This is a genomic window from Marinobacter caseinilyticus (genome assembly GCF_011074955.1).
Classification (GTDB): domain Bacteria; phylum Pseudomonadota; class Gammaproteobacteria; order Pseudomonadales; family Oleiphilaceae; genus Marinobacter; species Marinobacter caseinilyticus.
Genome location: NZ_WUQJ01000013.1, coordinates 1 through 115,343 on the forward strand (window position 1 = coordinate 1; position 115,343 = coordinate 115,343).

Here is a 115,343-nt window from a genome sequence, read left to right on the forward strand (position 1 = left end):
AGCTGAAGCGTCTGCTACGTGACTCCCCTGACTCGCCAAATGTAGCCGATGCTTTAGCTTCGGGGGCACCGTCAGGTGCCTGAGGTCGCCCGCACACATTGGCACCCCATTCGGGGTGCTCAGAAGCTGAAGCGTCTGCTACGTGACTCCCCTGACTCGCCAAATGTAGCCGATGCTTCAGCTTCGGGGGCGCCGTCAGGTGCCTGAGGTTGAGCCTATCACAGACCTAGATAGACAAGCTGGCACACCTTTCGCAGTGTCCCTTCAAACAACTGCCAATATGTCAAAAACTGCAGACTCTTGCCGCCCGTCCGATCCCTGCGGCTCGACAATAACGAGGTGTTCAATGCACGCACATCAGCACAATCAGGCTCACGATTCCGGCAAGGCCAAAACAGCCCGCTTGTTAATTCAGGCTAACGAAGCCTACCGGGCATCCAATGCCGCTAACCTGCGGCACAGTGAGCGGTTGGCGTCACGCCTCGAATGCCGCGGATTGTTGACGGAAGTGCTGGCGCTGGCCCCCGGGGACGCCAACGCTCTGGGCCTGATGGGCAGAATCGCCATGGATGATGGTGACCTCGATCAGGCTCAACGGCTGTTCAACAAAAGCCTCGAACAAGATCCGGCTCAGTCCCAGCAGTTCGCCAACCTGGGTTACTGGGCCCTTGCGTCAGAGCGCCCAGCCCTGGCAGAACATTATTTCCTGGAGGCACTGGCCCTGGACCGGCAATCCGCCGCCGCTTTCTGCGGTATTGCGCACGCAAAGCGCCGCCAGGGTCAGTTCGACGTCGCCTACCTGCATTATCGCAAGCTGCTGGAAATGGAGTTTGAATGGCCTTCCGTCTACAGCGGCATGCTCGCTTGCGCCGAAAACCTGGCGGTGACCAAGGCCGACCGGAAGCTGGCTGAAGATGCCATCATGCTGCTCCGACGAGACAACCTCCCTCACCAGCAAATGAGTGGTTTTGTGGCCGCCATTTTACGGCAGCAATACGATCTGGATAACCCACAGTCCCAGGTGCTCCTGGAGGTGGCGTGTCACGATGAGCTTTTGATCCTTGCACTTCAGAAAACCCTGATGCCGGATGCCGCGGTTGAAGAGCTGGTGACACTGATACGCCAGTCCATACTGACCGAAATTGCCCTCACGGCGGAACTGCGAGACGACCTCCAGCCATTGGCGATGGCGATTGCCCGTTATGCGGACCGTACCGGTTACGCCTTGCTGACGACGGAAGACGAGGAGGCGCTTGTCAGTGCCATTAATGAAAGCCTCACCGCCCAGTTTGCCATGGCGGAACCGATGGACGCGCTGGTGGGATCGTTGATCGTCAGCGCACAGTACGATGCTTTGTTTCATCAGTCGTTTGCCGTCCAGCTCGGCCAGTGGGGACTGGTGGACTGGCCAGCCGGCCTGCAGTCACTGATGGCCTCAAGCTACTATGACCGCGCCACCGAAGAGGCCGTCAAACAATGCTTCCCCGAAAAGGCCAACGAGCTGGCTCTCGACAAAGTCGATATCCCGCAAGCCTGGCCGAGCTGGACGCAGTTGGCGCACCGGACCGAGAGCAGCCTGAAAACGCTGATGGCCAGCTCACTTAAACTGAATACCGATGCCTTGCCGGCCACACTGCGGCTGATGATTTGTGGCGCGGAGTCAGGTCAGCGCGCACTGGAACTGGCCCACTATCTGGACGATGTGGAAGTGATCGCCATCGACGAATCACTCGCCAACATCGCCAAAGCGACCCGGCGAGCGGACGATCTGGGCCTGGACAATATCGTGTTCTGGCCCTGGTCGGTGGCACAGCAATTTGTCGCGGATGGCCATCGCGTCCAATGGATCGACATTGGGCGCCTGCCGTCGACACATATGACGAGCGTTTCAGTGGCCGCCCTGATCAACTCGGCGACCGACAATGGCTCCGTGGTTCACATGCACACGGCGGTCGCGGAACAAACTCCGGGCGATGCCCAAATCCGCCATTTGATTGAACAACACAACCTGCAACCGACTCGCACCACATTACGCCGACTGCGGCGCATGGCACTCAACAACCAACAAGACGAGTTATGGCAGACACTGCTTACGTCATCGGACTTCTACGGTCTTGGCGGCTGCCGGGACCGCTGGTTCCGCACTCAGGACATTCGCCAACTGCAGCAAGCCCTGACATTAATGAGCAATGAGGTGGACTGGAAGCTCATTAAAGCCCAGGATAACGATGGTCAAACACTGGCGCTGGCGCCCGTACAGAAACAGCTGCAGGCAGAGGCATTGGGCAGTGAAGTACAAAGCCTGGTGGGACAGCCGTTGTCGGTCTATTTCCTCCGCCGCCGGTAGTCACTGTGAAACCCCAAGCCGAACCAAGGCTTGGGGTCGTGATCACCCGAGTAGGTGGCTTGGTGTGTAAGCGACAACCGATTATACGTAAGGCATGAGGGACTCGCCGTACAGGTGCAACTCTTCCAGGAGGTGCATTTTTTCGGGACTCAACTGAGGATCCGAAGCCAACTGTTGGAGCGTTTTAAAGTAAGCCTCCATCGAGCGCCACCCCTTGGGTGGCTGCATTAAACGCTGTTGGCGAAACGCCTCCCAGCGCTCTTGTTCTTCCGACGACAGCGTGTCCGGATAGTTTCGCGCCCGATAGCGAAAGACCATCTCTGCCAGCCGCTCATCATCAAAACTCAGTTCCCGTTTGCCCAACTCGTTAATGGGTGACCGTAAAATGTCATCAAGCTTCGACCGATCCGCTTTGGAGATAAAGCCGCCAGAATAGAGCTGCTCATCGGGATCGCTCAAATCGTTGTCATGAGGACGATCAAATGCCGCCGCGATTCGGGCCGGCAAGTCCCCTCCGTGTTGCTTGATCAATGCCAGGTTCGCCCTTAACCGATCCCCATCCAGTGCCAATTCATGCAAACGTTCAACCGGCAGCGTTTTCAACATGGTCGCCGGTGCCAACACAGGGCACTTATTGGTGTGAATGGCTTTGAGTGAAAACCGCTGAACCCCATCGGGCAGATCCGCCTGAGCGGTAAAAACCCGCTGCTGAATCTGTTCAACACTGGCGTTGATTAATTCGGAGGGATCGTCCCGGAGGTCGTAGACGATCACCGCGTTCTTGTTGGTAGGATGGTCGGCTAACGGCGTCACCAACGCGCAGCAACCGCGGCTGGCCGGGTACTTGGACGAGACATGGAATACCGGCTTGTGATGGCTCGTGTCCAGCAGGGCACGCGCTGAGTGCTTGTCTTTATTCTGCAGAACAAACTCGAACAACTTCGGCTGTTTGTCACGAATCAGGCGCGCCACGGCCAGCGTTGCTTCGACATCCGACATCGCATCATGAGCACTCTCATGACTGATGCCATTCGCTGCCGTTAAGTCTTCCAACCGAAAGCTCGGACTGCCGTCCTCTTTCTTTGGCCAAACGATGCCGTCCGGTCTCAAAGCATAGGTGAGCCGGACCATATCGATAATATCCCAGCGGGAATTCCCGTTCTGCCATTCGCGGGCATAAGGGTCGCGGAGGTTTCGATACAGCGTATACCGGGTGACCTCATCATCGAATCGAAGGCTGTTGTAACCCACCACACAGGTACCTGGCTGACTGAAAGCCTCATTGATCTGGGCAATGAATTCGGCCTCGGGGTAACCGTGCTCCATGGCTTTTTGAGGGGTTATTCCGGTAATCAGGCAGGCTTCCGGAGCCGGCAGGTAGTCATCACTGGGACGGCAGTAGATAACCAAAGGCTCTTCAATGATGTTGAGGTCAGCGTCTGTCCTGACACCCGCAAACTGTGACGGCCGGTCGTGCATAGGATCCACGCCGAAGGTTTCGTAATCGTGCCAATAAAAACTGCGAATCAAGGTCTTCGGCTCCCGCCCCAGTGTTTAAAACAAGCTTTGGGGCAGTCTAGCAGAGTTGCTGATTGATTCAGAACAACCCCATGCCCCGATCGATATACTCGGTTCTGGCTCTGGGAATGCCATTTTGCAGGGTTTGGAGGTCCAACGTCATACTGGTAGGAACGTTGAAGAAGACACCAGGATTGGCTGCCACGGCGCCAGCACCATCGACATCGGTCCACTCAACGGCCTGTTTTTGGAACGACAGGAAGAAGTCCTCCGCAAAGCCGACAGTCCCGTCACCATTATCAACACCAACATCGAGGGTTTGAAGGTTGCTTAACGGCGCACATTGTCCACCCGCCGTGGCGCAGTCGGCCCCCACCAAACCAATATGAGTGGCTTGATAAGACGTGCCTGAACCTGCCGCGTCAAACAAGGTCGCCGCCTGCCCCACACCACTGCCATCATCAATCTGCAGGCCAATGTTACCGCTAAAGCTACCAATATCTCCTGAAAGGGTCCCGCGCGCCTTGTTCAAACCAAATCGAAAGCCAACAACCTCACCGTTTTGTTCGGCCAACTCAAAGTACGGATCCGCTCCCACAAATGGCACAATATCGCCCACAGCATAGGTTTGGCCGTCCAATTGCACCTGAGCGGCGTTGGAAGAAATGTGGCCAAGCGACAGATGATCGACCGCCAGATCGGTTCCATTGACGGTTTCACCAAGCGCCAGGCTATCGATATTGGTCTGAATCTCTGCATCCATTCCCAGAGTGACCCGAGTGAATTGCTCACTGGTGCCGATTGTCCTGTCGACGGCGATCATTGCCTGTCCCTGCACTTCGCCCATTTCTTTGTCAGAAATAGGCGTCAGCTCTGCGTGGGCATGGACCGCCGAAAACAGGCAGAGCAGTGCAGGAGCGGCGTGTTTAAACGCTTCCCTGGTCATATGTTGATGTGTCTCTGAAAAATGTGTTGACTGCATCAGTCGCTGGCAGCGAATTGTTGTTGAACCTGCCTATTGTCACGCTGACACTATAACCAAGGCGGCCGAGCCAATAGCGTGATACTGGTCACATCGGGCCACGACAACCCGGTATTAAGTGAATTTTTTGAGGGAGTTCGCAGTTTCCATTGGTTTTCAGCCAGTTGGCACGGCGGTAACGCGCTCCCACCTGGTCGCTTTTAGCCAACAGGATTAAGCGAACCAATTGGGTGGCTGCTACACTTACCGCCACAAGAACTGACCGGTTTGCCTAACTTCTACCCCATGAATGACCCACTTCCGAAGCATCAAAAGAGCCACCGACCGAATGACCACGCGCATACTGATTTGTGACGACTCCGGAATGGCCAGAAAGCAAATGACCAGGGCATTGCCAAAAGACTGGGATACGGAAATCAATTTTGCCGAACATGGCCTCGACGCCCTTGAGAAGCTCAAGGCCGGCCTTGGTGATATCCTGTTTCTGGATCTGAATATGCCAGATCTGGATGGTTACGGTGTTCTCGAAGCGATCAACAAAGACGATTTGCCAGTGTTAACGGTGGTGGTATCGGGTGATATACAGCCTCAGGCACGGGAACGGGTTAAGAAAATGGGCGCGATCGATTTTATCAAAAAGCCCACCAGTCCTGAGGTCATTGTTAACCTGCTCCAAGATTATGGACTTTACCGACCCGGAGAAGACGCCAGTTCCACCCTCCCGCATTCGAATCAAAAAGCCGCCCCAGACAGCGTTATCGACCTCAACGACTTTTTGCAAGAAATTGCCAACATTGCCATGGGCCGAGCCGCAGACCTGTTGGCACGTCTGCTGAATGTTTTTATTAAGCTTCCGGTACCGCGCGTCGCGATGATTGAACGCTCCGAACTCAGCATGGCACTGGCTGCCGCAAGCAATGACGACCAATGCTCGGTCGTGTGCCAGGGTTTTACCGGAGCGGGCGTCGCTGGCGAAGCGCTGTTGCTTTTTTCGGACTCGAATTTTACCGACATGGCTCGACTACTGCGTTATGAAGAGGCCCACAACGACTCCCTCGAAGTCGAGGTATTGATGGACATGTCGAGCATTCTGTTCGGTGCCTTTCTGAAAGGCCTGGGCGATCAAATGGACCTGAAGCTGGGCCTGGGCCATCCGACGGTTCTCGGCCAGCACCAGCAGGTGAATCAGCTGCTGGAACATCACAGCAATCGCAGCGAGCGATTACTTTCAATTGAAATCAATTACCAGATTGAGGATCACGAGATTGCCTGTGACCTGCTCGTACTATTAACCGAAGACTCCATCCCTTTCCTTGAAAAAAACCTCTACTACCTCGCGGAGTAAGCCATGGCCATCAATGAGAACGAAGTCCATGCCTTTCACTGGCTGGTCGATATGCTTGAATCCGTTGAAGTCGGCCTGGTGGTTTTGGATCTGGATTATCGTGTTCAGGTTTGGAATGGCTTCATGGAGAACCACAGTGGCATTTCGGCTTCTCGGATTCGGGACAAGGTACTTTTTGACGCAGTCCCTGATTTGCCGAAACACTGGCTGTCCCGAAAAATAGAGTCGGTGGCGTTGTTAAACACTCGCACCTTTACGTCGTGGGAACAGCGCCCATACCTGTTCCGATTCCGTAATACCCGGCCCATAACCGGCACCGAAGAGTTTATGTTCCAGAATCTGACAATCAGCCCACTCTCGGGGTCCGACGGCGATGTACAAAAAATCTGTCTGATGATTTATGACGTGACAGACGTTGCCACTGGCCGCATTGCGTTGCAGAAAGCGAATGAACAACTAGAGCGGTTGAGCATGACTGATCGGTTGACCGGCATGTTGAATCGCGGCACCTGGGAAAACCTGATTGATGCCGAATTCGAGCGCTATCGACGTTATGGCCAAGACACCTCGATCGTAATGTTTGATATTGATCATTTCAAAAAAGTGAACGACACCTATGGTCACCTGGCCGGCGACGAAGTGATTAAGCACACCGCCAAGGTGACACTGGGAAGCCTACGCCAATCTGATCAGGCGGGACGATACGGCGGCGAAGAATTTGGAATTATATTACCGGAGACCGATACAGACGGCGCCAAAACCATCTGCGAGCGTATACGAGCCAATATAGAGACCAGTATTGTCAAAACCTCCGTGGCTGATATCCAATATACGGTGAGCATTGGCATATCAACGCTGACGGATGGTCCGGAAAATTACATGCAATGGTTACAGCAAGCCGACGAAGCCCTATACAGTGCCAAGGAAGGCGGCCGGAACAGAGTCGTTGCACATGGTCAGGCTAGCCGTTAGCAGGACTCCCACAAGATACAGTGCCGGAATCCGACTGCGCCTTACACCAACAACGTCGGGCATTTGGTCATACTCGCAACGCGGTGTGAAACACTACCCAGGATCATGCCGTCTTTATCGCTATCCGCACCGCATGAGCCCATTACAATCAAATCGATTGCCTTGTCCTTGGCAAACTTAACTATGGTTTTCGAAGGCCGCCCGCCTTTCACAAAGCCGCGGATTTTCGTCGCCCCATGCTCTTGGGCGTAAGATTTTGCGAACTCCACCACTTCCGTGGCGTGTTCTTTCAAAGCCTCGTCCGGTATCTGTGGGTGGCTGGTGCGAATCATCGACAGCGATGCCTCTCCCAGGCTGTGATGTTTAAACACGCAGATAAGATAAAGCTCCGCGTCGAGAAATTTCTGTAACTCAATGGCAGTATCGAGTGCTTTTACAGCCGCTTGCGACCCGTCCACAGCCACCAATATTTTCTTAAACATCACCCACTCCTTTGTCCAGAATGGCGCCCACTCAACGGAACGCCAAATCCCTCAGGAACAGCGAAATCTGCGGAAACGCAATAAGCAGTGCTGCTGCAAGTACAAGAATGAAAATGAAAGGCGGTGTGCCTCGAATGACTTCCCAGTACGGACGTTTGAATATTGCGATGGCGGTGAAAATATCGCAACCGAATGGCGGTGTCGCGGAACCAATGGCCACCTGAAGTGTAATGAGGATACCAACGTGGACCGGGTCCAATCCTGTGGAGGCTATGGCCGGTGCAAAAATCGGGGTGAGCACGAGAATCACGACGATCGGGTCAACAAACATGCAGGCGACAAAAAACGAGATTGAGATTGCGATCAAAACACCAACCGGACCGGCATCGTTTACACCAACAGTTTCCAGAATGGCCTGGGGAATCTGGGCAAAAGAAATGATCCAGGAAAAGCCATTACCTACGGCCACCAGTATGAACACTACCGCAGTAATCAGGCCCGTAGATTTTGCGATCCGGTAAACATCCGGCATGTTCAGCGAACGAAATACCAGGAATTCCAGGAAAAACGCATAAAGCACACAGACGGCCGCTGCTTCAGTGGGGCTGAAAATACCCCCGTAGATACCGCCTACAATGATGACCGGGAAGAATAAAGGCCACAGGGCTTCACGGGTGGACTTGAAGCGCTCACCCCAGGACGACTTTTCTTCAGTAGGCACATCGTTTTTGTGTGCGTAGATCAGGCAATAAACCGAAAACATGAAGAGAATCAAAAGTCCCGGCCCGATGCCGGCGATAAATAGTTCGGCAATGGAGGTCTGGGAGATAACCCCGTAGATAATCATGCCAATACTTGGGGGGATCAAAAACGCGATATCGCTGGCATTAATAATGAGGGCCAGTGTGAACGAGTCCGAATAGCCCGCTTTCAGCATTTTGGGACGTAACGGGGAACCCACCGCCACAACCGTTGCCTGGGTAGACCCAGACACCGCCCCAAACAGCGTACAGGACGTCGCTGTGCTGACCGCCAATCCACCTTTGATGTGCCCAATAAACGCCATGACCATCGCAATCAATCGATTGGCGGACTGCCCTCGGGTCATGATGTCGGCGGCAAGGATAAACATTGGCACAGCAATCAGGGATGCCGGGCGGATGCCACCCATCATTTGCTGGACAAACGTGTCCATTTGCCCCATGCCATTGAACATCATGTAGAAGCCAACCAGGGCCGCCGTAATCAACGGCACCATCATCGGGAACCCCAGTAACAACAGCCCGATCATTATTAACATCAAGGTCGTAGCCATGAATCCTTCCTTCAATAAAATGTCTGGAGCTTACGAGGCTTCTGAAATAAGGTCCCCGAAGTTACACCTCAGATTCCGTATCGGCGTAACCGTCAACCACACCCGTCGACAAATAAATATCTTTGGACGTCATATTCTTAATAGCCGTTAGAAAATATTGAATACCCGTAATTGCCAGGCCGATTGGAACCCATATGTAGATAAACCAGATCGGTACGCCCAGGGCGGGCAAAATTCGGCCGGTTGAAAATACATCCGTGATGTAGATAACCGAGAAGTAGCACACGAAAAACATCGTCGCGCTGGTGAAAAGCGAAATGATCACCATCAGAATTTTACGCCCGATCACGGGCAAGGCATCGTAAATGGCGGACATTCGAATATGCCTGCCATGGCGGGCCGCGTAGCCGATGCCTGCGAAGGTGATCATGATAATCAGTATGCGATTCACTTCTCCGGAGAAGAAGAATCCTTGGCCAAACACAAACCGGGCAATGACATTGACGCAGGTATTGATGGCCATCAAGAGCACGCCAACAGCCAGAATAACGGCTTCGACTTTACTGATAACGACGTCGATAGTGCCAAGAATCCCAGGTAGACCAGACTCGTAGTTTTCGCTGTCTTCTTCGTCAGACATAATACGACCTTCCCTTCAATCAACGCCTACAACATGAGCCGAGACCACCGATACCGACCCGGTGTGTTTCGAACACACTGTGCCGGCACACTCAACCGAGCACTTCAATGATCCTGCCATGCGGAAAAATGCGGCGGTGCGCAACAGTCACCGCCGCATTCGCAGCCAATCAGGCCGCCTACCAACTCACTTCTCTACCGCTTCAAGGTCAGCCTTGAACTGATTGAGCAGCTCACGACCACTTTCACCGGTCATTTCAATGAAGGTTTCCTCAACCTTTGGCGCACGTGCCTTGAAGGCTTCAATCTGCTCATCGTTAAGACGTGTGACGGTCACTTTGTCACTCGCTTTCTGGATCTTGGCGAGTGCTTCTTCGGCCAAGCCATCAATGTGCTGGATGATTTCTTCAAACGCGTAGTCCGCAGCGTCCTGAATCAGTTTCTGATCGTTTTCAGGCAGACCGTTATAGAACTTCTGGTTTGCCATGGCCGCCGTAGTGAACCAACCATGCTTGGTGAAGACCAGGTTCGGTGACACTTCATAAAGACCGCCGGATTCAATCCAGAAGATCGGGTTTTCCTGACCTTGAATCATGTTGGTCTGCAGCGCACCGTATACCTCGCCCCAGGGCAATGGCGTGGGTGTTGCGCCAAACGCTTCATAGGTGGACGCCAGCAAGGGGTTGGTCATGGTGCGGATTTTCTTGCCCTGGAAATCAGCAGGCGATGTGACCGGCTCATCCACCGTGACGACCATTTCGCCTTCCGGATACATCTGCAGAAGTTCGAGGCCCTGATTGGCATAGAGTTTGGGAAAGTCTTCATTGATGGCCTTACTCTCACGGAAAAATTCAATCACCGTGTCCATGTCGGTCGGCATGAGATAAGGAATGAAGAAAATTTGAGCTTCGGGGATCAGCGAACCGGTAAAGCCCGGGGACTGGTTGACGAATTGCAGAATGCCGGCTTGCGTCTGCTCCATGATATCGTCAGATTCGCCGAGCTCGCCAAACCGATAGATTTGCAGTGTGTGGTCAGAGTTGTCTTCGATGTATTCTTTAAACTTGTAGGCGAACACATCCTGAACATCCCCCTCATACTCTTCGTGAGCATAACGCCAGTTGTCGGCGTTCGCCACGCTTGCGGCACCAAATGCTGCCAGTGTGAAGCAGGATACACCCACCAGGTGCTTTAGCGTTTTGCGATTGAACATTGTGCTAGCCTCCTTGTGCCGTAAGCCTTGATTTTGGCCTAGGCTTGTTTCGGTTGGTCCAGAGTCTCGGCCACGTCGTTTTTCATTTAGCTCGAAGCCGAAGGTGTTCAGAATCTCTTAGAGCAATATAAGAATGGCAAAACATTCTAAACATGACAAGAAAATGGACTGGTAAATTATGCCTTTGCGTTCACTTTCCGGTTACACAACACTCGAATTTCAAGGCTGCTTTGGTGAAAACAGGCACCTTCCAGAGCCTATTGACGCACGTCAAAAAAGCCTTTTAAACTAAGCCCTCTACATTGATTTAACGGGTCGAAACTAAACTAATCGATCTCCGGCACTTTGGTTTTATGCGTTTCGAGCCGTGCAACTTCGCATTTTCAATCCCAAATCAGTGCGTTAAATTACCTGAACGGCCCGGCAAAGTTACACATTGTTACAATCCTGGACCACCAAATTCCCCGTTAATTTAATTTGACCTCTAACTATATTATTAGCCCCTGGCGCCTGACGAATGTGCCGGCCACACTCTCTGTCTACCGTCACAACACACACTATGGACTCGTAAATACCCGCCAATGCATTACCCAAAAGTACTAGGGAGCGTCTAACGCCTTTCGCGCCCTGGCGTTCGAGCTGTCTTGCACTCAGCCGTTTGCAATGAGCAACGACCATCCGCTGCTCTGCCTACCCCAATGCACACGTGCGAATCAGGGGCACTGCAATCCTACTCGGTGCCCCCTGTCTGCTGATGGCGCGACAGCAAGCCCATCAGCACCCCCTGGTACTCTTCCCGCAATCGCGACAATCGCCATAAATCGGGAGGCGACGTAGTCGCTCGCTGCGCCATCAGCCGGATCAGCGTATCGACAGCGGCACCAGCCTCCGCTTCCGGGTGGTCTTTAAAGCTCCGATAGCGCTGATTCTCCGGAACATACTCCGGGTAGGCCAGTCGGTCCGGTGCCAGTGCAAGACACCCAGACGCCATAGCCTCGATCATCGACAGCCCCTGGAAGTCATGCACGGCAGTGGAAATGACCACGTCGGCGGATTGCAACAATTGGTCATACTCCGACCGGGTTGATAAAAACCCCCAGTGGACCAGCTCGTCTTTGAAGGCCGCTTGTATGGTTTGAAACTCGCGGGGCTGATTGCGGAACTGCTCGCCGACGACACTCAGCCGGAAAGCCTGTCCTGCCTCCCGCAAGCCATTCAGCAGTAGGTAGAGCCGGTCCGGTGACTTATCGTATTCCCAGCGATGGTTCCACAGCAGGTGTGGTGTCTTGAAGTTGAGCGCTTGCCCCCGCCGGACATAGAGGCGGTCATCGATCGGTACCGGCAATACCACCGATTTTTCGGCAAGAGAGGCCATCAACCCGCCAGGCACCGCGTCCGGCATTTTTGCCAGCAGCGCCGTGCCGCCGGCTAAAAAGCTCTGTCGGTTCCACTCACTGTTAAACACCACCCGGTCGGCAACAACCGCACTGTAGAGATTCACCATTTGGGGGTCGATACTGCCGTGCTGATCACCGGAATCCGGGTAGGCAAACTGATTTTCGTGCATATAGAGCAGCACGGGGGTGGCACTGAGCTGAGGCTGAAAACTTTTCAATGACGCCAGATCGACCATGGAGGTCACCACCAGCAGATCCCATGGTTCCTGCAGCTGCGGCTCATTGAGCCAGCTCAATGCATTGCCTCGAATGCGCCAACGGAAAAACCGGGGTGGTAACGTCAACGTCTGCCACTCGAAATCCGGCTGACTGGCCACCAACTGCTCACGCCAACGTCGATGACTTCCGGCGTCATAGGCCGACAATATTAAGACTCGTGGTCGACGGCTCATGTTTCGGTGTCACTCAATGCCAAACATCCTGCCCGTATCCGCCGGTTTATCGATTCGACAGCCACACTGACTGGTAAGGGCTTAACGTCAGCGTACCGGACAAGTCCTCTATCACCTGGCCCGAGATTAAGTCTTGCCACTGGTCGGTCCCTATCAAGTTGATGTCACTCAAGGCAATTTCCTGTGGGGTGCTGGTGATGTTGTATATGCAAAAAATGGATTGATCGCGCCTCACGCTCTGGCGCCAAAACCCGAACAGCTTCAGACCCAGGTGCAGCGTGAACTGCGTGGCATTGGGATGGAAAGCACTTTGACGCTTACGGATACTAATCAGTCGCTTAAGCTTACAGAACACCTGACTGTGATGCCCCACCGGGTTAGTCAATTCAGATTCCAGGGTGTCAATGTTCCATTGGCTGCGATTGATGGAGCGCAAACGGCCCGTGTGCTCCACCTTTGCATTGTCATTCTCCGTACCAAACAGGCTGTGCACATAAATAGCCGGAATGCCCTCCAGCGCCAACATCACCGCATGAGCACAGACAAAACGGGCAACTTGCCACTGATCCGGCCCTCCGTCCGCAGTACCCTTGAGCGCGTCAAATAAGCTGATATTCATCTCATAGGGTTGTTCGCCGCCTTCCGGCAGTCGGCGGTAGGACACCTTGCCGCCAAACAGCGTCATGGTGTCCACCAACTGCTGTTTTTCATCCTCTGCCAGCAAGCCATCGGTCGGACGTAAACCCACGCCATCATGTGAGGCAATAAAATTGAGGTAGGTGGTGCCCATCTGGGCCGGCGGCATACTCATTAGCCAGGTTTTCAGATGGCGGCAACTGCCTGTAACCAATGTATTGATCAGCAACGGCGGCAGTGAAAAATTGTAAATCACATGGGCTTCATTGGCGTTGCCCAGATAGGTCAGATTCTCCCGGTTGGGCACATTGGTTTCAGTGATAATAACGGCGTCCGGCGTGTGATGTTCTATCAGTACGCGCAGTATTTTTATGAGTTCGTGGGTCTGCTGCAGGTGGATACAACGGGTTCCAATCTCCTTCCACAGGAACGCGACCGCATCCAGCCGGAAGAGCTTCACACCCTGCTCCAGGTAATAACGGATGATATTAACGAACTCCACCAACACTTGTGGGTTGGCAAAGTTCAAATCCACCTGGTCTTCACTGAAGGTACACCAGACAAATCGTTCACCGCCCTCGGTCTGAACCGGCGTCAACAATGGGGAGGTTCGTGGCCGAACCACCGCACTCAGGTCGTCTTGTGGGCTGGCCTCAAAAAAATAGTCCCGCCCGGGGTCTATCCGTTTCTTATAGTTTTCAAACCACCGGCTGCGAGCCGACATGTGATTGATCACCAGGTCAGACATCAGCTTGAAGTCACCCGCAATACGCCGAATGTCCTCCCAACTGCCGTGGGATTCATTGACCGAGAGATAATCCATGACCGAGAACCCGTCGTCTGAACTGAACGGAAAAAACGGCAGGATGTGAACACCCGTCACTGTGTCCTGGAGCTGATGCATCAAAAACTGATGCAGCGACACCAGCGGTTTTTCACCATCACGGCAAATAGAATCGGCGTAGGTAATGAGCAGTACGTCCGATTCATCCCAGTTATTACGATGGGCCGGCGGCGACACCGTATCTGGGGCCAGGCCCATCACATCGAGCAACTGGGCGGCAAGACGCTCGGAGTCTTGGCCCGGATAGACGGTCGCGAGCATACCCGTCAACTTGCTGGTCAGTTCATTCGTCATCGTCGATCATTCCCACTATGCAGTTCAGCTGGCAAATTGCTGGTTGTCTTCATCCACAGCCGCCTGGAGCTGCTCCATAATGTCCGGTATGGCACTCACGACGCGGTTCCAGCTGGGAATAAACGGGGTATCCATCGGGTTATCCAGAAAGTACGCCCCGGCGCGCACGACGTTCTGTGCAAATAACTCGACCGCCTGCTCCTCGGAATGACGATCAAATTTCAAGCCGTTGATGGTGGCATCGTTCTGGTAGGTTTCGATGAAGTCCAGGGCGATGCGGTAATAGGACGCCTTGATGGTGCGAAATTTCTCGTTGGAGAATATTTCACCGTTGGTCGCCAACTTCCGAAACAGGGCTTTGCTGATATCCGTGCTCATTTTAGACAGGCCGCGACTGGCATCCTCGGGTGACAGCTCCTGGTGCTTATGGTCGTAGGTGTCGGCAATATCCACCTGGCATAATCGGTTGGTGGCGTAATTGCGCTTCATTTCCGACAGCACGCCCACTTCCAGTCCCCAATCACTGGGAATGCGCAAGTCATTAATGACATCGGTGCGGAACGAGAACTCGCCCGCCAGCGGGTACCGGTAGCTGTCCAGATAATCCAGAAAATCACTTGGGCCGCAGACTTTTTTCAATGCCCGAATCAACGGCGTCACCAGCAGCCGGCTGACACGGCCGTTCATCTTGGAGTTCGCCACGCGAGCGTAATACCCCTTGCAAAACATGTAGTTGAAGTTCGGGTTCGCCACCGGGTAAATCAGACGGGCCACCAAATCACGGGAATAGGTCAGGATGTCGCAATCGTGGAGCGCGACGGATTTACTCATACCGGAGGCCAGCACATAGCCAAAACAGAACCACACGTTCCGGCCTTTGCCCATTTCTGTGGGAGCCAGACCATGCTCACTGAGCTGGTCATCTATCGCCCGCAACCTGGGACCGTCATTCCACAACACCCGCACATGCTGAGGGAGTTCGGAAAAGTACTCCAAAGCGTGCCGGTATTCGGTTTCATCGGCGCGGTCAAGACCGATAACAATCTGTTCCAGGTAAGGCACCTTGGCCAACTCACTGACAATGTGTTTCAGCGCCGGACCTTCCAACTCGGAATACAACGAAGGCAATACCAGCGACATCGGACGAGCTTTCCGGAACGACATCAGCTCCGCTTCGAGCTCTTCAACTGGCCGCCGACAGAGGTTGTGCAAGGTCGTCACAATACCATTCTGGTAAAAATCACCCATATCCTTACCCCTGTGCTTAATCGCTTATTAATATCAGTTCAGTGCATCAGCCAGCAGTCCCAGAATGCATTCATTCCAGCCTGCCGGCCCCACTTTTATTGATCGCAAAGGTTCTCGGCCACCGGTTAACACGAGTTGGGCCGAATTGATGCCTCTGATGATTACCGGTATGTCCGCCTGCTCCAACATCCGGACATCGTTCGGGCTATCACCCAGCGCCACCGACACAACGTCGAAGCCAAGATGTTTCTCCCGGTATTGCTCCATCAGGTACAACATGGCACCGGCCTTATCGAAAAACCCCATAACATGGTAAAACCGACCACCCTGCAGGAGCTGCAATTGGTGCGTTGCCAGCACTCGCCGGAACTCTGCCAGAGCCGCATCATCGCCCTGCCAGATTAAAGGCTCAGTGGCATCCCGAGCTTTGGCAGCCGCGGCAGCGGCTTCGCTGAGCCCGGTTATCCGGGCCAGTTCGGAGATCGTCATCGCATCGAAATTGTGAAACGCAAAACCTTTGTCTTTGAGCACATCCAGGACATCGAGAATGATGTCGCGATGGGGTGCAAACGGCACCACCTGCTCTTCGCCGGGTTCAAAATAGTTCTCGGGGATGACAACTGCCGCCCCGTTCTCAACGATAAACGGGTCCCTGTTACCCAGTTCATCGCGCAGCGACCTGATTTCCGAGCGGGTTTTGCTTGAATTCAATACAACCGGAACGCTCGCGGCCCAAAGTGCATCCAAAGCCGGTTTTGCTGGTCGCCAATCGTAGCTGTCGTGATCCAGCAGAGTGCCGTCCAGATCCGTGAACACGACCAACTGACGCTTAGCCATGAGGCATCTCCTTCCATTTGAGACCCCTGATGCGGTGGTCCTCCGCAATACCTACAACCACGTCTGCGCGGCCGGGCATCTCAGACAACATCGCCCGGGTAAGGCGCTCGTAATGCATGATGAACCGTAACAGTTCACTGTCTGTCATGAGGCGCTGCGACTGCTCACTGCCCTGAGAGTCCAAGGCCGGGGCCTCGGCGTTGCTTCCGCCTTCATTTGGTGCACCCGCCGTTTTGCTGGCAAGCTTGCGCTCCTGAAGTGTGCGCCAGGTTAAAACACAGTCCATTGACGGCGCTTCCAGCATAATCAGCATGTCCAGCCGACCAAAAAAAGCGGCATAGCCTTCCCGGAGTTGCTGGTTCACATAGTGTCGCCATCGACCGTCCGAGTCCTCATTTGCCTCCAGGCTGTTGAGCGGAGACATCAGTGTCTTGCTGTCTGCCTCTGCCCGCGCCCCAACGCACCACCCCTCAAACAGCACCACGTTTGTGGCTCCCTCATGAACGGGCCACTGGGCACGCGGCGCACGATCATCGCAGGCTTTGTCAAAGGCCGGGATTGGCGTTGTGTCGTTCACACCTGCCGCCATCAACTGGTCAATGACCTGGTTACCCAGCACCAGGTCGTGGGTTCCAGGCACGCCTCGGGTCACCAGCAAGGGGTGTACCTGCTGCCCCAACCGGATCCGTTCTGACCGTGTGAGGTAGAGATCATCCAGGGAAAACCGCGCGCACGGACATGCGAAACACTGAGTGAGTATGTGCTGCAGAAAGAGCGCCAACGTTGACTTGCCGGTGCCTTGCGCGCCGTTGATGCCCACCACCAACGGCCGCGACAGGCTGCGCTGGCGGCGGGCAATGTCCGAGGCCAATGGAAGATAAAACTCCATGACCGTATCAACAAATGCCTCAGGCAAATGTTCCGCCTGTACCAAAGCCTGTGTCAGCGCCCGGACCCTGTCCTGGACCGCAGACAGGTCTGCCTCACTGTCGGGTTGTTTCACCTTGTCTTTTTCATCCATGCCCTCATCCATACCGTATGGTTTTGCAGTATTTGTACCAGTTTCAGTTTAATCTAACGACCGGTCATTAATTTCCGAATCCACTCGAGAAAGTGGGCCGGTTTGACACCATAACACTGACACCTTGAGCATAGGCCAGCCACACAGACATCGACAGGTGAGCGTTCTGAACAATTTCCACATTGAACATCAATATCTCAATCTACCCGATGCGTTTTACAGCCGTGTGCAGCCGAACCCGCTGAAAGGCGGTCGTATGGTGTGCTTTAACCATGACCTTGCCACCGAAATGGGATTCCACACAGACAACCCCGAGGACTGGACGGCCGTGGGCACGGGGCAGGCATTGCTTGAGGGCATGGACCCGGTAGCGATGAAGTACACCGGGCATCAATTTGGCATGTACAACCCGGACCTGGGCGACGGACGCGGGCTGCTGCTCTGGGAAACCATTGGACCGGACAACCGGCGCTGGGACTGGCACCTGAAAGGCGCGGGGCAAACCCCATACTCCCGCTTCGGTGATGGCCGCGCGGTATTACGCTCATCTATCCGGGAATACCTCTGCAGCGAGGCAATGCACCACTTGGGCATCCCGACCACCCGGGCACTGTTCCTGGTCAGCGCGAAAGACCCGATACGGCGTGAATCCCTGGAAACTGCCGCAACGCTCTTGCGGGTCGCCGAAAGCCACATCCGGTTTGGGCACTTTGAATTCGCCGCTCACCATGAAGGCAAAGAAGCGCTTACCACCCTGATGAATCACACCATTCGGTTGCACTTCCCTCACCTGGAGAAGCTCCCCGAGCGTGACCGGTATCAGCAATGGCTGGCCGAAGTGGTGGCGCGCACAGCCCGGCTCGTCGCTCAGTGGCAAAGCGTTGGCTTTTGTCACGGAGTGATGAACAGCGACAACATGTCGATCATCGGAGATACCTTCGATTATGGGCCGTACGCCTTTCTTGATGACTTTGATGCCGGCTATATCTGCAACCACACCGACCAGGGTGGACGCTACGCCTATAACCGCCAGCCTGAAATTGGCTTCATCAACTGCCAGTTCCTGGCTCGCGCCATGGTTTCGGTGATGCCGGAAGAAGACATCCACCAGGCCCTGCGGACTTACGAAAAAGCCTACAACGAGACTTTTCTGACCACCATGCGCAGGAAGATTGGGCTGGAGGTCCCGCTGGAATCGGATATTAACATCATCATGGATCTGTTCAGCATGCTCCATGAACACCACGTTGATTACACCCTGTTCTTCCGTGGCTTATCGACACTACCCGCGAAAGGCGCAGCACCAATACGCGACCTCTTTGTTGATCGCGAAACGGCAGACCATTGGCTGGCGCGCTATGCCGAACGGCTACAACAGGAGACCCGCACACCGGAGGCGCGTCAAGCCGCCATGAGCCGCGTTAACCCCAAATACATCCTGCGAAACTATCTGGCCCAGCAGGTCATACAGGACGCCCAGACTGGCCAATACGACAGCCTGCACCGGCTGTTGAAGGTGCTGGAAAAGCCGTTCGATGAACAGCCAGAGAATGAGGACTACGCCAAGTTGCCACCGGACTGGGGCAAGCATTTGAACATCAGTTGTTCGAGCTGATGACCACTCAAGAGGCGCAAGCCGCTCGCAGTCACGAATATCCGCAAACGCTGCTGCTTTAATGCACCCGACACCTCAGCTTTGAAGCAGGCTCCCAGCCTGCCGGATTGGCCTGCAGGGCCCTGACGGGCCCTCCGAAGCTGAAGCGTCGGCTACGAAAAGCCCTTCGACCGAAGAGAACGAGGACTGTGGCAATTTGCCGCCAGACTGGGGTCAGCCTTTGAATATCATTTGTTCGAGTGGGTGGGTTTTAGTCATCCCCTCCCCAAGGTAAGTTCTTCATCCGCAGGGTGCCGGCAACCGCCAGAATATCGCTTTCAGTGCCTTATTAGAGAAACTCATTCTACCAATTTCATGAAGCTGTAACCGATGGCCATCGCGACCCCAATCAACCACTGCCAATATTGATAAACCTTCAGTGGGAGCAACAATTGGGGAGGCAACTGGCTAAAGTCATAATGGTCAAAGTCTCTGCGGTTCAATCGAGTGTTGACAGACGACAGCGCATACAGCGTAAGCCGATGGAACTTAGAGAACCAGTCGTCACCGCGACGCTTCAATGTTTCAACGATTTCAGGATCAACAATATCATCGACCTTTGGGACCAGCCGATTCATAAGATAGAAAGTAAACCCAAACCAAAATAAAATGCTGGGCAAAATGAAAAAACCGGCAACAACCGTAAACTTCACAATAAGAATACGATCTTCCAAAACTCCAACAACCCAGACTGACAGCGCTAACCAAATGAATAAAGGAGCAAATATCAGGAAGTTCAGAACCCGCAAATTCATGGTGTTTTAACCGGATAAGTTGCTTCGAAAACCACCTCACCAAGAAAGCCGCCCAAAAGCCCGATCCCCGTTCCACCTATAAAACCACCGGCAGCGCCAGCTACCAGACCGCACCACAGAAAACTTGAACCAGCAGAAGGTAATGCAAAGATTGCGCTACAAGCACCATATGCTAACGAACCGCCCGCCACACCTCCAAAGACACGACCGGCAAAACCAGAAGACTCAATAACCTTCGTTTTATGACAGAACCGATCATTGTCAGACACGAAGGCTTTTTTGATCGTTTCGTAAGTCAGCGCACCATCAATCGCGATGGTCAGATAGCCACCGTTTTTCAAAGGCGGACACAAGATCGCAATAAAGGTATCTGGTTAATTCGGCAAGTAATTGATGACGGCGGACAACATGAAAGCTGACTTTTTGCGGAACACTCATTGACGGATCTCCCTGATCACATTCTTCCATTCCGTTGGAATTACTGACTTCGTATTTTCGGGCATGAACGCCCGAAAGAAACTAGCCCGCAGAGCACTTGATTGCAAGCGGCACACCGGCCTGCCGGATTGACCTACAGGGCCCTCCGAAGCTGAAGCGTCGGCTATAATGAACCCTTCGAGGCAGCAAATGCGCTAATTTACCAACCGGACTGAGGTAAGCCTATGAATACCTGTTGTTCGAGTTGAAAGTATGCAGCACAGGACAGCTCTGAACACCTGAGTGCAAGCTAAATATTTACGCCAACCACCCCTCCTAACTTTATTGAGCCAAACCCTATTAACAACGATAGTGCGCACAAGATAAGCCACTGCATAAAAACTCGTAGTGGCATGCTCAGTTCCTTGGGCAAATGCTGGAAATCAAAGTGTGGATGGTCCCGATGATTTAGCCGACGGCTCATTGTTGAAAGCGAATAGATGGTCAGTCGATGAAATTTATGGAACCAGTCATCACTGCGACTCTCAAGGATGCTGCACAAGCCTGGTTCAACTATCCTGTCCACCTCTGGGACAACCCTATACATGACGTAAAGAGTGTATCCAATGAAAACGAAGCTACCAGGTAAAAAAAACATCCCGCTAATCATCGTTGAATAGAAAAGCAAGTGCTCATTCGCTTGGTGGCCCAACCAAAGTATGACGACTGATAAAACCAACCAAATCAGAGACAATGAAGCGAGAAAAACACGAAGCTTTTTGATGTTCATTTTATTGGTACCGAAAAAGCTTTTTTGTACAAATATTCAACACCGTCCGATGCTTCGCTACCAAGACTTCTACCAAAAACATCACCAGCCGTGCCCCCAACAAAACCACCGGCAGCACCAGCAACTAAACCACACCATAGTAAACTCGCCCCCCAGAAGGCAAAACGAAAATAGCATTGCAGACAGCATATGCGGCCATGCCACCAACAACCCCACCACCAACTCGGCCCGCAAAACCTGACGACTCTACAACGGTTGTTCGACGACAAAATCTGTCGTCTCCAGAGGCACAAGCCTTTACAATTGTATCGAGCGTCAGCGCACCATCAATCGCGATGGTCAGATAGCCACCGTTTTTCAAATACCGAGTGGTTTGTGCGAGGCGGTCAAAATGTGGCTGAAAGCCTTTTACCCCGCCATCGATCCCGTGGCGTTCCCAGTGCAGAACCTGGCTTTTGGTGCTTATTTTTAGCGCACTCCTGGCAGCCATGTCTCTGGGTGTACCCAGGGCAAGAGTGCGTGAGAGCCGGCCCATATCGGTATCCAGTGCGGCATACAGGTGCTGTCGGTGGGTATAGAACTGCGATGTCAGCTTGCCATGGGCTTTAAATGTTTGGACATAACGGCTTTCCAGATTTTTCAGCGTGCGGCCAAGTGCCTTGGTCTGAATCGAGACGCCTGCAACAAGCCCACTGGCGAACGTATTAGCCCCGTTGGCAATACCTTTTACGACGCTCGGATTTTCCGCCGCATTTTTTATCATCGCGGGATTTTCGGCAAAGGTCTGCCTCTGAGCCGCATCCATCTGGTTAACAATCACTATGTTAAAGCTAGCGACCATCGCCTGGATATCGGCTTCAACATTCGAGGGGAAACAGGCCGGTTCCGGCAGATAGAGCATTTGCCCGGGGATCAGAGCACCAAAACTGTCCGGCGCCGGTTCGTTGAGCCTCATGAAATCTTTTGCCGAGGCGGACACAAGATCGCCGTAAAGGTATCTGGTTAATTCGGCAAGCGATTGCTGACGGCGGACAACATGAAAGCTGACTTTTTGCGGAACACTCATTGACGGATCTCCCTGATCACATTCTTCCATTCCGTTGGAATTACTGACATTGTTTTTTGGGCATAAACGCCCGAAAGAAACTAGCCCGCCGAGCACTTGATTGCAAGTGGCCCCAGCCTGCCAGATTGACCCTCACGGCCCTGGCGGGCCCTCCGAAGCTGAAGCATCGGCTACGAAAACCCTTCGACGGCAGAGAACGAAGACTGTGCCAAGTTGCCACCGGATCGGGGTAAGCCTTTGAACATCTATTGTTCGAGTTGATTGCCGCTCAAGAGGCGCAAGCCGGTCACAGTGAAAGATACCCGCGAACACTGCCGTTTTAATGTAGCCGACGCTTCAGCTTCGGAGCAGGCCCACCGGCCTGCCAAACTCACCCCTAGGGCCCTGGCGGGCCCTCCGAAGCTGAAGCATCGGCTACGAAATGCCCTCTAACAGCAGAGGTTAGCGCGCCCTGACACGGCCTTCATTCTATGACACCGCCTTCGCGGCAATGATCTTGTTGTGCCACTCGACCGGGCCGGTTTGGTGCACCGACGTGCCTTTGGAATCCACTGCCACTGTGACTGGCATGTCTTCAACTTCAAACTCGTAGATCGCCTCCATGCCCAGCTCCTCAAAAGCAACCACTTCGGCTTTCTTAATGGCTTTGGAGACCAGATACGCGGAACCACCCACGGCCATCAGGTAAACAGCGCCGAATTCGCGAATCGCATCAATGGCAACCTGACCGCGTTCGGCCTTACCGATCATGCCAGTCAGGCCGGTTTTCTCCAGCATGGTGCGGGTGAATTTATCCATCCGGGTGGCGGTGGTCGGTCCAGCGGGACCCACTACTTCTTCCCGGACCGGATCCACCGGGCCCACGTAATAAATGAAGCGGCCTTTCATGCTGACCGGCAGCTCTTCACCCCGGTCGATCATATCCACCATTTTTTTATGGGCGGCATCGCGGCCGGTCAACATCTTGCCCGACAGTAATACCGTTTCACCCGGCTTCCAGTCTTTTACATCTTCCGGGGTAACCGTATCCAGGTTGACCCGGCGAACACTGTCGCCCACCTCCCAGGTGATCTCGGGCCAGTCTTCCAGGCTCGGGGGGGTCTGCAATGACGGGCCCGAGCCATCCAGCACAAAATGGGCGTGACGGGTTGCGGCGCAATTGGGAATGATTGCCACCGGCTTGTTCGCGGCATGGGTCGGGTAGTCCTTCACTTTCACATCAAGTACGGTGGTCAGGCCTCCGAGTCCCTGGGCGCCGATGCCCAGGTCGTTCACCTTGTCAAACAGCTCAAGGCGCAGCTCTTCAGCACGATTGGATGCACCGCTGGCCTGCAGGTCATGGATATCAATCGGATCGAGCAGCGATTCCTTGGCCAGTTGCATCGCTTTCTCCGCCGTCCCCCCGATACCAATACCCAACATGCCTGGCGGACACCAACCGGCGCCCATGAGAGGAATCATCTTCAAGACCCACTCGACCACGGAATCGGAGGGATTCAGCATGGCAAACTTGGATTTGGCTTCCGAGCCACCGCCCTTGGCGGCAACATGAACGTCCACGGTATTACCCGGTACAATCTTGTAATGGATAATCGCCGGTGTATTGTCTTTGGTGTTCGTGCGCTTACCGTCCGGGTCTGCCAAAATTGATGCCCGAAGCACATTGTCCGGGTGCATGTAGGCCCGTCGAACGCCTTCGTTAATAATATCGTCCAATGCCATATCGGCTTCCCAGCGGACGTCCATACCAACGGTCACGAACACCGTCACAATGCCGGTATCCTGGCACAGTGGCCGCTTACCCTGGGCACACATCCGGGAATTGATCAGAATTTGCGCCATGGCGTCTTTCGCCGCTTGGGACTCTTCCTTTTTATACGCTTCGTACACACCCTGAATGAAATCTTTCGGATGGTAATAGGAAATGAACTGCAGCGCGTCTGCTACGCTCTCGATCAGGTCGTCCTGGCGAATAGTCGTGGTCATGGCAATCTCATCGGTTGGAAGTTATGAGTCTGTTAAAACAATCGAACGGGCGCAGAGTTTACCAGCGAGCGACCGCTTTATACAGACTGGGCACATTGCGATGTTTCGGTCCAACGCCTTTGCAATTCCATAGAGCGATGGGGTTAAATCCTTGACTCCGTCCCGCCCCCACATAACAGGAGCCCCATGTGAGCGACCTTATTGTCACCGAAAAACTGCACCAGCTACTGATCGTCCGGATTAATCGGCCAACGCGTAAAAATGCCCTGACCCACGACATGTACGCAGCGCTGGGCGACGCCCTGCAAGCGGGCCATGACGATGACGACGTTCGCTGCATCCTGTTCACCGGCACGCATGACTGCTTCACTGCAGGCAATGACCTGAGCGACTTTGCCGAGGGCCTGCCGGGAGACTTCCAAACAACCCCGGTCGGACGGTTCCTGTTCGGACTGGCAAACGCCAACAAACCGGTGGTTGCGGCAGTGAATGGACCGGCGGTGGGCATTGGCACCACTATGCTGCTGCATTGTGACCTGGTGTTTGCGGGCAGCAACACACGGTTCCAGATGCCCTTTGCCAATCTTGGCCTGTGCCCCGAGGGCGGCTCAAGCCTGTTGCTACCGACCTGGCTCGGACGGGTTCGCGCAGCGGAGCTGCTTATGTTGGGGGGCACATTTAAAGCCGAAGAGGCCCTCGGACTGGGGCTGATCAACCGCATCTGTGATCCTGCAGAAACAGAAACCATGGCCGTGGCCGCGTGCAACCAGTTGGCAGCGCAGCCACCGGCGGCGATCCGGGCAACCAAAGAGCTGCTCAACCGGCCCAATCAAGAGGCGTTGAAAGCCGCAATGCTGGCCGAAGGCGAACTGTTCGGGGAGCGCCTCCAGTCGCCTGAGGCCGCGGAAGCGTTCCGCGCCTTTGCCGAAAAACGCAAGCCCGACTTTTCAAGTTTTAAATAAAGCGTTTTGGGAAGTTCCCCTGGAGCCCCCCGGCACGGCCAATCAACCATAGGATGCCCCGGAGGTGCTCGACAAACCTCAAACAGCCATCTATTTTTCAAACAGGTCAACATCTCTTGACTGCGCCATCAAGAATCACACTTTAGAGCGATCAACAGGTTGCTTTGTCTTTCGTTATAGTCAGATAGATAGAAAGTGGCGGCGAGTGCCGGCCAGGATTTCCAGGAATACCAGCGGCTGAAAACAGGCTTACCGGTCCCAACCGGCCCTATCAGCGGCTGACAATAACGACACAACAACAGGAAAGGGTTCCACCCATGTTCAAGAAAACTCTTATTAGTCTTGCCGTGGCGTCCTCGCTTGGACTTACGGGCTGTTTAAGCAGTGCTGATTCGGGCGGTAATGCTGATCCGCAGTACAACATCAATAATCCGGACATTACCGGAAAAACCTGGCCACTGTTTAACCCGGTTACTGGTGCACTCCCACTCCCGAACGACCTTATTTTCAAGTCTGACAACCCGGCGACGGCGATCATTGAAGCCGACGGGACATTCAGCGTTGCTGACAGCTCACCTCCTGTCACAACTGCCTTGAACAGCCTGAGCGGTGCGTCAACCGTGGCCCCCGCGGTAGTAAGATTGAATGGCCAGATTGATGTTGACTCGGTTGACTCCCGACCATTCATCCTGAATGGCATGACCCCGATTCCGAACCCTAACCAGAACGTTTTCCTGATTGAGCTGGAATACGCCAGTGATGACCCTCTTCAAGGTCTCGGCATGGGTGAGCCACCGACCATTCCATTGGCGATCACAGCACAAGTGGCACTGGGTGCACTTCCACAAGATCTTTCCGGTCGCGACCAGGCAGCAGCGGGTGCTTACCTTGGTCAGATCGCGCAGAACCCAACCTACACTCACGAAGTCGTCAATCTTGACGGAACGTCCGCTATCCGTATCCACCCCAAGGTTCCACTGAACCCGAAGAAGCGTTATTTGGTCGTAGTGACCAAAGAAGTTCTGGACGTGAATGGCGACCCAATTGTTTCATCACCCAGCTACAGCAACCTGACCGACGCCAATCAGCCGCTAGGCAGCTCATCCCTGGCCCCGGTCAGAACCATCATCAATAGCTTCTGGGAGGCCGTCGCCAGCAGTTACTTTGGGCTGAACAACTCGGCTCGGGCCGATGCCTTGACCGCAGATGACATTGCGCTGTCATACAGCTTCACCACTTCAAACGACGAGGAAGTGCTGAAGTACATTGCCGATCCTGAAACATTTTTCCGGGACACTGTCGCAGGTGCCGCACGTGTAGCGGGCGTCAAGCAGGCGCTGGCCAATGGGCAGACTGCGTACTCTGACCTGGCCACCGCAGCTGGGCTAGCGGTTGCCGGCGCCGATGTCGATGCGACAGCCGCTACGCTGCAAGGCGCGCTGGGAGGCCTTCTGCCGGAACCGGCAGACCGCAGCGCCACAGCAAGTTTCGGTGCTCCGCAGGACGTCACTCAGGTGTCTGCGATTACGGATCAGTTCGTAGATTTCGGCCAGGTGAACATTGTGCAGGGCACAATTGACCTACCCTATTACCTGGGCATCCCCACAGGCCAGACTGAGGCCGAGGGCGCGGTCATCAATACCCAGGATTGGGCTGCCGATCTTGCGGCGGCCGCCAACATAGGTGGCGCGCTTGGCGTCCAGCTGGCTCAATCCGACGCTTCCGTGAGCGACGTCGTCAACTACCGCTTCCCGTTCCCGGTCGAGACCAGTGAAGCGCTGACAGTGCCGGTCCTTGTCATGTACCCGGCCGGTTACGACGGCTCGGTCGACGGCCCACTGGAAACCTTCATTTACCAGCATGGTATTACAACGGATCGTAGTGCGGCGCTGACCTTCGGTAGCAAGCTTGTCGCGAATGCTGGCGTGGCGGTCATTGCCATTGACCAACCGCTTCATGGAGTAGCACCGTTCAGTCAGGCGGAACAGGAAGGGCTTGCCAGCCTGCTACTGGACGCCGGCCAAGCGGCTGAATTGCCCGCATCACTGGCGTCCTCTCCTGCCAACATTCAGGCAGTAATCGCGGGTCAACTTGCCATTGGGTTTACGTCGGCGGCTCTCAGCCAAGACGCCGCTACGGCGGCGGCCACTGTCAACTCAGTGGTAGCTGGTGGTTCAACGGGTGACCTTGGTCTGGATGCGGCCATCCGATCGTTGCGCTCTTTCGAGAACACGGCAGCCAACGCTGGCAGTACTGTTCCCGGACTTGTGAAAACGGCAAACGAGCGCCACTTTGACTTTACCGCTGGTGCGGCAAACCAGCCGGTACCCATGACAGCGACATCCGGCGACTCCGGCAGCTTGTTCATCAACCTGACCAACTTCACAAATTCTCGTGACAAGAATCGTCAGGCGGTTATGGACCTGCTGAACCTGCGTGAATCTTTGGTCGGACTTGACTTCGACGGCACTGCCGGAGCCGATCTTGATGCTACCAACGTTTACTTCGCAGGCCACTCCCTGGGTACCATTGTGGGTGCACCGTTCGTTGCGGTTGCCAACGGAACGGTGGCTGTTGAGGACAATATTGTTGCCGCTCAGCTACTGACACCAGGTGCTGGTATTGTCCGACTGCTGGAAAACTCCCCGGCCTTCGCGCCCGCAATCCTGGGTGGCCTGCAAGCTGCGGCTGGTCTCGAGCAGGGCGATGCGAACCTGGAGACGTTCTTTAACATCTTCCAGGCGACACTGGACTCGGCGGACCCAATCAACTTCGCGGATGACTTGGCGGGCTCGAAAATTTTGCTCTCGCAGGTGAACGGGGATCAGGTTATCCCGAATGATCCGCTGGCTAATCCGTTAGGGCAGGCTTTCGATGCATACCTATCTGGCACTGAGCCATTCGCCAGACTGCTAAATGCCACGTCGGTTACCGGTAACGGCGTTCCGGTAGCGCTGAGCAATGCGGCAATCACTCGCTACCTTGCCGGAACTCACGGCACGCCCGTGCTGCCTCAGGGCGGTCCATTGGATGTCAGGGTGTTTATTGAGATGGTTATTGAAACCGCCAGCCTCCAGGCCGCAATGGGTGACGCAGTGGTACCAAATGCCGGGGCTTTGGATCCTAATATTACGGAAATAGTTCAGCAGGACTAAACCTCTGCACAGCAGTAACCCAAAAGGGGCAGCCTCGGCTGCCCCTTTTCTATGGGGTTGGCTCCACTGGCTTGGCAACGGCGGCTTTCGTATTTCGGAAATACCAGTCAGGAACCCAACAATCCGGACTTATTTCTGTAGGCGTTTTTGACCAAGTAGCGAAACGACACGCCGTGATCACTTAAATTGAGGCATAAAAAAGCCGGGCATCGCCCGGCTTATTAACACGCCACAATTACTGGGTGATCACCACCTCCCCTTGCGGCAGAAGATTCGCCTGAATATCGGATTCTTTGAACAGCAGTTGCCGATAATCCTTCTCTGAATAGCGCAGGCTCTGATCATTAAAATACGGTGAGCTTGCATCGGTTGATTGCGAGTAACTGATCAAACCATAAGCCTCCGGACCATCACCGGTAAACTCCAGCCCAAAATGCCAGCTGGTACCTCTGGCCATTTGCCATCCTTGCCCCGCGGCCGTTGAAAGACCTGCAGTATCCGCAACCACGGTCGGTGCCAGGCGCGGAAACCGCGTATCTTCGGCAAAGCCGTCGGTCACCACCCCAATTGCGTTAAACGTGCCATCGATACCGCCATCACCTCCATGCCATGGAAATGAAACACCTTGTGCAACTGGAGTACCCCCGGACAGGCTGCCGCCCGCCAGACCCGGCAGTGCACCGCCGGAAGGCTGATAATATTGCACGCTGCCCAGTGTAGTGTTGTAGGCGATGCCTACAGAATCCAAAGCTTCCAGTCCCTCTGCCAAGGCTTGCAGCATGACATCGTCCGCGGTGCCGGCGTTGGTGGGTGAAGGCGTTGATGGTGTTGATACCGGACTGGCCGGATCAAACCCAACCGTCAGATCATTGGTAAACGAGTTGCGGTAATGACCGATGAACACCCGATATACGTGGGCGCCAATACTGTCCGTATTGTAGACACCGTCCCAGCTCTGCAAAACGCCGCAGGCCTGATCGACGGTCCGCGAGCCACCGCCGGGTAAGTTGACGGGCGTTGCCCCGATCGAAGCGCAACGGGCTCGAAGCTCCACCAAAAACTGATCCGCATACCAAGCACGGTTGTTGTAAATCACATTGATGAGGTCCTCTGCTCCGAATTTGCCATCCTGTCCCGCGGGCACCGGTGCACCCGGTGAGACCGGACCTGTCGAGAGCGGATTCTCAAGCATTGAAATACCCAATCGGGTTCGCGGCCCCAGTTGAGTCTCTTCCGGTCCAAACAGTGGCGAATAGCCTGTCAGAGGCTGCGAGGGGTTCGTTGACCAATAACTATCGTTTGAATTCTGCACCCAGTCAGAACGTAACAGTTTTGGCTTGTCCTCATAGGGCACCAGGCCATCGCACTGCCCTTCAACCCAGTCGTCTCTTGAAGTGTTGCCATCCAGCAATGTTAAACCGGCGTTGAACAGTTGGTTATAGGCGGCACTGGCGCCACGCTTGAAATCAATAACGGCCAGAGCTGCGGGGGAAAGGTTCGGCACCGAACTGCTGTCAATATAGAACGCGTTGCCCTGATCATCGGCGTAGGTCGAGTTGGTCCAAAACGTCGTGCCGCAGTTTCGGAACACATCCTGGAATTCGGTCAATGTTGACGCGCGACTCATCTGTAACCATGAGTCGAGCAATCTTGTTGTACCTGCATTGGCGTCACGATAGCTGTAGGCGGTGCCACTCGCGCCCCATGTCGGCAACCCACCGCTGGTGACGGCATTGGCTGACAGCATTGGACCGTATTCAGAAAAATAGAAAGACCGCTCGAGAATTGTCGGGTTCGGGGTCCCATTAAACACTTCAATCTGGAACGACTCGGACGTAATCGGCTTCTCCTTGCCATCCTTGATATACACAAGGTCATCACCGCTTTTAAGCGTCAGTTCATACAGCGTAAACCGGCGGCTGGTTGTCACCGTGTGAGACCAGCCGAGATTCTCATTGAAGTTAATGAGCGGAATCGCCGTACCCAACAAACCCGCACCGTTGGCATTCAAATACCCAGGCACTGTCATTTGCACCTGATACAGCCTGCGATGCCCTGTATACGGAAAGTGGGGGTTGGCAAGCAGCGCGCCCTTGCCCTGCTCGGTCATCGTTTTACCGATGCCCCAGGCATTGCTGGCAAGGCCCATGTCCTGAAAGTTCTTGATGCGGCCGGCTCCGGCCCGGGCATTTGCAACAACCGAATTCAACATGTCCATTTTTTCAAGACTGGTGACGGGCATGACAGGCTGCGGCGCCGGAGACTCACCCGGCGGCACCGCCAAAAACACTGCGCCAGTAGCAAACAGCGCCCCGCTGGCGTATTGACCAACAACGCGATAATGGGCGAAGAGGTCTTCGGGTGCGATCAATTTCACCCAGGGCTGACTGCGACACTCAGCCGGCAGGTCTGCAGGATCCGTTTCAGCAACATACTTGTTGTAGCCCTCGGTAAACCCTTCAATCAGTGCCCTGGATGGCGCACTCAATGTCGCAAATTCAGATTGCGCACCACTCAGAATGCCCTGCGCTTTGAAGCTGAAATCGTTGATGATATTGATATCACCGGGGCCCGGACCAAAGTACTTCGACCGCTCACTGCGAGCTTTCACAATGGCTTCGGCCAAATAACACACATTGTCCTCAGTTTGGGCATAGCCTGCACCAAACGCGGCCGATTTGAGATTGTCTGCCAGCACGTGCGGGACGCCATTCGTCGTACGGCGAATGGTTGCCTTCAATGTGCCATTGGCAGGAAACAACTGCTCATTGACCGCCTCACCCTGACCTGAAGAGTCATCGTCATCATGAAAACACCCCCCCAACAGTAATGTGCTTGCCATAACGATTCCAATGCCTCGCCAACTGACCGCGGGCGTGCTCCCTGGTTTTAAACCTGTGCATTTCATACTCACTATCCCCTTTCCATTGTTATTAGCCGGCGCCATTCAGTGGTCCGTCTCTCTCATGTTAGTCAAGCATCAACCCCCACGCCCAATAAATGAGACCCAATTCATTTTTTTGAAACACGGACCACAACTCGGCCGTAAAAGAGCATCAAAACGATCGTGCAATGCTGGTGCGAGAACTGATTTGCTTTAAAATATCGTTAGCTAACAATTAAAAAGAAACAACAGGCACCGCCATGGAAGTCTACAGTCCAGATTTGCCCTCCCCGTCGGCGCTCACTTCTCCCACACCACTCAACACGGGCGAGGAGCAACGGTTACGAAAACGCCGTCTAGGCATGTCTTTCTCCTCTTACACAATGACCTTTGCGCTGGTATTTTTCTGCTGGCTGGAGGCCTTGATCCCAGGCCAGGTGGTGGCCCAGTTTGCTGGCTTTTCCGTGCTTTTGAATGGTTTCTTTTTCCTGTTGATTCAATCCGGTATTAATCTGAGACTGAGCGATCCCAGCATGACTCAGGCTCAAATGGCACTGTCGCTGCTACCGGCTCTGTGGGTGATGTTTTTTCTGGAAGCGGGCCAAGCCCGGGCCGCGTTCTTGATGATCGCCATGGTGCCGTCTCTTTACGGCATTCTGGCGTTGCGGATGGGCGGATTTCTTGTCGTTGGATTATGGTTTTTCTTTTTTTACGGCCTGCTCTACCTTGGTTTCTACATTTACAAACCTCAGGTGCTCACCGGCACGCTGGATGTAATTCAGACTCTGGCCTTTGTTCTAGTCATGGCGCAGATTACGGTTATCGGGGGCTTTATCAGCGGCCTGCGCGGTCAGCTTCGACACCGAAATAAAGAGCTCAATGCTGCTATGGGCCGTATTCAGGAGCTGGTCAACATTGATGAGTTGACGGGGGTCTGCAACCGCCGTCGTATCTTTGAAGTGCTGGCTGAGGAATACAACCGTTATACCCGTACACCGGGTGCCTTCAGCGTCTGCATTCTGGATGTCGATAATTTCAAGCAGGTGAATGATCGCTACGGGCACCAGTCAGGCGATGACATACTCCGCAAAGTAGCCGCTAGTGTGACGACGAGTATCCGAACCATTGACTGTTTCGGGCGCTATGGTGGTGAAGAGTTTTTACTGATACTCCCCCAGACCCCGGCTGACGGCGCCATGATCAAGGCTGAGCGGGTAAGACAAGCGATTGCATCGATTCCGTTTCCGGACATCAACGGGGAATTTCGCGTCACTGTATCTATTGGGGTGGCCGAGTATGAGGCCGACGAAACCGTGGATGACACCATCGCACGGGCTGACCGTGCGCTTTATCGTGCCAAAGAAGCCGGGCGTAATCGGGTAGAGCTTTCCATAGGACTCTCGAACGAAGCCCTGGATACAACCATCGAACCTGAAAAAGCCCGGGAGTAGATCCCGGGCCTTGCGGTGGTGAGCTTACCAGGACTTTTTGGTCTTCTCTTCGTATTCCTGCTGGCTAATCTTGCCATCACCATCCATGTCCTGATCCTCCATCATGTGACGATTCTTGTCCATCATGTCACCAGAACTGCCAGCAGCGGTGGCACCATAAACGTTCAGCTCTTCTTCACTGATAAACCCATCGCGGTTAGCATCCAGTTCTTCAAACTTGGGAGCTTCCCCTTTCATTGTGTCACTGTCGGCCATTTTATCTTTATCGCCAGTGGTACCCCCAATAACAACTGGCGAAACCAGCGCGCCCGACAACAACAAAGCTAAGGCTATATTTCTGATTTTCATGAGGTTTCTCCTTTTTCCCACATTAAAAACCTGATCTAAACCACTGCCTGGTGACCGCACTGTGCATTCAGCCAGGCGGGCCACCGGTTATCAGAGGGTGAGCCCCAGAGCTCTATTTGGATAGACGGGGCCTGGGAGTGCACCAGGTCCAGCAGAATCGGCCCCGAGACCACGCGACTCCTTATGCTATTTAAGCGCTAGGTCAGGGTAAAAAACAGTGACGTTTCGGTAATTCAGATCACCTCTTATGCACGTCTGCGTTGTGCAGAATTGCGTCTGTATCGGCACCCAGTGTTTTACCAATAAAGCGACTCTGACAGGGCGTTTTGCTGAACTTGATTGGGTGACCAATCTGGCGCTGCGCAGTACCGTCCTCACGAGCAACCAATATCACCATATCCCGCGCTTTGATCTGCGGGTGGTTGGCCGCCTCTGTAATCGTCAATACTGGCTCCACACAGGCGTCGCGTTCGGAGAATACGCGCTGCCATTGCGCCAGACTTTTACCGGCGATCGCTTGTCGTAATGCCTTTTTTAGCAGCGCCTGATCCTCGGGTTTCTGGCTTAGCCCATAACGTGTCAGGTCGGGCTGACCAAGCACCTCACACAGCTGTGCCAGAAATTGCGGTTCAAGACTGCCTACCGATAACCAGCGACCATCGGCCGTTTGGTAGTAATCGTAGAAACTGCCGCCGTTTAACAGCGATCCTTCAGCTTCAACCTCTTCCTGCCCTGCCAGGTTGGCGGCACCGGCCATACCATTCATGGCGAATGCTGCATCGGTCATGCTGATATCAATGAATTGACCTTCGCCGGTTTGCTGGCGATGCACCTCGGCCGCCAGGATACCCATGACGGCGTGGTGAGAGCCCCCGGCCACGTCGGCCAGCTGCACCCCCAGAGGTGGCGGCCCACTGGCTTTCCGACCGCAGTGACTGCTGACTCCCGCAATGGAGAGGTAATTAATATCGTGCCCCGCCCGCAACCGATAAGGTCCGGTTTGACCATAGCCCGTAATCGCACAATAGATAAGCCGCGGATTGATCGCCTTCAGAACCTCGTAATCCAGCCCCAGCCGCGCCATAACACCCGGCCTGAATTGTTCAATGACAATGTCGTAGTCCGTCACCAGGCCCTTGATCACATCGACACTGCCCGGCGCCTTTAAATCCAGTCCCAGCGAACGTTTGCCACGATTCAAATACGTGTGGGCGGTACTGACGCCACCATCATGGGGTGGCATGACCCGTGTCAGATCGAGCCTGCCCGGCGCTTCAACCCGAAGCACATCTGCGCCCATATCCGCTAACAGCATGGTGGCGTAGGGGCCCGGCAACAACGTTGTGAAATCAAGTATCTTTAAGCCTCTCAGTGGACCCGACATACACTCTCCCCGTAGCAATTTAATGGCGGTTCTGGCCATATCCCGCCAATATCATTATTGAACGAGTACACACTCGATCAAAACAACGTTTGATCGTGCCGTGTTTTAGCCATCAGGCCAACCGCTGCTTTTATCAATCCCATTGACCATTTCTGCCATCGCCGCCGGCGCACCCATGGCAAACGGGTTGCATTGTTGCCAAGGGGTTTTATGATGGTCCTCACTTCTTCTTCCGGGATCTGTTTGATGGCGAACCTGACGGTTTCCAGACATTTTGTTGAGGCGGCACTGACAGGTGCCAAGCGACTGGGCTTTGATGAAAACGCGCTGCTCCGCCAAGCCGCTATATCACCGGAGTTGCTCAAGATCGATATGGCCCGTGTGAGCAGTGCTCAATACAGCCGTCTCATGCAGGCGATTTGGACGGACATGGCGGACGAATTTATGGGTCTTGGCCCTCGACGCTGCAAACCGGGTACGTTTGCCACCATGTGCACCCTGGTAATCGACTGCCCGACACTTGAGGCGGTGTATCAGCGCGCCTTTCAGTTCTCATCTTTGTTCGAGCCAAGCGCTTGCTTGCGCCTGGAGGACGATGGCCAGACAGCGCGCCTGGTTATGGCCATTGAAGGCGAGCTGCACGACCCCATGTGCTTCCTCCAGGAAAGCCTGCTGGTGATCTGGCACCGCCTGGGCAGTTGGCTTATTGGTCAGCCAGTGGAGTTAAACCTGGCCCGCTTTCGCTACCCAAGGCCCCCCCACGGTGATGAGTACCGGCATATTTTTCATTGCCCACTGCAGTTTGATGCGCCTGACACGGAGTTGCACTTTGACCGACGCTTTTTATCCGCACCCGTCATTCGCGACAGGCCGGAAATGCACCAGTTTTTGAAGACCTCACCGGCGGACTTGCTCTCCCGTCCGGATGAGAGCAATACGTTTACCGGACGCATTCGCACATTGATAGGTCGCGACTTCGCCAAACCGTTACCCGATTTCGAATGGATTGCGGCCGAACTGCACACCAGCCCACAAACGCTCAGGCGGCGTCTGAAGCAGGAGAATACATCCTTTCAGGAAATCAAAGACCTGTTGCGACGGGATCTGGCCATCTATTTTCTTGCCCGGCCCGAACTCCCCATCAACGATATTGCACACCGGGTTGGCTTTACAGAACCGTCAACGTTTCATCGCGCATTCAAGAAATGGACCGGCGTCACCCCCGGCGCCTATCGTGACGGCGACCGGGGTAACGGGGATTAATTCGGGCTCTGCAGCGACTTGATCAAGCGGCCAAAGGTTTCGGCCGCCTCTGCGGTCTTCTTCTGGCTGTTACCTAACCGAAACAGGCGAGACTCATCACGGGGATCGTAGACCCAGCAGGAATGATCGGAGGCAACACATTCCCAACGAACCGACGGGCTAACGCCGTAAACCGGCAGCGATTGGTTGGATAGTCGAACCTGGCCATCATCGGTCTTGCGCGATTCCTGAATATTGACCTGACCGGACTCCACCGAAATACGGTAACGAATATCGGGCGCAGACCCGGTCCGCACGATGCGTTGATCTTCTCGCCACCCATTGAGCTCCAGCAGGTTATTGAGATGAACCGTCAGAGCTTCGGTCGGCGAGTTGACCAGGTAGAGTTGCTGAAGCCGCGCCAGTGGCTCTCCGCCAGCGGGTTCAATGACCGCAACCGGCTCTTCACGGTTGGTTTGCTCCGCACGCTTTGACGCTGCCCGCTGTTTTTTCTCAACGTCGGTGATGAGCTTCAGGGCATCATTATAATGCTGGCCCTTCTCCCCCGTCTGCTGAATGTAATTTTCCAATGCCGACTGTGCCTCATTGAGGTGGTCTGACTCCAGCATGACACGCCCGCGGTAATACAGGTATTCCCCTGGTTTTTCAGATTTAAGGTTCTGCAGCCGGTTCAGGTATTCCCCGGCCTCACCCCACTTTTCGGCGGCGACCGCCTGCTCGGTTGCCAGCATCAGGCGGCGCGTTTCATGCTCCGGCGCCAGCGCCGAGGCACTGCCTGCCGCAAAGGTGGTTGCTAACAACAGCGCCTGACAAAAACGGCGGCAGAAACACCCTGTGTGATTGACCATTCCATTACTCCATGCTCATCTGTTACTCGCCGCCAGTCGACGGCGCATCCTCGAAATCATCCGAACTGACTTCCGCTTGCTCCATGACCGCCTTGGGCAGCTCCTTTTTTACCCTGACCCCAAGTTCCACGAATCGGTTTGCCTGAGAAATGAGATTACCACGCCCTCGCATCAGGGTATTCATGGCATTGTCGTAGGTACCTTGCACCGTGTGCAACTGAGTCCCCATTTTCTCCATTGTCTCGACGAACACCCTAAGCTTGTCATAGACGGCGCTGGCCCGATCCGCAATCAAGCGAGCATTCTGGCTCTGGCGTTCGTACCGCCAGATATTCTCGATGGTCCTCAATGTCGCCAGCAAGGTTGTCGGTGTCACAACAATGATCTTACGCTCAAAAGCTTCCACAAACAGCCTGTCATCGTGTTGAAAGGCCGCTACGAAGGCAGGCTCGATCGGCATAAAGAGAAAGACAAAATCCGGCGAATGTATACCATGCAACTGGCTGTAGTCTTTCTCACTCAGCGTCTTGATATGATTTCTCACGGCCTCGACATGCGCTTTCAAAGCGTCGGACTTTTGTGTGTCATCGTCCTCGTTGATCCACGCCTGATAGGCCACCAATGACACCTTTGAATCCACCACCAGATTTCGGCTATCCGGCAACTGGACGATCACATCGGGTCGTAACAGCTGCCCTTCCCCGCCCCGGTAGCTGCCTTGCGTGTCGTATTCAATGCCCTTGCGCAGTCCTGAGCGCTCAAGAACTCGCTCGAGAATCAGCTCGCCCCAGTTACCCTGAACCTTTTTATCACCCTTCAGTGCACGCGTCAGGTTGGCTGCTTCTTCTGTGATCTGCTTGTTCAGTTCCTGAAGCGATTTGATTTCGCTTCGTAACGCCTGTCGATCCTGGGTTTCGCTGTTGTAGACATGATCCACTCGTTTTCTGAAATCCTGCAACTGATCCTTGAACGGCGTGAGCAAGCTGTCCAGACTGGTGCGCGTCTGCACCGTAAACCGTTCGCTTTTCTGATCAAAGATTTTATTGGCAAGGTTTTCGAACTCTTGTTTCAGCGCATCGCGGTTTCGTTCCAGCAGCGCCAGCTTCTCATTGGTGGCACGGCGTTCCTCATCAAGGGTTACTTCATTTTCCCGGAGTGCCATGCGGGCATCATGCAACTGCTGGCTGAGCCCATCAATCTTCAGGTGCTGCTCAGACTTCTCTTTCTCAAGCTGATCCAAACGCTGATGTCTGCCCTCGCTTTCCGACGTCAAGGCGGCCACCCGACGGTCCAGCGTGGTGGCTTGGTGCCGCCATCGCTCTAACTCCTCAGTCGTTTGACTGCTGGACTCTCGCAACCGCGCAACCAAATCCGTGGTCTGTTGCGCTTGCTGATGGTGCAACGCCAACGTGTGTTCGCGCTCTCGCAATTCGTCTCTCGCAACGCCCAGCTCTTCCAGCAGTGCCGCTTCTCGCTGAGTCAACGCCATGCGAGCCTTGTGCTGGAACCATAAGGCAACGATGGCGGCCATCAACAAAGTGGCCAGAACCGCCATAACCATGAGCACCAACGGCTCGGACACCACACCTTCAACCGCCGTTTTAAACACTCAATACTCCTTCCCATGGTGATAACGATTCAAGATACGTAAATTAATCCGGCAATTATGAGACACCGTAGTCGAGTAAAACCATCTGCCTATAGACTGTTGTCGTATTATACTTAGGATATCAACTGCGTCTTCGGAACCTTTACCCTTTGATTGACGTCTTTATTGTGTCGAAGACAAAAGGATTGAACCATGCTCAAAGAACTCTGGCGTAAAACTTTAGGACATCCCAGCCTTTCGCTGGCCGGTGAGTCCAGGCATGGTCGCGCGTTGAGCCTGTCATCGCACCTGACCCACACCGGTGAGTTTCATCTGGAACGCCTCAAACAGTTAATAGAGCAGCGCTATGACCGCGCGTTCACCAACGATCAGGATGAGAGTCTGAAACAGCTTGTGCAGTTTGCAGCGCGCATACAGGATCAGGACATTCAAAGGGAATTCTTACTTTTTTACCTTAACTGCTCTCCCGCCGTGCAGGAATACTTACGTTCAAGAGACATCGTGAATCCTGATCACTTCCTGTCCCAATCGTCATGAAGAGCCTGCCGGGCCACAGCCCATCTACCGCACACCTTACCTGAATCGTTTACACTTCGCGTCACGGGCCCTGTTCTTAACGTTCTGTATAGTCATAAAAACGACAGACTGATGTATACTTTTGTGCTTTCGTGCCACCACCTCTCACTAACGGGTGGTTTCTGGCAGCTCAAACTCCAATGGTCTCCGGGTATAATGCGTAACTCGGTTGTCGAATCAGAGGTTCAGAATGTTTTTCAGCAGTTTCCGACGTCCTGTCTCAAACGCGCTTATTGTTACTGGCGCTTTGCTGGCGACAGGCTGTGCAAATAACACGCTTCTTGTAGAAAAAAGTGATCTGAATCAAATGGATGCAGCCTTGGCAAGCCAACACGACCAGATTTCAGACCTGAAAACCACTACCCTGATCCAGCACCAGAACCTGATGGACCTGAACAACAGCGTCACACAACGCATTATCGACACCCTCAGTGAACGACTGGAAAGACCCTCCTGCCCACCGGTGCTGAAGCAACAGGCCTGCGCCAATGGCGCGACGGATCCACGCGCAGTTGGGCGTGCTGACAGGTTGCGGGGCAAGGTGATTGTCGGTGAGCTGGAGAAATTTTATCTCGTCGGTCCCGGCTATGTGTACGACGCGCGAATTGATAGTGGCGCCAATACCTCCTCACTGGATGCGCGCAACGTTAAACGGTTTGAACGAGACGGAAAAAACTGGGTGCGTTTTGAAGTTCCGGTGCCGAAATCGGCGGACAAACTGACGACACTTGAACGGGAAATTGTTCGCAATGTCAGGATCATCCAGTCCAACGAGGAAGGGTATGAGCGACGTGCCGTTGTGGAACTCCAGTTCGCCATCGGCAACCATAAACAAAAAGCCGAATTCACTTTGTCTGAGAGGGAGCAAATGACCTACCCCGTCCTGATCGGGCGCAATATTTTGCGAGACGTCATGCTGATCGACGTAGGTAAAGAATACGCCACAGAACTGCCCGACTCTCTGATAGAAGCTAGCAAGGATAGCGACAATTGAGTTCCCGGTCTCGCTACCCGTTCTATCTGGCGCTTCTTTTATTAATCAGCGCGGGTATTTCCCTGGCCGTCTGGCGCCATGTTGAACTCGGCATCCCTTGGCTGACGGGCGAGCAGCGGCCCGTCTGGATGGTGGAGGCGCGAATCGATTTTGACGCCCTGGATGAACCCGTATTGGCGAGCTTGAACATACCCGAGAGCCCCCCGGGATTCCGCATCCTAACGGAACAAGCGGCGTCTCCCGGGTATGGTTTTTCGATCATCAATGAATCCGGTAACCGGCGAGGTGAATGGTCCATTCGCAATGCGAACGGACAACAAACCCTGTACTTCAAGGCCCAACTGGTCCCTGACGATACCGCAACCACCCGCAAGCCCAAACGTCCGCCGCGCCCGGCTTCGGTGTTCTGGGAAGAGCCCCAGGCAACTGCCGTTCGCGAGACCCTGCAACAGGCAGCGCTGAGATCCAGCACGCCAGAAAGTATGACCCGCGAGCTGATCAAACTGATGCAATCAGCGGACCCCGACCAGAACACAACGCTGCTGTTGTCTGAAAGTAACTACATTGAACTTCTGACCCGGATGCTGAATCACGCCAACATTCCCGCTCGCATTGCCGACGGGCTGAAGCTTGAGGATGCACGCCGACGGCAACTGTTGAAGCCGTTCCTGCAAATTTTCGATGGTGAGAAGTGGCTTACCTTTCATCCCCAAACGGGGCGACAAGGCTTGCCAGACGACGTCGTGCTTTGGCGTCAGAATGCCTCTTCACTGATTGACGTGCTGGGTGGCAATAACTCTCAGGTCAGCTTTTCGATACTGAAACAAACCGTACCCGCACTCCAGCTGGCTCAGGCAGAATCCGACGCCAACAGCCTCGGGCTGTTCAGTCTCTACCAGTTGCCCATTGAAGAACAAAGCATGTTTCGCATGCTACTGCTACTTCCACTCGGGGCACTGGTCGTTGCCTTTATGCGGATAGTGATCGGGGTACGTACCAGCGGCACCTTCATGCCCGTGCTGATCGCGGTTGCATTTGTCCAGACGACTCTGGTGCCCGGTCTGATTGCGTTCATCTCGGTGGTGTCCATAGGGCTGCTGATGCGGGGCTATTTATCAAGCTTGAATCTATTGCTGGTATCGCGAATTTCGGCGCTGATTATTCTGGTGATCTTCATTACCACGGGGCTCAGCATTGTCGGCTACCAGATGGGCTTTAACACCGGCATGACAGTGACCTTTTTCCCAATGGTAATTTTGGCGTGGACCATCGAGCGGGTGTCGATTCTTTGGGAGGAAGAAGGTGCTCGTGAGGTTGTGGTACAGGGTGCCGGCAGTCTGTTTGTGGCCATTTGCGCCTACCTTGTGATGAGTGCACCGCTGTCGGGTCACCTGACGTTTAATTTTCCGGAGCTACACCTGGTGATCCTTGGGGTTATTCTTCTGTTAGGTCAGTACACCGGCTACAAACTGACTGAGCTGAGACGTTTTCATCCAATGAAGGTTTATGAGGGATGAGCTGGATTTCGCCCTTTGCCATGAACAGGATGGGTCTTCTAAACATGAACAAGCGTAACGTGGATTATATCTCCCGTTACAACGAGCGCTCGTCCTACCCTCTGGTAGACAACAAGCTTAAAACCAAGTTGGTGGCGGCCGAGTACGAAGTTAAAACACCGCGCCTGCTCCAGGTGGTTCGCCAACAACACGAAATCTCACACTTTCGTGAGCGTGCGGATGCACTGGGAGGCTTTGCCATCAAACCGGCAAAAGGCTCGGGCGGCAAAGGCATTCTGGTCATCATCCGGCGCGAGGGCGATCACTATATCAAGGCTTCCGGCGCCGCCGTCACTGTCGCCGCGCTGGAGCGGCATCTCTCCAACATCCTCGCCGGGCTCTACTCGCTGGGCGGGGCTCCGGATGTTGCCATTGTCGAGAACCTTGTGGAATCTTCGCCTTCTTTGGCCAAGTATTCCTTTCAGGGCGTGCCGGATATTCGCATTGTGGTGTTTCAGGGCTATCCGGTGATGGCGATGCTGCGACTGGCCACCAAAGCCTCCGACGGCAAGGCCAATCTCCACCAGGGCGCCGTTGGCGTGGGTCTCAACATTGCGAATGGCCGGAGCCTGAATTCCGTCCAGTTCAACCGACCCATAACCCTTCACCCTGACACTGGCTTGTCCCTGGAAAATATTGTTATCGAGAACTGGGAGCACATGCTTCACATGGCCGCGCATTGCTATGAAGCGACCGGGCTCGGCTACATGGGGGTTGACCTGGTTCTGGATGCTCAGGAGGGTCCGCTTCTGCTGGAACTGAATGCACGACCAGGGCTTGCGATTCAGATGGCAAACGGTCGAGGCCTATTACCGAGATTACGCGCTGTCGAAGCGCTCAAACGCCCCCACTTCCGACCGGAAAAACGCGTTCAGTTCGTGATCAAAGAGTTCAAGGATCTGTAAATAAGGTTATCGCGCTTTAGCGGGACACGACTATGCCCAACGGGAGCACCCAACCGCGTCCGGCGACGGGGCCTGTATAGCCGACGCTGTAGTTTCAGAGCAGGCTCGCCGGACTGCCAGATTGACCATCAAGGCCCTGCGAAGCTGAAGCCGTCGGCTGCATTATCAAAAACAGTCTCCGATGACCGCTGGCAACGACGGTGCTTTTACGACAATCCGCGATATAAAAAAAGGGCCTCCAAAGAGGCCCTTTTTCTGATCACCAACTGCGTTACATCTTGCCTTCCGCGATCAACAACCCACGCTCGTGATTCAAGCCCTTATAAAGGCTGTAACACATCACGAGCAACACGAAGGTAAACGGTAGACCAGCACTCACGGCACCTGCCTGGAGTGCACCGAGCGCATCCCCGCCACCACCGAAGATCAAGGCGGCTGCAATAGCACCTTCCATAACCACCCAGAACACGCGCTGAGACGTCGGTGCATCCACTTTGCCACCAGCGGTGATGCTGTCGACTACCAGCGAACCGGAGTCCGATGAGGTGACAAAGAACACCAACACCAGAATGATCGCCAGGAATGAACTGATCGCTGTAAACGGAATGTTCTCCAACATCTGGAACATCGCCAGGGAAACATCCGTCAACCCACCGGAGGCCAGGGCACCGACATTATTCTGGATCTGATCCAGGGCACTGCCGCCAAACGTGCTCATCCAAAGGACGGTGATCACGGTTGGGACAAGCAGCACGGCGATGATGAATTCACGGACGGTTCTGCCTTTCGAAACCCGGGCGATAAACATACCAACAAACGGTGACCAGGAAATCCACCAGGCCCAATAGAACACCGTCCAGCCGTGGAACCAGGTATCATCTTCGCGACCAAACGGGTTACTGAGAGCGACCATATTGCCCACGTAGGACGATGTAGTCGTCCAGAGCGTCTCAATGATGCTCATGGTAGGACCGGCAAAAATCACAAAGAACAACAGCAGCCCCGCAATCACCATGTTGATGTTGCTCAACACCTTGACGCCACCGTCGAGACCACGAAGCACCGACAGCAACGCTAGAAACGTTACGCCAACGATGATGGCCATCTGGACATTGATGCCGCCAGAAATAGACTCAGGGAACAGGTACGCCAACCCGGCCGATGCCTGCTGGGCGCCGAAGCCCAATGATGTTGCCAGACCAAAGATCGTTGCCACTACGGCGACAATATCGATGATATGACCAGGCCATCCCCAAATCCGGTCACCCAGGATCGGGAAAAAGGCAGAACGGATGGTCAATGGCATGCCTTTGTTGTAGGCAAAAAAGGACAGCGACAAAGCCACAACCGCATAGATGGCCCAAGGATGCAGACCCCAGTGGTACATTGTTGCGCCCATCGCCAGCTTGGCGCCCTCAGGGCTGTTGGCGGCCACGTTCAGTGGCGTGCCGTACCAGTCGGTGTAATAAGCTACTGGCTCGGCAACGGCCCAAAACATGAGACCAATACCCATACCTGCTGCAAACAGCATGGCAAACCACGACATCGTCGAGAATTCGGGCTTGGCATCCATACCCCCGATTCGAATCTTACCCACAGGCATGAAAATTAACGCCAGACAAAACACCACGAACACATTGGCGCTGAGCAAAAAGAACCAATCAAATCCTGCGATGGCACCATTTTTTGCACTGTCCAATATTTCCTTCGAGGCCGAAGGAAATATTAACGTCCCAACCACAAACAATATGATTAAAACGGCTGTTACTGGAAAAACCACGTTATGAAGATCGAGGCCGAATGGAGTGACGTTATCTTGCCCCGCCACATAGTCGGTCTGATATTCGTCTTTGGTAATTTCGCTCACAAGGAGCCTCCTGATTAAGTCTTCTTTGATCGAACGTTTGAATTTAAGCACTCAAAAGTTACGAGATCGTTAGTTTATTGTTTTGAGGTCAAAATATCAAAACTGAACAACTGTAGGGTGTATCCCTATAAATGTAGCCCAAACTTTCCCATAGGGCATTGAATTTGGTGAGCGCGCTAAATATGTTCAACGAATCATCCTCTGGTGTAGTGTCTCCGTACTCACTCACATCAAAATCCAGCCACAAAAAGGAAAACTCAGTGAAGCAAAAGCTGATGCATCGTTTGCCTGCAAGGTACAGCGCCTACACACTCAGCCTGATCGGCTTTGTCGTCTCGATACCCGCTGCCATCGCTTATCCGACATGGACACTGGTGGCGGTCACGCTGGCCCTGCTGTCACTGCTTGGCACTTACGACTTGCTTCAGCGGAAGCGCACCGTCAGCAGAAATTACCCCATCCTTGCCCATGTGCGGTATTTTCTGGAATCCATCGGCCCTGAAATCCGTCAGTACTTTATCCAATCCGATACCGATGAACGACCGTTTTCAAGAGAGCAGCGGGCCATCGTTTACCAGCGGGCCAAGAACGTTCTGGATAAACGCCCATTCGGCTCGCTACAGGAGATGTACAGCGAGGGTTACGAGTGGATGAACCACTCAATGGCGCCCATTGACATCGACAACAGTGACTTTCGAATCGTTATCGGCAAGACCTGCAAGCGTCCATACAACGCCAGCGTTTTCAACATTTCTGCTATGAGCTTCGGGTCGTTGTCGGCAAACGCCATCCTGTCCCTGAATACCGGTGCCAGGAAAGGCGGCTTTTACCACGACACCGGCGAGGGCTCGATATCTCGTTACCATCGCAAACCCGGCGGCGATCTGGTCTGGGAAATTGGTTCCGGCTATTTTGGCTGCCGCAACAAAGATGGCACCTTCAATGAAAAAATGTTTGTAGAAAATGCACGCCTCGACCAAGTCAAAATGATCGAAATCAAACTGTCTCAAGGTGCCAAACCCGGGCACGGCGGCATACTCCCTGCCGCCAAAGTCACGCCGGAGATTGCCGAGGCGCGGGGCGTCGCGGCTGGCGAAGACGTGGTCTCTCCACCCCGACACTCAGCATTTACAACGCCGCTGGAACTGCTGGAATTCATCGAAAAGCTGCGGGATTTATCCGGAGGTAAGCCCGTTGGCTTCAAGCTTGCTCTGGGCCACCCCTGGGAATGGTTTGCGATTGTAAAAGCGATGCTGGAAACTGATAAACGCCCCGATTTCATCGTGGTTGATGGGGGCGAAGGCGGAACTGGGGCAGCACCACTGGAGTTTATTAACCGCCTGGGCATGCCTATGACTGAAGGGCTGCTTCTGGTTCATAACACCCTGGTTGGTGCCAACTTGAGGGAACACATCGCCATCGGGGCAGCCGGCAAAATCACCTCCGCATTCAACATCGCACGGACCCTGGCACTGGGTGCCGACTGGTGCAACGCTGCCCGGGGTTTCATGTTCTCACTGGGCTGCATTCAGGCGATGAATTGCCACACCGACCGCTGCCCCAGCGGTGTAGCGACTCAGAACCCCCAACGTGGCAACAAACTCGACGTAGCCGACAAGAGTGAACGAGTGTACAACTTCCACAAGAACACCCTGGACGCTCTTTCAAACCTGATTGGAGCCGCTGGACTCAAGCATCCCTCAGAGCTCGGCCCCGAACACATACTGCGAAGGGTTTCCAAAAACGAAGTGCAGCCTTATATGGACCTGTTCAATTTCCTGGAACCCGGCGTCCTGGTGGATGGCCACACTAACAATCCGGTTTTTGAGAAATACTGGAACGAGGCTCAACCCGACAGTTTTGAGCCGCCAGCCTTTATCGTCAAATTGCGAGACACCAAACTGCACTAACTGGAGTTAAGCGGGTCGCCCCGCCGGAACCAGGCCCATGACGTTAGCATCCGCAGAAAAACCAGACACAAAAAAGCCGTCAACAAGTGACGGCTTTTTTGATTTAATTGGTCGGGACGGCAGGATTTGAACCTGCGACCCTCTGCACCCCATGCAGATGCGCTACCAAGCTGCGCCACGCCCCGATTCGCACGGCCAAAGAGAGTAATCTCAATGGCTTAGCGGGAGCGAAGTCTACACCAGGTCACCCTAAAAATAAACAGCCAATCACGCAGATTATTGAATTGCCCTTCAATCAGGCCACCCCAATCAAATCGAGACTTCCTGTGAGGTCGACCTAGTGGGTCGGCGCATTCAACACGGTCAGTACTTCTTCCAGCTCAGTAATCATCTGCCGGATGAGTTGCTTGTACTGTGACGTATCGTCTTTAATTTCGTGACTGCTCAGTTTTTGCTTCGCGCCGCCAATCGTGTAGCCCTGATCGTAGAGTAGGCTCCGGATCTGGCGTATGGTCAAAACATCGGCACGCTGATAATAACGGCGGTTACCCCGACGTTTGACAGGTGACAGCTGTGGAAACTCCTGCTCCCAGTAACGCAAGACATGAGCCTTTACCGCACACAGATCGGCAACCTCTCCGATGGTGAAATAACGCTTTCCGGGTATTGCAGGTAATTCGTTGTTATGACTGGGTTCCAGCATACGCTTCTACTTTTTGCTTTAGTTTTTGTCCTGGGCGAAACGTAACGACACGCCTGGCGCTAATTGGAATTTCTTCGCCGGTTTTGGGGTTCCGTCCCGGTCGCTGCTTCTTGTCACGAAGGTCAAAATTGCCAAACCCAGACAATTTGACCTGCTCGTTGTGACTGAGAGCGTCTCTGATTTCATCGAAAAAAGCTTCTACCATTTCCTTGGCTTCACGTTTATTGAGGCCTAACTCCTCATACAGCCGCTCGGCCATTTCCGCCTTCGTCAAAGCCGCCATTCATCAACTCCTCAGTGTTGCTTCAAGCTCTTTCTGCAGTGCAGTTATTACACTGTCGAAGAGCGCATGCACCTCATCATCATTGAGCGTACGTTCCGGATGCTGCCAGAACAGGCTAAGGGCGAGGCTGCGGTTGCCTTCACCCAGACTTTCACCCTCATACACATCAAACGCACGCAGCGCAGTGAGACGCTCACCAGCGTATTGCTTAACAACACGCTCCACGTCTGCAAACGCAACGTCGCTTCCGATAATAATAGCCAAATCACGCCGAACTTCAGGGTATTTTGAAAATTCTTTGAAATTAGGCACATATCCGGAAAGCACTGGATTCAAGAATAGCTCAAACACAAGGATCGTGCCATTCAGGTCAAGACTTTTCTGCACCTGCGGGTGCAAGACACCAAACCAACCCACTGACTGTCCATTTAACTGAAGCTCGGCGGTTTGGCCCGGATGCAGCGCTGGGTGCTGGCCAGCACTGAAGTCAACACTAACCCCCAGCAACCGAAAGAGAGATTCCAGCTCACCCTTAACATCAAAAAAATCTGCATTTCTTCGGCCATTGGCCCAGTTTTCAGGCAATTGGTCGCCAGTAACCACCCCTGCCAGCATCGGTTGCTGATCGATTCCATCGCCGTTCCTGATAAAGCGCAGCCCGGTTTCGAACAGTCTCACCCGCGACTGCTGGCGTTTCTGGTTATAGCCCACCGTCTTGAGCAAGCCACTCCATAAAGTGGTTCGCATAACCGCCAGGTCAGCGGATATCGGATTAGCCAGCGCAATGCCCTGGTGGCCGGGGTCTATCAGCCCCTGGATCTTGGGATCCACGAAGCTGTAAGTGATCGCCTCCTGGTAGCCCTGGGATACAAAGAAATCCTGTATCGCCGAAATCGGACGCATTGCTTCCGGTTCTGGCCGCAGCTCCAGAGAACCTTCAACCTGAGTTACCGGCAGATTTTTGTAGCCAAAAATTCGGCCTATCTCTTCAATCAAATCGACTTCAATTGAAATATCGGGCCGGAAACTGGGCACTCGCACCCGCCAGCCACCTTTCAGCAGCTTATCGATGTGCAAGCCTAGCCGCGTGAGGATCTCCTCCACAGTGGTACGGTCAATCTCCACACCCAGTACGTCGGCAACCAGCTGCTCACGAAGGTCAATCACGTGGGCTTTGGGTAAATGCTCATCACTGACCACTTCCACGATCTCGCCCGGCTCTCCGCCAACAATTGACATCAGCAGCTCCGTCGCTCGCTCCATCGCGTTGTGCGCAAGCTCATAGTCAACGCCCCGCTCAAAGCGGTGAGACGCGTCGGTATGCAGGCTGTAGTGGCGGGCCTTGCCGGCCAATAAAATCGGATCGAAATAGGCGGCTTCCAGTACTAGGTCACGGGTTCTGGCACTGACGCCCGAATGCTCTCCCCCCATGATGCCTGCAATTGCCATCGGCTTTTCGTGATCGGCAATCACCAGCGTGTCTTGGGTTAACGTGACTTCCTGGCCGTCGAGCAGCACCAGTTTTTCATTCGCCTCGGCCCACCGGACCACAATCCCGCCTTTGATTTCATCCCGGTCAAAGGCATGCATTGGCTGACCTTGCTCCAACATCACGTAATTGGTCACATCCACGGCGGGATCAATGGAACGGACACCCGATCGGCGCAATTTTTCCTGCATCCAAAGCGGTGCCTGGGCGCTTAAATCAACGTTCCGCAACACTCGACCCAGGTATTTTGGGCATCCTTCCGGGGCCGTGACAGCGATATCGACAACCTCCGAATGCACCGAGGGTACCGGTGTGATCTCCGGTCCTTCCGCAACTAGTTGGTTGAGCACACCGACTTCTCGGGCAATGCCCCGGATTGACAGACAGTCACTCCGATTGGGCGTAAGGTCGACGTCGACGGTCACGTCATTCAAGCCCAGATACTCAGCAACATCATCACCTACAGGCGCCTCGGCCGGCAGTTCCATCAGACCATCATGGCTGTCCGACAGACCGAGTTCCGATTCAGAGCACAGCATGCCTTGCGACGCCTGTCCCCGAAGTTTGGCTTTCTTTATTTTGAAATCGCCGGGCAACACCGCACCCACAACCGCAAAGGGTACTTTCATCCCTTCTCGAACATTCGGCGCGCCACACACAACCTGCACCGTCTCGCCACCACCGGCCACCTGGCAAACCCGCAGTTTGTCGGCATCGGGGTGCTCAACCACTGAGACCACTTGACCCACAACGACCCCGGAAAATTTGCCCGCAACGGGTTCAATGCCGTCAACCTCAAGTCCTGCCATGGTGATCTGATGCACAAGCGCATGTGTATCGCTGGCAGGGTTAACCCATTCTCGCAGCCATTGTTCACTAAATTTCATGGTCTAAACCTTGTCCTGATTCGGTGTCGCCGTATCGATGATGTTCCACCGCCCTTCTGCGGGCGCTATCGGAACTGGCGTAAAAACCGCAAGTCGTTATCAAAAAACATACGGAGGTCATTGACGCCGTACCGCAGCATGGCCAATCGCTCTACTCCGAGACCGAATGCAAAACCGCGATAGACCTCTGAATCCACACCACAGTGCTCGAATACCTTAGGATGGACCATACCGCAGCCCATGACCTCCAGCCATTTGACGCTGCCGTCCGCTTCACGGCCCCACTCGATATCAACTTCGGCGGACGGCTCTGTAAACGGGAAATAAGAGGGTCGGAAGCGAACCTGCAAGTCTCGCTCAAAGAACACACGAAGAAATGCCTCCACGGTACTTTTCAGATCCGCAAAGCTGACGTTCTTCTCAACCAGCAAACCCTCGACCTGATGGAACATCGGTGTGTGTGTCATGTCCGAGTCGCAACGATAAACGCGCCCAGGGCATATCATCCGAAACGGCGGCTCTGACGTGGCCATGGTCCGGATTTGAACGGGCGAGGTGTGGGTGCGCAACAGCGTGCCGGGGTCGAAGTAGAAGGTGTCGTGCATCGCGCGCGCGGGATGGTGCCCGGGAATGTTCAGCGCTTCAAAGTTGTGGTAGTCGTCTTCGATCTCCGGACCCTGCTCGACGGTGTAACCGGCTTTGGCGAAGAATCGCTCAATACGCTGCAAAGTTCTGGTCACCGGGTGCAAGCCACCCAGATCCTGACCTCGGCCTGGCAAGGTCACGTCAATGGACTCGCCAGCCAGCTTCTGCGCCATGGCCGACGTTTCCAGTTCATTGCGACGGGCATTGATGGCCTGTTCAACCTGACCCTTGGCATCATTGATTTTCTGGCCCGCGGCTGGCCGCGCTTCAGCAGAAAGCTTACCCAGGGTCTTGGCCTGCAGGGTGATGACACCTTTCTTACCCAGGTACTCAACACGTATCTGATCCAGCGCCGGCAAATTGTCGGCACTCGCGACCGCAGCCAGCCCATCCTGAACAAGTTGCTCCAGGTTTTCCATTGACCCTGCTCCAAATCTGAATATGGGGCGTTACGAAAGCGCTCAAAAGGCTTTCCCAAGAATGCATCAGTCAAAAAAATAGGGGAAGAGCACCACGCTCTTCCCCTATTACCGAGCGCCCTATGCAGGGCGCCCTATCGACCGTCAATCGATGAAAGAGCTTAAGCCGTCAGAGACGCTTTTGCTGTTTCGACAACAGCAGAAAATGCTTGCTGCTCGTTCATGGCCAAATCGGCCAGAACTTTACGATCGATTTCAACGTTCGCCTTTTTCAGGCCAGCGATCAGACGGCTGTATGACAGGCCGTTGGCACGGGCTCCCGCATTGATGCGAGCAATCCACAGTGCACGGAACGCACGCTTCCGGTTACGACGGTCACGGTAGGCATATTGACCGGCTTTGATTACCGCTTGTTTGGCTACGCGGTAAACACGACTGCGAGCACCGTAATAACCTTTGGCCTGACTAAGAATCTTCTTGTGACGACGACGAGCGACGACACCACGTTTTACGCGAGGCATAGTTTAATCCTTCTCTTTAACCAGTAAGCGCTTTAAAGCGCGATCATACGTTTGACGGAAGCCACATCAGATTTGGCAATCAGCTTAGTACCACGAAGCTGACGCTTACGCTTAGGGCTCTTCTTGGTCAAAATATGACTGGTGAAGGACTGCTTGTGCTTGAAGCCGTTGGCGGTCTTCTTGAACCGCTTAGTGGCCCCGCTTTTGGTTTTCATCTTGGGCATTTTATAACTCCGCATTCTCTTTTAGTGTCAATTGTGTCCCTGAACGACAAATCCCCCGCTCAAATGTCGGGGGACAAGTGATTCCCTCAGGTTCACTTCTTTTTGCGGGGTGCCACAACCATGGTCATCTGGCGGCCTTCCATTTTCGGCCGCTGTTCTACCTGGGCAAGCTCTTCAATGTCCGCTTCCACACGATTCATGAGCTTCATACCAATTTCTTGGTGAGCCATTTCACGTCCGCGAAAGCGAATAGTGATTTTGCCGCGGTCCCCATTCTCAAGGAAACGTACCAGGTTGCGTAGTTTTACCTGATAATCCCCTTCTTCGGTGCCCGGCCGGAACTTGACTTCCTTAACCTGCACCTGCTTCTGCTTTTTCTTCGCAGCCGCTTTTGCTTTCTTCTCTTCGAAGATTTTTTTACCGAAGTCCATGATTTTACAGACGATCGGATCGGAATCCGTGATCTGAACCAGATCCAGAGAGGCCTCTTCCGCCTGTTTAAGGGCTTCCTCAATCGTCACAATCCCTACCTGATCACCCTCGGCATTGATGAGACGAACCTCTGTGGCTTGAATATTATCATTGATTGACGCGCGTGGGGCGCGACTCCGATTCGCTCGCTGTTTAATAATCAGTTCTCCGTTTTGGTTCTGCCTTTGCGTTTGATATCGTCAGCCAACAAGGCCTCAAACGCTTCCAGCGTCATGGTTCCGAGATCTTCACCTTTGCGGGTTCTCACCGCAACGGCGTTATTGTCGACTTCTTTATCGCCGACAACGATCAGATACGGAACCTTGTTAATAGTATGCTCGCGGATTTTAAAGCCGATCTTCTCGTTTCTCAAGTCAGCATTTACCCGATAACCCAATGATTCCCATTTTTTTGCTATTTTTTGGCTATATTCACGCTGATTATCGGTAATATTCATCACCGCAATCTGTGTCGGCGCCAACCAGGCCGGGAATGCACCTTCATACTCTTCAATCAAAATACCAATAAAGCGCTCAAAGGAACCCAAGACGGCGCGGTGTAACATCACGGGAGTGCGACGCTCGGAATTATCCGCTACGTATTGCGCACCCAAACGACCCGGCATTGAGAAATCCACCTGAACAGTACCGCATTGCCAGACTCGGCCGATACAGTCTTTCAAAGAAAATTCTATCTTGGGCCCGTAAAATGCGCCCTCGCCTGGCAACAATTCCCAGTCCACACCTTCGCGGTTCAACGCTTTTTCGAGCGCCGCTTCCGACTTGTCCCAGACTTCGTCGGACCCAACCCGCTTTTCAGGGCGCGTTGACAACTTGTACAGAATTTCGGAAAAGCCGAAGTCGGCATAAACTTCGTGCAGCAGATCAATAAAAAGCGACACTTCTTCCTGGATCGCATTTTCTTCACAGAAAATATGCGCATCGTCCTGGGTAAACCCGCGCACACGCATCAGGCCATGAAGCGCACCGGACGCTTCATTCCGATGGCAAGATCCGAATTCGGCCAACCGTAATGGCAGGTCTTTATAACTCTTGAGCCCCTGATTGAACACCTGAATATGGCATGGGCAGTTCATTGGCTTGATGGCGTAGTCGTGTTTTTCCGACTCGGTGGTAAACATGTCATCACGGAACTTGTCCCAATGCCCGGATTTCTCCCAAAGCACCCGGGATACCACTTGCGGTGTCTTGATCTCCTGATAACCATGACGGCGCAGGGTTTGGCGAAGGTATTGCTCAATTTCCTGATAAATCGCCCAGCCATCCGGGTGCCAGAAAACCATCCCCGGCGCCTCTTCCTGCATATGGAACAGGTTGAGTTTTTTACCGATTTTCCGGTGATCTCTCTTCTCCGCCTCTTCCAGGCGATTCAGGTACGCCTTAAGGTCTTTCTTGTTTCCCCAGGCAGTGCCGTAAACCCGCTGAAGCTGCTCATTGCTGGTATCACCACGCCAATAGGCACCGGCGACCTTAGTGAGCTTGAAGGCTTTCAGCTTGCCCGTGCTGGGCACGTGGGGGCCGCGGCAGAGATCGACAAAATCGCCCTGCTGGTAAAACGAAAGATCTTCTTCGCCAGGGATGTCCTGGATAATACGGACTTTGTATTCCTCACCCATGCTCTCAAACAGCTGGACAGCTTCGTCTCGCGACATGACAGAGCGAGAGACGGCAAGGTCCTGCTTGGAAAGCTCTTCCATCCGCTTCTCAATGCTGCTTAGGTCTTCATTGGTGAAGGGACGGTCAAATTTGAAGTCGTAGTAAAACCCGTTTTCGATAACCGGCCCGATAGTCACCTGGGCAGCAGGAAACAGCTCTTTAACCGCCATTGCCAGCAAGTGCGCAGTGGAGTGACGAACAATATCAACACCGTCGTCATCGCGCTCAGTCACAATGGCGAGCTCGGCGTCTTCCGAAATGAGATAACTGGTGTCCACCAGGGTGCCATTAACGCGTCCAGCGAGGGCCGCTTTCGCAAGACCCGCGCCGATATCGGCAGCAACATCATAAACGGTAACGGACTCGGCAAAACTGCGGTGACTGCCATCCGGCAGAGTAACAACAGGCATTCGGGGTAACTCCTATCAGCGGTGATCCGTACCAAAGACCACGTGTTTACATAGACCGCGTTACGATCGCGGTTTGAAAGCACGCCAGTCTATCAGCTCACCGCTGATGTTGTCATGTTACCCGCCGGTTTTACCGATATATTCAGGCAGATAGCCCCCTGTCTTCGTCTGTCCTCCGGCGGAACTGATTAAAGGCAACCAGCCCGAGCAGGATCAACGCGGGAATGAACATCAGCTCCTTGGGAGGACGCTGAAGCTCCATCAGGTAGGCATCAATCGTCCAGCCAAATTGAATACCGGCATCTTCGGCCGGACTATCAAACTGTACGAAGTCCACCATCATCCTGTCGCCGTCCGGGCTTAGCTCCATACCGGTCTTTTCGAGCCGCTCTTTTGGCGTAGCTGCACCCGGAATGGCCAACTGCAGGTAGGTTGACACCTCTGTGCCGTCAATCGTCATGCCCGAGGCCTTAATAATGATTTCCTGGTCGGCCGGCACCGTCTCCAGGTGCTCGACAATACTGACCGCCGAACGCTCTTCGGTTGGCGGATATATCATGTCCCACCAGTACCCCGGCCGGAAGAGCGTGAAGGTAATCACCAGCAGCAGCGCGGTCTCCCAGACTCGACTTTTGGTGAACCAATACCCCTGAGTGGCGGCAGAAAAAACCAGCATCGCCGTCACCGCGCTGGCGATCGTAACCAGCAGGTCAAACCACCCAGTCAGTCCGATCAACAGTAGCTGGGTATTAAAGATAAACATGAACGGCAAAATGGCTGTTCGGATATCGTAGGTAAAACCCTGAATCCCCGTCTTGATCGGATCTGCTCCGGAAATCGCGGCGGCCGCATAAGCGGCCAACCCCACGGGCGGCGTATCATCCGCCAGTATTCCGAAGTAAAACACAAATAGATGGACCGCAATCAATGGCACCAGCAGACCATTTTGAGCGCCGAGGGTCACAATGACCGGCGCCATCAGGGTCGAGACTACGATGTAGTTTGCCGTGGTGGGCAGCCCCATTCCCAGCAGCAGGCTTATAAAGGCTGTGAACACCAGCATCAGCATGAGATTGCCGCCCGAGATAAACTCGACGAACTCCGTCATCACCAGGCCGATACCCGTCAGTGTCACCGTTCCTACAACGATACCGGCGGTTGCCGTTGCAACACCAATACCCACCATGTTGCGTGCACCCGTGGCGAGTGAGTGTATCAGCTCTGAAATGCCCTGTTTGAAGGGTTCAAGAAGTGGACCGGACTTGCGGAAAAAGGTTTGCAAAGGCCGTTGCGTCACCACAATGAAAATCATGAACACAGTGGCCCAAAATGCCGACAGCTGCGGCGAGAAACGCTCTACGGTTAGACACCAGACCAACACCACAACCGGTAGCAGGAAGTACAGACCGGTTTTGACCGTCGGCCCCACCGGCGGCAACGTTTCGGCAGGGTCATTGGGGTCATCCTCTTCCAACTCGGGGAACCGAGCGGAATAGGCAACCAGCGCAATGTAAATACCGACAACTGCGGGCGACAGAACCCACATCGCCTTGTCACCGAAAATATCTTTCGTCCACCCGATACCGTAATAAACGAGAAAGGTCAGTACGCTCAGGCCAATCAACATCATTACCCACGTCAACATACGCTGGGCAAGAGTCGGTTTGTCCAGCCGCTCAATGCCTTTCATCTTGAGTTTGCAGGCCTCCAGGTGAACGATGTAGATCAGCGCAACATAGGAAATCAGCGCGGGCAGGATGGCGTGCTTAATGACCTCCAGATAGGAAATACCCACATATTCCACCATCAGGAAGGCAGCGGCCCCCATAATCGGTGGCGTCAGTTGCCCATTGGTTGAAGCGGCGACTTCCACGGCGCCCGCTTTGGTTGCGGGGAAGCCCACTCGCTTCATCAGCGGAATAGTAAACGTGCCCGTGGTCACAACATTGGCAATGGAGGAGCCTGAAATTATACCGCTAAGACCACTCGAGACGACCGCGGCTTTGGCAGGTCCCCCTCGCATGTGCCCCAACATGGCGTAGGCAATTTGTATGAAGTAGTTACCGGCACCGGCTTTCTCCAGCAGTGCGCCAAATAGAACAAATAAAAATACAAAGCTGGTGGATACCCCGAGCGCAACACCAAACACGCCCTCGGTGCCAAGCCACTGATGCGAAGCCAGTTTGTTGAGGCTTACGCCACCGTGCGCTATCACGGATGGCATATACGGTCCCGCCAGGGAATAGAAAATAAACACCATGGCGACAATGGCCAGCGGCAACCCCAATGCGCGCCGAGTCGCTTCCAGCAACAACACCAAGCCACCCATGGCGACAACAATATCCGTGGTAGTAGGAGCGCCAGGACGACCGGAGAGCTCTTCATAGAAGATGTAGAGGTAGCCGGCGGCAAACGCGGCGGCCAGTGCCAGCACCCAGTCAAAAATGGGCACTTTTTCGATATGCCGCCCCCTGAACATAGGGAAAGCAGAAAATGCGAGAAACGCAGCAAAAGCAAGATGGATCGATCGCGCTTCCGTGGAGTTCAAGATTCCGAATTCAAAAATAAATGGCAGCGGAGAGGCAATCCAGAGCTGAAACAGTGACCAGCACAGTGGAACAATAAATAGCAGCACTGCCGCCGGTCCCGTGAGGGCTCGCCCACCGGTCTCCGTTTGAAGGACTTCGCTGATTTTTTTGATATCTGCCTGGTCTGAAGAAGCAGTCGGCTCGCCGTTAGCCATAATAAGATCCCGCTTTTACAACTGAGGTGGTAGAACCAAAATGACCGGGCGCATCAAGTGATCGCCCGGTCATACTTGCGACACGACTTATTTCAGCAAACCGGCTTCTTTGTAGTACTTCTCTGCCCCTGGGTGAAGCGGAGCACTCAGCGCATCCGATACCATCTCGGATTTTTCGAGATTTCCGAACGCAGGATGGAGACGCTTAAAGCTGTCAAAGTTCTCGAAAACCGCCTTGACCACTGCGTACACCACGTCATCGGCTACGTCCGAAGAGGTAACAAACGTTGCCGCCACACCAAAGGTGGTGGTGTCATCATCGTTACCGCGATACATACCGCCCGGAATTGTTGCTACGCGGTAGTAAGGGTTGTCAGCCACCAGTTTTTTCGTGGCATCGTTATCGACGTTGACCAGGACGCTGTCGCACGAGGTCGTCGCTTCCTTGATTGACCCGGAGGGATGACCAACGGTATAGAAGAAAGCATCGATATTGCCGTCACACAACGCTTGCGACTGTTCGGCCGCCTTCAGCTCGGCTGCCAGTGCAAACTTGTCCATGGTCCAGCCCATTTCCGACATCAGCACTTCCGCTGTAGCCCGCTGACCTGAGCCCGGATTACCGACCGACACACGCTTACCTGCCAGGTCCTCAAAGTTTCTGATATTTGAGCCCTTACTGGCCACGACGGTGAATGGTTCCGGATGAAGAGAGAACACCGCTCTGAGCTTTTTGTTTGGGCCGTCGCTGGCAAATTCGCTGGTGCCATTATAAGCGTGGAACTGCCAATCCGACTGAGCAACGGCAAGATCCAGCTCGGCCTGACGAATGGCGTTGAGGTTGTAAATTGAACCACCGGTGCTCTCTACGGAACAACGAATGCCGTGATCCTTGCGATCCATATTAACCAACCGGCAGATCGCGCCACCTGCAGGATAATAGACACCGGTCACCCCGCCGGTACCTATGGTAATAAAGCGCTGCTCTTCCGCGGAAACGACGCCGGACGCAGAGCCCAGTCCAATAGCAGCGGTTAGTGCGAGTGTTGAAAATCCAGATCGAAATGACATGATCAATTCCTTATTTATTCATTTTATTTCGTCGCCTGTTTTTACAAACAGACACACGCTTCGCTCACTTTAAAACATAGTTCAATCTGGCCACGAAATAAAGAATGGTTTAGTTCGCTAACTACATGAGCAGCAAAAAAAAAGCCCGCGGATGCGGGCTTTTATCCAAGACTTTTTTTAATTTATTTAGCGCGGGCTTTCGCCAACATGCGGTCCGGACGCAGGAGGAAGCGCGCCAACGCTGGCAGCAACCAAATTGCGCCAACCATATTCCACAGGAACATGAAGAACAGCAAGAAGCCCATGTCGGCCTGGAATTTAATCGGTGAGAATATCCAGGTCACAACACCAAGACCCAAGGTAACACCCGTGAATACCACGGCTTTACCCGTCGAACGTAGAGTCTCAAAGTACGCTTCCTGAAGCGTCTTACCCTCAAGCAAATAATGCTCAAGCTTGCTGTAAATATAGATACCGTAGTCGACACCAATACCGACACCCAGGGCAATTACAGGCAAGGTCGCAACCTTAATACCAATCCCCGACACCGACATGATGGCTTCGCACAGAATCGAAGTTAGCCCCAAAGGCACAACAATGCAGATGACCGCCCGAATGGATCGGAAGGTAATGAGGCAAAGCAGACTCACAACGCCATAGACAAACATCAACATCATGTTTTTAGCGCTGGAAATCACCTCATTGGTAGCCGCCTCAACACCCGCGTTACCCGCCGCCAGCAGGAAGGTATATTCATCATTGTTGTTCTCTTCTGCAAAGGCCTCCACCTGTTCGACGGCAGCATCAAGCGTTTCGGCTTTGTGGTCTTCAAGGAAGACCAGTAGTGGTGTCAGACTGCAGTTGGTATTGATCAAACCGCTGGGCGCAGAACGTATAGAGGCGTTGATAATGGTTTGGTTACGGGAAATCTCGTACCACTTCCAGTTACCTTCATTGAGAGCCTTGGTGACCACTTTAGAGACATCCGCCAGGGATACTGACGACTGAACACCTGGCGTGTTCTGAAGCTCCCACTGTAGACGGTCCATCGCACGCAACACATTGTACTGGGTACATTGTTCCGGCGCGGTTTTAACCATGACAACGAGCACGTCCGCACTGGTCGAGTAATTGTCGATAATGTACGCGTTATCTTTATTGTAACGAGAGTCTGCACGCAGCTCAGGTGCACCCTGGTCCAGGTCACCCACCTTTAGCCCCTGTTTGTAGTACAAACCCAGGCCAAGACCAATAACCGCAATCAGCAAAGAGATCGGCGCCACACTGGGATGTGCAAAGTAGGACATCACGCGCCATTTACGATCCTGCTTTTCCCCATGATTCTGAACATGGCGCACGCCGCCTTTCGTAATGCCTATGTAAGACATAATCAGCGGATGCAGAACCAGGTTCGTGACAATCACGATCGCCACACCCAAGCCGGCCGCAACCGCAAGGTCTTTGATGACGTCGACTTCAATGAACAACAGGGTCAGGAAGCCAAAGGCGTCTGAAATCAGTGCCAGCATGCCCGGAATGTAAAGGGCGCGGAACGCAAGGCGCGCAGCGGTGATCGGATCAAAGCCTTTAGCAGCCTCGATTGCCATGGCATTGACCACCTGAACACCATGACTGATACCGATGGCGAACACCAGGAAAGGCACCAGTACTGAATAGGGGTCCAAACCGTAACCCAGCAGCTTAAGTGCCCCCAGTTGCCAGAATACCGCGACAATGGACGAGAACACCGGCACCAGGGTTCCGGCGACGCAACGTGAGTACCAGAACAGCAGAATGGTGGTCAGCAGAATAGTGATACCTGCAAACCAGGCGATTGCACCAATACCTTCAATCAGATCACCGACTTTCTTGGCGAACCCGACGATGTGGATGCCGATGTTATCGTTCTGGGCTTCGTACTTGGCCCGGATTTTCTCTTCCAACTGTTTCGAAAACGCGGCGTAATCCAGCGGCTTACCCGTGCTCGGATCGCTTTCATACAAAGGTGCATAGACAATGGTCGACTGGAAATTATCCGCAACCAACCGGCCTACTTCACTGGAGCGCAAAATATTCTGACGCAGTTGTTCAAGACTCTCACGGCTGCCATCGTAAGCATCCGGAATGACGGTACCACCCTGAAAACCCTGCTCCGTAACCTCAACCCAACGGACGTTTGACGTCCACAACGACTTGAGCCCAGAGCGGTCAACACCGTTTAAGTAGAAAACCTCATCGGTAATCTGCTTCAGCGTTTCCATGTACTCTTTGGTGAAAATGTCACCCTCTTTTACTTCGACCGCAATACGCACGAAGTTGCCGAGGTTCTCCAGGTCGTTTCGATGCTCAAGCATGTTAACGATGTAGGGATGTTCGAGCGGAATCATCCGCTCAAAGCTCGCATCGGGCTGAATCTTGATTGCGTTGTAGCCCAGGAAAAGCGTCAGAAAAAGAAACGCTATCAATATGATCGCCCGGTTATTAAAGATAAGTCGTTCCAGGAACGGCTCAGCTTTTGGCGTCGTTATATAATGTTCGCCCTTATCGTGCTTCGGGTTGGACATTCAATGACCCTCTTAATTCGTTCTGTTCTTGCCACATCAGGGCGTGATTAAAGGTTCTTTCCGGTGGCATCTGCGTTGGCAACACCACTTTCGCCCAGTAGCACCAGACGGTCCTGCGATACCGGGACGACGGTCATCAGGCCTTCCCGGTCACGACGGAAATAACTACCGAAAGTCTCACCACCATCGGTGCTGACCAATACGGCCCCACCGTTGCCGACAAGAATGATGCGGCCATCCTTTGCAACGGCACCGCCGTTGAGAGTAGAGCCGGCCTCATTGGGAACCGTTGTCCAGTTGGTACCAAGGTCAGTCGAAAGAAAAATATTGCCCCGCAAACCGAACGCAAGCATTTCGTTTACATTCCCGGTGCCAATCACGCCAAAGAATGAACCGGTGTAGGGGCTCTCCTTCTTCTCCCAGGTGTCGCCGTTGTCTGTCGAGACGAGAATCAAGCCGCTTTCACCCACAATCACAAGGGCGCCGCCGGTTATTCTGGAAATCCCGTTGAGGTGATAGCCGGTCGAGTTATCAACCTGATCTGACCAGTCTTTCCAAGTCTCACCGCCGTCGGTGGTGCGAAAAATCATGCCGTAGGCGCCGATCACGAAGCCGTGGTTCTCATTCTCAAACCAAACGTCGAGCATCGGGTTGACGGGCCCCACGTCCAGATCTGCTTCCATGTTTTCAAGCGTGAAGTAGACATCATCCAGCGCCCACTGCAGGTCTTCCTGCTGATCTTCCGGCGCGCTTTCGAGCTCCTCTTCAAGCTCTGTAATCCGCTCTTCCTTGGCCGCAATGGCAAGCTTGGCGGCTTCTATGCCGTCCATCTGAACAGCCCAGGTTTCGCCGGCATCCGATGAGTGCAACACGACACCGCTATGCCCAACAGCCCAGCCATGGGTTGCGGTTGGAAAGCTGATAGCGGTCAAAGTCATGGAGACGGGCACCTGCCCTTGAGTCCAGGATTTTCCGTCATCGTCTGAATAAATAATGTGCCCGCGTTCACCCACCGCGACGATTCGCTCACCAGCCGTTGCCACGTCATTGAGCAGGTATTCTGCTGCCAACGTTGTCGACCGTGCGGGTGTCTCTAGCACATCCCCAATAGCGACCACCGATGGAGCCGCTGCCAAAAGGGACATGCCCAGGCAAACCGCTCCGATAGTCTTGCGCGTTAACCGTGTAGCCATTCAGATTGCCTTCATGTTGTGTTGTTTCAGTGACTCTGATGCAGATCCGTTTTCCGGATCCTTACAATGCAAATGCTGGCGCCTGTCAGGGCACCAGCATTTATCAAGACAGCAAGCTGTTCATTTGCTGCGTCTTTCCGACCTTATCGAACACTCCTGCGGCGGAGCGCAGCGGGAGAAAAGTAGCGTTTATTCGGCACATCGTCGGTGAATACACGTGTTTGGGGCTCCTCCGTATCGAGACCCAACACATGGTACCGACGCGCCTGAAGATCATGGTAGATGTCCAGGACTGTCCAGGTTCCGGGCAATTCATAGTAATTTTTTGGCAACCCAACCGTCACTCGCCATAGCTCGCCACGTCCGTCGTACTGGTCCACCATCACGGTATTCCAGCTATCTTCGTCGACATAAAAACGGCGTTTGGCGTAAATATGACGCTCACCTTTTTTCAGGGTCGCTTCCACCACATGAACGCGGTGGAGTTCCCAGCGAGTCAGGTCAGGATTGACGTGCGACACACCCAGAACTTCCGAGTATGGCAGACCTTTCTCACCAATTTCATAGTTATTGTACGGAATGTACATTTCCCGCATGCCTTCATAACGCCAGTTGTAACGATCAAGGGCACCATTAAAGACATCGGTGTCGTCTGCGGTACGAAGATTGTCGGCAGCGGCAATGGGTGAGTCATACCCCAGGTTCGGCGCCCGACGCACCCGTCGCTGACCTGCATTGTAGCCCCAGCCATTCCGCGGGTTAACAATCTGGTTCAGGGTTTCGTGAACCAGAATCGCACCACCGGCCAGACGCGGCGGGGATTGGGTGAACGAAAGGTAGTAGAAAATGATGTTTTCCAGGTCCTTTTCGCTGCCTTCAGGATTATAAAAATTGAAGAACGCTTCCTGCTGCGAGGTGACCAACGAGTAATCGCCATTCTGTTGGACAGCCACTTCACTTGAGCGCCGCGTAATCGAAATGCCGCGCCACCGGGTCAAGTGGTTCCATATTACCTGCCACGCCTTCTGTTCATTGTTGCCGTGCAGGATTGGGAACGGATAGCCACCATAAGCACCGTCCAGACCCTCACCTTGACCTACGACTTCAGCGCTGGTGGCATTTTCACGGGTATTTTTTTCAACAAAAGCTGGCACTGAGTGCGTTCGACGACTTTCATAGACAGGGACGTTGAAAGTTGTCGGATAGGTGTCCAACAGTGCCTTTACACCGTCCGACAGGAATTTCCCGTATTGGTCCACGTTTCGGGCATCTATGGTAAACAACACCTGATCGTCCGGAAATGGATTAATGTGGTGCTGTCCAGAACCTTTGTAGCCTGCGGGTGGCTTGGTTATGCCACCGGTCCATGCCGGAATGGTTCCGGCAGCGTTGCCCTTTTTGGGAGACCCGAAGGGGGTAAGTTCATTACCAAGCCTGGCCGCCTCACTGGAGGAGACTGCGGCAAATACCGGAGTTGCAACGACTGAGATAGCGAAAAGACCGCCAAAAAGCCAGTTCTTGTTGAATGTCATTTGTCGGACCCTAGATGCGTCTGAAAGCCTTTAAGGCTTCTAATTATTGTAATTTACTGCGGTCTCAGGTTAGCTGATCGGATTAAATTGTCCATCGACCGAAAGTGCGATTTTGTATCCAAGTGATACCTTACGTTAGCTTTAAGGCTCGCGTCTCACGGATTAAATCGCACTTCCAGGCCCGGCTCTTTAATCGGCCAAACTCTTGTGGACCACTTCATAAACGTCCATCGACAAGCCTTTCTTATCCCTCAGTGTTTCCAGCGCGGAGCGCATTCCATCCCGGTACACCTCCGTGTACTTGCGCCAGCGCGTGAGTGGCGACACCAAACGAGCGGCGATTTGTGGATTACTATCGTCCAAGTGATTGATATGTTTTGCCAAAAACCGATAGCCCGAGCCATCTTGAGCGTGGAAATTAACCAAATTCTGGCCAGCAAACACACCCACCACCGCTCGCACTTTGTTCGGGTTCTTCCAATCAAAGGCCGGGTGGTCCAGCAATTTGCTGACGGCCGCCAACCCTCCTGTGCGCGGGCTGCTGGTCTGGACCGAAAACCACTGTTCAACAACTTGCGGGTCTTGCTGCCACTGCTGGTAAAACTCGCTCAACGCAACCTCTCGGTCAGCCTCAAAGTCTGAATTCACCAGAGCTCGCAAGGCGCCAAACTGATCCGTCATGTTGGTCGCGTCTCTAAACTGGCGCTTGGCCAATATCCGCCCTTCTTCATCATTGACCTGGAGCAGCCAGGCCAATGCGGTATTGCGAAGAGCCCGCCGTGCTATTGCCTCGGATGTCGGCTCGTAAGGCCCGATGTCGAGATTGCGATGGTAGCAGGCCACCAGCTCATCTCTCAGCGTTAAAGCCAGGTGGTTCAACACGCGGGTACGAGCCTGACATATGCCCTGGACATCCGCCGAGTCCGCAAGCTCAATCAGATACGCCTCGCTTGGCAATTGCAGCATTTTGGCAACCAGTGCCTGATCGACATCAGCATTGGAAACCAGGTGTCGGTAGGCGGTTACCTGTCTTGGCTCAACGACTGTTTCCGAACCCGCACCAATCAATGACTGAATCACATCTACCGACAGCCGCTGGCCGGCATCCCAGCGATTAAAACCGTCCGAGTCGTGATTCATCAGAAACATCAATTGCTCACGGTTCCATGGGTAATTCACGCGTACCGGCGCCGAAAACCCCCTGAGCAATGACGGGACAGGCTTTTCTGCCACATCATGAAACTCAAACGCCTGGCGCTCCTGAGTGATATCCAGTACCCGTTCAGTCGGAGCATCCGCTTCCCCCGGGGTGAGTCTCAGTGGCAGATCCTCGCCTCGCTGATTCAACAGCCCCAGAGCAAAGGGAACATGCTGCGGTTTTTTATCACGCTGACCTGGTGTAGCTGGAATGGACTGGCGCACATGCAGCCTGTAAACCTGCTGCTCTGCATCGAATTCGTCCTCCACCGTAATGACGGGGGTGCCGGCCTGCTCATACCAAAGCCGGAACTGTGTCAGGTCGCGACCGCTGGCATCCTCCATGGCCTTGACGAAATCGTCCGTGGTTACCGCTTGCCCATCGTGGCGCTCGAAATAGAGGTCGCTGCCTTTACGGAACAGGTCCGGCCCCAGCAAGGTATGAATCATTCCCACCACTTCTGAACCTTTCTCATAGATGGTGAGTGTGTAGAAGTTGGAAATCTCCATGTACGACTCAGGCCGAACCGGGTGAGCCATGGGGCCGGCATCTTCCGCGAACTGCGCCGTGCGCATGAGCGTAGCATCCTCAATGCGCTTCACCGTTGGCGACCCCATATCCGATGAAAACCCGGAATCCCGAAATACCGTAAAACCCTCTTTGAGGCTGAGCTGGAACCAGTCGCGACATGTCACCCGATTGCCCGACCAATTATGGAAATACTCATGGGCAACAATGGCCTCCACCCGCTGAAACGCCGCGTCGGTAGCGGTATCCGAGCTGGCCAGCACGCAGGACGAGTTGAAAATATTCAACCCCTTGTTCTCCATCGCTCCCATATTGAAGTCATCGACCGCCACAATCATGAAGATATCCAGATCGTATTCGCGGCCGTAGACATCCTCGTCCCAACGCATGGCGCGTTTGAGCGAATCCAGCGCGTGATCACATTTCTCGGCGTTGCGCGGCTCGACGTACATGCGCAGGTCAATGTCGCGACCGGAGCATGTTGTAAAGGTGTCTTTCTTTTCCACCAAGTCGCCCGCAACCAGCGCAAACAGGTAGCAGGGTTTGGGAAACGGGTCTTCCCAGGTCATAAAGTGGCGACCGTCCGCCAACTCGCCGGTTTCAACGTCGTTGCCATTGGACAATAAAATGGGGTAGCGGGCTTTGTCAGCTTCAATCCGGGTTCGGAACCGGGCCATCACATCCGGTCGGTCGGGGAAAAAGGTGATGCAACGGAAGCCCTCTGCCTCGCACTGGGTACAAAACATTCCCGAGGACTTATAAAGGCCTTCCAGCCGGGTATTGTTCTGGGGTTCAATCCAGGTGACGACGGTTAGCTGAAATTGGTCGGGTACTTCCGCTATTACCAGTTTGTCGCCCTGGTCATCATAATCGCCGACAGCCAGCGACTTGTCGTCAAGTGCCACGCCCTCCAGCTTCAGGCTGTCGCCATCCAACTCCAGCCTGGCATCCGGGTCACCCGATTCCGGATTTCGACGAATGGTCAGGGTACTGTGCACCCGCGCACCCTCTTCAAACAGTTCAAATCGCAAATCGACATGCTCGACGAGAAACGCCGGAACCCTATAATCGCTTAAATAAATTGTACGGGGCTGACTGGTACGCATTGATAGTCTCCAAAAAAGGTGCGTCCGTATCGCACTGAGGAAATAAACGGGCCTCGGTTCAGTCGGCGCGCTCAAGCACCTGGAAACGAACCTGATAGGCGGTGTACTTGCGAATATTGATAACACCCGTGTCCAGGATCAGGTATTGACCCTTGATACCCTGTAACACGCCTCCAACCGAAGGCGTTTTATCCAGATTATGACTCTTCACTTTGTCAGGCCAAACATCCACCGGGTAACTCAGCTTCATGCTCTCGCCGGCCGCTACCGTCAACGCCTGTTCACCGTGCTCTTTTCTCAGCGCATCCAGCTCCGGGCGAATCTTGGCCAGCAACGCCTCCCGCTCGTCTGCCAGGTCAAGCGCTGGCACATCGCCTTTCAGCATGGCCCGCCAATTCGTGCGGTCGGCAACGTATTGCTTGCAGGCCACTTCCACCAATCCTGCCAACTGGCGCGTGGCAACCGTCAGCATGGGGATCGCCTCGACCGCACCCTGGTCGATCCACCGGGTGGGCACCTGTGTGCCACGTGTAATGCCAACCTTCAAGCCAGACGAATTCGCCAGATACACCACATGATCCACCATGCAATGGGTGTCGCCCCATTCAGGTTCCCGGCAGGTGCCCAAATGGTAATGGCACTTTTCCGGACTCATGATGCAGGTGTCGCAAGCCGCCAGTTTTCTGAAGCACGGGAAGCAATAGCCCTGGCTAAAACTCTTTTTCGTGACGCGGTCGCAATGGATGCAGCGGATTGCACCGTCAAAATCAATCTGAATGTCACGGCCAATCAAGTCATTCATCGGGAGACGGGTGTCTCCAATCTTTAACGTATAGACGACGGGAGATCCCGACTCGACCGGCATTTTAACCAGCCGACCTGTTACATCAATTACAGCAGTCAAAGGATAGCCTCAGTTGAGAATTCGGATAGTGGATGTTTCATCGTCCGGCCCCTGAGCACCTCCACCAGACTTGTTCCGATCGATATAGCCCACACGTTCAGACTCCGGAATGTTGTGTTTGGTTTCGTAGTACAGCACCGCCTCCATACACGTCGACCGCTGCTCGTCGGAGACTTTGCGGCCGTCCGGCCATTTGCCCAGCTCAATGGCCAGCTTGAGGCTCTGATAGACCGCCGGGTCCAAACGCTCAATTAGTTCGTCGTACGTCATAAAAATACCCTTAAAGAGGTTGACCTACACAAATGATAACGATTATCATTAACAAACCAAATCGCGAAGGTCGTTTGCATTTGGTCTCTCTCATCAGGAGCTTTAAAGCTCTTTTTATGCCCCGCCTTTTGGCGGGGCTTTTTTTGGTACCGGCAACACGGTAGCCACCAAAAGGCCAGCGACAAATCCACCCAAATGCGCCTCATTAGCCATTCGGCCCAAACCAAGCCATTCCGGCAGTGGCGTAAACCCAATGAGCATCCAGGCCACCGCAAATACAATCAACGCAGGTGGAAACTGAAACCTGGCTAATCGATGCTGGCTGAGCCAACAGTAACCCAGCACACCGTACACAACGCCGGAAAGGCCCCCAAACAGCGGCCCCGAGACCACGTACTGCAAACCGTTGGAGGCCAGGCTCGCAACCACGAACAGGACCGCCAACCGTGCCTTACCGTCGAACCACTCAATCTGACTGCCCAGAAACCACAACATGACCGAATTGAAAATTATGTGAGGCCAACTGAAATGCAGAAAATCGGGCGAGACCAGGCGCCAGAACTGTCCCCTGACCATGGTATCCGCGAATGCGGCGATACGCTGATCCATCGATGACCAACTGTATTCGCGGGGGTCGACAAACATCAGCAGGGTAGAGAGCTGACTTTGTCCAAGGCCCGTGGCCCAGGCAATGATCACGGCGACTATAATAACACCCAGAACCACCGGTGCATGCCGGGGCGAAGGTTGCCAACGACCTGCCACGTGAACGGGTGACTGAATGGTCGCGTCCACCGCTGCCCGCAGCTCGGGCTCCGCCAGAAACTGCTCCAACGCTTGCAGCACAGCCTCGGCATGGTCCGGGTTATCCAGCCACAGAACTTGCTGACCACCCTCTTCCGTAATCCGATGGCCCACATTCTGCTGCTTCAGCCACACGCTGAACACGGACAGATCAACGTCGGTTTCAATCTGTTTTACCCGATACACTCCGTTACCTCGTCACGCTGTCTTCGGATGGATAATCGACGTTCAACTCCGGCCGCTCCACATCCACATGAACAAACTTGTCCTTTGAAAGTACGCGCTCATCATCCATTCGATAAGCCACCAGCTTGCCATACTTCACTGCGCTGTAGTCGATGCAGGCGACATTGGACTTCAACGGTGCCGGCTCTCCATCCATCCAGTAATGACCCACAAACACCGGTGGCTCTGACTCCGGATAGCTGAGTAACTGCTTACGCTCGTCCGCCGTCAGCGGCCGTTGCGCAATTTCCTTCGGCAATGGGTCGGGCTGGAACACCACATCGGCGTATGTTTGCGGGTTTTCAGCCCAGAAACGCGTACGAAAAAATACCCGCGTGTAGCCATCCCGACCAGTGATGGACAACCCTTCCGGCAACCTCAGATCGGTTCCCCGCAGCAAGTTGTCCATTACCTGCCCGGCAAAGGAATCAATAACCGACGAGGCGTGAAGAAAATCCTCATCGATTTGGTTGCCCCCCTGAATGTCCTTGAATTTATCAATCAGATTCCGATCCCAGCAGGCATGCACGGCACGGAAGTGCTCCTCTTCCAGAAACAATGGAATGGTGTAGAACCATTCCAGAAATTCATTCCATTCATGCGGGTAATGCTCAAACTGAGTGAGTGTTTCCCGGATCAGCCTGTCATGACGAGTGTTATGTTCGCGCAGCCATTTGCGTCCACTGCCCGGACGGGCACGGGTACAGTAACCCAGGGCGTTGTATTCGTGATTGCCCATCACAATTTGCGCTGAGCCATGATCAACCATATCGCGCACCAGATGCAGTGCCTCTCGAATGCGCGGTCCCCGATCGATGATGTCACCGATGAAAACGGCTTGCCGGCGTGCGTGCTGGTAGATGCCATTGACTTTGCGATACCCCATTTGTTCCAGCAGTCGGACCAGGGTATTTGCACAACCATGGATATCGCCAATAATGTCGTATCCGCGACTAGCGGGTTTGTGTACGGTCATAATCAACTCGCTGCTATTTCGCTGGCCCAACCAAGCTTCCCGCGACAGGTGGCGTAAAAATTATGGTCGGTGGGGTGAATCAAACGGATCTTAAACGGCTTCTTGGTGATCCGGATGATGTCACCAGGCGCACATGAAATGTCCATCTGGCCATCGCAACTGACCTGAGGGTAAGTTTCATTGGTCTCACCAATCACCAGCTTTATTTCGCTTTTGCCGTCCACCACAATCGGCCGACTGCTAAGGGTATGAGGAAACATCGGCACCAGCACAATGGCGTCCAGCTTGGGATGCATGATGGGGCCCCCGGCAGACAACGAATACGCCGTCGAGCCTGTGGGTGTGGCCACGATCAAGCCGTCGGAACGCTGGCTGTAAACAAAATGGCCGTCGATATACAGATCGAAACCAATCATGCGAGTGGACTTACCCGGATGCAGAACCACATCGTTCAACGCAGTACCGAAGCCCAAAGGCTGCCCATTTCGCTCAACATGGGCGTCCAACAGAAACCGATTCTCTTCTATGTACTCACCCTGAAGCACCCTTCCCAAACGCTCTTCCAGGTCTGAGGGAGAAATATCGGTAAGAAAGCCCAGACGCCCGCGATTGACCCCCAATAACGGGATCTTCGACTTCGCCAGCTCACGGGCCGCACCCAGTAAACTGCCATCACCACCAACCACAATGACCAGATCGCATATTTCGCCCAGCAATTTTTTACTGGCAACCTGCAATCCGTGGCCAGGCAACATATTCGCGGTATCCGATTCCAGAATGACGTGATAGTTCTCGTTGACCAGGTAGGTGCGAAGCTGCCTGAGCGATTCGACCACTTTGACACTGCCCATGCGGCCAATCACGCCAATATTCCTGAATTGATCCATGCGAATTCCTGTAAATTAAGACTTAAAGATGCACTATGGTGGCATCTTAACGAATTACGGGGTAGTCCTGAGAAAGATCGCTTACCTGCGTGAACAACAACGCCCCGAAACAGCGAGCAATGAACGATGACAATAACCGAGCGCCCATACTGGCATACGCCCGCGGTCAGGCATCTGGCATGGCTTTGCGAAGCCCCTTCATTGATCAATACTGGCCCGGTTTTCAGCCTGGCAGACTACTTGCCGCCAGACACCCAGCAACGCCTGCAATCACTGGATCAATCGCCCTCACCGCTGCTGTCCTATTTGGGCGACAGCCAAAGCTGGAGGCTCGGCCAATATTTCGAAAACCTTTACCACTTTCTTTTGGAGCACATTCTGGAGTGGCCTGTATTGTTGCGCAATGCAGCTGTGCGGGAACGTCATGGCCGAACTTTGGGAGAGCTCGACTTTATCGTCCGGAACCCACTCAACGACGAACTTCAACATCATGAAATTGCCGTTAAATTTTATCTCGGGTTTGACGAGGACGGGCACACACGATGGTACGGTCCCAATGCCCACGATCGGCTTGACTTAAAAACCCGGCGGTTGCTCGACCACCAATGCCGAATGACAGAACGTGAAGAAACCCAGGCCCTCCTGGCCAGCGTGGGACTTGATGGCCCGGTTACCCCCGTCGTCTTCATGCCCGGCAACCTGTTCTATCCGCAGCCTGGAGACTCGCAATCTGTCGTGCTGCCCCATTGGACCGGTGCACGTCATGAGCGCGGTCACTGGATACGACACAGTGAGGTTTCAGCCCAGGATACAACCCGCTGGACACCCTTGCGAAAACCCCACTGGCTCGGCTGCTATCAGACCGAAAAAATCCCGGATTACACGGAAACCGAACAGGCCATGGCGGCTGTCGCAGAAACCGGCAAACCCCGCCTGTTTGCGGAAATGGCCAAACGGTCGGACGGTCAGGGCTATGACGAGGTAATGCGGTGTTTCGTGATGCCGGAAAACTGGCCCGAGCCGGCATTGAGCGACGAATAGGCCTGGAGCGCTAGACCGCTTCGGCTTGATGCTGATCACAGAGATCATGCTCGCCGGGTGTGAACTCTGCCGGCTGGCTCACGCGCAGCAAAGGCTGGCCACAGGCCTTACCGTTCTTTTGCTTATAACCGCAGACCGGATTCTCGTAATGCTTGAGCCATTCCAGGTAGGCCGGTTCATTGAGTCCACATTTCTGCGCCGCAAATGCGGTCGGATTCTCGAAATACTGCTCTATTTGTGCGTACGGAAGCGTTAAATGACCAATACCGGCATGATAGGCCACCAGAAACACCGTCTGATCCTGCAAATGCTTCATCAGTGATTCGTCCGGCGGCTCGCGGTGGCGTAAGTCGTGATTTTCTTGCTCCAGCAACGCAATTTTGTCGTTGCGCATTTCCAGCTCACGCTGTTTGCGTTCCAACTGCTCTCTGAGCAACACCACCTCGGCCTTGCTGGCTTGACTGTCCATCGAACGGGAGTCGGCCTCTTGATCCAGTTTTTCCTGAATCGACAGGTACTGGGCATTCCGATCCGCCAGGCGCGTTTTAAGCTGCTCATTGCTCAGGCGCTGGCGTTCGTATTTCTGTTCCAGCTCGACTGTTTCATTGCGCAGAGCCTGTAATTCAAGCCTGTTCTCCCGCTGCATATCCGCCAGCGCGTCCCGGTGCACGCTCTTCAGCGTTTTTATGCGCAATCGTTGTTCGCGGATCATTCGCGCCAATTTGGTTCGCTGGGCACCCGATTCCGGGTCCTCTTCTGGCGTTGCAGGCTTATTCAGCGCTGACCGCAGGATGGGGATTTCTTCCTCAACGGCTGGCTTGGGCGTTTGTTTCCTGAATTTTAACGCATTGGCGTCCACTGCTTTGCGCAATGTCTGGAAATGGTTGCTGCCTGGCGTCATGTCCGGGTCCCAAAACGCGTCCGAGGCCGCGGATTTAGGGCACTGACTCCTGCAAACCAGACGGATTGGCCCGCCGCCCAAATCGGGCCCGTTGGCACCCTTCAAGGCAAGTTTTTCTATGGGAATATTCCAATGGCTATCGGCTCGACCCTCTTCATCGAAGTAGATTCGGAAAAAAACCAGCGACCGAATCAGCAAATCGTTACCCAGCAGGACATAGACCGCCCGCACCTCCTGGTCCGCCAGGTCAGACAACCCCACATAGCCGTCCAGGAACGCGCCAAATTCAGTTGCCCGCATCTGACGGGAGACCTTAGCGCCATCCATAAAGAATACCGCCGAATATCCGTCAGCAGGCTGATCGGCAGAAACCATCTAATACTCCTGTGCTACAAGACTGTGCCAGCCGCGCGCTCACTCACCGTGAGACGTTCCAGCAGTTTGACCGCATTATGCGCATATTGTAGCCACAGTCGAAACATGAGGCAGGATGAAAACTGCAAAGAATTGTGAGCGGGCTATGATTTCTTGCTATCAGACCGCAGAAAGCAGCCTCTCGGGCTGCTTTCTGGAATCGTTTATTCAAATGCGAAGCCCATACTGTCAGAGCGCCGCCGCCAATCGACTGCCTTGATCAATGGCTCGTTTGGCATCCAGCTCGGCGGCCACATCGGCCCCGCCGATTAAGTGAACAGGCACGCCTGTTGCCTCAAGACCGGCCTGGAGCTCGCGCAACGGCTCCTGGCCGGCACAAATGATAATACTGTCAACCGGCAACAACCTGTCTTCCCCGGCCTCGGCGCCTTTAGGTGTCACCGTAATGTGCAGGCCTTCATCATCAATTTTACGGTACGCAACACCTGGCACCATTTTTACCTGACGATGCTTCAGCGACGTGCGGTGAATCCAGCCAGTTGTTTTACCCAGATCTTTGCCTACTTTCGAGGTTTTGCGCTGCAACAAATAGACGTCCCGGGCAGGTTCCGGCATCTCTGGCGTCATGCCTTTGATTCCGCCACGATGCGCAACCGACAGATCAACACCCCACTCCCGCATGAAATGCTCCGAGTCCAGGGCTGCTGACGTGCCTTGATGGACAATAAACTCAGAAACGTCAAATCCGATACCGCCCGCGCCAATCACCGCGACCCGCTGCCCAACGGGCTTTCGACCCAGAATGGCGTCGAGATAACTCATGACTTTAGGATGGTCGATGCCGTCAATATCCGGAGTACGCGGTGCGATACCGGTTGCCAGAATGACCTCATCGAACCCCCCGGCTTTGAGGTCATCCACACTGACGCGGGTGTTCAGACGCACATCGACGCCGTGTTTTGCCAGCATCACACCGTAATAACGCAGGGTTTCATAAAACTCTTCCTTGCCCGGTATGCGTTTGGCGATATTGAATTGGCCGCCAATCTCGGACCCGGCATCAAACAGGGTCACATTGTGGCCCCGCTCTGCGGCCACCGTAGCAAAAGCCAAACCCGCCGGCCCAGCACCGACAACCGCCAGTGATTTTGGCGTTGCCGTCTTGACGTAAGCAAGCTCAGTCTCATGACAGGCCCGCGGATTCACCAGGCAGGACGTTAATTTGCCACTGAAGGTATGATCAAGGCAGGCTTGGTTGCAGCCAATGCAGGTATTGATTTCATCGGCGCTGTCCTCGGCCGCCTTGTTGACCAGGTCAGCATCGGCCAAAAAGGGTCGCGCCATGGACACCATGTCGGCATCGCCATCCGCCAGTATGGCTTCGGCCACACCCGGCATATTGATCCGGTTGGTGGTTACCAGCGGAATACTGACTTCATCTTTCAGGCGCGCAGTCACCTTGGAAAACGCACCTCTAGGTACGGAAGTCGCAATGGTTGGGACCCGCGCCTCGTGCCAGCCAATTCCGGTGTTAATGATGGTAGCACCGGCTTTCTCAATGGCTTTTGCCAGTTGCACCACTTCCTCCCAGGTGCTGCCTTCTTCAATCAAGTCCAGCATTGAAAGGCGGTAGATGATGATGAATTTTTCGCCTACCCGCTCTCGCACCCGGCGTACAATCTCCAGCGGCAGACGAATCCGGTTGTCATAACTGCCACCCCACTGGTCCGTGCGGTGATTGGTGTGTGCGACAATAAACTGATTGATGAAGTAGCCTTCCGAACCCATCACTTCGACCCCATCGTAGCCGGCGCGCTGCGCCAGTGCGGCACAATCTACGTAGGCCTGGATCTGCTTTTCTATGCCTGCCTCGTCCAGTGCTTTCGGGGTGAACGGATTGATTGGCGCCTGGATAGCCGAAGGCGCGACCAGTTCCGGATGGTAGGCATAACGACCGGCGTGGAGGATCTGCATGCATATCTTGCCATCCGCATCGTGCACCGCCTGAGTGATCACCTTGTGTTGCTCAGACTCCTCCTCGGTATCCATCTTGGCCGCGTGCTGAAAGACACCGCCTTCCGGATTCGGACCAATGCCGCCTGTCACAATGAGCCCAACGCCGCCACGGGCACGCTCTGAATAGAACGCGGCCAACCGTTCAAAACCATTCTTCGCTTCTTCCAACCCGGTATGCATGGAGCCCATCAGTGCTCTGTTTCGTAGTTTGGTAAACCCCAAGTCCAGGGGCTCAAGCAGGTTCGGGTATTTGGCAACTCCGGGGGTGTTGGCGGTACTAGTCATTCGGGCTCTCCTCAGGATCAATAGACTGTGCGCAAGCGGCGGGTGGGCTGACGGTCGTTCTATTTGCGATGGCCTAAATTATCCTGCATTCTTGCCCCACTCAATATCTTCAAATAACATTTTATTATCCTGTAACTACTTGTCCGACAATATGCCCAAATTTAACAACAGCGCCACCCGTAATACCCTGGGGGACATCAGCGTTCTCTATGTCGCCGTAATGGCGCGCGCGGTGCGCCATGAAGGCGTGGACGGCAAAGATCTCTTCAGCCAGTTCAAACTCAGCGACCAGCGTCTGGCATCACCCGATGCCCGGATTAGCATCCCGAGGTTTATGCGGCTTGGTCAGGCCGCCATCACACTGACCGGCAATTCCGCACTTGGGCTTACCATGGGGCAACTCACCCGCCCCGTGGACGCCGGATTGGCCGGACTGGCAGCGCAATCCGCGCCGACAACGGCAAAAGCACTGGCCACCCTGATCAATTATTCGCTCCTCACCAGCCGCAACAGTCGTGGGCACCCATCATTGGACGTCGGCGCACGCCGGGTCGATTTCTATTCCATTCGGCCCTACAACATTTTTAACTACTTCGTCGTTGATTCGGTGCTGGCCGCCTGGACCCAGTTTCTGCGTGACATCACCGGCCGCTTCCCGGTGCTGTCCAGGGTGACACTGGAATACCCGTCTCAGGGCCTGGATGACCAATTCGAGGAATGGTTTGGCTGCCCTGTCAGCTTCAACAGGAAAAGCAACAGCCTCTACGTGGCCGAGGACGTGTTGAATGTCTCCCCGCTTCAGGCACAACCGGCCATGCACCGGCAGCTTGAAGAATCCTGCGCCATCGCTTTGCATCGCATACAGTCAGGCTGGCAAATACAGGATCGGGTGCGGGAAACATTAGCGCCGTTACTGGAGGGGGGTGCACCGCCATTGGAGCAAGTCGCAAGTGAGCTGGGCACCGCGCCCTGGACTTTGCAACGGCAGTTGGCCCGGGAACAGACAGGCTACCGACAGCTCATTGATGAAACCCGTCGCGGCCTGGCGTTCGATTACATTCGGGATACACGGCTGGCGCTGGCAGAAGTCGCCTACCTGTTGGGCTTTTCAAATCCGGCGGCGTTTCACAAAGCGTACAAACGTTGGTTCAGTCTGAGCCCGGGCGAGCACAGAAAAGCGTTGGATGCCTCAAATAATGGCACCTCATAGAACAGGTACAGACTCAAAAGGCAGTGTTTCAGGTTAAATCAGACGCTACATTTCGATGCCGTCATCCAAATCGTCATCGTCATCATAGTCTTCCCGTTGGCATTCGATCAGATCATCTTCATATTCGGACATAACGCTCTCCTTGCTCACACGATTTCCAGCAAGAGTACGATAAGACACATGACGAATTGATGAACGGAGTATGACAAAACATCGGGAATAGGAATTGGCAAGAAACATCATAAAGCAGAAGAGAAAATGGCGGAGCGGACGGGACTCGAACCCGCGACCCCCGGCGTGACAGGCCGGTATTCTAACCAACTGAACTACCGCTCCGCGCTGCGTTATCTCCCAGTCAATGGCTGACTGTGTGGTGACAACGAGGGCGCATTATAAAGAGGGCGGCCCTCATGTCAACGATTTTCACAACATTGTTTGCAGATCGGCAACGTCCGTCACATCGCATCGACCATGGCGTCCTTGCCCTGGGCCGTTTTTCGGTACTCTATCGGTGTCATGCCGGACCAGCGCTTGAATGCCCGATAGAAAGTGCTGGGCTCGGAAAAGCCAGTCAAGTAGACAATTTCATCGATCGACTCATCGGTGGTTGCCAGCAGTTGTCGCGCCAGACGGTAGCGGAAATCCGCCAATACCTGATTGAAACTGGTTTCCGCCTCGGTCAGGCGAGTGCGCAGGGTTCTCGGTTTAATACCCAGACGCTCGGCGACGGCGTTCAGCGTCACTTCGCCACTGTCCAACAGCTCAGCCACGATACGCTCTACCTGGCCGACGATGTCTTTTTTCTCTAACCGGGCCACTTGCTCGCTGGCAAAGCGCTCATGCAGATCCAGCAATTCCGGTTCGGCATGGGGCGAGGGGTGAGCCAGCAACGTGGCAGGAAAATACATGCGATTCTCTTTGGCGCCGAACACGACCTCGCAACCCAGAATCTCGCGCGCATGGTCGGCACCGCGCTCACGCTGGTGCTCGAACTCTATGCGAGAACAATAAAAACGACCTTCAGTGATGGACCTGAAGAAAATCAGCAAGCCTTGCACAAAGCACTCGTTGAAGTGCTGTAAGCGGCTCACTTCATCCGACGCGGTGTCCAGAACCATACAGGCCTCGTCGCCCTCGACCAGAAAATCGGTATTGGCCGCATCGCTGAGCAATCGTTGATAGTTCTGAGCACGGCGTAAGCCCTCACCAAAGGTCGGACTGCTCAAAAACAGATACTCAAGAACCTGGCCCTTGTAGACCGGCAGCAATTGCCCGAGGTGCAGACCAATATCAGGATCGCCAGACACATCCTCGACGACCTGCCAGAAATAGGGTTGAGCACTGTGAGGCGTCCTTAGCTGCTCGGTGTAGACATAGGCTTCATCGACACCCAAGCGTGTAAAAATGGTGTCGGTATCAATGCCTTTTGTCTTCATGGCCTGGTAGATCAGGCGCAACATCACACCTGCATCGCGAAGTTCCTGCATATGATTCCGCTTATCGTTATTTGATGAAACCCTGTTGGCTTATCCGACCTGAGTCTGGGCACGTCCAGTCAATGTGCCAAGCAACCAACTTTGGCAAACTTCCGCTCAATTCGGCGCTATATTAATCGATATCGCCTAGTAATCGCATAGTTGTACCAGATTTAACCCTGGGACAGTAGCTTGGCGGATGTGGCCTTAAATGACTTCCATCAAAACTCAATTTAGTGCGAATTGATATCTTCTCAACACAGGAGGTGACAGGGCATGCAAGACTGGATTTCTTACCGTAACCAAGGGCCTCGCCTATGGCCTCTTTATGGCAAGGCCGTGGTGCCGAGAACCCGCCGTCCAAAAAACGATGACATACGAATTCCCGCGCTGCAGACTGAACTCATCGGCACAGCAACGGGCGGCAACCGCCTCCACCGCTATCGGGAACTGTGTGGCTTTGCCCGGCGCTCCACCCTGCCCCCGACATGGCCCCATGTCCTGGCCTTTCCACTGCACCTCAAGCTGCTGACCGAGCAGGCTTTTCCACTGCCGCTGCTGGGCCTTGTGCATCTGCGCAACCGGATCATTCAACAACGAGCCATCGGCGTTGGCGAACTCCTGGACATCCGCGCGCATCTGGACGGACAAACCGTGAGCGACCGTGGTCTGGAGTTCGATTTGATCACCGAGGCCTGGTCGGCCGGAAAAAAAGTGTGGGAGGAAGTAAGCACAAGCCTTTTCAGGGAGCCCAGACACAACGGCGCCTCGCTCAAACCCACCAGAACGTTCCCGGCACTGCCGCATTACCCCAACAGCTTGACGCTGGCAGCGGCGGCGTCGATCGGACGACAATATGGGCGTCTATCGGGCGATCTCAACCCGATCCACATACACCTGTTGACCGCCAAAGTCTTTGGGTTCCCCCGGGCGATCGCACACGGCATGTGGAGCCAGGCGCATTGCATCGCCTTGCTGGAACAGCAACAGAACTGGCCAGGCGGGCCGATGACCGTCGCTTGTCAATTCAAGAAACCGCTGTTATTGCCCGGCACTGCCCAGTTGAACTGGCAAAGCAACAACGATCACTGGGACTATCAATTGCTCAACACCCAAGGCAATGCACCGCACCTCACGGGGAACATTACCTTTGGTTAGTCTCGGCTTGTGACATCGGATCAGTTGGCGCGGGCGCTTTCCGAGAACTCGGACCAGACCAGGCTTAAGAGTTTCTGGCGGCGCCTGCGACCGGTAGTGTGAAGAAGAATCGGGCACCGGTATGGTCGGGACGTTCAAATCCAATATCCCCACCTTGCGCCTGGATCAACGATTGGCACAACGCCAGACCTATGCCCATGCCTTCGTCCTTGGTGGTAAAAAACGGCAGAAACAGTTGCTGTTCCGCCTCATCCGACACGCCCTCACCGTGATCGGTCACCGTGATGCGAACGCACTCGGGCCCTCGGCGCTCGGCGGTGACCTCCACGGGTATTGACGAACCGGCACTGCGGGTTGACTCCAAGGCGTTGCGGATCAGGTTCAGCGCGACTTGTTGCACTTGCACAGGATCGGCCAGAACGTCAGGCACATCCTCTGCGACAAAAATCTCAACACCGCCCTCGTTGTTGCGAACGTCGACTTCAGCAAATTGCCGTGTTTCTTCCAGCAACGCCGACAGTGACAATACCTCTTTGCCCACGGCCGGTTTTTTTACAAACCCCCGGATTCGCCGGATCACTTCACTGGCTCGATGAGACTGTGCCTCAATCTTGCCGAGCGTCTGTTCAATCAGGGCCCGGTCAAGTGGTTCGGAAGCCATCATGCGAAGCGCCACTCGGGCGTAATTGGTGATCGCGGTCAGTGGTTGATTGACCTCGTGGGCAAAGCCCGCCGCCATCTCACCCATCGTTGACATGCGAGAGGCGTGCGCGAGTTGGTCACGCTGTTCTTGCACCAGCCTGCGGGCATCCTCCAGAGCTTTTTCATTGTCCAGTTCGGAGGTGATATCCCGAAACACCACCACCGCACCGTGCAGGGTGTCGCCTTCAAGTTTCGGAGTAGAGCGGTATTCGGCGGGAAAGCAGGTGCCGTCCAGACGCTGCATATTGACCGCACGCTGGTGCTCGGGAATGCCTTGGCGACAAGTCGCCTTGACCGGTGTGACGTCTGCATCACCATGGTGTTGCAGAGTCTTGGCCTGACCGAAATGCAACTCAAAAAAGTTACGTCCAATCAGCTCCTCCGCAGAGCACTGCGCCATGAGTGCCGCCGCCGGGTTGGCGAATATAATATCGCCGGAGGCATCGAGACCGTAGATACCCTCACTGATGGCGTTCAGAATCCGACTCTGATCGTTCTCTAATTGGCGGTTGCGGGCGTGCAGTTCACGCTCCAGACGAATCACCTGGGCGTGGGTCTTAACCCTGGCGATGACTTCCTGAGCCTGAAACGGCTTCGAAATATAATCCGCACCACCCAACGAGAACCCTTGCACCTTGGCGTCGACATCATCCAATGCGGATAGAAACACGATGGCACTGTCCGCCGTTGCCCTGTCGGCCTTCAGCCGCCGACAGACCTCATAGCCATCCATATCCGGCATCATGATATCGAGCAGTATGACTTCGGGAAGGTGGCGATGTGCCAGGGCAATGGCTTTGTCACCGTCATTGGCGATCAACAGGCGATAACCCCGATCTTTCAGGGTCTCATACAGAACTTTCAGGTTTTGCGCATTGTCATCAACCAGAAGTATCGTTGCATCGATTGTTGTATCACCGTTTTCAGTCATAAAGCCTTGGCCGGTTCGAAAGATACGCGAATCTTGATGCCCAAATCATCTGGCGTCGATACGGTCCTTTACGGACAAGACCATTCGAACCAAGTGGGCGAGCGAGTGAGTACCCATCTTGTGCATCACACGTGACCGATGAATTTCTACCGTGCGCTGACTGATTTCCAATTCAATTGCGATGACTTTATTGGCCTGGCCGGCGATCATCCGATCCATGATCTCGCTTTCCCGGGGCGTCAGAGTCTTCACGCGGCGCACGATCTCCTGCTTTTCGCCCAGCGTCTTGCGCTGCTCCTTGTCCTGAGCGAGCGCCGCTTCTATCTTCTCCAGCAGCGCTTCTTCGCGGTACGGCTTTTGAATAAAATCAACGGCCCCCTCTTTCATTGCATCCACCGCCATTGGGACGTCGCCGTGCCCGGTGACAAATATAATCGGCAAAATGGAGTGGCGATCATTGAGCTTTTTCTGCAGCTCCATACCGTCCATGCCGGGCATGCGTATATCCAGCACGATGCAGCCGGCCATTTTTTCCGAATATTCAGTGAGAAAGGCATTGGCGGTGCGATAGGTCTTGACCGCCTGCTTCGCAGACTTCAGCAACAGCTCCAGAGAATCTCGAACGGCTTCATCGTCTTCAACTACATAGACGGTCTGTTGAATATCACTCATGCGCTTCCTCTCTGTTCGGTTTCCATCGTGATCGTCCGGTGAGCCGGCCAGGCCGTCACTTCCGTCCGTCTGTCTTCAATAAAGGTGGTGTGTGTCCCTCTTGCAACGGTGGTGCAATCGTCACGGGGTCCACCCGCTCACCGTACCAGTTCATGCGCCAGTCGAGATGTGGCCCGGTTGACCGGCCGGTACTGCCCACTCGCGCAATCCGGTCGCCCTGCTTTACGGACTGCCCGGGCTCCACCAGCAGACTATCCAGATGCAAAAACGTGGAACTGACACCGTGGCCATGGTCAATAATGAGCGTTCCTCCGGAATAGAACAAATTCGGTTCCGCCAGGGTGACAACGCCAGACGCCGGTGCGATAACCACCGCCCCCCGGGGCGCGGCTATATCAACGCCGTAATGCGGTGATCCTGGATGACCATTGTAGACACGCTGACTGCCGTATACACCGCTGATGCGGCCTTCCGCGGGCCAGACAAAGCCTGCCAAAAATCCGGTCAGATCAGAGTCTGTCGCTCGCACTTCCCGCACTCGGCCCGCCTCACGACGGATTCGCTTGGTCCGCTCCTGGGGCGGCGTAACCGTGCGGGATGGCACGCCTTCAATACGCTGAATGTCATACTCACGCTGGGACAATGTCAGATTATGGACGGTGGTTTGTCCGACGGGAGACTGAACACGCACTCGCTGTTCAAGCTCAGCTTCGCGCCCAAACCCCATGGCAAACTGACCCGCTGCCGTCACCCGGACAGCCTTCTCATTAAGCCACACCTGACTGCCGGGCGCGACTTGGCCAATTAACAGCGCGCCTTGCTGCTGAGGCCCGGAGAGCTCCAACCCCAAAGCTGACGAAGACAGCGCCCATGCGCCCAGCATCGTGGCTAGCAACCTTGCCAGCATTGGCCAGGAGGGGCCCCTCACGCTTCGCGACTGATTGGTCGCATCACAATCAATGGATCGACGGGTCTTTCTCGGTATGGCCATGCTCCTGACGCTCCTGTTCACGCATTTTTTCCAACCGTTGCTGGATCACGCCAAAGACACTCTGTTTGGGATAGCGACCATTGGCATCCGCCTTACCCGCAGGCTTACCCAACAACAATGTAATTGCCTCTTCCGCTGAGCTTACACTGTAGACCACAAATCGACCTTCCCGAACCTCATTCACCAACTCACTGTCGAGCATCAGGTTTTGCACATTGGTAGCCGGCAGGATCACCCCCGGCGTGCCGGTGGCACCGGTCAGGCGGCAGGTCTGGAAAAATCCTTCAATCTTCTCATTGGCACCACCAATCGGCTGTACTTCACCAAACTGATTGACCGAACCGGTAATGGCCAGATCTTGCCGGACAGGAATGCCGGACAGCGCTGAAATCAAGGCGCAAAGTTCCGCCAGTGAGGCACTGTCTCCGTCCACCTCGCCGTAGTTTTGCTCGAACGTCAGACTCGCGGACAGGTGCATCGGTTCGGTCACCGCAAAGTGCGATGCCAGCCAGGACGTCAGTATCATTACCCCTTTTGAGTGGATATTGCCGCCCAATTTGACGTCGCGTTCGATATCAATCACATCCCCATCGCCGTAGTAACACGTTGCGGTAATGCGGTTGGATAAACCAAATTCGAATCCACCGGTGGACAGCACCGACAGGGCGTTAACCTGACCGACTCGCGAACCGGTCGTGGTGACTAATGTCGTGCCGTCACGGATCGAATCGTAAAACTGATCACGAATACGACTGCTCCGGTGCTGCGCACTCGCCAGCGCCTGCTCCACATGAGTTGCCTGGATGAACTTGGCGCCAGCCTGACGAGCCCAGTAGTCGGATTCCCGTAGCAGGTTGGCGATGTCCGCCGCATGAAGCGATAGCCGATCCTGATGCTCGGCCATCCGCGCACTGTGCTCGATCACACGAGCGACCGCCTTTTGGTCGCAGTGAAGCAGCTTTTTCTCGTTCACCAGACTGGCAATAAACTTTGCATAGAGCAGTTGGCTTTCAGACGTCCGCATCATCTCGTTTTCAAAATCGGCCGTGACCCGGAACAGTTCGGCAAATTCCGGGTCGTATTCCTGCAGCAGCATCCAGGTTTCACGATCACCGAACAGTACGATTTTCACATCCAGCGGAATCGGTTCAGGCTCCAGGGAAATAGTGCCCGACAGCGTCAGTTCACGTTCGAGAGAATTAATCTGCATGGACCGCGACCGCAACGCGCGCTTAAGGCCATCCCAGACGAACGGCTGCTCCAGCACCTTGCTCGCGTCCATCAGCAAATAGCCACCATTCGCCTTGTGCAAACTGCCGGGGCGAATCAATGAAAAATCAGTGAACACCGTGCCTTTGAAAGTGACATTTTCAACGTAGCCAAACAGGTTGTGATAATTCGGGTTGTCTTCCACAACCATGGGCACTTCGTCGTTTTTTCGATGCACCATCAGGTTAATCTGATACCGACGGGGCAATTTTTTGTCGAGGGAGGCATAGGCAATTGCGGCTTGCTCCTCGTTGTCTTCCAGGAAAATATCGAGGCTGTCCACCAAGTCTTTCCGCACCGACTCAAGATAAGCGGTTACGTCGGATTCTGCCTTATACTTGGCGACCAACTCATCCAACTGGTGGCCGGAAATCGCTTCCAGGGTTTCCTTATTGAGCGCCTCTTGCTCATCTACGTAGTCCTGCTCCCACTCCGCCAACTTGCGCAATGCCTGCCTTAGCTTCTTTTCCAGCTTGTTGATGGAGTCTTCAAACTTGTCGCGCTGCTCCTGCGTCAAAGCCTCGAAGGTTTCGGCGGTGTGCGCTACCTCACCGTTCATGGCCACCAGCCGATAGCCGCCGGGCGTGGTAACCGTCAAGCTGACCTTTTTCCGCTTGGCCTGATTGGCGACTTTTTCGAGCTCGTCTTCCTGCTTCTTGGCGTACTCATTTTTAAGCTGCTCGGCGCGCTCCAGAAAGCTGTCGCTGTCAAAGGTCTGGGGAATAACCTTCATCAGCCTGGTCATCAGCCGGTCCATATCCTGCTTCAACATCTGACCCATGCCTGAGGGCAGTCTCAGCACTTGCGGCACCCTAGGCTCTTCAAAATTCGCGACATAGCACCAATCGTGGCTTTTATGCTCGGTATCGGCATGATGCTCAAGATACCGCAGCATCATGGTGCGCTTGCCGAGCCCATTACGGCCGACGGCATAGACGTTGTAGCCGCCATGAGGCATCGCCAGGGCAAAGCGAACAGCTTCCTGGGCACGGTTCTGACCAACGATTTCAGAAAGCGGTTCTAGTTGACGGGTCGTTTTAAACGGAAACTCTTTCAGTACGCAGGCTTTGTAGAGCTGATTCAGGGACAGTGACTTCAAGGTTCGGTCCTGTAACGGTGGTGACGTGGTGTTAATGGGAACACGTTATCCAGGGGTTCCCTGACTCTGGCCGGTCATTGTAGAACCTGACACCCCCGCTGTCGCCATCGCGGCTCAAGTTTTAGGGTAAACTGTCGATAGTGCTGATAGACAATAGCGAGCCGACATAGAGGTTGGCCACTGGAAACCCGAGGGTTAACAACGCTTATGGATATTTTTCGTACTCAGAATGCGCCGCTCACAACGCTGGACAAAAACCGTACCAGCAATACTCAACGCACGCCTGCTGCTGCGGATGTGGTGGCCCCCCCACGTCAGCGCCCATCAGATCGGCGGTATCAACCGGACCGCAGGCGATCTCAGCAGGGCTTCAGTGGCCCCGACCGTCGCAAGCGCAGATCCCGTCGATCGCCAGGGCTGCTTGACCCCAAGACGGCCCGCCCTACCGCCACCGAAGACAGACGGGGGCGACTGATCAGCACGCGGGCGTAGCCCTGGTCTCGGTGCGTTAATGGATCAACGCCCACCTTAGCACCCGACCTTGGTGCGCTCAGTGCGTGCCATCCGCGTTATGCGAACTGGGTCCCAGTTTCCGAATCGGTCATTTTTCAGACAGCTGGTGCAGAACTAGACTACAGAGTCCCAAGGCAATAAAAACAATCAGCATCATGGATAGAGATGTATGACGATTGATCACAAGGATCGACGGATCAAGAACCGCTACGAAGCACAATGCCTCAAGGTACAGTTACGGGAGCGCGGATTTATTGCCCGCCAGCGCAAAGCACCCACCGCCGTCACCTGTCTCGACATGAATCGTTACGGCATGGCGGTCTTATCACCCCGTGCCATGGAACCCGGTACCCGCCTGTTTCTGGACTTTAATGGCAAATATATTTCTGAATCCCGGGTCGCCGCCAGAGTGGTCACTGTGCATCCCTACCAAACCGGATACCGTGTCAGTATCCAGTTCAGTTACTGCCATGAACACAAGCGATATTCTCGCGCCGTCGACAATGCGCTGTCCCGGATAGAAGGCTTCTACAATCGGTTTGCCAGCTAGGTGTTGTGATTCCCGTTGTCAAAACAGCCCGGCATCAAGGCTGGCCGACATATAAAGACCCAACTCCTCGCATTGAGCCTCAAACTCGTCCCGATATTCCCCTCGACACAGCAACGGCTCCTGCACCAATCGCCAGCGTAAACCGGTGGTAATAGACTCAATGGCACGTCGGGTCCCGGTGCCATCGTGGCCGGCCCGGATATAGAACGTGAAAGGAAGGCCCTGGGTTTTTTCCAAACAGGGGTAATAACTGCGGTCAAAGAAGTCCTTCAGGGCGCCACTCATATAGCCCAGGTTTTCCGTAGTCCCAAGGATGATGGCATCACAGGCAAGCACATCCTCCGGCCCCGCATCCAACGGCGCCAGCACCGTCACCTCAACTGCCTCAATATCCGGATGTTGCGCCCCCCGCTCGACCGCCTGCCGAAGGATAAGCGTGTTGGGTGAAGGGGCATGTGCAACCACGAGTAATTTCTTCCGATCTCCCATAACACCCCAGCCTGAACCGTTCATTTCATTCGAGTCTAACACCTTCAACAATGGAGTATTAAGCGCTGAAACCTTGCCTTTCCGGGACGGTTTTAACCGCCAGGTGAAAGCACGTCCGCAAATCCGATTTCACAAGGGCACGATCTGTGGCTCGGTGGCAGCGCAATGATCTTGGCTTTTCCGGACACAAAAAAGCCGGCTCATCTGGCCGGCTTTTTCGACACTTTGGGCGATTTAAATCAGTTCGCCATTCACTTCCGCTGGCTCTTGCACCACCTCTTTCTTGACCGGTTTCGGCATCAGCTTCTCACGGATTTTGGCTTCAATTTCTTTGGCAAGATCCAGGTTCTCTTCCAGGAACTTGCAGGCGTTCGCCTTGCCCTGACCGATTTTGTCCCCGTTGTAGGCATACCAGGCGCCAGACTTATCGACGAAGCCCTCCTTCACACCCATGTCCAGTACCTCGGCCATGTGATAGATGCCCTTGCCATACATGATCTGGAATTCCGCCTGCTTGAACGGCGGTGACACCTTGTTCTTGACCACTTTGACCCGAGTCTCGTTACCAATGACTTCGTCGCCGTCCTTGACCGCGCCGATACGGCGGATATCCAGACGTACGGAGCAATAGAACTTAAGCGCGTTACCGCCGGTGGTGGTTTCCGGGCTGCCAAACATGACGCCAATTTTCATGCGGATCTGGTTGATGAAGATCATCAGGCAGTTGGCATTCTTGACGTTACCGTTCAGCTTGCGCAGGGCCTGGGACATCAGACGGGCCTGAAGGCCAACGTGGGAGTCACCCATTTCACCTTCAATTTCCGCTTTCGGCGTCAGTGCAGCAACGGAATCGACAATAATGATATCCACCGCGTTGGAGCGCACCAGCATGTCGCAGATCTCCAGCGCCTGTTCGCCGGTGTCGGGCTGGGAGACCAGCAACTCGTCGACGTTTACGCCCAGCTTTTCGGCATACTGAGGATCCAGAGCATGCTCCGCATCGACGAAGGCACAAGTTTTACCCTGCTTCTGAGCTTCGGCAATCACCTGAAGCGTCAGTGTGGTTTTACCGGAGCTTTCAGGACCGTAGATTTCACAAATCCGGCCATAGGGCAGGCCGCCAATGCCAAGCGCAACATCCAGGCCAAGAGAACCGGTGGATACAGCCGGGATCGCCTCACGGGGGTGATCGCCCATTTTCATCACGGCGCCCTTTCCGAACTGCCGCTCGATCTGGCTCAGTGCTGCACTCAGTGCTTTTTTACGGTTGTCTTCCATCGCTGCCATACCCTCTTGCCTCTACCACGTCTGCGGTTTTGATCAGAACCTGAGCAGGCTGGCGTGCCGCCCAGGCAATTAACTGTATATTTGACCAGTATTAAAGCATAACCACTGATCGAGACCAACCCCTGTTTTACGATTTATCGAGAAAGGCTCGAAGGCCTTGCAAGGAGAACCATACGGCCTGCCGGCGAACCGCATCCCGATCCCCCTCAAAGGTCATGAGCACCGCTTCGGTGTCCGCAGCCGACTGTCCCCAGGCCATCCATACGGTTCCCACTGGCTTGTCCTCACTGCCACCACCCGGGCCAGCAACACCACTGATTGCAACCGCAATGTCCGCGCCGGTCACCGCCACCGCTCCAGCAACCATTTCCCTGACCACCGGCTCACTGACCGCACCGTATTCCGTCAACGTCGGTTCCGTCACCCCCAGAAGTTGCTGCTTGGCCTCATTGCTGTAAGTCACAAGACCACTGTGGACGTACTCGGAGGAACCGGCACGGTCGGTCAGCACTTTCGCGACCCAGCCACCGGTGCAGCTTTCAGCCGTTGTAATCATCAACCGCCGCTTTAAAAGCAACTCCGCCAGAGCCTCACCGGCCTCCGCCAATTGTGCATCCGTCACTGTCATATTGAACTCCCTCGTTTCATCCGGGCCATTATTTTCTTACAATCCCGTCCACGTCGTCATAACACCGGTTACTGGTGTTGGCCTCCCGATTTCACCCATGACCGCCGGATGTCTCAATGTCAGCCTTGCAAAGCGATCTTTCCAAGCACACGCCGATGATGCAGCAATACCTGAAAATAAAAGGCCAGCATCCCAATGAGCTGGTGTTTTACCGGATGGGTGACTTTTACGAACTGTTCTTCGACGACGCCAGGAAAGCGGCCGAGTTAATGGATATTACACTCACTGCCCGCGGCCAGTCAGGTGGCAACCCGATCCCAATGGCAGGCATTCCCTATCACTCCGCCGAAAACTACATTGCACGTCTCGTTCGTGCAGGTCAATCCATCGCCATCTGTGAACAAATAGGCGATCCGGCGACCAGTAAAGGCCCGGTGGATCGCCAGGTAATGCGCATTGTGACGCCCGGCACACTCAGTGACGACGCTTTCCTTGAAGATCGACGCGACAATCTGCTGGTCTCCATATACAACCACCGGGAACACTTTGGCTTCGCGTCTCTGGACATTTCCAGCGGTCGTTTCGCCGTTTCGGAACTGTCCAGCCTGGAAGCACTGCAAGGTGAGCTGCAACGCTTGCGGCCGGCCGAGATACTGATCAGTGAAGACTTTCCTTACGAAGACCTCCTTCAGGGCTATACCGGTATCCGTCGCCAGGGACCGTGGCTGTTTGAGATGGATTCCGCCCGACGCGTGATTACCCAGCAACTGCAAGTCCGGGACCTGACCGGGTTTGGCTGCGAGGATATGACCCTGGCCATTCCCGCCGCCGGCTGCTTGCTGCAATACGCAAAAGAAACCCAGCGCACGGCCCTGCCCCATATTCGTAAACTGAGCCGGGAACGTCGTGAAGACGCCGTCATTCTGGACGCCACCAGCCGTCGTAACCTGGAAATCGATACCAACCTGATGGGCGGTCATCAGCATACCCTGGCCTGGGTGATGGACCGCACCGCCACGTCCATGGGCGGGCGCCAACTTCGGCGCTGGCTGAACCGGCCACTGCGGGATATCGCCGAGGTGAAACAGCGCCAGCAAGCGGTGTCGGCTCTACTCGACGGCTTCCACTACGAAACGGTGCATGACCTGCTGAAGTCCGTCGGTGACATTGAACGGGTATTGGCCCGCGTGGCTTTGCGCTCCGCCAAACCCAGGGACATGGCCCGGCTGCGAGAAGCCTTTCAGGCGTTGCCGGACCTGCAAACAGCATTGCGTCCGGTCAACTCCCATCACGTTGTCAAACTGGCCACCATTATTGCCACGTACCCCGAATTGTCGGACTTGCTGACGCGGGCCATCAATGACAACCCGCCGGTGGTGATCCGGGAAGGCGGGGTTATTCGGGATGGCTTTGACGCCGAACTGGACGACCTGCGCAATATCAGCGAAAACGCCGGTCAGTATCTGCTGGACGTGGAGACGCGGGAGCGGGAACGCACCGGCATCAGTACCCTCAAAGTGGGCTACAACCGCGTTCATGGTTACTACATTGAAATCAGCCGGGCGCAATCAGACCACGCACCGGTGGACTATATCCGGCGACAAACCCTGAAGAACGCGGAGCGCTTTATTACGCCGGAGCTTAAAACATTCGAAGACAAGGCTCTGAGCGCCAAGAGCCGGGCTTTGGCCCGGGAGAAAGGCCTGTATGAGGACGTCCTCGAGACGCTTGCGGCACAGTTGGCGCCACTGCAGGACAGCGCTCAGGCATTGGCGGAACTGGATGTACTGAGCAATTTCGCGGAGCGCGCCACCTCCCTGCGGTTCAGTGCACCCGAATTCAGTGGCACCCCAGGCTTCGACATAGAACAGGGTCGTCATCCCGTGGTGGAGCAATTACTCGATGAGCCCTACGTTCCAAACGATGTGTTGATCGACGACAAGCGCAAAATGCTGGTGATTACAGGCCCCAACATGGGGGGTAAATCGACCTATATGCGACAGGCAGCGCTGATTGCATTATTGGCGTATACCGGCAGTTTCGTGCCAGCCAACCGTGCCAAACTTGGCCCGCTGGACCGGATATTCACCCGCATGGGTTCTTCCGACGACATCGCAGGCGGACGCTCCACGTTCATGGTTGAAATGACGGAAACTGCCAACATTCTGCACAACGCCACCGAGCACAGCCTGGTGCTGATGGACGAAGTCGGTCGCGGCACCAGCACCTTTGACGGTTTGTCGCTGGCTTGGGCCACCGCAGAGCATCTGGCCAAAGAGACCCGCTGCCACACGCTGTTTGCCACCCACTACTTCGAACTGACTCAACTGGCGGATCAGTTGGCGCATGCGGTGAACGTGCACCTGACCGCTACCGAGCATGATGACAGCATTGTTTTTCTGCACAATGTCCATGATGGCCCAGCCAGCCAAAGTTATGGTCTACAAGTGGCCAAACTGGCCGGGGTGCCTGCCAGTGTAATCACCAATGCCAAGCTGCAGCTCAAACACCTTGAAGGCAGTGCAGCACCCAGCAAGGGCGTCGTTACGCACTCGCCCCCCGCCGAACCCAGTCATCAGGCCGATATGTTCGCCAGCATGGACCCAAGCCCTGTGGAGAAAGCCTTGGCGGCGATGGATCTGGACGAGCTGACGCCACGAGACGCACTGAACCGACTCTATGAGCTCAAAGCGAAATTATCATGACCGGCTTGTAGGGATAACGTTGGCCGGCCAATCTCCAGTGTGCCAAGCAGGAATAAACTTATCGCGCTCTGGCGCTTGCGACAAAGCGGGCTGCTCCCTACAATATCGCTCACTCTTTTAACGTTCAGAAAAAGGGACAAGACGGCGGCCACGCATAGGGGTATCACCACCCAGGCCAGCACGACTTGCCCACTGATGAGACTGACTACTCAGACCAGGAACCCGACCATGACGTTTGTCGTTACCGATAACTGCATCAAGTGCAAGTACACCGACTGTGTTGAAGTCTGCCCGGTAGACTGCTTCTACGAAGGCCCGAATTTTCTGGTCATCGACCCGGACGAGTGTATCGACTGCGCACTGTGCGAACCGGAGTGCCCGGCAGAGGCCATATTCTCGGAAGATGAATTGCCGGCGAACCAACAGCAATTTATTGAGATCAACGCCGATCTTGCCGGTAAATGGGACAACATCACCGAGAAAAAAGATCCGCTGCCCGACGCTGAAGAGTGGGATGGCAAACCAGACAAACTGCAATACCTGGAGCGCTAACGGGCAGGTGCCGCTGGATTGGGCACCGGTCGCGCAAACCGGATATGAAAAGGGGAGGCACTTAGCCTCCCCTTTTTTGTGGCTCATCTCGGATTGGCGTAACGACCGTGGTTTTGAGCGCTGTCATCGACTGCGGCAGGACGCAACCATAACCAACGCTTCGACTTCCGAGCAGGCCCGGGCCTGCCGGACTCCAACATCAGGACCCTCCTGAGCTGAAGCGTCGACTGGGTAGCACCCATCGACCGAAAGACCCTGGCGGTCTCACGGCCCATGGCCGACTTAAGCGACAAAGCGTGACAACGCCTTGCCCAGCCCGCTTATGATCGACGGCACCTGGCATGCACAATGCCAGACCTGTGATGCACAGCGCAGACCTACGGGGCAGAACTTACGCCTGCGTCATTGCCAGCTTGGCGCCAAAGCCCATGAACATTGTGCCCGTCACGCCCTGCATCAGTCGTTTTAACCGGTGGTTTACAGACACACGGTGGGACCGCACCACGGCAAGGGCAAGGCCACACTGCCAGATCATGGCCATGAGAAAATGAATCGCGGCCAAGCCCATGGATTGCGCAAAAGCAGGCCCCTCGGGGTCAATAAACTGGGGTAGGAAAGCCATATAAAACAGGGCAGTTTTAGGGTTCAGCACATTGGACAACAAACCTTCGCGAAACGCGCGCCGAAACCTGACGGGGCCGGTGGAAACGGCTGGCGAGGCCGCAACACGGACGCCGTCATTCGGCTTGATTGCCTGGTAAAGACTGGCAAGACCCAACCAGATCAGGTAGCACGCGCCCGCCCACTTGAGCGCCGAAAACGCCCACGTCGTTTGCACCAGAATCAGCGAGATGCCGGCAGCGGAGAGTGCGGCGTGGATAAAGAGGCCGCTGCAAATGCCCACGCTGCTGATGACGCCATCACGCAGACCTCCTCGCGCGGTATTACGAACGACCAGCAATGTGTCGACACCCGGGGTCACGGTCAGAAGAAAAACCGCAACCAGATAGGCCCAGAATAATTCTGCAGATGGCATGCCTCACCTCACACAGCACCAGGAGTCTCTGTTGCCTGCTCACTCCCCGGCTTTCAGGATTTTTTTCACGGCGGCAGACTGGTAAAACGGTGCAAGTCTGCGGCGCAGCAAGGCCTCAAGATACCCCTCCTCCCGCAGCACGTCCATCAGCGGCAAAATGAAAGCATCCGCCTCTGTCATCACAACGGTTTGATCCACACCCACATCCTGCAGCAGGCAGGTCACCGGCTCATCTCCGTACTTATCGAATAAATGCTCAACAACCGCACGACAACAGCCTTCAAAATACTCTGTCTGACGGAAGTTGAGCCAGAACTCATAACCCAGTACAACGAATTCCTGAAGCTGAACGTCTCCCAGACCCTCCCGAAGCTCCCCAATCGTGAGATTTTCCACGGACATCCAGGCTGCCATCACACTATCGTGCACCTCTTCGTCACTCAGGGCCTTTTGCAGGAAGGCCTCACTGCGACTGATCAATCCCGGCAAGCTCTCGGCCAGCCAGGCCTTAAATCTTCGCTCAAAGGATTCGTCTAACCCTGGCACTGCGCGGTTGGCCATGCGTTTGCCGAATTTCATCATGGAACCGACGCCCGGTACATTCTTGGTAATCAGGTTGTCTTCATACAGATAATTGACCAGACCATGGTAAACGACGTTGGAGACCAGCTCCTGATACACCGGGTGCACCATAATCTCTTTGATCACCCGGTCGCGATGTTCCCTAAGTTCCAGTGCCTCTTCCAGAAAGGCGGTTGCCTGTTCACGGCTGAGCACCTGTTTCAACTGAGTCGTTGACTGGACCGGCGCGTTCAATACTTCTGTCGCCATCTCCCCCGCCATTTCGGGAATTCCGGCGTCCAACTCCATGTTCATCACCACGCGCCTGATCACACTCATCACCTGATCAATCGAGCTGATTCGATTAAAGGTGACCACGTCACCGAGTCGAAAGAGTTCTGCCACTTCGTGCTCAATAAATTTGCGCAGCTTCGCGCCCTTGAGCGAGGCAAGCTCATGCTTGATGTGCTGATCGAGCAATAAAGTGGCGGTGTCCATCTGGCCTTGGGTCATGGCAGGTTCCTGGCTGTCTGTCGGAAGCATTGGGTCGAGCGTTGAGGCTAACACGACGGTGGCCTCAAGCTCTTATCCTAAAACGCCTGGCAAAAGATGCAATTCAGCCAAGTGGTCAGTAGAGGGCTCGGGGGCTATGGAAAGTCTGAGAATTCATGAGGCTCCGCAGCCAGTGCCAAACAGAGACTGCCGGGTCCAATGTAGATGCAACTGGTAATGCCCATTTGCGACAACAGCAGTTCTATGCCGTGCTTGTCACAGGTCGCCCTCAAATGATCCAGGCCTGGTAATTGCCCAATCTCCGCCCACGACAAAGCACAGGAAAGACTGATATACGGCGTCAGCAAGCCTGCCTCGATGCGACCGATGGCATAGTTCATGACTTTTTCAATCGAGGCCTCAGAACTGCGGGCTTTAGCGACCGGTTTGCCCTCTGCGCCCAGGCCAAAAATCACAGGCGTGATGCTCAGGGCTTTCCCCAAAAACGCCACCATCGCCGACACACTGTTGTCTCCCCGGCGACGTGCACGCTCGCGGATGTAGTGCAGATCGCGGGGAATCACACAAGTGTAGATTTTGTTGGCGAATGTCTCGACTTCATGACGCAGCGCATTTTTGGACAAATTCTGATCAATCAGTCTCTGGGTGTGAGCCGCCAACAGTCCCTGTCCTGCAAATATCTGCTTGCTGTCAATCACCCGCATGGAGAAGGTGCCGCTCACCCCAGCCGCGTCCCTGGCCTCTCGATAGTGAGACATGACGCCGTTCATGGCTTCCGTGGCATTCTGGTAAATGAGACTGCGGGAGCGTGTGACCGTTTCACAAATGGCGACGTCATACTGAGTGACGATCTTGTCCATGAACAGATCGTGGATCTGTTTGGTGGTGAAGGCTTCCGTTTGAGCATGATGACCTTTTTGTAAAAGCCCACTGTCGTAAAAATCCTGGGTTTTTACCGGGTCATGGTCATCAATGTAAGTCTGATGATCAATTTTGGCCGTTACCGGCAGCACAAAAATGCCGTGCTTACGGCTGAAGTCATGGGGAATATCACAAGCAGAATCAACAATTAAACCTACGCGCATAGCAGGCCTCCATGCTTGAGCCCGCTCATTATGGCCGGGTCCTTGTTATCATTATGATGGTGAACGCGAGGATGTTTATCACACAGCGAGCAGGGATTCAGAGACCTAAGTCTCTAATCCCTCATTGATACCGTAGATCCCTGTAAACCGCGGTATTATGACGCCTGGTAGTCGGTATCAAGCTCATTCAGACTGGCCTCAAGCAACTGGCGATTGTCTTGCTGCCATGGGTGAAAGCCTGTCCTGAAATACGCCAGAAATTCCGGCAGGCAGGCGCGCAGGACGCCTGGCTTACCCCAGAGAAAATTGATACCTCCAATCCAGGTTTTCAGGCTCCAGAGTTTGCCTTCGGTCTTCAACAGACTGCAAGTATTGAGGAAGGTAAATTTGAAGAAATTGTAGGTCACGAACAGGAAAACAAAGCGACGTAACCGCTCGTTGCCGACGCAGTGTTGATACACATCGAAAGCCACCGACTTGTGCTCAGTTTCCTCAATGGCATGCCAGCGCCACAGTTTCCTCATGGTCGGTGTCGCGCCCTGCATCCACTCCGGATTTTTAAGAATCGCATTCGCCAGCACCGCGGTGTAATGCTCAGCACCGCAAGTGCCTGCCAGTTGCCGACTGGGCGGCAAGTTACCCACCCAGGCCATGTGACGGCTAAACCGCTCGTCCAATGCATCGATGTCATAACCACGGGCTTTGAGTGCTTCGTTGTAATGCTTGTGCTCGCGACTGTGGAGTGCCTCCTGACCAATAAAGCCGCGTATTTCCTGTGCCAGCTTGGGGTCCTTAATCTTGTCCCGGTACAAACGGACCGCGTTAATAAACTGCTGCTCTCCATCCGGAAATTGCAATGACAGGGCATTAAAAAACGCTGTACGGAAAGCGTCATTGCCATGCCAGAGGGTTTTAAGTTCCTCAGACACATCAAAGCTGACATGCCGTGGCGATACGGACACGCCTTCAGGTGTTGAGCTGATCGCCATTACGGCCTCCTGTTTTCTTATCATTGTGTAGATCAGTGTTACGGGTCAAATTAAAGCAGTCGCTTCATTTTATACCCCAATCCTGGCAGGCCGGCCACTATTCACACCGTTTTTTGTTATCCACCGGCTCGCATTTCGGGCCAAAATGACACTACTGGCCACATTCGTTGGCGTGTTTGGTGATTGCTCCGAAGCGGACTAGTATTTCAGAATGACCAAACGAATTCGCACCTTCAACCTGGGAAACAACTGTGATTCACAAACTGACGCTGATTCCGCTGTCGCCGGTGTTACTGTTTCAAGGCCGTCACGTTCGTTCATCCACTGTGAAACTGCCGGAACCTGAGGGCGCACGCAGTGGCACGGTCGGTGAAGGTCCGTTGCTGAATATGTTGCTGCTCGGGGATTCGGCCGTCGCCGGAGTGGGTGTCGAGGCCCAGGAGGACGCTCTTTCAGGTCAACTGGCACAGCGACTGGCTCGGCGACTGACGGTGAACTGGACTTTGCAGGCCCATACGGGGCTGAAAGTATCTGACTTTTTGCCCCCCGCTGAGCGGCTGCCACGCATCCAGGTAGACGTCATCGTGGTGTCTCTGGGGGTTAACGATGTGACCTCCACGGTTTCCGCCAGTCGATGGATACGGCAAGTCCGTCAGTTGGTACTTGCACTGCAAAAGCAATACCGACCCAAACAGATTCTGTTTACCGCCGTGCCTCCCATGCACCGATTCCCATCGTTACCGCAACCACTTCGCTGGTATCTGGGACAGCGGGCGAGGCACTTCAATCATCTGCTGGAAGCACTCCTGGACGAACACGAAAAGACGGAGCTCGTCACGATCGACTTTGCCGATGATCCCGCCATGATGGCCGATGACGGATTTCACCCAGGCCGCGCTGGGTACATCGCCTGGGCGGACACTCTGGCGCCGCTTATTTTACCGGCGGATCATTCGCCTTCGGCTACCTGAGCCGCCAGTACGCCAACCCGTTTCACCGCCTGCTCGATGCGGTCGCTCCAGGGGTTGGCACAGTTGATACGCAAGTAATCTTCGTATTTGTTGGTGGTTGAGAACATCTTACCTGGCGACACATGAATGCCCTCCTTGTGCGCCAGTCTGAACACTTCCGTGCCGGAGGCCTGGTTCGGCAATTGCACCCAGAGCACAAACCCACCCACGGGCTTGCTAATGGCTGTCCCCGCCGGGAAATCACGGCTTAACGCGGCCCGCATGCGTCCCGTGGCATCCCGATACCGCTGCCGTGCGGCACGCAGATAACGGTCGTAACCACCGTGTTCAAGAAAATGCCCCACCGCCAGCTGTGGAATCGACCCTGTGGCCAGATTCGAAAATACTTTCTGCTGGCTCGCCTCCACCATATAACGCCCGGGCACCATCCAGCCCGCTCTCAAACCCGGCGAAATCGTTTTCGAGAACGAGCTGCAATAAATCACGTTGCCCGTCTTATCAAATGCTTTAGCGGGACGAGGCCGGTCACCCTCATGGGGCAAGTCACCGTATATGTCGTCTTCAATGAGTGGCACGCCGGCTTTTTCCAGCATCTCGACCAACTGTTTTTTGCGCTGATCCGCCAGACGCACGCCCATCGGGTTGCTGTGATTGGCCACCACAATACAGGCCTTAATAGGCCATTGGTCCAGCGCCAGCTGCAAGCCCTCCAGGCTGACCCCATCCACCGGATGCGTTGGAATTTCGATCACCCGCAATCCGACGATATCGAGTGCTTGCAAAATGCCTGGGAACGACGGCGATTCGATGGCAACGATATCGCCCGGCTGAGTCACCGCGCGAAGGCCAATAATCATTGCCTCCTGTGCGCCGTTGGTCGCGAGGATGTCGTCCGGCGCAGTCGGCACTCCGATGGCGGTCATGCGCTGCGCCAGCTGGCGTCGATAGATCAACTTGCCCGGAAATGCGTAATCGAGGGTCTCATAGCCTTGGCGTGCGGCCCAGATGGTGGCCTGCTGAATCTGGCGCAGCGGCAGGAAGTCCGGATGTGGCACTGCAACCCCCAGTGGCACCATGTTCTTACGGGTATCTGAGCAAAGATCCTGCGCCAGCTCCCGGGCCGTGACCGGCACCGGTTGCACGCGCGGCTTGGGCATCGCCGGCATCGGGGTATCACGCGACGGCAGCTGCACGAAATACCCACTGCGCTCACGCGCGACCAGGTAGCCGCGGCTCTCCAGTGTCTGGTGCGCTTGCAGGACCGTTGAAATACTCACACCAAACTGACGACTGAGCACCCGAACACCGGGCAGGCGTTCACCTTCACGGTAAACGCCCTCGTGAATCAAAGTCTGAAGCTGATCGGCAACACGGTTGTATAAGATTCCCATGGTTCTATCCTGCCAGACAGTTGGCTTGACGTAACAGTACAGATCAGTCGAAGAATGACCGTCACAGATAAAGATTACGCTTCTCTGTACCGGTGCAAAAGTAGTTTATCTGGATCTGTTACGGTCTTTGCCAATCGCCCACAATGGCATGGCCATCCACGGAATCGGAGACACGCCATGAACGCTGTATGCCAATACGACCGGAATACTCCGGAACCCCCGCCACGCGCCCAACGCAAGGATATTCTGGCGTTAGAGCAGGGGTCGGTCAGCGGCCCTCACACCCCTCAGCGAGTGGCCCGGCAGTTGCGGGCCATGGGGTTCACCGTGACATTACTGGGCCCAGAGCATTGGCAACTATCAAGGTCCCATCAACTACTGCGAGTTGATCTTTACAGTACGGCCGAACTGGCCGCATTTGCTCAGGGCCGAGCGGCCAGTTATGCCTGTGACTCAATAGGGGCGCCAAAAACCACAATCAGCGAAGAGGAGACTCAATATGACACATTACCCATTGTTCCAGGTTGATGCCTTTACCAACCGGGTGTTTAGCGGCAATCCGGCCGCCGTCGTGGCTCTAGACACATGGCTGGATGACTCATTGATGCAGAGTATTGCATTGGAAAACAATTTATCCGAAACGGCTTTTTTTGTACCGATGCCCCCCGCTTCGGGGGTTGATTTTCATATCCGCTGGTTCACCCCGGAAGCGGAAGTTCCCCTGTGTGGCCATGCCACCCTGGCCTCAGCCTGGGTTATTTTCAACAGGCTGGGCTGGCCCAACAACGCCATTCGACTGCAGTCCCGAAGTGGCCCTCTCGGCGTCACTCGGCTCGACGATGGCTGGCTGGAACTGGACTTCCCCAGCCTGCCTTTTCATCCGGTTGCCACCCCCGACATTGTTTGCCAAGGCCTGCCTGAGGCTCCCGCCACGGCATTTGTAGTCCCTGACGACGTCAATTATCTGGTTGTATTGGCCAATGAAGCCGCCGTTCGTGCCGCCACGCCCGACATGGCCATTCTCAAATCGCTCGGCAACCACGGCCTGATCATCACCGCTGCCGGCGATCACTGTGACTTCGTCAGCCGCTACTTTGCCCCTGGCATTGGCATCCATGAAGACCCGGTTACCGGCTCCATCCATAGCGTGTTGACCCCTTACTGGGCGCAGCAACTGGGTAAGACAGAATTATTGGCCCACCAGCTGTCCACCCGCGGTGGCGTGCTGAAATGCACGCTGCGAGACGATCGGGTAGGTATTGCAGGTCAGGCGGCTTTCTTTATGAGTGGAGAATTCCAGCTTTAATCGAGAACGCTGGGCTGGCGATCATTGATCGGGCTGACGCCGAAAAAACGTTTGTAGTCCCGGCTGAACTGGTGGACGCTCTGATAGCCTACCGCGGCGGCGGTCTGATTCACGTTCAAATCGTCATGACTGAGTAACAGCCGCGACTTGATCAGCCGCAGGCGCTTCACGTACTGCAGTGGAGACGACCCTGCCACCTGTTTGAAATGCTGATGAAAGGTGGACACGCTCATATTGGCCTGCCGGGCCAGGTGTTCGACCGTCATGTCGTCGGTAAACCCGGCGTGCATTTGGGTCAGTACCTGAACAATGCGGGCGTAGTGGCCCTGATTCAGGGTCAACGCCCGCAAGGCCGGCCCCTGGCTGCCCTTGAGGGCCTCGAAGATGACTTCCCGAATCCGTGCGGTGCCCATCACCTGCGCGTCCAACGGGTCGTGCAGGGCTCTCAGCAAACGGACTACCGCTTCTTGCATGCCCTGCGTCATCGCGACAGAAGCCATTGGCTCCGGTATTTCCCGCGCCAGCAACTGGGCATCAAACCCGGTTTCCTTCACCAGTTCCCCCAGCACGGCCGGTTCGATACGAATGGAGATGCCCAGCAGCGGCTGTTCACTGGAGGCAAACGTTTCGCACTCAAACGGTAGCGGTAACGTCTGAACCAGATAATGACCGGGGTTGTAATGAATCTCGCGGTCACCCAAATGGCCGATTTTCTGGCCCTGGGCAATCACCGTCAGGCTCGGTTCGTAAACAAGCGGTGTTCGAGCCACAGGCCGGTGACTGGCAACAACAGACACCGGCGCCAGCGACGTATCGGAGAATCCGTCACGTCCAGCCAGGGGCCGAATAAGCTCTGTCAAAGTCGATGACATCAAAATACTCCCGCTTGCACCTTATAATACTGGACTGAGATCGAACCGGAATAATGCCCGGCATCGTCCTGGAATTCCTCGATCTTACGGAAAACTCGGACAAATAGGCAAAAATCCGAAAGGATTGTGAATAGCCAAGGCACCGGTGACCGCCCACACTATCGTGGTTGTTTAAACGTGAGGGAATTCTCCCTGTTCAGAGGAGCCAATAACCATGACCACTACCAAAGCCTACGCTGCACAGTCAGAAACATCCGGCCTGGCACCGTTCAGTTTTGACCGTCGCGCACCCAGGCCCGACGATGTCGCCATCGAAATCGATTATTGCGGTGTCTGCCATACGGACATTCATTTTGCCCAGAACGATTGGGGCGTCAGTCTGTACCCCGTTGTGCCGGGACACGAAATTGTCGGACGGGTCACCGCCGTTGGCAGCGACGTAACCCATCATAAGGTCGGTGACGTCGTCGGCGTTGGTTGCATGGTCGATTCCTGCCGCACCTGCGCTGCCTGTGAGTCCGGTCTTGAGCAGTATTGTCTCGAAGGCATGACCGGCACCTATAATGGCCACGATCGCCACGACCAGTCTGTTACCTTCGGCGGCTACTCCGACAAGATTGTGGTCAGCGAGCGGTTTGTGGTGAAGATTCCCGACAAACTGGATGTGAAGGCCGCAGCGCCACTGTTGTGCGCGGGCATCACCACTTACTCGCCACTTCGGCACTACGGCGTCAAACCGGGCCACAAGGTCGGTGTCATTGGTATGGGCGGTCTCGGCCACATGGGTGTCAAATTTGCCAAGGCCCTGGGTGCTGAAGTCACCATTTTCACCCGTTCCGAGAGCAAGGTGGCTGAAGCCAAACATCAGGGCGCAGACCATGTCGTGATCTCCACCGACGATGATCAAATGCAGGCCGCAGCCGAAACCTTCGATTTTATGCTCGACACGGTGCCGGTCCAGCATGACTTGAACCCCTATCTCAACTGCCTGAAATTTGACGGCACCCACATCCTGGTCGGTCTGCTGGAAGCCATTGAACCGCCCTTGCAAGCAGGCAGCCTGGTCTTCAAGCGCCGGGTTCTGGCTGGCTCGTTAATTGGCGGCATGCCGGAAACTCAGGAAGCGCTGGATTTTTGCGCCGAACACGACATCCGTTGCGATGTGGAAATGCTCGACATCCACAACATCAACGACGCTTATGAGCGGATGAAAAAAGGGGATGTGAAGTACCGATTCGTGATCGACATGGCGACCCTGAAAGCCGATTGATCGCAGTGCTAGTTGAGTTCCGGGTCTGCTTCAGGCCCGGACTCGACGCCGGTTTTGCGTCCTACGTCCACATTGGCGTCCGACACCACCTGGTTTCGCCCCCTGCTCTTTGCCAGATACAACCGCCGATCGGCTTCCGCAATCAATACGTCAAACACCACATCCAGCGTTTTCATCACGCCATCGCCAACCCAGGTTGCGCAACCGCAACTGATGGATACCTGCCCCAGACCCGAGCTGCCATGAGGAATGGCCAGATCGAACACAGCACACCGTATACGTTCCGCTGTCTCCGCAGCGCTAATGGCGTCGTGCTCCGGCAGCAGAATGGAGAATTCCTCGCCGCCCATCCGTGCCGGTAATTCGCCTGCCCGCCGACAGTGATGGCTGAAAATACCCGCCAATTGAACCAGGCACTCATCGCCCGCGCCATGGCCGTATAAATCGTTATAGTTTTTGAAAAAATCAACATCGATCATCAATACAGAGACGGGGCTCCTGGTCCGCTGCGCCCGGCGCCCCTCAATCAGTTTCGCTTCATCAAAATACCGGCGATTGGCCAGGCCCGTGAGGTGATCGGTACGAGACAGCCGGAACAGTTCACGACGACTTTTCTCCAGTTCATGCAGGTGCTGCCAACGCTCAATCAGCTTGAACATGACCTCGGCAGTCATTTGCAACAATCGCCGCTCCAGCAGTTCGTGAGGCTGGCGCTCAGGTCGATAAAACGCCAGCACGTAAGCTTCGGCATCGGTGGTGAACGCACACAACACGGTATGCTCCATCAGCTGGTTATTGTCGAAATACCAGCCCGGCTCGTTTGGCACCAAAGCCAGCGCACCGGTCGTTTTAAACACCTCAGGATTGTACGGCGTTCGCCAAACAAACCGCCAACGCCAGTCTCTGCCACCTGATGACCAGGCGACGCCGCAAGCGCCGGCACCAAACTTTTCAGAAAGCTCGGCCATCGCATTTTCCATCCCGGCACGCTGTTCATCGGGCTCCAGTTCAATCATCAACATGGAAAAACGGGAGAGCATTTCGAGGTAGACATTGATCCGTCGAATCTCTTCGGTGCGCTCTCTCACGCGGGCATCAAGCTGATCTCGCTCATTAGCCAGTTCTGCTGTAATTTTTTCCCGCTCGCGGAGAAAATCATCGATATCGAGCCGCAGCACGTTGAAACGTTCGACAATCACGTCAACCTCATCCCGCCATGGGTGGTTTGGCCGCTTGATTATCAGCGGCGGATTAACGCGCCAGGGCGACAGGGCCTTGCTGTAATCCGCAATGGCAGTAAGTGGCCGTCTGATATGCCGGGATACCGTGCTATACCCCACCCAAACCACCAGCAAAGTGGACAGGGCAAATAACAAGGCTCCGGTGAGTCCCGACTGAATCAATTGGAGTAATAGGTAACGTCGCTCTAAACGTAACTGCAGTTCCGCCAGCGTGATCTCTGGCGTCTCAACGTGTGGTATGGCAAAGGCATGGGTTGTATCGGAGGCACGGCTGATGCCGTTGTGGACTAAGAGTGACCGATCGTCGGTCAGTTGCAGCGATACCGTCCGAACACCCGGGAGCGTCGCAAGCGCGCGAATTTGTCGTTCGTATTCATCGGGATTATCGGCAGCAATGGCTTGGCCTAGCATCGGAACGAACAACGTCTGGATGGCTTCAAGCGTCTTCATTTCGCCGCCACGTTCGTTCTGGTACGCCCGAAACGCATGAATGCCACCAACCACAAACGTCAGGACGACGCCAACCAGAATGACGCGATTCAACAGAACCTGGGTAATAGAACGGAATCCGCCCTTGTCATCCATTATCGCCATGGATCTGGTGTCCCAGTAACCAACTGAAGTCATATGGAAAGTCCGGGGTACGGAACATAACCCCGCACAACCCTGCAGCCCGGACGAGGCAGTTAACCAATACCTTCTGCTCCAGCAGTATAAACTTCGATGGTCCGAGCCGCCATTTGGCTTTGGTCGTGCCAGAGACGCCGACGCACCGAACCCGTATAATCACCCCGGCGATTCATCAAGACACCCAACAACGGGAACCCATGGCTTCCAAATACGACGTCATCATTATCGGCGCAGGCGCTGCCGGCCTCATGTGCGCTGCCACCGCCGGCTATCGGGGCCGAAGCGTTCTGGTGCTGGACCATGCCAATAAGCCAGGCAAGAAAATACTGATGTCTGGCGGTGGCCGGTGTAATTTCACCAATTTGAACAGCACCCCCGCCAACTTTTTATCGGACAACCCCCATTTCTGCATTTCAGCCCTGAAACGTTACAGCCCCCAACACTTTCTGGAGCTGGTTGACCGACACGGCATTGAGCATGAAGAAAAAGCCGCCGGACAACTGTTCTGCAGGGACAGCAGCAAGGACATTCTCAATCTGCTGCTCACCGAATGTGAATGGGCCGGCGCCGACATCAGCATGGAGACATCGGTCACCTCCGTCACCGACACCGCCGATGGCTATCAGCTTTACACCAGCGCCGGCAACCTCCAATGCGCATCGCTGGTGGTTGCTTGTGGCGGGCTTTCCATCCCAACCATGGGTGCGACCGGGTTTGGCTATGAGCTGGCCCGTCAGTTTAACCTCCGCATCCTGCCTACCCGGGCCGGACTGGTGCCCTTTACCCTGCACCCGGAACTGAAATCCCAACTGGCCCCCCTGTCGGGCGTCAGTTGCCCGGTCGACGCCCGGTGTAATGGGGAACACTTCCAGGAACCCATGCTGGTCACCCACCGGGGGCTCAGTGGGCCCGCAATGCTGCAGATATCGAGCTTTTGGGCCCCCGGAGACACACTCAAGATCAACCTGTTGCCTGGACGCAACGTCCTGCAAGACCTGCTGGAGCGACGGACCAGCGCACCAACGTCCACCATTGCCCATTACCTGAATGAAAGCCTGTCAAAACGGTTTGCCCAGGCCTGCAACGACATCAATGGCTGGACCGGCCCACTTCAGGCTTACAAAAACAGCGACCTTGAAGCGGCGGCCTCCGCTCTCAACGAGTGGACCATCAAACCTGCTGGTACCGAGGGCTATCGCACTGCCGAAGTCACCCTGGGCGGAGTCGACACCCGCCAATTGTCGTCCAAGACCATGGCGGTGAACGATCGCCCCAATCTGTTCTTTATCGGCGAAGTGGTTGATGTGACCGGCCACCTCGGCGGCCATAATTTCCAGTGGGCATGGGCATCCGGCGTGGCGGCCGGCGGGGCTGCTTGAAGTCCATTGACATTTTCTGATCCGGCCCGCCATTGGTTCTCAGGGAATAACAGACATACCCCACATACCGGTACCCCGGCCCATAAAAAAGGTCGCCCACTGAGCGACCTGAACACGTTGATCGGGCTATGCCTTGCAACGATAGGATTTTCCAGTCGTGAAACGTCAGTTGCCAGACCTCATTGGCACAGCGCTAACGGAGACAGTGCGCATAGGTTATCGAGTAATTCTTCAGGGTTGTCGATCCCACAGGCCGGCTCGTTCAACACGTCCAGCGACTCGCCCACACAAACAAGCTCCTCTCGCTCTCCGGTAAATTCACCATCCTCAAGCGCAACCGCCAATACGAACCCTACCTCTTTTTTATAAAACTTGAACTCCGAATCGCCAGGACTAAGGGCTGAAAAATCCCGGGTCATCAGGCAATCACCCATGCCATTCCCGGCGCACTGAAATTCGGGAGCGTTGGGATTTTGTCCGCCTTCATCGACATCGGGCGCAGCGTCGAGCGCGAGATACTCCACCACATCCTCAGCTTCATTCAGCGCGTATTCCTGGCGGTCAACCTGCCCGACCATAGGGTTTTGTCTGAGCAAAACCCCGGCTTTTGCCCCATTGAGACCCGTAAAGAATGATCCGTCGAGGTTGTCGAGGAATCCATTTTCGAAATTACGTGCAATTTCGCCACAGTAATAGACGTTGCCTTCCTCATCTTGAGCTAGATAGTCATCGGTCACTTCAGCGGCAACCCACTCGCTTTCACCACCACCGTTTTGCTCGGCGACCAGAACCACATCCACGACAACCCGGCAATACACAGGCCCCGAAAAACCTTCCGCCTCGCGGATTTGATCCGTCACGTGCACGACAACGGTTTCCTCGAAATCTTCGCCCGCCCTCAGGACGTAGGTGTGGCCCACCGCAAGATCCACATAGGCATTTTTTGGATAACTCACGCCAATGTCGTCGGGGTGAACAAATACGATATTCGGATCTGATAGTGGGTCCTGATACCGTCCCTCACCGACAAGATCACATACGTCCAATCGTGCGCCTCTCTGCTCACGGCAGAGTTCACGCTCCTCTCCGACCTCCGTTTTGACGTTTACGAAACAGGCACGCCGAGTCTCGGGATCCGGTTGATCAAAACAGTTCGCCGTTGCCAGTGTCGCGTCGGCGGCAACGCCCAGCTGGCAGGATTGGTACACCGTTTTAGCCGACTGTGAACACACTTCGGCATCACCGTTCCAAGGGTCGGAGAAGGCGCCAGCGGACCACCCGATAAGGGCCATAAAACACGCAAACACGATCGCGTAATATCGAAAAGTGCTCATAAGACTGTCTCCCTGACAGACCACTCATCCATGATTGGGGAAAACCACACCCCCTGCATGCAGCCGAATCAGCTGCATAATTTCTACGCTATCATTTTGGCTATTTTTTAACCAATACGATTCTGCCAGAAACCGCCTTTTTAAACGGAAAATACCTCAACACTGCGACACCCGAAATGAACGACCCGTGTGGTCATGACCGAGCTAAACCTGATCCATTAACCCCGTCTCTGCGACATATTACAGCGGCGGCATGCGGCTATTTGGGTGGGTTGCACTGGTTTTTTGAGCCCCGCTGTGGTCACACAGGAGAGGCCTTTGACATCGATAAACTATCGGTCGAAAACAATACCTTACAAAAAACCGTAAAGTTGCTGTATCGCCGGAGGCTATCTGTTTCTAAACTGCGAAAAACTGTTTTTAAAGATTTATCGGAGTAATGGCCATCCGTTTTCTGCTCACTCGATTATTCAGCCTGAGACTCGTCATCGCGCTCTTTGCCTTGGTGGTGGTCTTTGGCGCCGACAAAGTGCCGGCCCTTAACGTGCTTGACCAGACCCTGTTTGACCTGGTTCACCAGGCCACGGACACCGGTAACGGAACCGATGCCCCCCAGGCCCAGAGCCTCGACGCTCGCGTGCTGGCCCAGGGTCTCGAACGGCCCGACTGGGGATTTCCCATGGTACGGGCGGCCCTCGCCTTGAGTCTGATGTTCCTCATGTTTGCGCTGCCACAATTGGGCGCCGCCCTGTCGGTGCTGTTGGTTACCCTGATCGCCACCGCCCTGCTGATTACCCAAGCGGGCTTAATGCTTTACCAGCATCTGTGGCTACCACTGGGACAGGTGGTCGTATTTTTATTGGCCGGGTTTGTCACCATGCTGTTCTGGCTGCAACCGTTTCGGGAGATACAGTCGTTACGGGCCAATGTTCAGCAGGCGCGTTACCAGCTTGGCAAGTTACTGTTGCAACAGGGCCAGCCGGACCAGGCGCTGGAAGCACTGGCCACCTGCCCGCCGGACGAAGACACCCTGGATTTGCAATACGACATTGCCATTCAACAGGAACGCAAACGCCAGTATGACTCGGCCAGCCGCACCTACGAGCAGATACTGTCACAAAAGCAGCGTTTTCGGGACGTGCGCGAGCGTCTCGACGCCATGCAGCGGCTGACCAGCGACTCCACCACCAGCCTGGCCGCCGGGTTTGATTCCACCCGCACCCTGGTGATGCCGGATCAATCGGTCAGCAAACCGACCCTGGGCCGCTACGAAATTGACCGTGAAATCGGTCGCGGTGCCATGGGCGTTGTGTACTTGGGCAAAGACCCCAAAATTGCCCGCACCGTCGCCATCAAGACCCTGAGCTACAACCAGTTTGAACAAACCGAACTCGGCGAACTCAAATCCCGTTTCCACCGGGAAGCCGAGGCTGCGGGCCGTCTGAACCATCCGGCCATTGTGACCGTTTATGACGTTGGCGAAGAAGCTGACCTGGCCTTTATTGCCATGGATTTCGCGGTTGGGAAACCACTGAGCGACTACGCCAGAGCGGACCGCCTATTGCCACTCCCGGTTATCCTGACCGTGCTGGCGCAGGTCGCCGAGGCGCTGGACTATGCACACGGCCAGAAAATCGTGCATCGTGACATCAAGCCCGGCAACATCATTTACGACGCCGCATCCAAGGCACTCAAGATCACCGATTTTGGCATTGCCAAGATAACCGATGACTCACGAACCCGCACCGGCAGTGTTATGGGCAGCCCACTGTATATGTCTCCCGAGCAGCTCAAGGGTCAGAAAGTCACCGGTGCTTCCGACATCTACAGTCTCGGCGTCACCCTGTACAAGCTGGTCTCGGGTGAAACGCCTTACAATGGCGATACTCTGGCCAACTTGACCTATCAGATTCTCAACAAGCGCGCGCGCAGCGTACGGGAATTCAACCCGGAACTTCCTGACAGCGTGGTGCGTCTGATCAACAAAGCAATTCAGAAAGAGCCCGCCAAGCGTTTTGCCAGCGCGGGTGCCATGGCCGAGGCCATGCACCGGGCCGCCAGCCGTGCCAGCAGCAAGGAGACCTCCTGATGACATTAACCGCCGCAGGTCTGTGTGACATTGGTACCAAGCGCGACAGCAACCAGGACACCATTGCCTGGGCGGTGTCAGACGATGGCCAAAGAGCCTTGTCGGTGGTTGCTGATGGCATGGGGGGTTACGAAGGGGGTGAGATTGCCAGCCAACTGGCCTCCGACACGGTAATGGAAGCCCTGACACCACTACTGGCATCCGGCGCCCAGGACACCGCCACGCTCCAGGACCGGATTCAGGACGCGATTACGCTGGCCAATAAGCGCATTCATACGGTCCGAAGCGACCACCCCAAACTCAGCAAAATGGGCACCACCCTGGTGCTGGCCTGGGTTCAGAACAATCAGGCCTGTATTGCGCACTTGGGTGATTCCCGGTGTTATTTGCTGTCAGGCAAGACACTGACCCAACTGACCCGCGATGACACCGTGGCCCAGAACATGGTGGATGACGGCTCAATCACCCTGGAAGAAGTTCCCCGGGTTCCGTTTCGCAATGTACTCACCCGTGCCCTGGGCTCCTCGGACGATGCCCGTGCCAGTTTTGGCCACACCAACTTGGCACCGGGGGATCGGCTGATCTTATGCTCCGATGGCCTGACCGGTGCGGTGACCGATGCCGACTGGCCCGACATCATGGCCCCGGCACCGTCGTTGGAAGACCAGGCCCGGCGGCTGGTGGACATCAGTCTTGATCATCAGGCGGCCGACAACGTGTCCGTCGTACTCGTTCAGTCTATTTAACACAAGGAATCTCTGCTATGGCCGCACTCTCACAACTGGTCGACGACGTTGTTGTCAGTACCTTTGAATTAACAGGCCCCCGGATTGAAATCGGTCGTCGTGCCGGATGCGACCTGCGGATTGATGAAATCTCCGTCAGCGGCCAACACGCCACCATAGAGGTGGAAAACAACGCCTACCTGGATGGTGCGGTCGATTATTTCATTACCGATAATGACAGCACCAATGGCACCTTCATCAACGATGTCCGGATGACCGGCCGACAGCGACTTAACAGCCATGATCGTGTGCGAATTGGCTGGAACCTGTTCCGCTTCATTGACGAAGACGAAAACAGCCTGGAGAAAACGGCCTACATCCTTGAGGAGTGATCTTCCATGAGATTCGGCTGCAACGGATTGCTAGGCATCGCGATGGCTGTTTGGGGTCTGGTCGGCCCCGGTCATGCGCAGGCCGGGGACACCCTGATTGCCGTGTCAGCCAACTTCACCTCCGCGGCGCGCGCCCTGATGCCCGTCTTCGAGGCTCAAACCGGACACCGGGTGCGGGCCAGCTTCGGCTCCACCGGCAAACTGTATGCACAGATCGAACACGGCGCCCCGTTTGATGTATTTTTAGCCGCCGACGAGGTCAGACCCAGGAAGACGGAGGCCAACGGACTGGCGGTATCCGGTAGCCGCTTCACATACGCACGCGGCAAGCTGGCATTCTGGAGCCCCAAGGCCGGGCTATTTGACGATCCCCGGACTTACCTGACCGAGGGCCGCTTCCAACATCTGGCGATCGCCAACCCCGCCACGGCGCCTTACGGCCTGGCCGCCCTGCAGGTGCTCGAACGGTGGGGCCTGAGTGAGCGGTTGCGTGACAAGCTGGTTCAGGGCGACTCAATTGCCCAGACCTTCCAGTTCATTGCCACGGGCAATGTTGACGCCGGTTTTATCGCACTGTCACAACTCCGGGATTGGCACGGGCGTCCCGGGTCGCTGTGGCCCGTGCCCGACAGTGAACACGACACCCTGAACCAACAGGCGGTATTGCTCACCCGGGCGCGGGAAAACCCGGCGGCCAAAGCCTGGCTCAGGTTTCTGAAATCGCCGCAGGCAGTAGCCATTATCGAGGGATACGGTTACGGTGAGGGTGCCCAGCTACCCTAACGGAACCGTGATTGATGAATGCCGAATGGCAAGCCGTCTGGCTCACCTTCAAACTGGCCAGCACCACCACACTTATTTTACTGATCATCGGCACGCCCATCGCGTGGTGGCTGGCCCGTAGCCGGCACTGGTTAACAAAGCCCGTTGCCGCCCTGGTGGCACTGCCACTGGTCCTGCCGCCCACCGTACTGGGGTTCTACCTGCTCCTCCTGCTTGGCCCCCAGGGCCCGGTTGGCCGCCTGACCGAGAGCCTGGGCCTGGGCACGCTGCCCTTCACCTTTGAAGGACTCGTGCTAGCCTCGGTGTTGTACTCCCTGCCCTTTACCGTCCAGCCACTGCAAAATGCCTTTGAGAACGTCAGTGGCCGAATGCTGGAAGTCGCCGCAACCTTAAGGGCAACGCCCTGGGACCGGTTTTTCACCGTTGCCATTCCACTCGCCCGGTCGGGTTTCCTGACCGCCGCCGTCTTGTCGTTTGCTCACACTATTGGTGAGTTTGGCGTGGTATTGATGATTGGCGGCAATATTCCTGGCGAGACCCGGGTACTGTCAGTGGCAATCTACGACCAGGTCGAAACCCTGCAATACGACAACGCCCATTGGCTGGCCGCAGGCATGCTGGTGTTCGCGTTTTCGGTCCTTATGTGCCTGTACCTGATCAACGGTCGTATGACGCGCGGGGAGCAGCATGACCTCTGACAACCGTATTCACATCCAGCTTTGCAAACACCTGGGGGCCTTCGCCCTCGACGTGGATCTCACGCTCCCTGACCGTGGGGTGTCGGTCCTGTTCGGGCCGTCCGGTTGTGGCAAAACCACCCTGCTGCGATGCATTGCCGGTCTTACCCGGGCCGATGGGGTGCTGACCATGAACGGGGAGGTCTGGCAGGATGACCGAAAGTTTCTGCCCGTGCACCAGCGCCCCCTGGCCTACGTGTTTCAGGAGACCAGCCTGTTCCCGCATTTATCCGTGCAACAAAACCTGACCTACGGCTACCGGCGGGTACCGGCTAATGAGCGCCACGTCAGCCTTGATCAGGCCACTGAATGGCTCGGGTTGCAGACCTTGCTGGCGCGGATGCCGGACCGGTTGTCCGGCGGTGAACGCCAGCGTGTCGCCGTGGCGCGAGCCTTGCTGACCAGTCCCCGCCTGCTGTTGATGGACGAACCTCTGTCGGCACTGGATGAGGCGAGTAAACGCGACATTCTGCCTTACCTCGATCAACTTCATGCCCGGCTCGCCATTCCGGTGCTCTATGTCACCCACTCCCGGGACGAACTTGCACGCGTAGCCGACCACGTGGTGCTGATGGATCAGGGCCGGATACTGGCAACGGGAGGGCTTGCGGACACCCTGACCCGGCTGGACCTGCCCGGCAGCCAGGATGAGGACACTGGCGTGGTGGTGGAAGCCACGATTGCCGAGCGGGATCGCGAATGGCATTTGGCCCGGGCCGATTTTTCGGGCGGGCAGCTCTGGGTAAAGGACACCGGACAGGCGCTCGGCAGTTCAATTCGGCTGCGTATCCTGGCCCGCGATGTGAGCGTGGCGTTGTCAGTCCATGACGACCACAGCATCCTGAATACCCTGCCAGCCACCGTGGGCGAGCGGGTGCCCACCGGTCACCCAGCCATGACATTGGTCAAGTTGATGGTCGGCCAGACGCCGGTCCTGTCGCGCCTGACCGCGTTGTCCGCCAGCAATCTGGCGCTTGAGCCTGGCAAACGGGTCTGGCTGCAGATTAAATCGGTCGCCCTGCTGGACTAGTGTCACTGCCCACATTTTTTTTCGCCGCGACTGCCAACGACGTTGATCTTACGGGCAAGACGGACGAAGCTGAAAGAAGGCAGCGTGCACAGGACAACGGATTCATGGACGAATTAACGCAGCAGTTTATCAACAACAATCACACCGCCATTAACCTCGCCATAGCCCTTTTGTTGGGCGCCTTGATTGGCCTTGAGCGGGGCTGGGTTGCCCGCGACCAGAAAGCCGGTGAACGAATCGCGGGCGTCCGCACCTACGGTCTGATTGGCCTGCTCGGTGGTGTTTCAGCGCTGCTGTCGCAAGCCGTCACCCTCTGGGCCTTTCCAGCCATGTTTATCGGTATCGTGGCCATCAGCCTGGTGGCCTTCCAAGCGCGTATAAAGCACTTTCCGGATTACAGTATCACCAGCCTGGTCGGCCTGCTCCTGACCTTCTGTTATGGCGCCATCGCCGTGGCGGTAGACCCCACCCTGGCGGCAGCAGCGGCCGTCATCACCGCCATCATTCTGGACAACAAGAGGGAGATTCACGGCCTCGTCAACAAACTTCACGCTCATGAACTGGACGCAGGGCTGAAACTGCTGCTCATAACCGTCGTTATGCTGCCAATTTTGCCCAACCGGGGCGTAGGGCCCGGAGCCATGGTCAACCCCTACGAAATCTGGTGGATGGTGGTGTTGATCGCTTCGGTGTCTTTCATTGGTTATTTTGCCGTCCGCGTGGGTGGCACCGAAAAAGGCATCCTGTTCACCAGCCTCTTTGCCGGACTGAGCTCGTCTACCGCGCTCACCCTGCACTATGCCCGACAATCCCGGCAGTCAGTGGCTCTCAGCCCGTTGCTCGCGAGCGGCGTGCTTCTGGCCTGCGGCACAATGTTTCCACGCATCCTGCTGTATTGTGCGGTCATCAGTCCTTCCATGCTGCCCAAAATGGTCTGGCCTGCGGTGGTGATGACGCTGTTGCTCTATGTGCCGGCGCTGCTGATTTGGCGAGCCCACAAGAACGGGTCCGGCTCAGAGGCCCCGCACCTGACCCAAAACCCGCTCGACCTCAAAGTCGCGTTGATGTTCGGTGCCCTGCTGACCATCATCATGGTGCTTGGCGACTGGCTCAGGGAATGGCTGGGCACCGCCGGGATCTATCTGTTGGCGGCGTCCTCCGGCATTGCCGATGTCGATGCCATTACACTGTCGCTGACCCGGATGTCGACAAAAACAATTGACCTGCATACCGCGGTGTTTGCCGTTGTCCTGGCCGCCTCGGTCAACAATGCGGTGAAGGCCACCATGGCGGCGGTTCTGGGTCACCGTCAGCTCGCCACCCGAGTCGCCGGCCCCATGGCGCTGTCGCTCATGGCCGGGCTTTGGGTGGCGTGGGGCGTATAAGGCGGCAGGCGTCCGGTTGGGTTCATTCGCTAATCCACTGCGGGACACTAGCGTTGTGACACCTGCACCCAACCCAATCGATAGTAGGAAAAACGGTGATTCACCCACAGTGACAGCACAATCACGGCGCCACCCAGAGCCAGGCGCACCAGATCCGCATCCCGGTTCCAGATCAGCAGATTCACCAGCAAGCCGGCCGGCACCAGCGCATTGTTCATCACCGCCAGGGTACCGGCATCCACCAGGCAGGCACCGCGATTCCACAGAAACAGGCCCAGACCCGACGCCGCCAGCCCCAGCCAAGTCAGTACGCCCCATTGCATGGCTGTCGACGGTATCCGGTCGGCATCACCAAATATCAAAAAGGACGGCAGTGCAATCATCAGCGCACCGACGTAGAAGTAACCAAAGAAGCGATACAGTGGCACGTCTGTGTCAAAACGCTTGATCAGGTGTTTATACCCCACCTGACCGGCAGCAAACGTCAGATTGGCGATTTGCAGCAGCAGGAACCCAGTCAGGAAATCAGCGCTTAAACCATCGTAACGAATAATCCCGGCGCCCAACGTGGCCAGTGCGGCCGCCACCAGGGCAATCGGTGAAAACCGTCGATTCAGCAGATCGTCGATCACGGTCACGTAAAGCGGCGTAAAGATGGTAAATAACAGCACCTCCGGCACGGTCAGGTAGCTGAACGACCGATACAGGCAAAGGTAGGTAATGCCGAACTGCAGGGCACCAACGACGGTGACTCCCACTTTCAATTCGTTTCGCACACCCCGCCAACGGGTGAATGGCAGAAAGGCCAGCCCCGCCAGCACCACCCGGCTCAGAACCGCAAAATCACTGTCTACCTGTCCGGCCAGAAACTCACCAATGAGGCTGAATGAAAAGGCCCACAACACCGTCACGCAAATCAAAAGCGCCATGATCGACTCCCTACACAATTTGCGGCAGAGTATACGCTATGACAACACCTACCCTGCACGACCTCATCCAACAATTACCTCAAACCGGCCGACTGGACTGGATTGGCCTGCGTCCCGGGCGCGGCGAACCCATGACCAGTGTTTCCAAAGCCGCCGTCGTTGTGGGGCATGGCCTGGAGGGAGACCGCTTTAAAGGCCGACCCCAAAGCAAACGCCAGGTCACGCTGATTCAGGCTGAGCATTTGCCGGCCATCGGCTCTCTGCTGCATCGGGCCGCCCCCGAGCCCGGGCTGATCCGGCGCAACCTGGTTGTGAGCGGGCTTAACCTGCTGGCGCTGAAAAACCGTACTTTCCGAATCGGTGATGTGGTGCTGGAAATGACCGGGCTCTGCCACCCCTGCTCGAAGATGGAGACGCTTTTTGGCCCCGGCGGTTACAACGCTTTGCGCGGTCATGGCGGCATCAATGCCCGGGTACTTGAGGGTGGACTATTGTGGGTGAATGACACGGTGGTGGCGCTCTGATAACCGCGACAACCGAGGCAATCGATAAGGGAAGCGAAAACTTAAGATTTGTTCAGGGTCCCGATTGAAGGCGACGACAACGCTATACTGAGCCCGACGGCCTGATCACTTGATCGTTATGGAGGATCGTATTCGCGCCCGACGTTCTACCCTATTTGCCCGCATCAAACGTTCCACCACCCCGGTCCTGTTTCTCGCCCTGATGACCTGGCTGGTGGGTGGTTTTGTGATTATGGCGCCAACGCCACCCCGAGATCAGGACAACATCTGTGAAATATTTCGCGAGCAGCCGAACTGGTATGACCATGCGGTCAACTCACAACAGCTCTGGGGCACCCCCGTAGCCACCCAAATGGCCTTTGTCCATTACGAGTCGTCCTTTCGAAGCCATATCCGGCCTCCCCGCACGCGCTTGTTTGGCTTCATTCCCTGGCGCCGGCCCTCAACCGCGTATGGTTACGCCCAGGCGCAAGACCCGGCCTGGAGCGATTATATGGACGATGCCGGCAGCGCCTTTGCCACCCGGGACCAAATGAAACATGCTTTGGATTTCATCGGCTGGTACAACCGGAAAACCCACGATCAACTGGGAATCTCCTTCCAGAATCCACGGCACCTCTACTACGCATATCACGAAGGCCGAACCGGGTATCGACGAAAAACCTTTGAACACAAGCCTGGCCTCAAAAAAGTCGCCGACCGGGTCGCTTCTCGATCCCTCAGTTACCATTCACAACTGGCAAGTTGCGAACAGGAATTCATGTGCCGAAAGATCTATCAGGTCTGGCCTTTCTGTGGTTAGCCGACCCAGGTGTGCAAAAACCGCCGCATGGGCCGAACGTTCATAGTATCCAGCGTCATTATTGATCCCAGATACCCGGCACCCAACCTCAGCCTGCCAATAGGTCACCCCTATTCCTTATCAAAAAACCGCGCTATCTGACGGGCATTATCGTGGGCATCCTCGTAGCCCAACTTAATCAATGCTCGACAGAAACGGTAGTCAAACAGTAAGTAGCTGCCCAGGCTGGCACCGGCGATATAACTTCGATCCGTGGCGCCGGCCAGTTTTCGGACAAGGGTCGGCATACCGTCCATGTAGTCGGCGGCGATCTCGTCAATGCGTTGACTAGGGGAAATTTCCAGCAAACGCACCGGCTTGAAATCCAGGTTGTTGGCCTCCAGTTTTTCCGGCGGCACGAGTTCAATCAATTGGTTGATCAATCGTAAACGGTCAATATCGTAATCCAATGTATCCAGGAACATGCCATTAAACACGTGGGCGATGACTTGACCCATGGTGGGCATGGCGGGCCTCATAGGGCGTGTCGGAGAGCTCATCCGGTTGGCACTGACGCCGATAACCAGCACCCGCTCCGCGCCCAAGCGCAGCGCTGGGCTGACGTGTGCCATTTGCCGGGTGACCCCGTCACCAAAGAACTCCCGGTTGATCTGTACCGGCGGGAACACCGTTGGAATGGCGGAAGAGGCCAGTATGTGCTCAACCCCCAAGGTGATCCTTGACCCCGCACGCTGGCCAACGGTCCAGCTATGCAAGCGCTCATGCCCCTCAAAAAAACAGATATTCTGACCGGTCGAATACCCACAGGCGTTGACACCCACAGCGGATATCCGGCCCTCCGAAATAGACGCCCGAATGGCATGAAAATC

At 54.9% G+C, this 115,343-nt stretch carries 93 protein-coding genes and 2 tRNA genes (1 of these 95 running past the window's edge); 33 read left to right on the plus strand and 62 right to left on the minus strand.

Annotated features, from left to right (window positions below):
- Window positions 1-346: 346 nt before the first annotated feature.
- Window positions 347-2,347, plus strand: coding sequence for a tetratricopeptide repeat protein (locus GRX64_RS05370; protein WP_166264424.1), 2,001 nt, complete (start codon window positions 347-349; stop codon window positions 2,345-2,347).
- 81 nt (window positions 2,348-2,428) lie between these two features.
- Here the strand turns inward: GRX64_RS05370 and sbcB are convergent, their stop codons facing one another.
- Both sbcB and GRX64_RS05380 read right to left on the minus strand, forming a co-directional pair.
- A complete protein-coding gene (gene sbcB / locus GRX64_RS05375; protein ID WP_166264426.1) occupies window positions 2,429-3,877 on the minus strand; it encodes an exodeoxyribonuclease I in 1,449 nt (482 codons plus the stop codon).
- 67 nt (window positions 3,878-3,944) lie between these two features.
- On the minus strand, window positions 3,945-4,811 hold the full coding sequence (locus GRX64_RS05380) for a hypothetical protein (protein ID WP_166264428.1): 867 nt from the start codon (window positions 4,809-4,811) through the stop codon (window positions 3,945-3,947).
- Window positions 4,812-5,175: 364 nt separating this feature from the next.
- Between GRX64_RS05380 and GRX64_RS05385 the strand changes: the two genes are divergently transcribed.
- Together GRX64_RS05385 and GRX64_RS05390 are read left to right on the plus strand one after the other, a co-directional pair.
- Window positions 5,176-6,192 (plus strand): response regulator, encoded by a 1,017-nt coding sequence (locus GRX64_RS05385; protein WP_166264430.1) that lies wholly within the window; start codon window positions 5,176-5,178, stop codon window positions 6,190-6,192.
- Between the two features lie 3 nt (window positions 6,193-6,195).
- Entirely contained in the window at window positions 6,196-7,164 is a 969-nt protein-coding gene (locus tag GRX64_RS05390) for a GGDEF domain-containing protein (protein WP_166264432.1), read from the plus strand.
- A gap of 41 nt (window positions 7,165-7,205) precedes the next feature.
- On the opposite strand, the gene GRX64_RS05395 is transcribed toward GRX64_RS05390, so the two are convergent.
- The 9 genes from GRX64_RS05395 to GRX64_RS05435 form a co-directional block, all read right to left on the minus strand.
- The gene (locus GRX64_RS05395) at window positions 7,206-7,646 is read right to left on the minus strand and encodes a universal stress protein (protein ID WP_166264739.1); all 441 of its coding nucleotides are present in this window, start codon (window positions 7,644-7,646) and stop codon (window positions 7,206-7,208) included.
- 31 nt (window positions 7,647-7,677) lie between these two features.
- The gene (locus GRX64_RS05400; protein WP_166264434.1) at window positions 7,678-8,961 is read right to left on the minus strand and encodes a TRAP transporter large permease; all 1,284 of its coding nucleotides are present in this window, start codon (window positions 8,959-8,961) and stop codon (window positions 7,678-7,680) included.
- A gap of 61 nt (window positions 8,962-9,022) precedes the next feature.
- Window positions 9,023-9,601 (minus strand): TRAP transporter small permease, encoded by a 579-nt coding sequence (locus tag GRX64_RS05405; RefSeq protein WP_166264436.1) that lies wholly within the window; start codon window positions 9,599-9,601, stop codon window positions 9,023-9,025.
- A 186-nt stretch (window positions 9,602-9,787) separates the two neighbouring features.
- A complete protein-coding gene (locus GRX64_RS05410; RefSeq protein WP_166264438.1) occupies window positions 9,788-10,813 on the minus strand; it encodes a TRAP transporter substrate-binding protein in 1,026 nt (341 codons plus the stop codon).
- Between the two features lie 730 nt (window positions 10,814-11,543).
- Entirely contained in the window at window positions 11,544-12,662 is a 1,119-nt protein-coding gene (locus GRX64_RS05415) for a tRNA-queuosine alpha-mannosyltransferase domain-containing protein (protein ID WP_166264440.1), read from the minus strand.
- A 46-nt stretch (window positions 12,663-12,708) separates the two neighbouring features.
- Window positions 12,709-14,436, minus strand: coding sequence for an alpha-amylase family glycosyl hydrolase (locus GRX64_RS05420; protein WP_166264442.1), 1,728 nt, complete (start codon window positions 14,434-14,436; stop codon window positions 12,709-12,711).
- Between the two features lie 24 nt (window positions 14,437-14,460).
- Window positions 14,461-15,684, minus strand: a complete 1,224-nt coding sequence (locus tag GRX64_RS05425) for a glycosyltransferase family protein (RefSeq protein WP_166264444.1) — start codon at window positions 15,682-15,684, stop codon at window positions 14,461-14,463.
- A gap of 33 nt (window positions 15,685-15,717) precedes the next feature.
- Window positions 15,718-16,521: an HAD-IIB family hydrolase gene (locus GRX64_RS05430; RefSeq protein WP_166264446.1), complete on the minus strand. Its 804-nt coding sequence runs from the start codon at window positions 16,519-16,521 to the stop codon at window positions 15,718-15,720.
- Window positions 16,514-17,542: a hypothetical protein gene (locus GRX64_RS05435; RefSeq protein ID WP_235937526.1), complete on the minus strand. Its 1,029-nt coding sequence runs from the start codon at window positions 17,540-17,542 to the stop codon at window positions 16,514-16,516. Before GRX64_RS05435 ends, GRX64_RS05430 begins: the two co-directional genes overlap by 8 nt.
- A gap of 157 nt (window positions 17,543-17,699) precedes the next feature.
- On the opposite strand from GRX64_RS05435, the gene GRX64_RS05440 reads away from it, so the two are divergent.
- The gene (locus GRX64_RS05440; protein WP_166264448.1) at window positions 17,700-19,157 is read left to right on the plus strand and encodes a protein adenylyltransferase SelO; all 1,458 of its coding nucleotides are present in this window, start codon (window positions 17,700-17,702) and stop codon (window positions 19,155-19,157) included.
- A gap of 338 nt (window positions 19,158-19,495) precedes the next feature.
- Here the strand turns inward: GRX64_RS05440 and GRX64_RS05445 are convergent, their stop codons facing one another.
- From GRX64_RS05445 to GRX64_RS05460, 4 genes are all read right to left on the minus strand, one after another.
- Window positions 19,496-19,951 (minus strand): hypothetical protein, encoded by a 456-nt coding sequence (locus GRX64_RS05445; protein WP_166264450.1) that lies wholly within the window; start codon window positions 19,949-19,951, stop codon window positions 19,496-19,498.
- Window positions 19,948-20,292 (minus strand): hypothetical protein, encoded by a 345-nt coding sequence (locus GRX64_RS05450; protein WP_166264452.1) that lies wholly within the window; start codon window positions 20,290-20,292, stop codon window positions 19,948-19,950. Before GRX64_RS05450 ends, GRX64_RS05445 begins: the two co-directional genes overlap by 4 nt.
- 990 nt (window positions 20,293-21,282) lie before the next feature.
- A complete protein-coding gene (locus tag GRX64_RS05455) occupies window positions 21,283-22,224 on the minus strand; it encodes a hypothetical protein (protein ID WP_166264454.1) in 942 nt (313 codons plus the stop codon).
- 468 nt (window positions 22,225-22,692) lie between these two features.
- On the minus strand, window positions 22,693-24,210 hold the full coding sequence (locus GRX64_RS05460; protein WP_166264456.1) for a fumarate hydratase: 1,518 nt from the start codon (window positions 24,208-24,210) through the stop codon (window positions 22,693-22,695).
- A gap of 188 nt (window positions 24,211-24,398) precedes the next feature.
- On the opposite strand from GRX64_RS05460, the gene GRX64_RS05465 reads away from it, so the two are divergent.
- Both GRX64_RS05465 and GRX64_RS05470 read left to right on the plus strand, forming a co-directional pair.
- A complete protein-coding gene (locus GRX64_RS05465; protein WP_166264458.1) occupies window positions 24,399-25,172 on the plus strand; it encodes an enoyl-CoA hydratase in 774 nt (257 codons plus the stop codon).
- 317 nt (window positions 25,173-25,489) lie between these two features.
- A complete protein-coding gene (locus tag GRX64_RS05470; protein WP_166264460.1) occupies window positions 25,490-28,327 on the plus strand; it encodes a hypothetical protein in 2,838 nt (945 codons plus the stop codon).
- A gap of 235 nt (window positions 28,328-28,562) precedes the next feature.
- On the opposite strand, the gene GRX64_RS05475 is transcribed toward GRX64_RS05470, so the two are convergent.
- Complete coding sequence (locus GRX64_RS05475) at window positions 28,563-31,169, minus strand: penicillin acylase family protein (RefSeq protein ID WP_235937527.1); 2,607 nt, start codon at window positions 31,167-31,169, stop codon at window positions 28,563-28,565.
- Between the two features lie 302 nt (window positions 31,170-31,471).
- On the opposite strand from GRX64_RS05475, the gene GRX64_RS05480 reads away from it, so the two are divergent.
- Window positions 31,472-32,662 carry a GGDEF domain-containing protein gene (locus GRX64_RS05480; protein WP_166264464.1) on the plus strand — a complete coding sequence of 397 codons (1,191 nt, stop codon included), beginning with the start codon at window positions 31,472-31,474 and terminating at the stop codon, window positions 32,660-32,662.
- Window positions 32,663-32,686: 24 nt separating this feature from the next.
- On the opposite strand, the gene GRX64_RS05485 is transcribed toward GRX64_RS05480, so the two are convergent.
- Both GRX64_RS05485 and GRX64_RS05490 read right to left on the minus strand, forming a co-directional pair.
- Window positions 32,687-33,010, minus strand: a complete 324-nt coding sequence (locus tag GRX64_RS05485; RefSeq protein ID WP_166264466.1) for an EF-hand domain-containing protein — start codon at window positions 33,008-33,010, stop codon at window positions 32,687-32,689.
- Between the two features lie 238 nt (window positions 33,011-33,248).
- On the minus strand, window positions 33,249-34,394 hold the full coding sequence (locus GRX64_RS05490) for a CaiB/BaiF CoA transferase family protein (protein ID WP_166264468.1): 1,146 nt from the start codon (window positions 34,392-34,394) through the stop codon (window positions 33,249-33,251).
- Window positions 34,395-34,640: 246 nt separating this feature from the next.
- Between GRX64_RS05490 and GRX64_RS05495 the strand changes: the two genes are divergently transcribed.
- Complete coding sequence (locus tag GRX64_RS05495; protein WP_166264469.1) at window positions 34,641-35,657, plus strand: AraC family transcriptional regulator; 1,017 nt, start codon at window positions 34,641-34,643, stop codon at window positions 35,655-35,657.
- On the opposite strand, the gene GRX64_RS05500 is transcribed toward GRX64_RS05495, so the two are convergent.
- Together GRX64_RS05500 and GRX64_RS05505 are read right to left on the minus strand one after the other, a co-directional pair.
- On the minus strand, window positions 35,654-36,505 hold the full coding sequence (locus tag GRX64_RS05500; RefSeq protein WP_166264471.1) for a hypothetical protein: 852 nt from the start codon (window positions 36,503-36,505) through the stop codon (window positions 35,654-35,656). The genes GRX64_RS05495 and GRX64_RS05500 overlap by 4 nt on opposite strands.
- A 22-nt stretch (window positions 36,506-36,527) precedes the next feature.
- Window positions 36,528-38,066 carry a DNA recombination protein RmuC gene (locus tag GRX64_RS05505; protein ID WP_427901646.1) on the minus strand — a complete coding sequence of 513 codons (1,539 nt, stop codon included), beginning with the start codon at window positions 38,064-38,066 and terminating at the stop codon, window positions 36,528-36,530.
- A 240-nt stretch (window positions 38,067-38,306) separates the two neighbouring features.
- Here GRX64_RS05505 and GRX64_RS05510 point away from each other — a divergent pair, with 240 nt between their 5' ends.
- The 4 genes from GRX64_RS05510 to GRX64_RS05525 all read left to right on the plus strand — a co-directional run bounded on the left by GRX64_RS05510 (window position 38,307) and on the right by GRX64_RS05525 (window position 42,145).
- A complete protein-coding gene (locus GRX64_RS05510) occupies window positions 38,307-38,651 on the plus strand; it encodes a hypothetical protein (RefSeq protein ID WP_166264473.1) in 345 nt (114 codons plus the stop codon).
- A 358-nt stretch (window positions 38,652-39,009) separates the two neighbouring features.
- On the plus strand, window positions 39,010-39,684 hold the full coding sequence (locus GRX64_RS05515; RefSeq protein WP_235937528.1) for an ATP-dependent zinc protease family protein: 675 nt from the start codon (window positions 39,010-39,012) through the stop codon (window positions 39,682-39,684).
- The gene (locus GRX64_RS05520; RefSeq protein ID WP_166264476.1) at window positions 39,681-41,201 is read left to right on the plus strand and encodes an inactive transglutaminase family protein; all 1,521 of its coding nucleotides are present in this window, start codon (window positions 39,681-39,683) and stop codon (window positions 41,199-41,201) included. The genes GRX64_RS05515 and GRX64_RS05520 overlap by 4 nt, the downstream gene beginning before the upstream one ends.
- Entirely contained in the window at window positions 41,198-42,145 is a 948-nt protein-coding gene (locus GRX64_RS05525) for an alpha-L-glutamate ligase-like protein (RefSeq protein WP_166264478.1), read from the plus strand. The genes GRX64_RS05520 and GRX64_RS05525 overlap by 4 nt, the downstream gene beginning before the upstream one ends.
- A gap of 271 nt (window positions 42,146-42,416) precedes the next feature.
- Here GRX64_RS05525 and GRX64_RS05530 read toward each other — a convergent pair whose 3' ends face one another.
- Window positions 42,417-44,012 (minus strand): BCCT family transporter, encoded by a 1,596-nt coding sequence (locus tag GRX64_RS05530; protein ID WP_166264480.1) that lies wholly within the window; start codon window positions 44,010-44,012, stop codon window positions 42,417-42,419.
- Between the two features lie 275 nt (window positions 44,013-44,287).
- Between GRX64_RS05530 and GRX64_RS05535 the strand changes: the two genes are divergently transcribed.
- Window positions 44,288-45,922, plus strand: a complete 1,635-nt coding sequence (locus GRX64_RS05535) for an FMN-binding glutamate synthase family protein (protein WP_166264745.1) — start codon at window positions 44,288-44,290, stop codon at window positions 45,920-45,922.
- Between the two features lie 108 nt (window positions 45,923-46,030).
- Here the strand turns inward: GRX64_RS05535 and GRX64_RS05540 are convergent.
- The 20 genes from GRX64_RS05540 to GRX64_RS05635 all read right to left on the minus strand — a co-directional run bounded on the left by GRX64_RS05540 (window position 46,031) and on the right by GRX64_RS05635 (window position 69,651).
- Window positions 46,031-46,107, minus strand: a tRNA-Pro gene (locus GRX64_RS05540).
- Window positions 46,108-46,259: 152 nt separating this feature from the next.
- Window positions 46,260-46,625, minus strand: coding sequence for a MerR family transcriptional regulator (locus GRX64_RS05545; RefSeq protein ID WP_166264482.1), 366 nt, complete (start codon window positions 46,623-46,625; stop codon window positions 46,260-46,262).
- On the minus strand, window positions 46,606-46,908 hold the full coding sequence (gene ihfA / locus GRX64_RS05550) for an integration host factor subunit alpha (protein WP_152206387.1): 303 nt from the start codon (window positions 46,906-46,908) through the stop codon (window positions 46,606-46,608). The genes GRX64_RS05545 and ihfA overlap by 20 nt, the downstream gene beginning before the upstream one ends.
- Before the next feature lie 3 nt (window positions 46,909-46,911).
- Window positions 46,912-49,284: a phenylalanine--tRNA ligase subunit beta gene (pheT, locus tag GRX64_RS05555; RefSeq protein ID WP_166264484.1), complete on the minus strand. Its 2,373-nt coding sequence runs from the start codon at window positions 49,282-49,284 to the stop codon at window positions 46,912-46,914.
- A gap of 65 nt (window positions 49,285-49,349) precedes the next feature.
- On the minus strand, window positions 49,350-50,348 hold the full coding sequence (pheS, locus tag GRX64_RS05560; protein ID WP_166264486.1) for a phenylalanine--tRNA ligase subunit alpha: 999 nt from the start codon (window positions 50,346-50,348) through the stop codon (window positions 49,350-49,352).
- A gap of 161 nt (window positions 50,349-50,509) precedes the next feature.
- On the minus strand, window positions 50,510-50,869 hold the full coding sequence (rplT, locus tag GRX64_RS05565; protein WP_166264488.1) for a 50S ribosomal protein L20: 360 nt from the start codon (window positions 50,867-50,869) through the stop codon (window positions 50,510-50,512).
- A gap of 32 nt (window positions 50,870-50,901) precedes the next feature.
- Entirely contained in the window at window positions 50,902-51,093 is a 192-nt protein-coding gene (gene rpmI, locus GRX64_RS05570) for a 50S ribosomal protein L35 (protein WP_166264490.1), read from the minus strand.
- A 92-nt stretch (window positions 51,094-51,185) separates the two neighbouring features.
- Complete coding sequence (infC, locus tag GRX64_RS05575) at window positions 51,186-51,728, minus strand: translation initiation factor IF-3 (protein ID WP_166264747.1); 543 nt, start codon at window positions 51,726-51,728, stop codon at window positions 51,186-51,188.
- Entirely contained in the window at window positions 51,725-53,650 is a 1,926-nt protein-coding gene (thrS, locus tag GRX64_RS05580; RefSeq protein WP_166264491.1) for a threonine--tRNA ligase, read from the minus strand. The genes infC and thrS overlap by 4 nt, the downstream gene beginning before the upstream one ends.
- Window positions 53,651-53,792: 142 nt before the next feature.
- Window positions 53,793-56,393: a TRAP transporter permease gene (locus GRX64_RS05585; RefSeq protein ID WP_166264493.1), complete on the minus strand. Its 2,601-nt coding sequence runs from the start codon at window positions 56,391-56,393 to the stop codon at window positions 53,793-53,795.
- Window positions 56,394-56,480: 87 nt separating this feature from the next.
- Window positions 56,481-57,464 carry a TAXI family TRAP transporter solute-binding subunit gene (locus GRX64_RS05590; RefSeq protein ID WP_166264495.1) on the minus strand — a complete coding sequence of 328 codons (984 nt, stop codon included), beginning with the start codon at window positions 57,462-57,464 and terminating at the stop codon, window positions 56,481-56,483.
- A gap of 182 nt (window positions 57,465-57,646) precedes the next feature.
- Complete coding sequence (locus tag GRX64_RS05595) at window positions 57,647-60,028, minus strand: efflux RND transporter permease subunit (RefSeq protein ID WP_166264498.1); 2,382 nt, start codon at window positions 60,026-60,028, stop codon at window positions 57,647-57,649.
- A 47-nt stretch (window positions 60,029-60,075) separates the two neighbouring features.
- On the minus strand, window positions 60,076-61,221 hold the full coding sequence (locus GRX64_RS05600; protein WP_166264500.1) for a WD40/YVTN/BNR-like repeat-containing protein: 1,146 nt from the start codon (window positions 61,219-61,221) through the stop codon (window positions 60,076-60,078).
- 143 nt (window positions 61,222-61,364) lie between these two features.
- Window positions 61,365-62,753: a DUF1329 domain-containing protein gene (locus tag GRX64_RS05605; protein WP_166264502.1), complete on the minus strand. Its 1,389-nt coding sequence runs from the start codon at window positions 62,751-62,753 to the stop codon at window positions 61,365-61,367.
- Between the two features lie 189 nt (window positions 62,754-62,942).
- Window positions 62,943-65,585, minus strand: coding sequence for an aminopeptidase N (gene pepN, locus GRX64_RS05610; RefSeq protein ID WP_166264504.1), 2,643 nt, complete (start codon window positions 65,583-65,585; stop codon window positions 62,943-62,945).
- Window positions 65,586-65,643: 58 nt separating this feature from the next.
- Entirely contained in the window at window positions 65,644-66,489 is an 846-nt protein-coding gene (locus GRX64_RS05615) for a DUF2797 domain-containing protein (RefSeq protein WP_166264506.1), read from the minus strand.
- A gap of 9 nt (window positions 66,490-66,498) precedes the next feature.
- Window positions 66,499-66,759, minus strand: a complete 261-nt coding sequence (locus GRX64_RS05620; protein ID WP_166264508.1) for a YeaC family protein — start codon at window positions 66,757-66,759, stop codon at window positions 66,499-66,501.
- A 114-nt stretch (window positions 66,760-66,873) separates the two neighbouring features.
- Window positions 66,874-67,749, minus strand: a complete 876-nt coding sequence (locus GRX64_RS05625; protein ID WP_166264511.1) for a rhomboid family intramembrane serine protease — start codon at window positions 67,747-67,749, stop codon at window positions 66,874-66,876.
- A gap of 4 nt (window positions 67,750-67,753) precedes the next feature.
- Window positions 67,754-68,764, minus strand: a complete 1,011-nt coding sequence (locus GRX64_RS05630) for a metallophosphoesterase (protein WP_166264513.1) — start codon at window positions 68,762-68,764, stop codon at window positions 67,754-67,756.
- A gap of 2 nt (window positions 68,765-68,766) precedes the next feature.
- The gene (locus tag GRX64_RS05635) at window positions 68,767-69,651 is read right to left on the minus strand and encodes an NAD(+) kinase (RefSeq protein WP_166264515.1); all 885 of its coding nucleotides are present in this window, start codon (window positions 69,649-69,651) and stop codon (window positions 68,767-68,769) included.
- A gap of 126 nt (window positions 69,652-69,777) precedes the next feature.
- On the opposite strand from GRX64_RS05635, the gene GRX64_RS05640 reads away from it, so the two are divergent.
- Window positions 69,778-70,692, plus strand: a complete 915-nt coding sequence (locus GRX64_RS05640; protein ID WP_166264516.1) for a DUF1853 family protein — start codon at window positions 69,778-69,780, stop codon at window positions 70,690-70,692.
- 10 nt (window positions 70,693-70,702) lie between these two features.
- On the opposite strand, the gene GRX64_RS05645 is transcribed toward GRX64_RS05640, so the two are convergent.
- Complete coding sequence (locus GRX64_RS05645; RefSeq protein WP_166264517.1) at window positions 70,703-71,968, minus strand: AAA family ATPase; 1,266 nt, start codon at window positions 71,966-71,968, stop codon at window positions 70,703-70,705.
- A 228-nt stretch (window positions 71,969-72,196) separates the two neighbouring features.
- The gene (locus GRX64_RS05650) at window positions 72,197-74,269 is read right to left on the minus strand and encodes an NADPH-dependent 2,4-dienoyl-CoA reductase (protein ID WP_166264518.1); all 2,073 of its coding nucleotides are present in this window, start codon (window positions 74,267-74,269) and stop codon (window positions 72,197-72,199) included.
- A 151-nt stretch (window positions 74,270-74,420) separates the two neighbouring features.
- Between GRX64_RS05650 and GRX64_RS05655 the strand changes: the two genes are divergently transcribed.
- Window positions 74,421-75,479 (plus strand): AraC family transcriptional regulator, encoded by a 1,059-nt coding sequence (locus tag GRX64_RS05655; RefSeq protein ID WP_166264519.1) that lies wholly within the window; start codon window positions 74,421-74,423, stop codon window positions 75,477-75,479.
- Between the two features lie 259 nt (window positions 75,480-75,738).
- Here the strand turns inward: GRX64_RS05655 and GRX64_RS05660 are convergent.
- Both GRX64_RS05660 and GRX64_RS05665 read right to left on the minus strand, forming a co-directional pair.
- A tRNA-Asp gene (locus GRX64_RS05660) sits at window positions 75,739-75,815 on the minus strand.
- Window positions 75,816-75,934: 119 nt separating this feature from the next.
- Window positions 75,935-76,966, minus strand: coding sequence for an AraC family transcriptional regulator (locus GRX64_RS05665; RefSeq protein WP_166264521.1), 1,032 nt, complete (start codon window positions 76,964-76,966; stop codon window positions 75,935-75,937).
- Between the two features lie 264 nt (window positions 76,967-77,230).
- On the opposite strand from GRX64_RS05665, the gene GRX64_RS05670 reads away from it, so the two are divergent.
- Window positions 77,231-78,112 (plus strand): MaoC/PaaZ C-terminal domain-containing protein, encoded by an 882-nt coding sequence (locus tag GRX64_RS05670; RefSeq protein ID WP_166264523.1) that lies wholly within the window; start codon window positions 77,231-77,233, stop codon window positions 78,110-78,112.
- Between the two features lie 64 nt (window positions 78,113-78,176).
- Here the strand turns inward: GRX64_RS05670 and GRX64_RS05675 are convergent, their stop codons facing one another.
- From GRX64_RS05675 to GRX64_RS05690, 4 genes are read right to left on the minus strand one after another with little or no spacing between them, the layout of a single operon-like run.
- Complete coding sequence (locus tag GRX64_RS05675; protein ID WP_166264525.1) at window positions 78,177-79,745, minus strand: ATP-binding response regulator; 1,569 nt, start codon at window positions 79,743-79,745, stop codon at window positions 78,177-78,179.
- Between the two features lie 45 nt (window positions 79,746-79,790).
- Window positions 79,791-80,417 (minus strand): response regulator FixJ, encoded by a 627-nt coding sequence (gene fixJ / locus GRX64_RS05680; RefSeq protein WP_166264527.1) that lies wholly within the window; start codon window positions 80,415-80,417, stop codon window positions 79,791-79,793.
- A 55-nt stretch (window positions 80,418-80,472) separates the two neighbouring features.
- Complete coding sequence (locus tag GRX64_RS05685; protein ID WP_235937529.1) at window positions 80,473-81,408, minus strand: M23 family metallopeptidase; 936 nt, start codon at window positions 81,406-81,408, stop codon at window positions 80,473-80,475.
- Window positions 81,374-83,776: a Lon protease family protein gene (locus GRX64_RS05690; protein WP_166264529.1), complete on the minus strand. Its 2,403-nt coding sequence runs from the start codon at window positions 83,774-83,776 to the stop codon at window positions 81,374-81,376. Before GRX64_RS05690 ends, GRX64_RS05685 begins: the two co-directional genes overlap by 35 nt.
- Window positions 83,777-84,458: 682 nt before the next feature.
- On the opposite strand from GRX64_RS05690, the gene GRX64_RS05695 reads away from it, so the two are divergent.
- Window positions 84,459-84,839 (plus strand): PilZ domain-containing protein, encoded by a 381-nt coding sequence (locus GRX64_RS05695; RefSeq protein WP_166264531.1) that lies wholly within the window; start codon window positions 84,459-84,461, stop codon window positions 84,837-84,839.
- Window positions 84,840-84,857: 18 nt separating this feature from the next.
- Here GRX64_RS05695 and GRX64_RS05700 read toward each other — a convergent pair whose 3' ends face one another.
- From GRX64_RS05700 to pncC, 3 genes are all read right to left on the minus strand, one after another.
- Window positions 84,858-85,328, minus strand: coding sequence for a flavodoxin family protein (locus GRX64_RS05700; protein WP_166264533.1), 471 nt, complete (start codon window positions 85,326-85,328; stop codon window positions 84,858-84,860).
- 234 nt (window positions 85,329-85,562) lie between these two features.
- Window positions 85,563-86,606, minus strand: coding sequence for a recombinase RecA (gene recA / locus GRX64_RS05705; protein ID WP_166264751.1), 1,044 nt, complete (start codon window positions 86,604-86,606; stop codon window positions 85,563-85,565).
- 136 nt (window positions 86,607-86,742) lie between these two features.
- Complete coding sequence (gene pncC / locus GRX64_RS05710; RefSeq protein ID WP_166264535.1) at window positions 86,743-87,243, minus strand: nicotinamide-nucleotide amidase; 501 nt, start codon at window positions 87,241-87,243, stop codon at window positions 86,743-86,745.
- Window positions 87,244-87,359: 116 nt separating this feature from the next.
- Here pncC and mutS point away from each other — a divergent pair, with 116 nt between their 5' ends.
- Window positions 87,360-89,948 (plus strand): DNA mismatch repair protein MutS, encoded by a 2,589-nt coding sequence (mutS, locus tag GRX64_RS05715; protein ID WP_166264537.1) that lies wholly within the window; start codon window positions 87,360-87,362, stop codon window positions 89,946-89,948.
- Between the two features lie 228 nt (window positions 89,949-90,176).
- Entirely contained in the window at window positions 90,177-90,500 is a 324-nt protein-coding gene (gene fdxA, locus GRX64_RS05720) for a ferredoxin FdxA (protein ID WP_166264539.1), read from the plus strand.
- Between the two features lie 391 nt (window positions 90,501-90,891).
- On the opposite strand, the gene GRX64_RS05725 is transcribed toward fdxA, so the two are convergent.
- The 4 genes from GRX64_RS05725 to GRX64_RS05740 form a co-directional block, all read right to left on the minus strand.
- On the minus strand, window positions 90,892-91,536 hold the full coding sequence (locus GRX64_RS05725; protein WP_166264541.1) for a LysE family translocator: 645 nt from the start codon (window positions 91,534-91,536) through the stop codon (window positions 90,892-90,894).
- A 39-nt stretch (window positions 91,537-91,575) separates the two neighbouring features.
- On the minus strand, window positions 91,576-92,610 hold the full coding sequence (locus tag GRX64_RS05730; protein ID WP_166264565.1) for a hypothetical protein: 1,035 nt from the start codon (window positions 92,608-92,610) through the stop codon (window positions 91,576-91,578).
- Window positions 92,611-92,744: 134 nt separating this feature from the next.
- Complete coding sequence (locus tag GRX64_RS05735; RefSeq protein ID WP_166264567.1) at window positions 92,745-93,695, minus strand: DegV family protein; 951 nt, start codon at window positions 93,693-93,695, stop codon at window positions 92,745-92,747.
- 155 nt (window positions 93,696-93,850) lie between these two features.
- Entirely contained in the window at window positions 93,851-94,684 is an 834-nt protein-coding gene (locus GRX64_RS05740) for a metal-dependent hydrolase (RefSeq protein WP_166264569.1), read from the minus strand.
- A gap of 251 nt (window positions 94,685-94,935) precedes the next feature.
- On the opposite strand from GRX64_RS05740, the gene GRX64_RS05745 reads away from it, so the two are divergent.
- Complete coding sequence (locus GRX64_RS05745) at window positions 94,936-95,655, plus strand: SGNH/GDSL hydrolase family protein (protein WP_166264571.1); 720 nt, start codon at window positions 94,936-94,938, stop codon at window positions 95,653-95,655.
- On the opposite strand, the gene GRX64_RS05750 is transcribed toward GRX64_RS05745, so the two are convergent.
- The gene (locus tag GRX64_RS05750) at window positions 95,634-97,046 is read right to left on the minus strand and encodes an aminotransferase-like domain-containing protein (RefSeq protein WP_166264573.1); all 1,413 of its coding nucleotides are present in this window, start codon (window positions 97,044-97,046) and stop codon (window positions 95,634-95,636) included. The two genes, GRX64_RS05745 and GRX64_RS05750, sit on opposite strands and share 22 nt — an antisense overlap.
- A gap of 177 nt (window positions 97,047-97,223) precedes the next feature.
- Here GRX64_RS05750 and GRX64_RS05755 point away from each other — a divergent pair, with 177 nt between their 5' ends.
- Both GRX64_RS05755 and GRX64_RS05760 read left to right on the plus strand, forming a co-directional pair.
- Window positions 97,224-97,574: an arylamine N-acetyltransferase gene (locus tag GRX64_RS05755; RefSeq protein WP_166264575.1), complete on the plus strand. Its 351-nt coding sequence runs from the start codon at window positions 97,224-97,226 to the stop codon at window positions 97,572-97,574.
- On the plus strand, window positions 97,546-98,352 hold the full coding sequence (locus GRX64_RS05760) for a PhzF family phenazine biosynthesis protein (protein WP_166264577.1): 807 nt from the start codon (window positions 97,546-97,548) through the stop codon (window positions 98,350-98,352). Before GRX64_RS05755 ends, GRX64_RS05760 begins: the two co-directional genes overlap by 29 nt.
- Here the strand turns inward: GRX64_RS05760 and GRX64_RS05765 are convergent.
- Window positions 98,349-99,224, minus strand: a complete 876-nt coding sequence (locus GRX64_RS05765; protein WP_166264579.1) for an AraC family transcriptional regulator — start codon at window positions 99,222-99,224, stop codon at window positions 98,349-98,351. The genes GRX64_RS05760 and GRX64_RS05765 overlap by 4 nt on opposite strands.
- Window positions 99,225-99,438: 214 nt before the next feature.
- Between GRX64_RS05765 and GRX64_RS05770 the strand changes: the two genes are divergently transcribed.
- A complete protein-coding gene (locus tag GRX64_RS05770; protein ID WP_166264581.1) occupies window positions 99,439-100,494 on the plus strand; it encodes an NAD(P)-dependent alcohol dehydrogenase in 1,056 nt (351 codons plus the stop codon).
- An 8-nt stretch (window positions 100,495-100,502) separates the two neighbouring features.
- On the opposite strand, the gene GRX64_RS05775 is transcribed toward GRX64_RS05770, so the two are convergent.
- Window positions 100,503-102,362, minus strand: a complete 1,860-nt coding sequence (locus tag GRX64_RS05775) for a sensor domain-containing diguanylate cyclase (RefSeq protein WP_166264583.1) — start codon at window positions 102,360-102,362, stop codon at window positions 100,503-100,505.
- Window positions 102,363-102,562: 200 nt separating this feature from the next.
- On the opposite strand from GRX64_RS05775, the gene GRX64_RS05780 reads away from it, so the two are divergent.
- Window positions 102,563-103,744, plus strand: a complete 1,182-nt coding sequence (locus GRX64_RS05780) for a BaiN/RdsA family NAD(P)/FAD-dependent oxidoreductase (RefSeq protein ID WP_166264585.1) — start codon at window positions 102,563-102,565, stop codon at window positions 103,742-103,744.
- Window positions 103,745-103,923: 179 nt separating this feature from the next.
- On the opposite strand, the gene GRX64_RS05785 is transcribed toward GRX64_RS05780, so the two are convergent.
- On the minus strand, window positions 103,924-105,078 hold the full coding sequence (locus GRX64_RS05785; protein WP_166264587.1) for a hypothetical protein: 1,155 nt from the start codon (window positions 105,076-105,078) through the stop codon (window positions 103,924-103,926).
- Between the two features lie 439 nt (window positions 105,079-105,517).
- Here GRX64_RS05785 and GRX64_RS05790 point away from each other — a divergent pair, with 439 nt between their 5' ends.
- The 7 genes from GRX64_RS05790 to GRX64_RS05820 all read left to right on the plus strand — a co-directional run bounded on the left by GRX64_RS05790 (window position 105,518) and on the right by GRX64_RS05820 (window position 112,219).
- Entirely contained in the window at window positions 105,518-107,167 is a 1,650-nt protein-coding gene (locus GRX64_RS05790) for a serine/threonine-protein kinase (protein WP_166264588.1), read from the plus strand.
- A complete protein-coding gene (locus tag GRX64_RS05795; RefSeq protein ID WP_166264590.1) occupies window positions 107,167-107,913 on the plus strand; it encodes a PP2C family protein-serine/threonine phosphatase in 747 nt (248 codons plus the stop codon). The genes GRX64_RS05790 and GRX64_RS05795 overlap by 1 nt, the downstream gene beginning before the upstream one ends.
- 17 nt (window positions 107,914-107,930) lie before the next feature.
- Window positions 107,931-108,284, plus strand: a complete 354-nt coding sequence (locus GRX64_RS05800; RefSeq protein ID WP_166264592.1) for an FHA domain-containing protein — start codon at window positions 107,931-107,933, stop codon at window positions 108,282-108,284.
- 6 nt (window positions 108,285-108,290) lie between these two features.
- Window positions 108,291-109,067 carry a molybdate ABC transporter substrate-binding protein gene (gene modA, locus GRX64_RS05805; RefSeq protein ID WP_166264594.1) on the plus strand — a complete coding sequence of 259 codons (777 nt, stop codon included), beginning with the start codon at window positions 108,291-108,293 and terminating at the stop codon, window positions 109,065-109,067.
- Window positions 109,068-109,081: 14 nt separating this feature from the next.
- The gene (gene modB / locus GRX64_RS05810) at window positions 109,082-109,765 is read left to right on the plus strand and encodes a molybdate ABC transporter permease subunit (protein ID WP_166264596.1); all 684 of its coding nucleotides are present in this window, start codon (window positions 109,082-109,084) and stop codon (window positions 109,763-109,765) included.
- A complete protein-coding gene (gene modC / locus GRX64_RS05815) occupies window positions 109,755-110,834 on the plus strand; it encodes a molybdenum ABC transporter ATP-binding protein (protein ID WP_166264598.1) in 1,080 nt (359 codons plus the stop codon). The genes modB and modC overlap by 11 nt, the downstream gene beginning before the upstream one ends.
- Window positions 110,835-110,938: 104 nt before the next feature.
- On the plus strand, window positions 110,939-112,219 hold the full coding sequence (locus GRX64_RS05820) for an MgtC/SapB family protein (RefSeq protein WP_166264600.1): 1,281 nt from the start codon (window positions 110,939-110,941) through the stop codon (window positions 112,217-112,219).
- 47 nt (window positions 112,220-112,266) lie between these two features.
- Here the strand turns inward: GRX64_RS05820 and GRX64_RS05825 are convergent, their stop codons facing one another.
- Window positions 112,267-113,148 carry a carboxylate/amino acid/amine transporter gene (locus GRX64_RS05825; protein WP_166264602.1) on the minus strand — a complete coding sequence of 294 codons (882 nt, stop codon included), beginning with the start codon at window positions 113,146-113,148 and terminating at the stop codon, window positions 112,267-112,269.
- A 38-nt stretch (window positions 113,149-113,186) separates the two neighbouring features.
- On the opposite strand from GRX64_RS05825, the gene GRX64_RS05830 reads away from it, so the two are divergent.
- Together GRX64_RS05830 and GRX64_RS05835 are read left to right on the plus strand one after the other, a co-directional pair.
- Window positions 113,187-113,672 (plus strand): MOSC domain-containing protein, encoded by a 486-nt coding sequence (locus GRX64_RS05830; protein ID WP_166264604.1) that lies wholly within the window; start codon window positions 113,187-113,189, stop codon window positions 113,670-113,672.
- A 118-nt stretch (window positions 113,673-113,790) separates the two neighbouring features.
- Complete coding sequence (locus GRX64_RS05835; protein WP_235937531.1) at window positions 113,791-114,474, plus strand: transglycosylase SLT domain-containing protein; 684 nt, start codon at window positions 113,791-113,793, stop codon at window positions 114,472-114,474.
- A gap of 110 nt (window positions 114,475-114,584) precedes the next feature.
- Here the strand turns inward: GRX64_RS05835 and GRX64_RS05840 are convergent, their stop codons facing one another.
- Window positions 114,585-115,343, minus strand: the 3' portion of a protein-coding gene (locus GRX64_RS05840; RefSeq protein ID WP_166264606.1) for a patatin-like phospholipase family protein. The gene runs 369 nt beyond the window's last position; only the last 759 of its 1,128 coding nucleotides appear in the window; its start codon lies beyond the right edge, outside the window; the stop codon is at window positions 114,585-114,587.

Bases quoted from the DNA above. Each gene is read 5' to 3' on its own strand.
- GRX64_RS05490 (WP_166264468.1), bottom strand. From the start codon at position 34,394: ATGTCGGGTCCACTGAGAGGCTTAAAGATACTTGATTTCACAACGTTG.
- GRX64_RS05700 (WP_166264533.1), bottom strand. From the start codon at position 85,328: ATGGGAGATCGGAAGAAATTACTCGTGGTTGCACATGCCCCTTCACCC.
- GRX64_RS05695 (WP_166264531.1), top strand. From the start codon at position 84,459: ATGACGATTGATCACAAGGATCGACGGATCAAGAACCGCTACGAAGCA.
- GRX64_RS05460 (WP_166264456.1), bottom strand. From the start codon at position 24,210: ATGACCACGACTATTCGCCAGGACGACCTGATCGAGAGCGTAGCAGAC.
- GRX64_RS05590 (WP_166264495.1), bottom strand. From the start codon at position 57,464: ATGTCATTTCGATCTGGATTTTCAACACTCGCACTAACCGCTGCTATT.
- GRX64_RS05370 (WP_166264424.1), top strand. From the start codon at position 347: ATGCACGCACATCAGCACAATCAGGCTCACGATTCCGGCAAGGCCAAA.
- GRX64_RS05405 (WP_166264436.1), bottom strand. From the start codon at position 9,601: ATGTCTGACGAAGAAGACAGCGAAAACTACGAGTCTGGTCTACCTGGG.
- GRX64_RS05535 (WP_166264745.1), top strand. From the start codon at position 44,288: ATGCATCGTTTGCCTGCAAGGTACAGCGCCTACACACTCAGCCTGATC.
- GRX64_RS05740 (WP_166264569.1), bottom strand. From the start codon at position 94,684: ATGGCGATCAGCTCAACACCTGAAGGCGTGTCCGTATCGCCACGGCAT.
- GRX64_RS05650 (WP_166264518.1), bottom strand. From the start codon at position 74,269: ATGACTAGTACCGCCAACACCCCCGGAGTTGCCAAATACCCGAACCTG.
- GRX64_RS05620 (WP_166264508.1), bottom strand. From the start codon at position 66,759: ATGACGTACGACGAACTAATTGAGCGTTTGGACCCGGCGGTCTATCAG.
- rpmI (WP_166264490.1), bottom strand. From the start codon at position 51,093: ATGCCCAAGATGAAAACCAAAAGCGGGGCCACTAAGCGGTTCAAGAAG.
- GRX64_RS05395 (WP_166264739.1), bottom strand. From the start codon at position 7,646: ATGTTTAAGAAAATATTGGTGGCTGTGGACGGGTCGCAAGCGGCTGTA.
- GRX64_RS05785 (WP_166264587.1), bottom strand. From the start codon at position 105,078: ATGAGCACTTTTCGATATTACGCGATCGTGTTTGCGTGTTTTATGGCC.
- mutS (WP_166264537.1), top strand. From the start codon at position 87,360: ATGTCAGCCTTGCAAAGCGATCTTTCCAAGCACACGCCGATGATGCAG.
- GRX64_RS05415 (WP_166264440.1), bottom strand. From the start codon at position 12,662: ATGAGCCGTCGACCACGAGTCTTAATATTGTCGGCCTATGACGCCGGA.
- GRX64_RS05485 (WP_166264466.1), bottom strand. From the start codon at position 33,010: ATGAAAATCAGAAATATAGCCTTAGCTTTGTTGTTGTCGGGCGCGCTG.
- GRX64_RS05770 (WP_166264581.1), top strand. From the start codon at position 99,439: ATGACCACTACCAAAGCCTACGCTGCACAGTCAGAAACATCCGGCCTG.
- GRX64_RS05390 (WP_166264432.1), top strand. From the start codon at position 6,196: ATGGCCATCAATGAGAACGAAGTCCATGCCTTTCACTGGCTGGTCGAT.
- GRX64_RS05600 (WP_166264500.1), bottom strand. From the start codon at position 61,221: ATGGCTACACGGTTAACGCGCAAGACTATCGGAGCGGTTTGCCTGGGC.
- GRX64_RS05430 (WP_166264446.1), bottom strand. From the start codon at position 16,521: ATGGCTAAGCGTCAGTTGGTCGTGTTCACGGATCTGGACGGCACTCTG.
- ihfA (WP_152206387.1), bottom strand. From the start codon at position 46,908: ATGGCGGCTTTGACGAAGGCGGAAATGGCCGAGCGGCTGTATGAGGAG.
- GRX64_RS05400 (WP_166264434.1), bottom strand. From the start codon at position 8,961: ATGGCTACGACCTTGATGTTAATAATGATCGGGCTGTTGTTACTGGGG.
- GRX64_RS05445 (WP_166264450.1), bottom strand. From the start codon at position 19,951: ATGAATTTGCGGGTTCTGAACTTCCTGATATTTGCTCCTTTATTCATT.
- GRX64_RS05825 (WP_166264602.1), bottom strand. From the start codon at position 113,148: ATGGCGCTTTTGATTTGCGTGACGGTGTTGTGGGCCTTTTCATTCAGC.
- pepN (WP_166264504.1), bottom strand. From the start codon at position 65,585: ATGCGTACCAGTCAGCCCCGTACAATTTATTTAAGCGATTATAGGGTT.
- GRX64_RS05500 (WP_166264471.1), bottom strand. From the start codon at position 36,505: ATGGTCAATCACACAGGGTGTTTCTGCCGCCGTTTTTGTCAGGCGCTG.
- GRX64_RS05670 (WP_166264523.1), top strand. From the start codon at position 77,231: ATGCAAGACTGGATTTCTTACCGTAACCAAGGGCCTCGCCTATGGCCT.
- GRX64_RS05410 (WP_166264438.1), bottom strand. From the start codon at position 10,813: ATGTTCAATCGCAAAACGCTAAAGCACCTGGTGGGTGTATCCTGCTTC.
- GRX64_RS05685 (WP_235937529.1), bottom strand. From the start codon at position 81,408: ATGGCCATACCGAGAAAGACCCGTCGATCCATTGATTGTGATGCGACC.
- GRX64_RS05735 (WP_166264567.1), bottom strand. From the start codon at position 93,695: ATGCGCGTAGGTTTAATTGTTGATTCTGCTTGTGATATTCCCCATGAC.
- GRX64_RS05760 (WP_166264577.1), top strand. From the start codon at position 97,546: ATGACACATTACCCATTGTTCCAGGTTGATGCCTTTACCAACCGGGTG.
- GRX64_RS05605 (WP_166264502.1), bottom strand. From the start codon at position 62,753: ATGACATTCAACAAGAACTGGCTTTTTGGCGGTCTTTTCGCTATCTCA.
- GRX64_RS05775 (WP_166264583.1), bottom strand. From the start codon at position 102,362: ATGACTTCAGTTGGTTACTGGGACACCAGATCCATGGCGATAATGGAT.
- GRX64_RS05495 (WP_166264469.1), top strand. From the start codon at position 34,641: ATGGCGAACCTGACGGTTTCCAGACATTTTGTTGAGGCGGCACTGACA.
- GRX64_RS05475 (WP_235937527.1), bottom strand. From the start codon at position 31,169: ATGGCAAGCACATTACTGTTGGGGGGGTGTTTTCATGATGACGATGAC.
- modB (WP_166264596.1), top strand. From the start codon at position 109,082: ATGAATGCCGAATGGCAAGCCGTCTGGCTCACCTTCAAACTGGCCAGC.
- GRX64_RS05790 (WP_166264588.1), top strand. From the start codon at position 105,518: ATGGCCATCCGTTTTCTGCTCACTCGATTATTCAGCCTGAGACTCGTC.
- modA (WP_166264594.1), top strand. From the start codon at position 108,291: ATGAGATTCGGCTGCAACGGATTGCTAGGCATCGCGATGGCTGTTTGG.
- rplT (WP_166264488.1), bottom strand. From the start codon at position 50,869: ATGCCTCGCGTAAAACGTGGTGTCGTCGCTCGTCGTCGTCACAAGAAG.
- GRX64_RS05795 (WP_166264590.1), top strand. From the start codon at position 107,167: ATGACATTAACCGCCGCAGGTCTGTGTGACATTGGTACCAAGCGCGAC.
- GRX64_RS05645 (WP_166264517.1), bottom strand. From the start codon at position 71,968: ATGGTTTCTGCCGATCAGCCTGCTGACGGATATTCGGCGGTATTCTTT.
- GRX64_RS05675 (WP_166264525.1), bottom strand. From the start codon at position 79,745: ATGACTGAAAACGGTGATACAACAATCGATGCAACGATACTTCTGGTT.
- GRX64_RS05655 (WP_166264519.1), top strand. From the start codon at position 74,421: ATGCCCAAATTTAACAACAGCGCCACCCGTAATACCCTGGGGGACATC.
- GRX64_RS05470 (WP_166264460.1), top strand. From the start codon at position 25,490: ATGTTCAAGAAAACTCTTATTAGTCTTGCCGTGGCGTCCTCGCTTGGA.
- GRX64_RS05585 (WP_166264493.1), bottom strand. From the start codon at position 56,393: ATGGCTAACGGCGAGCCGACTGCTTCTTCAGACCAGGCAGATATCAAA.
- GRX64_RS05755 (WP_166264575.1), top strand. From the start codon at position 97,224: ATGAACGCTGTATGCCAATACGACCGGAATACTCCGGAACCCCCGCCA.
- GRX64_RS05820 (WP_166264600.1), top strand. From the start codon at position 110,939: ATGGACGAATTAACGCAGCAGTTTATCAACAACAATCACACCGCCATT.
- GRX64_RS05750 (WP_166264573.1), bottom strand. From the start codon at position 97,046: ATGGGAATCTTATACAACCGTGTTGCCGATCAGCTTCAGACTTTGATT.
- GRX64_RS05730 (WP_166264565.1), bottom strand. From the start codon at position 92,610: ATGACCCAAGGCCAGATGGACACCGCCACTTTATTGCTCGATCAGCAC.
- GRX64_RS05425 (WP_166264444.1), bottom strand. From the start codon at position 15,684: ATGGGTGATTTTTACCAGAATGGTATTGTGACGACCTTGCACAACCTC.
- pncC (WP_166264535.1), bottom strand. From the start codon at position 87,243: ATGACAGTGACGGATGCACAATTGGCGGAGGCCGGTGAGGCTCTGGCG.
- GRX64_RS05545 (WP_166264482.1), bottom strand. From the start codon at position 46,625: ATGCTGGAACCCAGTCATAACAACGAATTACCTGCAATACCCGGAAAG.
- recA (WP_166264751.1), bottom strand. From the start codon at position 86,606: ATGGAAGACAACCGTAAAAAAGCACTGAGTGCAGCACTGAGCCAGATC.
- GRX64_RS05455 (WP_166264454.1), bottom strand. From the start codon at position 22,224: ATGAGTGTTCCGCAAAAAGTCAGCTTTCATGTTGTCCGCCGTCAGCAA.
- thrS (WP_166264491.1), bottom strand. From the start codon at position 53,650: ATGCCTGTTGTTACTCTGCCGGATGGCAGTCACCGCAGTTTTGCCGAG.
- GRX64_RS05830 (WP_166264604.1), top strand. From the start codon at position 113,187: ATGACAACACCTACCCTGCACGACCTCATCCAACAATTACCTCAAACC.
- GRX64_RS05835 (WP_235937531.1), top strand. From the start codon at position 113,791: ATGGAGGATCGTATTCGCGCCCGACGTTCTACCCTATTTGCCCGCATC.
- GRX64_RS05595 (WP_166264498.1), bottom strand. From the start codon at position 60,028: ATGTCCAACCCGAAGCACGATAAGGGCGAACATTATATAACGACGCCA.
- GRX64_RS05505 (WP_427901646.1), bottom strand. From the start codon at position 38,066: ATGGTTATGGCGGTTCTGGCCACTTTGTTGATGGCCGCCATCGTTGCC.
- GRX64_RS05385 (WP_166264430.1), top strand. From the start codon at position 5,176: ATGACCACGCGCATACTGATTTGTGACGACTCCGGAATGGCCAGAAAG.
- fdxA (WP_166264539.1), top strand. From the start codon at position 90,177: ATGACGTTTGTCGTTACCGATAACTGCATCAAGTGCAAGTACACCGAC.
- GRX64_RS05435 (WP_235937526.1), bottom strand. From the start codon at position 17,542: ATGGATGAAAAAGACAAGGTGAAACAACCCGACAGTGAGGCAGACCTG.
- GRX64_RS05800 (WP_166264592.1), top strand. From the start codon at position 107,931: ATGGCCGCACTCTCACAACTGGTCGACGACGTTGTTGTCAGTACCTTT.
- GRX64_RS05380 (WP_166264428.1), bottom strand. From the start codon at position 4,811: ATGACCAGGGAAGCGTTTAAACACGCCGCTCCTGCACTGCTCTGCCTG.
- GRX64_RS05630 (WP_166264513.1), bottom strand. From the start codon at position 68,764: ATGACCGTACACAAACCCGCTAGTCGCGGATACGACATTATTGGCGAT.
- GRX64_RS05780 (WP_166264585.1), top strand. From the start codon at position 102,563: ATGGCTTCCAAATACGACGTCATCATTATCGGCGCAGGCGCTGCCGGC.
- GRX64_RS05480 (WP_166264464.1), top strand. From the start codon at position 31,472: ATGGAAGTCTACAGTCCAGATTTGCCCTCCCCGTCGGCGCTCACTTCT.
- GRX64_RS05635 (WP_166264515.1), bottom strand. From the start codon at position 69,651: ATGGATCAATTCAGGAATATTGGCGTGATTGGCCGCATGGGCAGTGTC.
- GRX64_RS05640 (WP_166264516.1), top strand. From the start codon at position 69,778: ATGACAATAACCGAGCGCCCATACTGGCATACGCCCGCGGTCAGGCAT.
- GRX64_RS05725 (WP_166264541.1), bottom strand. From the start codon at position 91,536: ATGCCATCTGCAGAATTATTCTGGGCCTATCTGGTTGCGGTTTTTCTT.
- GRX64_RS05765 (WP_166264579.1), bottom strand. From the start codon at position 99,224: ATGTCATCGACTTTGACAGAGCTTATTCGGCCCCTGGCTGGACGTGAC.
- modC (WP_166264598.1), top strand. From the start codon at position 109,755: ATGACCTCTGACAACCGTATTCACATCCAGCTTTGCAAACACCTGGGG.
- GRX64_RS05510 (WP_166264473.1), top strand. From the start codon at position 38,307: ATGCTCAAAGAACTCTGGCGTAAAACTTTAGGACATCCCAGCCTTTCG.
- pheT (WP_166264484.1), bottom strand. From the start codon at position 49,284: ATGAAATTTAGTGAACAATGGCTGCGAGAATGGGTTAACCCTGCCAGC.
- GRX64_RS05525 (WP_166264478.1), top strand. From the start codon at position 41,198: ATGAGCTGGATTTCGCCCTTTGCCATGAACAGGATGGGTCTTCTAAAC.
- pheS (WP_166264486.1), bottom strand. From the start codon at position 50,348: ATGGAAAACCTGGAGCAACTTGTTCAGGATGGGCTGGCTGCGGTCGCG.
- GRX64_RS05420 (WP_166264442.1), bottom strand. From the start codon at position 14,436: ATGACGAATGAACTGACCAGCAAGTTGACGGGTATGCTCGCGACCGTC.
- fixJ (WP_166264527.1), bottom strand. From the start codon at position 80,417: ATGAGTGATATTCAACAGACCGTCTATGTAGTTGAAGACGATGAAGCC.
- GRX64_RS05665 (WP_166264521.1), bottom strand. From the start codon at position 76,966: ATGCAGGAACTTCGCGATGCAGGTGTGATGTTGCGCCTGATCTACCAG.